Below are 112,951 nucleotides of genomic sequence, written 5' to 3' on the forward strand. Positions count from 1 at the left end.
GCCGCCGCCGCCGAAGTCGCGCCGCGGCGGGCGGTCGCCACCCCCTTCACGGAAGGGCCGTCGGGCCGCTCCTGCCGCTCCGGCGCCGCCTTCCCCGGGTTTGCGTTCGATGATGCGGGTGACCAGACGCCTGCCCATCCGGTCGGTGCCGATCTCGCAGACCAGCGTGTCGCCGCTTTCCGGGGGTTCGATGCCGGCCTGGGTCAGGGCCGAGGCATGGAAGAAGACGTCCTGGCCGTCGGGCCCCAGAACGAAGCCGAAGCCTTTGCGGGCGTTGTACCACTTCACCTGGGCCTCGATGGGCCCGTCGCCGCCCGGCGTTTCGTTGTCAGAAGGCACTTGATGTCGTATCCGTAAAGGGTGAGACGCGGCGCGCAGGTGCGCAAGGCCGCCGACCCGAAGCATGGCACCAGCCGCGCCGCAATGCACGCGCTATTTCGGCGGGTGTCGGGCGCATCCGCTTTCCTGGGCGACCGGCGGGGGTCAGGGGGACGCCCCACCGCGCCACCGGCGGAAGCGGCGCGGGTCATAGGGCGCCATGTCGAGTTCCGGCGCGCGGCCGCAGAGCATCTGCGCCACCAGCCGTGCGCTGCGCGGCGCGGCCACCAGCCCGACATGCCCGTGCCCGAAGGCCAGGGCGATGTCGGCGGAGGCGCGCGAAAGCCCGAGGCAGGGCAGGCCGTCCGGCATGCTCGGCCGGTGCCCCATCCAGAACCGCACGCGCTCCGCCGGCAGGTCCCGCGGCAGGTCGGGGAAGCTGCGCAGCAGATGATCGCGCAGGATCTCCGCCCGCCGCCAGTTCGGCGGCGCCCGGAGGCCGGCGATCTCCACCTGCCCCGAGCAGCGGAGCCCATGCGCGGTCATGGTAATGGACATCTTGCCGTCCGAAGGCATCAGCGGCGTGCGGGGGCCGACCTCCACCCCCTCGATGACGGCGTGGTAGCCGCGCTCCGTCTCCAGCGGCACGCGGTCTCCGGCGGCAAGGGCGAGCGGGCGCGAATGCGCGCCGGCCGCGATGACGGCCTTGTCCGCCGCGATCTCCTCCCCATCCGTCAGCACCGCCCGGAGCCGGCCGCCCTCGATGCGGAAGCCGGTGCCGCGCCGCGCCAGCAGCCGCGCCCCCTGCGCCCGCGCCAAGGCCACCAGCGCCGCGACGTAGCCGCCGGGATCAACGCAGTGCCCGCCCTCCTCGACCAGGATGCCGAAGCCGTAGCGGCGGTGCAGCGCCGGCTCGCGCTGGTACAGCTTCTCGGCCGAAAGCTCGATCCAGCGGATCCCGACCTGGTGGCGGATGCGCCAGGCCATCGCCTCGGCCTCGAAGGCGGCGCGGTCGGGATAGACGTAGATCAGGCCGCGGCGATGGATCAGCCCGCCCACCCCCGCCTCCTCGGCCAGCCGGGCATGCCATGCCGGCGCGTCCCGCAGCAGGGCGCGCAGCGCTACCGCGGTGCGCGCCACCCGCGCCTCGGTCCAGCCGGAGAGCAGGTAACGCAGCAGCCAGGGCGCCACCCGCGGCAGGTAGGACCAGCGTATCGCCAGCGGCCCCAGCGGATCGGCCAGGAAGCCCGGTACCTTCCGCCACAGGCCCGGCACGGCCGGGGGAATGACCGACATCGGGCTCAGCCAGCAGCCATTGCCGTAGCTGGCCGCCTGCGGCCCTCCCGGAGGGCCGGGGTCGAGCAGCACGACCTCGTGGCCCTCGCGCAGCAGCTCGAGCGCGCAGCAGGCGCCCACGATGCCGGCCCCGATGACCACGCTGCGCGTCATGCTGTGGCCATCCGTCTACGCTCCCTCTGCGGATGCGCTAGCTGTTCGGCCCGCGCCCCATGCCGATGGGCTGCCAGCGCCGCAGCGTGGTGTTCTGCAGCACCGCCGGATTGACGCAGGACATCGGCCACCTGCCGGAGAGCACGAGGGCGAGCTCGTGCCCGACCCGGCGCTTCCGCGCCTCGTCGAAGCGGGCGGAGGCGGAGGCCACATGCGCCGTCAGCGTCACGTTGTCCATCCGCAGCAGCGGGTTGTCGGGGGAGGGGGGCTCCACCTCCAGCACGTCGAGCGCCGCATGGGCGATCCAGCCCTCCTGCAGGGCCTTGATCAGCGCGCTCTCGTCCACCGTAGGACCGCGCCCGGTGTTGATGAAGATCGCACCCTTCTTCATGCGGCGGAAATGCTGCTCCCGCAGCATGTGGTGGCATTCGGGCCGCGCCGGCGCGTGCATCGAGACGAAGTCGGACTGCTCCAGAAGCTCGTTCAGCGTCGCCGGCATCACCCCGTATTCAGAGAGCAGCATCTCCTCCACGAAGGGATCATAGGCGAGCATGCGCAGGCCGAAGGGGGCGGCGCGGCGCGCCACGGCGCGGGCGACGCGGCCGAAGGAGATGAAGCCCAGGGTCTGACCCATCAGGCGGGGAATCTGCAGCAGCGCCGGCCGCCCCTCCTTCCAGCGACCCTCCCGCACCATGCGGTCCTGCTCGATCAGCCGTCGGAAGCCGGCGAGCAGCAGCATCATGGCGTGGTCCGCCACCTCCTCGATGAAGGTGTCGGGAACGTTGGTGACCGGGATGCCCCGCTCGGTCGCCGCCTTTACATCCACCGAATCGACGCCGACGCTGCCGAGGGCGATGATCCGGCACCGGGTCAGGCCCTCGATGATCCTGCGGGTGATGGGAATGCCCTTGGCGTAGATCGCGTCCGCCTCGCGCGCCGCCTCGAGGAAGCCGTCCTCGGTGGCCGGCCCCTCGACGATCTCGGCGTCGAGGCCCTGCAGCGCCTCCATCTCGTACTCGTAGCCGCCGCCGGCGACGGTGAAGCTCGCCCCGGCGGGGGTGAGGATCCTGAACCTGGCCATGGCATCTCCCTCTCAGTGCTTCGGCGGCCGCGCGCGGATGGCGGCCTCGTTGACCTCGACTCCCCAGCCCGGCCCCGTCGGCAGCACCAGCTCGCCGTTCTCGATCACCGGCGGGGGGGTGAATTCGTCCCGCCAGGAGACGCTGTCCATGTCGATCTCCATCACCCGGAAATTCGGGATGGCGGCGCAGAAATGCGCGCTGATCAGGCTGCACAGGTTGCCGTAGAAATTGTGCGGCGCGCAGTTCACCTCGTAGACATCGCACATCGCGGCGATCTTGAGGCTCTCCGCGAGGCCGTTCCAGATCACGTCCACGATGGCCACGTCCATCGCGTACTGCTCGAGGAAGGGGCGGAATTCGCGCCGCCCGTGCAGGGTCTCGCAGGAGGCGATGGGGCAGGGGGCGCGGCGCCGGATGCTCGCCAGCGCCGCCGGATCGTGGGTGTCGATCTCGAGCCAGGTCAGGTCGTAGGGCGCCACCGCCTCGGCGACCCTGAGGAAGCCCTCGGTCCTGAAGTGGAAGTTGACATCCAGATGCACGCCCATCTCCGGCCCCACCGCCTCCCGGATGGTGGCGAGATGCCGGCGCAGTCCGGCGAGGGTGCGGCTGTCCCAGTTCAGCTCCGGCCAGCCGGCGTGGCGGCCGAAGCCGGGCGCGTGCTGGTAGAGCCTGCCGTCGGGTCCGGACAGCAGGATGTTGGTCTTGAGTCCCCTGAAGCCGAGCGCCTTCACCTCCGCGGCATGGCGCGCCACCCCGTCGTGGTCGAGGAGCGGCGGCACGCCCATATGCGCGGCGTTGCGCACGCGGTAGGTGCCGAAATGCGACCAGTAGACCGGGATCCGCTCCCGGACCGGGCCGCCGAACAGCGCGCAGACGGGAATGCCGCGGGCCTTGGCGGCGATGTCGAGCAGCGCGTTCTCGATCGCGGCGATCGCCTGCTGGTTCAGCCCGCCGCGCGCCTGCCGCGTCATCACGTGCAGGAAGGCCGTCACCTCCTCGAAGCGTGTCGGGTCCCGCCCGATGACCAGCGGCGCGAGGCCCTCGATCACCGCGGAGAGGCCGGTGCTGCCGAAGCTCTCATTGTATTCCGACCAGCCGACCAGGCCGTCCTCGGTGGTGACCTTGAGGAAGGAGAACAGGCGCCATCCGGCATCCGCCCGCAGCGTCTCGATCCGCGCGATCCTCATCGTTCCCCCCTATTCCCGGGCGGCCAAGCCAAGCATGGCGGCCGCGGCTCCACAAGGCGCGGCGGCGGCGCTAGCCTCGGGCGGAGGAGAGGGAGGACGGCATGGGCAGGCTGCAAGGCAGGATTGCCTGGATAACCGGAGCGGGCAGCGGCATCGGCGAGGCGGCGGCCGAGCGCTTCGCCGCCGAGGGCGCCGCCGTGGTGATCACCGGGCGGCGGCGCGAGAGGCTGGAGCAGGTCGCCGCCCGCATCGGCGCCAGGGGCGGCACCGCCCATGTGCAGCCCGCGGACCTGATGCGGGCGGACCAGGTGCGGGCGGTGGCCGGGTGGATCGGCGAAACGCTCGGCCGGCTGGACATCCTGGTGAACAATGCCGGGCTGAACATCACCGAGCGGGACTGGAAGCGGCTGAGCCCGGCAGGCATCGACGAGCTGATCGGCGGCAACCTCACCTCGGCCTTCTACGTCGCGCAGGCGGTCCTGCCGATGATGCGGGCGCAGGGGGGCGGGGTGATGATCCACACCGCCTCCATGGCCGGGCGCAACGTGAGCCCGATGAGCGGGCCTGGCTACACGGCCGCCAAGCACGGCGTGGTGGCGATGAGCCACAGCATCAACATGGAGGAGTGCACCAACAACATCCGCAGCACCGCCTTCTGCCCCGGCGAGGTGAACACCGAGATCCTGAGGAAGCGCCCCAACCCTCTCGGCCAGGAGGATCTCGACCGGATGCTGCAGCCGGCCGATTGCGCCGACCTGCTGCTCTACATCGCCACCCTGCCGCCGCAGGTGACGATGAACGAGGTCTGGCTGACGCCGACCTGGAACCGCGGCTACGTCGCGGCGCAGGGGCGGAAGCTGTAGGCCGGGGCAGGGGGGCGCGGCCCCCTACTCCTTCACCGCGCCGGTCAGGGAGGAGACGTAGTAGTCCACGAAGAACGAGTAGAAGATCGCCACGGGCAGCGAGCCCAGCAGGGAGCCAGCCATCAGCGCACCCCACTGGTACACGTCGCCCGATACCAGCTCGGTGAGGATCGCCACCGGCACCGTCTTGTTCTCGCTGCTCTGGATGAAGGCGAGGGCGTAGATGAATTCGTTCCAGGACAGGGTGAAGCTGAAGATGCCCGCCGAGATCAGCCCCGGCACCGCCAGCGGCAGGGTGATCTGGGTCAGGATCTGCAGCCTGGTCGCGCCGTCGATCAGCGCGCACTCCTCCAGCTCATAGGGAATGGACTTGAAGTAGCCGATCAGCAGCCAGGTGCAGAAGGGGATCAGGAAGGTCGGGTAGGTCAGGATCAGCGCGAAGGGCGTGTCGAACAGCCCGAACTGGAACACCATGATCGCCAGCGGGATGAACAGGATCGAGGGCGGCACCAGATAGGCGAGGTAGATCGCCAGGCCGACGTACTGGCTGCCCCGGAAGCGCAGCCGCTGGATCGCGTAGGCGGCGAGCACGCTGCAGAACAGCGACAGGAAGGTGGAGGCGATCGCCACCAGCATCGTCGTCCAGAGCCAACGCGGATAGGAGGTGGCGAAGAGCAGGTGGTAGATGTGGTCGAGGGTCGGCGAGCTGATCCAGAACGGATTGTAGTTCTTGTAGTCGTACATCTCGGCGTTCGGCTTGAACGCCGTGATCGTCATCCAGTAGAAGGGGAACAGCAGGATGACGACGAAGCAGGCCAGCGGCAGGTAGAGCGTCACCACCCGCCGCGCCCGGCTGTCCCAGGACATCATCTCGGGCGCGAGGCTCGCCTTCGCCTGCGCTTCCGGCGTGACGGCGGCGACGGTGTCGGTCGTGCGCGCGACGGCGCCGGGGGCGTCAGTCATTGGCCTCTCCCTGCTGCCACTTGCGGCGCGCGAGCGCGAAGTAGCTGAACAGCGTGGCGAAGACGAGGAAGGGGATCATCGCCACCGCGATCGCCGCCCCTTCGGCGAGCTGGCCACCGGGGATGCCGCGCTGGAAGGCGAGGGTGGCCATGAGATGCGTCGAGTTCACCGGCCCGCCGCGCGTGATGGCGTAGACGAGCTGGAAATCGGTGAAGGTGAAGATGATCGAGAAGGTCATCACGATCGCCAGGATCGGCAGGAGCAGCGGGAAGGTGATGTAGCGGAAGCGCTGCCATGCCGTGCTGCCATCGAGCAGCGCCGCCTCGTAGAGCGAGGGCGAGATGGTCTGCAGCCCGGCGAGCAGCGTGATCGCCACGAAGGGGATGCCGCGCCAGATGTTGGCCGCGATCAGCGAGAACCGCGCCGACCAGGCGTCGCCCAGGAAGTTGAACGGCGTTTCCCGTATGCCGAGAACGTCCACGGCGAGATAGGAGATGATCGAGAACTGCGGATCGTAGATCCACCAGAAGGCAATGGCCGAGAGCACCGTCGGCACGATCCAGGGCAGCAGGATGATCGCGCGCAGCAGGCTCTTGAACGGGATGTGCTGGTTCAGGAGCAGCGCCAGCCACAGGCCGAGGGCGAATTTCCCCACCGTCGCGACCGCGGTGTAGAACACGCTGTAGAAGACGGCGCTCCAGAACAGCGGGTCTTCCATCAGGTATATGAAGTTCTCGAGCCCCACCCACTGCCCGCGCCGCCCGATCGTCGCGTCGGTGAAGGCCAGCCAGATGCCGAGGCCGAGCGGATAGGTGAGGAACACCGTCAGCAGGCCGACCGCCGGCAGCAGGCAGGCGAAGATGAGGAAGGGCTTCGAGTCGAACAGCCGGGTCAGCCAGCCGGGCTGGGCTCTCGCCCGTGTCCAGTCGGGCGCGGCGGTGACGGACATGGAACCCTCCCTCGGTGGCGCGGGGCGGCCATGCCGGCCGCCCCGCCGCGCTCAGCTGCGGTAGATGCGCCGCGCGCGGCGCTCCGCCTCGCGGATCGCCTGTTCCGGCGTCGCCTGCCCCGAGGCGACCGAGGCGTACATCTGCACCATGATGTATTCCGAGGCGACGGTGCCGGAGGCGGCGGTGATCGGTCCCTTGTAGCCGCTCCAGAACGGGTTGTTCATGCCGTCCCTGAACACCGTCAGCTTCGGATCGCTCTCCCAGACCGGGGCGGCGTCGTAGGCGGTGAGCGGATGCGACCAGTAGCCGAGGCAGTTGTTCAGCCAGGGGCTGTACTGCTCCTGCTCCAGCATGAACTGGATGAAGGCCTTACCCGCATTGGGGAAGCGGGTGTGGCGGAAGATCATGGCGTTGAGGATCGTCGCCGACTGCGGCGGCCGGTCCACACGGCCCTTCGGCAGCGGCGCGTGGTTGGTGTCCTCGGCGATGGCGCGCGTGGCAGGATCGTTCTTCAGCGCGAAGTAGAGCGACACGCCATTGGCGGTGAGGAAGCACTCCTGCGCGGCGTAAGCGCGGTTGTTGCTGGGATCGAGCCAGGACAGGGTGCCGGGCACGAAGGTCTGGTACAGCTCCCTGACGTAGTTGAGCGCCTCCAGCGTCTCGCGGCTGTTGATGGCGACCTTGCCTTCCTCGTCCACGAGGTAGGCGCCATGGGCCCAGGTCATCCAGTTGGCGAATCCGTTGCCATCCCCGACCGCGTTGCCCAGGGCGAAGCCGGGCGGCTTGTTGTTGCGCCGCATCGCCTGGCAGAGGCGCAGGAACTCGCCCAGATCGTCCGGGATCCTGTCGAAGCCCGCCTCGCGCACCGCCGAGATGCGATAGACGATGGGGCCGGTGGAGCCGCCGAAGGGGATGCCGATCCAGTTGTTGGTGCCGTGCCGCTTGCCGAACTTGTCGGCCAGGAATTTCCAGCCGCCGTATTTCCTGCCGAGGTATTCGGCGACGTCGGAAAGCTCGATCAGCTTGTCGGCGTAGATGTGCGGGTCGTCGGCCCAGCCGATCACCACGTCCGGCCCGGTGCCGGTGTTCGCCGTCACCGCCGTCTGCGGGCGGATGTCCTCCCAGCCCACGAAGTCCACGCGGACCGGAATGTTGAATTGCTGGCTGAAGCGCTGCGCATTCTCGCGAAAGATCACCTCGTCCGGCTCCACGAAGCGGGCGGGACGGATGATGCGGAGCTGCGCGCCCTGCTCAATCTGCAGGCGCGGCGGTTCGGCCTGCTGCGTGGGCACCGGCGGGAGCTGCGCCCAGGCCCGCTCGCGCAGGGCAAGCGCGGCGAACCCCGCGGCACCGAGGCCGATGGCGCCGCGTCTCGTGAAGTCCCTCATGCGTTTCCTCCCTCTTGCTGTCTAGATCCGCCGGCCGGTCTGCCGGTCGAACAGGTGTATCAATGACGGCTCGGGCATCACCGGCAGGATGTCGCCAGGCCTGGCCGAGACGCGCTCGCGGAAGGCGCCGATCAGGCTGGCGCCGCCGGCCCGCATCAGGACCTGCGTTTCCGACCCGGTCGGCTCCACCACCTGCACCGTCGCCGGCACGCCGGCGGGATCTATGCGCAGATGCTCCGGCCGGATGCCGTAGATGGCCGTGCCGTCCCGCGGGGCGTGGCCGTTCGGCGGCAGCGGCCAGCGCGTCCCGTCCTCGGCGAGGAAGCCCTCCGGCCCGCAGCGGCCCTCGATCATGTTCATGGCGGGGGAGCCGATGAAGCCGGCGACGAACAGGTTCGCCGGCCGGTCGTACAGCTCCAGCGGCGGCCCTGCCTGCTCGATGTTGCCGCTGTTCATGACCACGATCTTGTCGGCCATGGTCATGGCCTCGATCTGGTCGTGGGTAACATAGACGGTCGTCACCTTCAGCCGCTGGTGCAGCTCCTTGATCTCGGCGCGCATCTGCACGCGCAGCTTGGCGTCGAGGTTGGAGAGCGGCTCGTCGAACAGGAACACCTGCGGGTTGCGCACGATCGCCCGGCCCATCGCCACGCGCTGCCGCTGCCCGCCGGAGAGCTGGCGCGGATAGCGGTGCAGGAGCTGCTCGAGCCCCAGGATACGCGCCGCCCGCCCGACCTCCTGCTCCATTACCTCCTTCGGCGCCTTGGCGAGCTTCAGGCTGAAGGCCATGTTCTGGAACACGGTCATGTGCGGGTAGAGCGCGTAGTTCTGGAACACCATGGCGATGTCCCGGTCCTTCGGCGGCACGTTGTTCACCACGCGCCCGCCGATGGCGATCTCTCCCGAGGTGATGTTCTCGAGCCCCGCAATCATGCGCAGCAGCGTGGACTTGCCGCAGCCCGAGGGGCCGACAAGGACGACGAACTCGCCATCCTCGATGTCCACACTGACGCCGTGCAGCACCTCCACGGAGCCGAAGGATTTGCGGACGTTGCGGATCTCCACGGTCGCCATCGGTGCCTCCCTCCCCCGATCTGGCGCCGCGCCTACAGCCGCGAAACCGCCGTTTCCTTGCTGGTGATGAACTCCAGCAGCACCGGCACGCCCTCCTGCGTCTTCCGGATGCCGCGCCTGATGGCGGGGACGATCTCGGACGGGTCGGTCACCCGCTCGCCGTAGCCGCCGAAGGCGCGAGCCATCGCGGCGTAGTCGCCGGAGATGTCGGTGCTGCGGTACTTCTCGGTGCTGATCGGCATCACCTTCAGCTCGATCGCCATGGAGAAATTGTTGAGCAGCACAGACATGATGGGGATGCGCTCGCGCACCGCGGTCTCGAAGTCCATCCCGGTGAAGCCGATCGCCGCGTCGCCCCAGACGTTGATGCACAGCTTGTCCGGCGCGGCGAGCTTCGCGCCCATCGCAAGGCCGAGCCCGTAGCCGAGCTGCGTGGTCTTGCCCCAGCCGAGATAGGAAAGCGGCGTGGTCGCGCGCCAGAAGGGCGAGAGCTGATCGCGCGGGCTGCCCGCATCGTGCGTGATGATGGTGTTGTCCCGGTCCACCGTGTGCTGCAGGTCCCATAGCACGCGGTAGGGATTGAGTGGGGCGTCCTTCGAGGTGAGCTTCGGCATCCATTCCGCGAGCCACGGCTCGCGCACCGCCTGGATCTCGGCCGCCACCGGGGCCGGGTCGCGCGGGCCGTCCACCAGGCCCGAAAGCTCGGCGAGCAGCGCGTCCAGCGTCAGCCCGGCGTCGCCGATCAGCCCGATCTCCGCCCGCACGTCCTTGTTCAGGTGCATCGGGTCGAGGGTGGCGTGGATGTAGGCCGGACCCTTCGGCATCCGCACGCCGAAATTGGTCTCGGTGAAGGAGCAGCCGATACCGAGGATGACGTCGGCCTGGTCGAGGAAGTGCCGCACCGGCTTCGAGATGGCGAGGCCGCCCGAACCCAGGGAGAGCGGGTGCTCCTCGTTGAAACTCGACTTGCCGCCGAGGCTGGTGGTGACCGGCGCCGCCAGAAGCTCCGCGAGCCGCCGAAGCTGGTCCCAGGCCCGCGCCCAGTGCACGCCCTGACCGGCATAGATCACCGGGCGCTTGGCGTTCGCCAGCAGCCGCGCCGCGCGCCTCACATCGGCCGGGTCCGGGCCGTAGCGGGTGGCGCAGACCGGGGTGTAGTCCAGCGGCTCCGGCACCTCCTCGTTCCACATGTCCGAGGGCACCTCGACCAGCACCGGCCCGCCGCGCCCGTTGCGCAGCCGGGTGAAGGCGCGGCGCATGATGTGCGGCACCTCGGCGGCGAGATTCACCGGCTCCGCCGACTTCACCACGTGCCGCATGGCGACGGTGGAGTTGAAATTGGGGTCCACATGGGCGAGCCGCCGCGGGTAGCCCATCGGCACCACCAGCACCGGCACCGATTCGCCATAGGCCTGCGCCACGCCGCCATAGGCGTTCTCCGCCCCCGGCCCGTGCTGCATGCAGAAGGCGCCGATCTTGCGGCCGGCGGTGACGCGGGAGATCGCGTCCGCCATGTGCAGCCCGGTCCGCTCCTGGCGCACCATGATCGGGCGGATGTCCTTCGCGGCTGCGAATTCGATGAGGTGGTTCACCGGGTAGCCGGTGAGGATCTCGACGCCCTCGCGCTTCATGATCTCGGCGATGGCTTCCCCGACCTTCATGCCCGTCTCCTTCCCGCCGGGCGCGTTGCGCGCCCGGTTCCGCGGCGGCGCCGCCTCGTTCCGGCCGAAAGCCTAGCCTCCGCCTCGCGGCGCTGGCAACGGCATCCCGATGGTTCCCGCCGCGGAAGCCGCCATACTGCCGGGGAAGGGGAGGACAGGCATGGCCGAGCAGATCACTGATGCCGAGTTCGAGGTCCTGTTCCGGCGCGCCGGCCTGGCGCTGGCGCCGGCGCAGCGGGCCGAGGTGCGGGCCGCGTGGCGGGCGGTGCAGGACATGCTCGCGCGCAACCGCGCCCCCGCCCCCGATACCGACGAGGTTGCCGCCGCCTCCGCCGAGCCGGCTGTCACCTTCGCGGCGGAGTCCCGGCCGTGAGCGCGATCCCGACCATCGCCGAGGCCGCCCGGCGCATCGCCGCGCGCGACCTCTCGCCGCTGGAACTGACCCGAGCCTGTCTCGGGCGCATCCGCCGCCTCGACGGCAGGCTGCACGCCTTCCTCCGCGTGGAGGAGGGCGCCCTCGCCGCCGCGCGGGCGGTCGAGGCGCGGATCGCGAAGGAGGGGCCGCGCGGGCCGCTCGACGGCATCCCCATTGCCCACAAGGACATCTACGAAACCGCCGGCATCCCGACCACCGGCCACTCCCGCGTGCTGCGGCACCACGTGCCGCGGTGGGACGCCACCACCGTGCGCAGGCTGGCCGAGGCCGGGACGGTGATGCTGGGCAAGCTCGCCACCCATGAGTTCGCCTTCGGCGGCCCTTCCTTCGACCTGCCCTGGCCGCCGGCCCGCAACCCCTGGAACCCGGAGCACTTCACCGCCGGCTCCTCCTCCGGCACCGGGGCGGCGGTGGCGGCGGGGATGATCCTCGGCGGCACCGGCTCGGACACCGGCGGCTCGATCCGCGGGCCGGCGGCGCTCTGCGGCATCGCCGGCATCAAGCCGACCTACGGCCTGTGCTCGCGCGCCGGCGTGCTGCCGCTGGCCCAGACCCTCGACCATGCCGGCCCGCTCGCCTGGACGGTGGAGGACTGCGCCATCCTGCTCCAGGCCATGGCCGGCCACGACCCGGAAGACCCGGCCAGCGCCGACCGGCCGGTGCCGGATTTCCGCGCCGGCATCGGGCAGGGCGTGAAGGGGCTCAGGATCGGCGTGATCCGCCACTTCCACGAGACCGATCACCCGGCGAGCCCGGCGACGCTCAAGGGCATCGAGGACGCCGCCGCCTTCTTCCGCGCCGAGGGGGCGGCGCTGCGCGACGTCGCCCTACCGCCGCTCGCCGACTTCAACGCCTGCGGCTGGGTGATCCTGATGGCCGAGGCCTTCGCGGTGCACGAGACCTGGATGCGCCGCGATCCCGGCCTCTACGGCGAGTCCATGCGCGGTCGCATGGCCCTCGGGGCGCTGCTGACCGCCGCCGACTACATGCAGGCGCAGAAGAAACGGCGGGAGCTGATCGCGCGGACCGTGGCGGCGGCGCAAGACCTCGACCTGCTGCTCACCGCGGCGCAGCCGGGCGAGGCGCCGCGCCTCGACGCCGTGCCCAAATGGGGCTTCCTGGAGAAGCCCAATTTCACCATCCCCTTCAACGTCACCGGCTGGCCGGGCCTGACCCTCTGCACCGGCTTCGGCGAGGGTGGGCTGCCGGTGGCGATGCAGCTCGTCGCCAAGCCCTTCCGGGAGGATCTGCTGTTCCGCGCCGGCCACGCCTATGAGCGGGCGAGGCCCTGGCGGGACCGGCGGCCCATGCCGGCGGAGGGCTGAGGCGGGCGGGGCCCGCCCCCTACCGCGTCAGGGCCGCATCCCGTGCCGGCTCATGCCCGGCTCCAGCAGCCTTGCCGCGAGGTCGGCGAACTCGCAGAGCAGGCGGCGGGTGTGGCGGGGGTCGATGATCTCCTCCACCCAGAAGGCCTCCGCCGTGCGCAGCGGGCTGCGCAGCTTCTGCAGCCGGGTCTCGATCTCGGCCAGCTTCGCCTTCGGATCCTCCGCCGCGTCCAGCTCGGCCCGGTAGGCCGCCTCGATGCCGCCCTCGAGCGGCAGCGAGCCCCAGCGTGCCGAGGGCCAAGCGTAGCGGAGGGAGAAGCGGCTGGCCGGCTGGTGCACCACGCCCGCGACGCCGAAGGCGTTGCGCACGATCACCGTGCACCAGGGGATGGTGGTCTGGTTCACCGCCGCCATGGCCCGCACGCCCCAGCGTATGGTCGCGGCCTTCTCCGCCTCCGGCCCGATCATGAAGCCCGGGCAGTCCATCAGGTAGACCATGGGTAGGTGGAAGGTCTGCGCCAGGTCCACGAAGCGCACCACCTTGGCGCAGGCATCCGCGGTCCAGGACCCGGCGTAGTGGAAGGGATCGCCCGCCATCACCGCCACCGGCAGCCCGTGCAGCCGCGCCAGCGCCGTGATCACCGGGCGGCCGAACCAGCGGCCGAGCTCGAACACGCTGCCGCGATCCATCACGCTCTCGATGATCGGGCGCATGCGGTAGGGCTTGCGGATGTCGCGCGGCACCGCCGCGATCAGCGCCTCCTCGGCGCGTGTCGGGTCGTCCTCGCATGCCGTGCGCGGGGGCAGCTCGAACACCGAGGAGGGCAGGTAGGAGAGGAAGCGCCGCGCCGCCGCGAAGGCCTCCTCCTCGCTGTCCACCGCGTGGTCCACCGCGCCGCTCCGCGTCTGGATCTCCCACCCGCCGAGCTCCTGCTTGGTGAGGTTGTGGCCGAGCGCGTTCACCACCGGCGGCCCAGCGACGAACAGCGCCGAGGTCTCCTTGGTCATCACCGAATAATGGCTCGCCGCCAGCCGCGCCGCGCCGAGCCCCGCGACCGAGCCGAGGCCGAGCGCCACCACGGGAACGCGCGAGAGGTTGTCCCCCGTGTGGTGGTAGAGCCAGGTGCCGCCGATCCCGCCCGGCAGGTTGGCTCGCCCCGTGGTCTCGATGGTCTTGACCGAGCCGCCGCCGCCCGAGCCCTCGATGATGCGGATGATCGGCAGCCGCAGGTCGGCGGCCATGCGCTCGGCCATGATCGGCTTCTCGCGGATGGTGGCGTCGGCGCTGCCGCCGCGGACGGTGAAGTCGTCGCCCACCACCACGACGGGGCGGCCCTCGATCCGGCCCCGGCCCATGACGCAATTGGAAGGGGTGAAGCGCTTCAGCTCCCCGGTCGTGTCGTACTCGGCCCGCCCGGCGATGGCGCCCACCTCGTGGAAGCTGCCGGGGTCGAGCAGGGCGCCGATCCGCTCGCGCACGGTCAGCCGCCCGCCCTCGTGCTGCCGGCGCACCTTCTCCGCGCCGCCCATGGCATGGGCCAGCGCCTCCCGCCGGCGCAATTCCTCGAGTTCGGGCTCCCAGGTCATGCCGTCCGCTCCTCCATCGCCGAGGGGGCGGAGTTGAGCATGCGGGGCGGCGATGGGGTAGCCGCCCCGGGCGCCGTTGGCCGGCGCCCCGTCCCACCCTATCTTCGTCGGGCACGCCAGAGGAGGACGCCATGCGCGAGGTCACCCAGGGGGCGCCCGACGCCTGCATCGTCGGCTGGGCCCATTCCCCCTTCGGCAAGCTGGAGGAGCCGGACCTCGAGGCGCTGATGGCCCGCGTCGCCCGCGCCGCGATCGAGGATGCCGGGATCTCGCCCGACGAGGTGGATGCCGGCTTCGTCGGCGTCTTCGGCGAGGGCTTTACCGACCAGGGCTTCCCCGCCTCGCTGGTGCTGCAGTCGGTGCCGGAGCTGCGCTTCAAACCGGTCACCCGCTTCGAGAACGCCTGCGCCACCGGCAGCGCCGCCATCCACGGCGCGCTGGACTTCCTGGCCGCCGGGCGCGGCCGCTTCGCCCTGGTGGTGGGGGCGGAGAAGATGACCGCGACGCCGGGGCCGAAGATCGGCGACATCCTGCTCTCCGCCAGCTACCGCAAGGCGGAGAAGGACATCGAGGGCGGTTTCGCCGGCGTCTTCGCCCGCATCGCGGAGGCCTATTTCCAGCGCCATGGTGACCAGTCCGACGCGCTGGCGGCGATCGCGGCCAAGAACCACGCCAACGGGGTGGACAATCCCTGGGCGCAGATGCGCAAGGATCTCGGCTACGAATTCTGCCGCCGCGAGAGCGAGAAGAACCCCTACGTCGTCCGGCCGCTGAAGCGCACCGACTGCTCCCTGGTCTCGGACGGCGCGGCGGCGCTGGTGATCACCGATGCCGAGACGGCGAGGGCGATGGGCAAGGCGGTGCGCTTCCGCGCCGCCGTGCACGTCCAGGATTTCCTGCCGATCGCCAGCCGCGACATCGTCCGCTTCGAGGGGCCGCGCGAGGCCTGGCGGCGGGCCCTGGCGCAGGCCGGGCTTGGCGCGGTGACCGACCTCTCCTTCGTCGAGACGCATGACTGCTTCACCATCGCCGAACTCATCGAGTACGAGGCGATGGGCCTGACCCCGGAAGGGCAGGGCGCGCGCGCGGTGCTGGAGGGCTGGACGGCGAAGGACGGCAAGCTGCCCGTCAACCGTTCCGGCGGGCTGAAGGCGAAGGGCCACCCGATCGGCGCCACCGGCATCTCCATGCACGTGCTGACGGCGATGCAGCTCACCGGTACCGCCGGGGCCATGCAGCTTCCGAAGGCGGAACTCGGCGGCGTGTTCAACATGGGCGGCGCGGCGGTGGCCAATTACGTGTCCATCCTGGAGCGCACCGGGTGAGCGGGGACCAGGTCCTCTGGGTCTACGTCACCGCGGCCGACGCCGAAGAGGCGCGGCGGATCGGCCGCGCGCTGGTGGAGGAGGGGCTGGCCGCCTGCGTCAACCTCCTCCCCGGCCACACCGCGATCTACCGCTGGCAGGGACGGATCGAGGAGGGGCCGGAGGCCGCCTTCCTTGCGAAGACCACCGCCGCCCGGTTCGAGGCGCTGCGCGCCCGCATCCGCGCGCTGCACAGCTACAGCCTGCCCTGCATCCTCGCCCTTCCCGCGGCGGCGGGGGATGCGGAGTTCCTCGACTGGGTGCGCGCCAACGCCACCCCGGCCTGAGGGGGGGGGGGCGCCATGCCGGATGCCGCGAAGGCGGATCGCGCTGTGTAGGCGCGCCCCGGCACCCATGGGCGCATCGGCCGCGGTCCGCGGGACCCGGTGTCAGTCCGTCATGCGGTCGAGGGGGCGCACGCGGCGCAACACCCATCGCTTGAAGGCGATCGGCAGGGCCACGCCGGCAAGGGTCAGCAGGATGGCGTGGATCCAGAAATGTTCCGCCGTCCAGCCGATGCCGGCGGCGATCAGCAGCGCCTTGGTGCCGCCGATGGCCAGCGTGTTGAACAGGTAGATCGCCATCGCGTAGCGGCCGAAGAACAGCGGCCAGGACCAGGACGAGACCGGCGGCAGGCGCACCATCCCGTGCAGGGCGGGGATGGCGAGCAGCCCGCAGACCACCAGCGCCTGGCGCGCCTCCAGCACCCCGGCGAGGGCGAGGCCGAGCGCGGCGCCGAACAGCAGCCACCACAGCCACTGCCCGCGCTCGAAGGCAGGCAGCAGCGTCCCCTGGCGCTCGGCCACCCAGAGGCCGGCGGCGAAGAACAGGAAGTGGCTGGCGAAGCGGTCGAGATAGGCGACCGGCGGCACCTCGACGAGCTGCAGCAGCAGGCCGAGCGCCACCAGCCCCCCGGCGCCGATGCCGAGGCGCATCAGCGGCAGCGACACCACCGTGCAGAGGAACAGCACCGCCAGGTACCAGACGGTGACCGCGGGGCTGCGCTCGGTGGTCCAGAAAAGGTCGCGCAGCCCACCCCAGAACCCGTCCGGGACGTTGTCCACGTACACGACCTGCATGGCGGCGAGCTTGGCCAGCAGAATCATGAGGCCGAGCAGGAAGAAGGGGAGCAGCAGCCGCTCCGCCCGCGCGCGCACCACCCCCGGCCAGGCCGAGGGCGGCCGGGCCAGCAGGCCGCTCAGCACCACCACCGTGCCGCTGAGATAGAGGAAGAACGGCATGTGGAAGCGGTAGATGGCGTAGCGCACGGGCTCGTACCACTCGACGCCCGCGGGCGCCCGCTGGGCGACGATGTGGCCGAACACCACGAGCAGGATCGCGATCCCCTTCGCGCGCTCGATGTCGAGCCGGCGCGTCCGCGCCGGGGCCTGCGCGGCGCTCGACGGCGCCAGGGGGGCCTGCAGGGGCAGGGTCTGCGACATCTCAGCCGGTGGCGTACCCGCCGTGCGTGGCGGGGGGATATCGTCCGGCGCCTTGCCAGGCGGGGTGCTGGCGCTGCGCGAGGCGCGCCTCGATCCGGGCGCGGGCCATGGCGGCGGCGAAGAAGGTGAACTGCATCACCGCCGTGGTGGCGATCAGCGTGTTGTCGAACCCGCTGTGCACCAGGGCGGCCACCAGCGCGGCGCGCAGCACCAGCCGGTCGGACGGGGCGGCGCGGCGCGTGCCGCCCCAGATCCAGGCGATGATGCAGAGGAAGATCAGGGCGCAGCCGACGATGCCGGCATCCACCGCGAGGCGCAGATACTCGTTGTGGGCCGCGTTGCTGCCGAGCAGGCGGATCATCGGATCCTCGGGGTCCACGATCAGCTTGCCGGCGCCGAGCCCCCAGCCGAACAGCGGGCGGGCGGCGATCGCCTCGGTGAAGTAGGGCCAGATGATGTCGCGGCCCGAGTAGTTGAACTCTCCGTCGCGGCCGATGAAGCGCTCCAGCGCGTAGGCCACGAAGGGCCCGAGCAGCAGCGCCGCCGGCACCAGGCCGCCCATCACCAGGTCCACCTTGCGCTGCAGGGGAAAGATGCGGCGGTTGGAGAGCAGGAATACCGTGAGCAGGAACAGCGCCACGGTGAAGAGGGGGGCGCGCGCCTGGGTGGCGAGCAGGACCGCGAGGTTCATCCCGCCCGCCACCAGCCAGATGGGCCGGAAGCCCCGCAGGTATTCGAGCACGCAGGCGAAGATGGCGGTGACGCAGAACCCAGCCAGGAAGGGCGGCGAGTGCAGGCCCTGGAAGCGGCCGAACCGGTCGAAGGCCGGGTAGAGGCCGAGCAGGTCGGCGAATAGGCCGAGCAAGGCGCTCGTCACCGGAACCGCCGCCACACCGCGCACCAGCACCGTCCACACCTTGTGCGGCGCGAGCGCGAAGCCGAGGGCGAAGGGCGCGGTGGAGCCGAGGAAGCTGCGCACCATCTCCCCGGTGTCGATGACGTTGCTGATCGGCAGGATGGCGAGGCTGAGCCCGCCCACCACGGTGAAGGCGAGGAACGGCCAGTTGATCGCCCGCGACACGCCGTAGCGCAGGATCAGCGATGCGGCGAGTGCGAAGGGCGCTATCTTTACCACCGCCACGCCGAGCGCCGCCGCCGAGCCCCCCATGTCGCGGAGCTGCACGCCGAACTGGATGTCGAGGCCAAGCCCGTACATCAGCACCAGCAGGGCGGCGAAGGCGACGGGAATCTGGTAGAGGACGAGGGCGAGCAGCGCCAGGACGAGAAGCGGCAGCACCATCATGGTGCGCTCGGGCAGCAGAAGCGCCACCAGTAGCAGCGCCGAGGCGCCGAGGAAGGAGGCCAGGAGGCCGAAGGCCGGGGACGCAACGACTCGCATGCGGGCAGCGTTCTCCCATGCCGGGGCCGGCGCGGCCAATCAGCGATGTGTCAGGAGAGGCGGATGCTGGAGGGGGGTCGGGTCGCCGGCGGAACGGGAGAGGCGGGGGCGCCGCGCGAGGCGTCCCTGACCCGGCTGCGCTTCGTGCTGATCTCTTGGGTTGTTCTCTATCACCTCGATCTTGCCCTCAGGGTGAGTGCCGGCCTCCCCTGGCTCGCCCCGGTCCTGGGTGTGGGCTATCTCGGGGTGGACGGGTTCTTCCTGCTGTCCGGCTTTGCGCTCTGGGTCGGATACGCGGCGCGGCCGCCCTCCGGGTGGCAGGGGGTCGGCGCCTTCCTGCTGCGGCGCGTGGCGAAGATCTGGCCGCTGCATCTCGCGGCGCTGCTCGGCCTGCTGGCGGTGGTGCTAGCCGCGGTGCAGCTCGGCATCCCCATCCGCGAGCCGGAGCGGTTCTCGGCCGAGGACTTCCTGCTCCAGCTCCTCCTCGTCAACGCCTGGGAGACGACGGACCGGCTGGCCTGGAACTACCCCTCCTGGGCGCTCTCGGCGGAATGGGCAGGCTACCTAGCCTTTCCGCTGCTGCTGTGGGGGATGCTGCGCCTGCCCGCGCCGCTGGTGCCGGCGCTGGCGCTCGGCGCGCTCGGCGGCCTCGCCTGGCTCGGCAGCCTGAACCCGGGGGTGGGTTTGAACTACACGGTGCATCTCGGGCTGGTGCGGTTCGGCTGCGAATTCCTTCTCGGCATGGCCCTGGGCCGGCTGGCCACGTCGGGCCGGCTACCCGCCTGGACCCTCGCCGGGGCAGCGGCGGTGCCGGCGGGGCTCGCCCTCGGGCAGGATGCGCTGGTGGTGGCGGGGCTCGCCGCCGCCATCGCCGGCCTCTGGCTGCGCGGGCAGCGGCGGCGCGTCGCCGGCGCGCCGCGCCAGGACCTCGTGCTGCGGCTCGGCGAGGCCTCCTTCGGGGTCTATCTCTGCTGGGTTTTCGTCGAGGCGGCGCTGGTCGGGCTGCTCCGCGTCGCCGAGCCGGGCCTCGCGGCGCGGCTCGGGCTGATGGCCGGCGCCTTCGCGCTCAACCTGCTGCTCGGCTGGCTCGCCTGGCGGCTGGTCGAGGTGCCGGCGCATCGCTGGATCCTCGGCCGCAGGCGCCCGGCGCCGGTGCCGGCGGCGGCCGGCTGATTCAGCCGAGCGCGGCGCGGATCTCCGGGCGGGGGGCGGAGTCGTCCCCCCGCTGCAGCCGCCACCAGCCGCCATGGGTGTAGGCCCAGAGCGCGGCCGGCAGGCGCAGCTCCCGCAGCACCGGCAGCACCTGGCGCAGATCCTCGGCCAGCGCGGCCGGGTTCTGCTTGTTCGCCTCCGCCCCGCCGAGCTCGCTGACCAGCACGGGCAGGCCGTGCCGCTCCCGCCAGGCGGCGACGGGGGCGAAGCGGGCGCGCACCGCCTCGGGGCTGCCCGCCTGGTAGTCATGCGCCTCGGCGATGGTGCCTGGATCCGCCGGCGGCGTGGCCTCGAGCAGGGAGCGCGCGCTGCACCATTCCCGCCCGCCCCACATCAGCAGATGCGCCGGCGCGGCGCGGCGGACCTCCCCGAGCAGCCGGTCGCGCACGGGAAGCCAGGTGGCGGTGTCGGGGAAGGCGGGCTCGTTGATCGGGGCCAGCACCACGTGCTCGGGGTCGAGCCGCGGGCCGAAGAACGCCGCCCGGCTGCGCAGCGCCTGCCAGTAGCGCTCGGGCCAGGGGTGGCTGTGATAGAAGAAGTCGGCAAGGCCGAGCAGCACCGGCACCCCCATCGCCACCGCATCCTCCACCGCCTGCTGGAACAGGCGCAGCACCTCCTGGGAGTCGCCGGTCTGCGACACGTCGGGGATGAACAGCCGCGCATGGTCGAAGCCGGCGGCGCGGAAGCCGCGCCACCACTCCCGGCCGAGCCGGCGGGGCTGGTTGTCGCGCGCGATCGGGTACCAGCGCTCGAGATTGGCGCCGAGGCGGAGATCGGCGAGGCGCCGCCGCAGCCGCTCCCGCGCCGCGCCCTGCGCCGCGGCGGGGGCGGCGGCGAGGCCGGCGGCGGCGCCGAGAAGGACGCGGCGCCTCATGCCCCGGCCTCCTGCCCGAGCGGGGCAAGGCGCCCGCGGAGATAGCCGAGATTGTAGGCCGCGCCGCAGCGCGCCCGCAGCAGGGCGGGAGAGGCGGCGGGCCAGAGCAGCAGCGGCGCCTGCACCAGCAGCCGGGCGGCGGCGCCGAGGGCGCGGCCGGGCCCGCCCTGCCGGCGGTCGCGCATCGCGTCCGTCGCGCCCTGCCACAGCAGGCGGGAGAGCAGCCAGGACGGGCGCAGCCGCTCGCGCTGGATGCTGTGCCGCACCGCCGCCGCGCCGTCGTAGAAGGCGCGGAAGCCCCGGGCGCGCAGCCGCGCCACCACCTCCACCTCCTCGCCCGAGAGCAGGCGGTCGCCGATGCGCCCGAGCGCCTCGGGAAAGCCGCCGATCTCGAGCAGCGGCGCACGGGCGAAGGCCATGTTGGCGCCGTAGATCTCCACCCCCGCCGGCAGGTCGCGCCCGACCTCGCCGAAGCCCTCCCATTCGACGATGGTCAGCACCCCGCGCAGCGAGGGCGGCCACCAGGGCGGCAGCGGCGCCTCCCAGGCGGGGAGGATGCGCCCGCCGAGCGCCGCCGCCTTCGCCGGCAGGGCGGCGATGCGGCCGAGCAGGGCGGCGGCCCAGCCGGGCTCCGGCACCGCGTCGTCGTCGAGATAGGCGACCCAGCCCGGCGCCGCCGCCCGCAGCCCGAGGTTGCGGGCGTGGGACAGGCCGGGCGCCTCGGCGCGGAGCAGCCGGGCGCCCGCCTCCGCGGCCAGGGCGGCGATCGCGGCCGCCTCCGCGGCGGGGGAGGCGCTGTCCACCACCACCACGGCGAAGTCCCGCCGCGTCTGCGCGGCGAGCCCCGCGAGGCAGGCGCGCAGGTAGTGCGGCCGGCCGTGGGTGCACAGCACCACCGTCAGCGGCACGGCTCAGCTACCGAAGCGGAAGGCACCCGAGAGGTTGGGGGGCGAGCCCTCGCCCCCGCCATTGCCGGCCGGCGACTGTCCGCCGCCCCCCTGGGCCTCCTTCATCTTGCTCTCCACCTGGCGGAGCAGGTTGACGAGGCCGTTGGCGAAGGCCGGGAGCTGGGTCAGCGGCATGACGAGCTGGCCCGCCGGCAGCGGCTTCCCGTCCGCGCCCGCCTGGGCCAGCGTCAGGCGCACCACCCCGTGGGTGACGCTGGCCTCCAGGATGCCGTCGGCGAAGATGGTGCGGGCATCGGGCATGGTGGCTGACTCTCCTGTTGGCGCCGGGGCCGGTGCCGCTCGGCTGCGCACGCGGCACCGGTCCCGGCTCGTTGGTGGTGGGGCGGATCCGCGCTTCCGGCCCCCCGCGATCCGCTCCGGGGTGGGCCCGCGGCGGCGGCCCGCCTCGCCCGGCCGCTACTGCTCGCGGAAGGCGCGCTGGAAGCTGTCCCGGATCGGCTGGGTGATGTAGCGCAGGAAGCTGCGCTCGCCGATGCGGACATGCGCCTCCACCGGCATGCCGGGGGTGAGGAAGACGTTGGGCAGGCGCTCGAGCTGCTCGGGGTCTATCATGATGAAGGCGCGGTAGTATTGCTGGCGCGTCTGCTCGTTGGTGGTCACGTCCGCGGCGACCCAGGTCACATGCCCGTGCAGGTAGGGCACCAGCCGCTGCTTGAAGGCGGGCAGCCGCACCTCGGCCTGCAGGCCGGGATAGACCACGTCGATGTCGTTCGGCTGGATGTGCACCTCGGCGACCAGGCGGTCCTGATCCGGCACGATGTCGAGCACCGGCTCGCCGGCGCGCAGCACCGCGCCGAGGGTGAAGACGCGCAGGTTGACGACGGTGCCGGATTCGGGGGCGAGGATCTCGCGCCGCGTCAGCACGTCCTCGGCCGCGCGCAGCCGCTCCTCGGCGTCGGCGAGGCGGGCGCGCACCTCGCGCAGCTCGGCCGAGGCCTCCTGCATCCGCTGGTCCAGCACCTGCTGCATCTGCTGGCGCGCCTCGGCGATGGTGGCGTTGGCCCGGCTGATCTCGCCGCCATACTGCTGGATGGTGCCCTCCACCTGCGCGATGCCCCGCTGCAGGGCAAGCACCTGCGGCAGCCGGGCGAGGCCCTGGTTGAGCAGGCCGCGTGTCGTCGCCTCCTCCTGGCGGATCAGGTCGAGCATCCGCCGGGCGGCGGCGAGCTGGCCCTCGGCGCCGGCGATCACGCCCTGCTGCTGCTCGATGCGCGTCTGCAGCACCTGCACCTGGCTGTTCAGGCTGGCGCGGCGGGCCTCGAACAGGGTGCGCTGGCCGACCACGGCGTCGCGGGCGCGCGGGTGCGGGCTGTCGAGCAGCTCGGCGGGAAAGCTCACCTCCGCGGCCCGGACGAGTTCGGCGTTCAGCCGCGCATCCTGCGCGAGCAGGCTCCAGCGCTGCGCCCGCAGCGCCTCGAGCGCGCTGTCGGCCTGGATGTCGTCGAGGCGCAGCATCACCTCGCCCTGCCGCACCTTGCTGCCGTCGCGCACCAGGATCTCGCGCACGATGCCGCCCTCGAGGTGCTGCACGGTGCGCCGCTGGCCCTCCACCTTGATCACACCCGGGGCGAGCGCCGCCTCGGCCAGCGGGGCGAGGGCGGCCCAGGCGCCGAAGCCGACCACGAAGACGAGGAACACGATCAGCCCGAAGACGACGGGCAGCCGGGTGCGCGGCGCCGGGGCGTCGAGCACCGGGTCGGGGACCAGGCCGGGCAGCGGCACGACGAGGTCCCCCCGCCCGGCCGGCGCGAGGGCGCGCCCGCGCGGCAGGGCGAGCGCCCGCGGCCCCGGCGCGGCGGGCAGGGTGGTGGCGCCGCCGCTCATCGCGCGCCGCTCCCCTCGAGCCGGGCGGCGGGCGCCTCGGCCGGCCGCGGCGGCGCCATCAGCCGCTTCAGCACCTCGGCGCGCGGGCCGAACATCTCCATCGCCCCGTCCTTCAGCAGCAGCACCTTGTCCACCCCCTGCACCAGGGCCGGGCGGTGGGAGACCAGCACCAGCGTCGTCCCGCCGGCCTTGAGCCGTTCCAGCGCCCGGATCAGCGCCGCCTCGGAGTCGCCGTCGAGGTTGCTGTTGGGCTCGTCCAGCACCACGAGCTTGGGCCGGCCGAACATGGCGCGGGCGAGGCCGATGAGCTGGCGCTGTCCGCCCGAGAGGTACATGCCGCCCTCTCCGATCTCGGTGTCGTAGCCGTTGGGCAGGCGCAGGATCATCTCGTGGCAGCCGGCGAGCCGCGCCGCCTCGAACACCTCCTCGGGCTCCGCCTCGCCCATGCGGGCGATGTTCTGGAACACGGTGCCGTCGAACAGCTCCACGTCCTGGGGCAGGTAGCCGACATGGCGGCCGAAATCCTCCCGCATCCACTGGTAGACGTCGGCGCCGTCGAGCCGGACCGTGCCGGCCGAGGGGGGGAGGGTGCCGATCAGCAGGCGGATCAGCGTGGTCTTGCCGGCGGCTGAGGGGCCGATCACGGCCAGGCTCTCGCCGGGGGCCAGGCTGAAATGCACGCCCTTGATCATCGCCACCCCCTGACCGGGAAAGGCGTAGGAGACGCGCTCGACCGAGAGCTGCCCGGTCGGCTCCGGCAGCGGCAGGCCGGGGGGGCGCAGCCGCGGCAGGGAGAGGAAGCCCTCCAGCCGCCGGTAGGACTGGCGCGCCTGCACGAGCTGCTTCCAGCCGCCGATCATCTGCTCCACCGGCGCGAGCGCCCGTCCCATGATGATGGAGCCGGCGATGGAGGCGCCCGCGGTGATCTCCTGCAGCAGCACCAGGTAGGCGCCGGCGCCGAGGATGCCGATCTGCACCGCGAGGCGGAAGAACTTGGTCGCCGCCAGCAGTACCGCGGCGCGGTCGAGCGCGCGCTGCTGCGGCTCCGCCATGGCCGAGACCGACTGCCGCCAGTGGCCGACCACGGCGGGCAGCATGCCCATGCTGTCGATCACCTCGGCGTTGCGGGAGATCGAATCCGCCCGGCGCTGCGAGGCCATGGCGGCGGTATTGGCCTCCCTGAGCAGCCCGGAGGTGGCGAACTCGCTCGCCAGCGTCAGCCCGAACAGCACCAGCGCCCCGCCGAGCGCGATCCAGCCCATCACCGGGTGCAGCAGGAAGATGACGGCGATGTAGATCGGCACCCAGGGCACGTCGTAGAGCGCGAGCGCGCCCGGGGAGCTCAGGAAGCCGCGGCAGACCGCGAGGTCGCGCAGCGCCTCCATGCGGTAGGGGCGGCCGCGCAGCGTGCTCTCGATGGCGCGGACGAAGCCCTCCGGCGCCACCCGGTGCTCCACCCACATCGCCAGGCGCTGCATCACCTGGCTGCGCACCGCCTCGAGCATCGCCAGCACCAGCACGGCGGCGATGGCGATCACGGTCAGGTAGATGAGGGTGTCGAGCACGCGGGTGGCGAGCACCCGGTCGAACACCTGCATCATGTAGATGGAGGTGGTGAGCTGCAGCAGGTTGACCACGCCGCTGAACAGCCCGACCAGCAGCAGGTGCCGCCGGCACGCGGCCAGGGCCTGCCGGAGGATGGTCTTTCCGGAAGGGGAGGCGCCGTGCAGGCCGGCGCGGAGCTGGAGCATGGAACCGCCTGTCAGCGGCCGAGAAGGCCGGAAAGGGTTTCAGGGTACAGCGCGATCCAGCCGCCCGCCACGGCGGCGATCGCGAGGGCGGCCAGGTTGGCCAGCACCAGCCGCAGGAAGCCCGGCGGGCGGCCGATCCGGCCGAGCTGCGCCGCCACCGCCTCGCGCCTTATCTCCTCCACCCGGTTGTGCAGGTAGCGGAAGGCGAAGGCGCTGAGCGTGGCTGCCGCCTGGGTGCGCAGCGACTCGACCGTCTCGGGCGAGGCGGCCAGGCCGCGCTCAGCGGCCATGGCGAAGGCGAGCTGGGCGACCAGCCGGTCCTCCTCGGAGTCGCCCGCCCGGAAGGCGTCGGGGCCGGGCAGGAGCGGGGCGCCCGCCGCCGCGCCGGCCGTCTCCGTCCGGCTGGGTTCCGTCATCGCCATGCATCGGCTCCAGGTTCTGGCGGTGCCGCGGCCCGGCGGAGGCACCGGGGCCGGGGGAAGGTGGGGGGGAGCGGCATAGGGCATGGCGCCACGCCCGGCCGCCCCCGCGCCCACCATTCACGCCTTGCTCACGATTATTTGCAAGCGGCTTCTGCATCTTTCCGCTTGCCGATCCAAGCTGTGACGGCGGCGTGCCGAGGAGGCCACTCTGGAAGGGTATCGTGATCCTCGCGCATTGGCCGCGCCGGGCCGGCCGTGTTACCTGACCGGCGCGGATTCGAGGGACGGGGGAGCCATGGGGGGGCGGCAATCGCTGGCACGGATCGGGCTGGCGCTTCTGGTCGGCGGGGCCATCGCCACCGAGGCATCGGGGCAGGCCTTCGGCGGGCGCGATGTCGAGCGCGGGGTCACCGTTCCCACCCGGCCGCGGCCCGAATTCGACCCGCTCGGCGTGCGGCTCGGCGGCTTCCGCCTCGACGCCGCGCTGCAGGCGGGGGTGGGCTGGGACAGCAACGTCTTCGGGCGGCGTGGCAACCAGGTATCGGACGGCTACGCGACCCAGCGCCTCGACGCCTCGCTGAACAGCCTCTGGAGCACCCACGCGCTCGGCTTTTCCGCCGATCTCGAGGCGCGCCAGCAGTTCAGCCGCTCCGAGCTGGACTGGACCGACTGGAGCATCGGCGGCTTCGGTCGCTACGACTTCTCGGTGGACACCAGCGTGCGGGCGGAATACCGGCACTATCGCGCCCATCTAGACGTCTATGACTTCGATGTGCAGCGCGCCGGCGTCTTTCGCCCGGTGCCCTACGATTCGGACGAGATCTCGGTCAGCGGCACCACGCGCCTCAACCGCATCGGCTTGCTCGCCATCGGCACCTACCGGACCTTCCGCTTCGAGGATGTCGGGGGGCAGGGGCCGTTCTCCCGCGTCTCGACCAACGATTTCGACACCGTCATCGGCGCCCTCGGCACCAGCTACTTCTTCGCTCCCGGCCGGGCTGCCAACCTCGTGGTGCGGCTGCAGGACATCAGCTACCGCGACAGCATCGCCCGCGGCCGCGACAGCTTCACCTGGGAGGCGCTGGCCGGCCTGCAGTACGATTTCGACGGGGTGTGGCAGGCGCGCCTCTCCATCGGCTGGCGGGAGCGCGACTACCGCGCCCCGCAATTCCGCAATCTGAGCGGCCCGGCGGTGGAGGGCAGCCTGACCTGGGCGCCGACCCTGATCACCACCCTTCGCCTCGCCGTCGCCAGCACCATCGAGGAGTCGATCCGGCAGGATTCGGTGGGCTACCGCCGCTACAACGGCTCCCTCACCATCGACCACGAGCTGCTGCGCAACGTCATCCTGACCGGGCAGGCCCGGCTGGAGCGGCGGGAATACGAGCGCCCGACCCAGACGGTGACGGACGGCGTCCTCACCCTCGGCGCCAACTGGCTGATCAACCGCAACCTGGCCCTGATCGGCAGCTACAGCCACTACAACCGCCTGTCGGCCTCGGGCGGCATCTCGGAGTGGGACCGCAACCTGCTGCAGGTGCGGCTGCGCATTGCCCTTTGACGACCCCCTGGGGCGGGTGCCCGCCCGCCCGCTGCTCGGCCTCGACTTCGCCGGGCTCGGCATGGAGGAGGTGCTGCGGCGCCTGGCGGCGCGGCCGGCGGACGCGCCCTTCGCCTATGCCGTCACGCCGAACGCGGACCACCTGGTGCGCCTCTCGCGGCAGCCGGCGCTGCGGCCCCTCTACGAGGAGGCGGCGCTGCGGCTGCTGGACAGCCGCGTGGTGGCGCGCCTTGCCCGCGGCCTCGGCCTCTCCCCGCCGCCGGTGGTGCCGGGCAGCGACCTGACCGCGGCGCTGTTCCGGGAGGTGATCCGCCCCGGGGATCCGCTCGCCATCCTCGGCGCCCCGCCGGCGGCGGTGGCGCGGGTGGCCGACCGGTTCGGCCTGTCGCGCATCGCCCATCACGACCCGCCGATGGGCTTCGACGCCGATCCGGCGGCGCTGGAGGCGGCGCTCGCCTTCCTGGAGGCGCATCCGGCGCGCTTCGTGCTGCTCTGCGTCGGCTCCCCCCGCCAGGAGAGGGTGGCGGCGGCGCTCCGCCGGCGTGGACGCGCCAGCGGCTTCGGCCTCTGCGTCGGGGCGAGCCTGCTGTTCCTCGCTGGACTGGAACGGCGCGCCCCGGTTGTGCTGCAGCGGGCCGGGCTGGAATGGGCCTGGCGGCTGGCGCAGGACCCCGCCCGCCTGGCGCGGCGCTACCTGGTGGACAGCCCGGCCATCCTGCGCCTGCTGTGGCGGGAGGCACGCCGCGGCCGGGGGCCGCTCTCGCCTCAGATGTAGAAGGGGATCCGGTAGTAGCCGTAGACGGAGCGGCCATACTCCGGATCGCCCCAGGGCGCCTCGTCGCGGCCGTAGCTCGGCGCGCCCTCGAGCTGCTCGCGGGTGAGGTCCACCACATAGCCGCCCTGGCGCGGCTCGTAGCGCAGCATCTTCCAGGGCAGGGGGTGGTAGCGCTCGCCGATGCCGAGGAAGCCGCCGAAGCTCATCACGGCGTAGCAGACCTGGCCGGAGCGCTTGTCGATCATCAGGTTGTAGATGGACCCGATGCTCTCCCCCTGAAGATTGTAGACCGGCGTGCCCTCCACCTTGTCGGAAGCGATCAGCCGCTCCGTCTCGTCCACCGGGACGCCCTCGGCTCCCATGGGGATGTCGGCGGCGGGCGGGTTCGTCTTCTGCTGCATCGGGGCCTCGCTGGTGGCGTGCGCGTCGCGGCGGCAACGCGCCGGCTCGGCCCGGGGTTCGGTCCGCCTTGCCGGTGCGGGGGGAGCGTGCCATATGCCCGCCGGCCGGTGGCGGGCCCGCCCGCCGCCGGCAATCCGCACGCGGCGCACCCTTCCTGACCGGAACGGGTCCGGTCCCCTTCGGGGGAGAGCGCCGCGGAGGCCCCAACCGGACCACTGGAAGGAGACTCGCCGATGGCGATGCCCACCGTTTCGCTCCGCACGCTGCTCGAGGCCGGGGTGCATTTCGGCCACCACACGCGGCGCTGGAACCCGAAGATGGCACCCTACATCTTCGGCGTGCGCAACCAGGTCCACATCCTGGACCTGCAGCAGACCGTGCCGATGCTCGACCGCGCCCTGCGCGCGATCCGCGACACCGTCGCGGCGGGCGGGCGGGTGCTGTTCGTCGGCACCAAGAAGGCGGCGGCGGAGTACGTGGCCGAGGCGGCGACCCGCTGCGGCCAGTACTACGTCAACCACCGCTGGCTCGGCGGCATGCTGACCAACTGGAAGACCATCACGGGCAGCATCAAGCGCCTCAAGCAGATGGAGGAGCGGCTCTCCGGCGACACCAGGGGCCTCACCAAGAAGGAGGTCCTGATGCTGACCCGGGAGAAGGAGAAGCTCGACCGCGCGCTCGGCGGCATCAAGGAGATGGGCGGCTTGCCCAACATCCTGTTCGTCATCGACGTGGTGAAGGAGAAGCTGGCGATCGACGAGGCGAACAAGCTCGGCATCCCGGTCGTGGCGGTGGTCGATTCGAACGCCGACCCGACCGGCATCGCCTACCCGATCCCCGGCAACGACGACGCGATCCGCGCCATCAACCTCTACTGCGACCTGGTCGCCGCCGCCGTGTTCGACGGCATCTCGGCCGAGCTGCAGGCCTCGGGCGTGGACATCGGCGCCGCGGAGGAGTTGCCGCCCGAGGAGCCGGAACTGGCCGAGCCGGCCGCTGGCGAGCCGGTGCTCGAGGAGGCGCAGGCCAGCCCCACCATCGGCGTGGACCGCGAGGCGATGGAGGCGATGGTCCAGGCCAACCGCGACGACGGCAACCAGGCCGGCAAGGTCTGAGCGAGGAGAGGAACAACCCCATGGCCGAGATCACCGCGGCGATGGTCCGCGACCTGCGCGAGAAGACCGGCGCCGGCATGATGGACTGCAAGCGCGCCCTGGCCGAGACCGGCGGCGACATGGAGGCGGCGACCGACTGGCTGCGCAAGAAGGGCCTCGCCGCCGCCGCCAAGAAGTCCGGCCGTACCGCCGCCGAGGGGCTGATCGGCGTCGCCAGCGGCCCCAACGTCGCCGCCATGGTCGAGGTGAACGCCGAGACCGACTTCGTGGCGCGCAACGAGATGTTCCAGACCTTCGTCGCCGAGGTGGCGGGCCTTGCCCTCTCGGTCGGCGACGACCTGGAGACGCTGCGCCGCGCGCCCTATCCCGGCACCCGCCACAGCGTCGCCGAGGAGCTGACCCGGCTGATCGCCACCATCGGCGAGAACATGACCATCCGCCGCGCCAAGCGCCTCGCGGTGGAGCGGGGCGTGGTCGCCACCTACACCCACAGCGCCGTCCGCCCGGGGCTCGGCAAGATCGGCGTGCTGGTGGCACTCGAGGGTGGGTCCGAGATCGAGGTGATGGAGACGCTCGGGCGGCAGATCGGCATGCATGTCGCCGCCGCCCGGCCGGAGGCGCTCGACATCGCCGGGGTGGACCCCGCGGCGCTGGAGCGCGAGAAGGCGGTGCTGACGGAGCAGGCCCGCGCCTCCGGCAAGCCGGAGGCGATCATCGAGAAGATGGTCGAGGGGCGGATCCGCAAGTATTATGAAGAAGTGGTGCTGCTCGAGCAGGTCTGGGTGCATGACGGCGAGAGCCGGGTGAAGGCGGTGCTGCAGAAGGCCGGCCTCACCCTCCGGGGCTTCGCCCGTTTCCAGCTCGGCGAGGGCATCGAGCGGCAGTCCGGCGACTTCGCCGCCGAGGTCGCCGCCGCCGCCGGCATCGCCGTCAACCCCGGCGAGCCGGCGACCTGACGCCTTCCCCTGGCCGGGGAGGGGCTTACCCTCCCTGCCGGCGGCCCGCCCGCAACCCCACGGCTGATTGCGTGCCTGCCCGGGCGCCCGCGCTTGCCGGGCGGGTAGGCCGTGCCTATGGTTCGCAGCCCTCCTCGATGGTCCGATGATGACACGGAAGCCCGCCTACCAGCGTGTCCTGCTCAAGGTCAGCGGCGAGGCGCTGATGGGCGGGCGCGACTACGGCCTCGACACCTCGGTCTGCCGCCGCATCGCCGAGGATGTGCGGGGCGTGCTCGATCTCGGCGTCCAGGTGTGCATGGTGATCGGGGGCGGCAACATCTTCCGCGGCATCGCGGGGGCCGCGGCGGGCATGGATCGTGCCCAGGCCGATTACATGGGCATGCTGGCGACCGTGATGAACGCCCTCGCCATGCAGTCGGCCCTGGAGAAGATCGGCGTGCCGACCCGCGTGCAGAGCGCGATCGCCATGGAGGCGGTCTGCGAGCCCTACATCCGGCGCCGCGCCATCCGGCACATGGAGAAGGGCCGGGTGGTGATCTTCGCCGCCGGCACCGGCAACCCCTTCTTCACCACCGACACGGCGGCGGCGCTGCGGGCGGCCGAGATGGGCTGCCAGGCGCTGCTCAAGGGCACGCAGGTGGACGGGGTCTATTCCGCCGATCCGCGCAAGAACCCGAAGGCGGAACGCTACGAGACCCTGACCTATCTCGACATGCTGTCGCGTGACCTCGCGGTGATGGACGCGGCGGCGATCTCGCTCGCGCGGGAGAACGGCCTGCCGATCATCGTGTTCAACATCCACGAGGCGGGGGCCTTCACCGCGGTGATGCGCGGGGAGGGGCGGTTCACCACGGTGGTGGAACAATAGCGGCCGGGGGCCCGGCGCCCGCGCCGCGGCCGCCGCACCGACGGGAATGGGGAACAGGGCCATGGCGGCCGATCTCAAGACGCTCAGGCAGGACCTCCAGCGCCGCATGGACGGGGCGATGGAGACGCTCAGGAAGGAGTTCGCGGGGCTGCGCACCGGCCGCGCCTCGCCGGCGCTGCTTGAGCCGATCCGCGTCGAGGCCTATGGCGGCGTCTCGCCGCTCAACCAGGTGGCCAACATCTCGGTCGCCGGGCCCGGGCTCCTCTCGGTGCAGGTCTGGGACAAGGCGCTGGTCAAGGCGGTGGAGAGCGCGATCCGCGAGGCCAATCTCGGCCTCAACCCGCAGACCGAGGGGCAGGTGATCCGCGTGCCGCTGCCGCCCTTGACCCAGGAGCGCCGCAACGAGCTGGCCAAGGCGGCGGCGCGCTATGCGGAGCAGACGCGGGTGGCGATTCGCGGGGTGCGCCGCGACGGCATGGAGCAGATCAAGGCGCTCGTGCACGACAAGAAGGCCCCGATCAGCGAGGACGAGGCCAAGCGCGCCCAGGACGAGGTGCAGAAGCTGACAGATCAGTACATCAGGCAGGTGGACACGGCGCTGGCCGAGAAGGAAAAGGACATCCGCCAGGTTTGAGCGAGCGCCCGCGGATCCTTTGCCATGCCTAGCGCCCTGAAGCCGCGCCCCGCCGGCGGCCTGCCCGAAGCCGCGCGCGAGCCGACGCTGGCCGCCGCGCCGCCGCGCCCCTCCGGCCCCGGCCGCCCGCCCGCGCATGTCGCCATCATCATGGACGGCAACCGGCGCTGGGCCGAGGCGCGCGGCATGGCGGTCTCCCTCGGCCACAAGGCCGGCGCCGAGGCGGCGCGCCGGGCGATCGAGGCGGCGGGACGCAACGGCGTCTCCTGGCTGACCCTCTTTGCCTTCTCCTCGGAGAACTGGATGCGCCCGGCGGAGGAGGTGACGGCGCTGACCGGGCTGCTCCGCTACTACCTGCGCTCCGAGGTGGAGACCTTGGCGCGCGAGGGGGTGCGGCTGCGCGTGATCGGCGACCGGCTGCGCTTCGGTCCCGAGACGGCGCGCGAGATCGACCGCGCCGAGGCCGCGACCGCGGGCGGGACCCGGCTCAACCTGACGATCGCCCTCTCCTACGGGGCGCGGGCGGAGATCCTGGCCGCCGCGCGCGCCATCGCCGCCGCCGCCCGCGCCGGCACGCTCGACCCCGAAGCGCTGGACGAGGCGGGATTCGCCGCACATCTCTACACCGCCGGCATGCCCGACCCCGACCTCATCATCCGCACCTCGGGCGAGCAGCGCCTGTCCAATTTCCTGCTCTGGCAGGCCGCCTACGCGGAGTTCGTGTTCCTCGACGTGCTGTGGCCGGATTTCGAGGCCGCCCACCTGGAGGAGGCGCTGGCCGATTTCGCCCGCCGCGAGCGGCGTTACGGTGCCCGCAGCGGCTGAGGGCGCCGGCCCGCCGGCGGCCGGCCGCTGGCGCGACCTGCGCAAGCGCGTCGCCTCCGCCGCCCTGCTGCTGCCTGCCGCCCTGCTCTGCATCTGGCTCGGCGCCGAGGCCTGGACCGCCCTGGTGGCCGCGGCCGTCGCGGTGCTGGCCTGGGAGTGGGTGCGCCTCTGCGGCTTCTCCACCCGCCGCCTGCCGGGCATGGCGGTGCCGCTCGCCGTGCTCGGGGCAGGCACCCTCGCGGTGGCGGACGCCTACGCCGCGGCGCTGCTCGTGCTGCTGGCCGGCTTCGGCCTCGCCTGGATGCTGGCCGAGGCGCCGCGGGCACGCCGCGCCGCCCCCACCTTCTGGCTGGGCTTCGGCGTGCTCTACATCGGCCTGGCGGGCCTCGCCCTGATCCATCTGCGCGGCGATGCCGGGGCCGGGCGCGCCAACGTGCTGTTCCTGTTCGTGGTGGTCTGGGCCAGCGACATCGGGGCCTATCTCGCCGGCCGCGTCCTGGGTGGGCCGAAGCTCGCCCCCGCGATCTCGCCGAACAAGACCTGGGCAGGGGCGGGGGGCGGGCTGCTTTCGGCCGTGGCGGCCGGGGCCGCGGCGGCGTATGTCATGGCCCCTGGGCCGTCCGGCCGGGTGGTGCTGGTCGCGGCCTTCCTCGGCCTGCTCACCCAGGCGGGCGACCTGTTCGAAAGCTGGATCAAGCGACGCTTCCACGTGAAGGATTCCTCCTCCCTCATCCCCGGCCATGGCGGGCTGCTCGACCGCCTCGACGGCGTCCTCGCCGCCGCCCCCGCGGCCTCGCTGCTCTCGCTGCTGCTCGGCCCCGGGGTGCTGCTGTGGCGCTAGGGCCTGGCGCCGCGCCGCGGCGCGTCAGCGTGCTGGGCAGCACCGGCTCCATCGGCAGGAGCACGCTGGCGCTGCTCGAGGCGGCGCCGCCGGGGCGCTTCGCGGTGGAGGCGCTGGTCGCCGGCCGCGACGTCGCCGCCCTCGCCGCCCAGGCGCGGCGGCACGGGGCGCGCCTCGCCGTGGTGGCCGACCCCTCCTGCCACGCGGCGCTGAAGGAGGCGCTGGCCGGCAGCGGCATCGAGGCCGCCGCCGGCCCCGAGGCGGTGGTGGAGGCCGCCGCCCGGCCGGCGGAGTGGACCATGGCGGCGATCGTCGGCAGCGCCGGGCTGCGCGCCACTCTCGCGGCGCTGGCGCGCGGCGGGACGGTGGCGCTCGCCAACAAGGAGAGCCTGGTCTGCGCCGGGGAGATCGTGCTGGAGGCGGCGCGCCGCTCCGGCGCCGCCCTGCTGCCGGTGGATTCCGAGCACAACGCCATCTTCCAGGCGCTCGACGCGCGCGACCCGGCGATGGTCGAGAAGATCGTGCTCACCGCCTCCGGCGGGCCGTTCCGCACCGCCGACATCGCCACCATGCGCGCCGCGACGCCGGATGCGGCGCTGCGCCACCCGGTGTGGAAGATGGGGGCGAAGATCTCGATCGATTCCGCCACCATGATGAACAAGGGGCTGGAGCTGATCGAGGCGGCGCGCCTGTTCCCGGTGCCGGAGCCGCGGATCGAGGTGCTGGTGCATCCCCAATCCACCGTGCACGGCCTCGTCCAGTACGCCGACGGCTCGATCCTCGCCCAGCTCGGCACGCCGGACATGCGCACCCCGATCGCCCACACCCTGGCCTGGCCGCGGCGGATGGAGGTGGCGCTGCCGCGGCTCGACCTCGCCACGCTCGGGCGGCTGGAGTTCTTCCCCCCCGACCCGGTGCGCTTTCCCGCTCTCCGCCTCGCGCGGGAGGCGTTGCGGGCGGGGGGCGGCGCCCCCACAGTATTGAACGCCGCCAACGAGGCGGCGGTCGCCCTGTTCCTGGAGCGCCGGCTTGGCTTCCTCGACATCGCCGCGGTGGTGGAGGACGCGCTCGAGGCGCTCGGCGCGCCCGCGGTCGCCGGCCTCGAGGCGGTGCTCGAACTCGACGCTCTGGCGCGGCGGGAGGCGCTGCGGCTGGCGGCGCGCCGCGCCGCGGCCTGAGGGGGCGGCGCGGCGGCTCTCGCCTGAGGCCGGCTCGCCCCGGAAGGGGGCCGGCACGCATTGGAGGTTGGTGTGGATCTGCTGACGGGCCTCTGGGACGCGCTGCCGGCGCTGCCCCGCACGCTGATCGCCTTCGCGATCGTCCTCGGCGTGCTGGTCTTCGTGCACGAGATGGGGCACTACCTCGCCGCGCGCTGGCGCGGCGTGCATGTGGACGCCTTCTCGATCGGCTTCGGCCGGCCCCTGTTGCGCTGGGCCGACCGGCGCGGCACCGAGTGGCGGCTCGGCTGGATTCCCCTCGGCGGCTACGTGAAGCTGCATGGTCAGGAGGCGCCGGAGGACGCGCCGGAGGAGGTGCGCGCGCGCTGGCGCAGCGGCCAGACCTTCCACGAGAAGCCGGTGGGCAGCCGCGCCCTCATCGTCGCCGCCGGGCCGGCCGCCAACTTCCTGCTCGCAGCGCTGCTCTTCGCCGGCATCTTCGCGACCGTCGGCCAGCCGGTCGGCACCACCACGATCAGCGCGGTGGTGGAGGGCTCGGCGGCGGCGCAGGCGGGCCTCCGGCCGGGCGACGAGATCCTGGCCCTTGACGGCCAGCGCGTCAGCCGCTTCGACCAGGTGCAGCGCCATGTGCAGCCGCGCGCGGGGCAGGTGGTGGAGCTGCGCGTCCGGCGCGACGGGCAGGAACTCACCATCGCCGCCGTGCCGGCGGCGCGGGAGGCGCCGCAGGGCACGGTCGGGATGCTCGGCATCCAGGGCGGGGCGGCGCGGTTCGAGCGGCTCGATCCCTTCTCCGCCCTGGTGGCGGGCACGGTCCAGACCGCGGATTTCACCTGGCAGACCCTGGTCGCCGTGGGCGAGATGCTCACCGGCGCGCGCAGCACGGCGGATCTCGGCGGCCCGATTCGCATCGCCGAGGTGAGCGGGGAGGCGGCCTCGCTCGGCCTGCTGCCGCTCGTCAACCTGATGGCGCTGCTCTCGATCAGCCTCGGCCTGCTGAACCTGTTCCCGATCCCGCTGCTCGACGGAGGCCACCTGCTGTTCTACGCGGCGGAGGCGATCCGCGGCCGGCCGCTGCCGCCGCGGGCGCTGGAATACGGCTTCCGGGCCGGCTTCGCCCTCCTGGTGGCGCTGTTCATCTTCGTGTCCTGGAACGACATCATGCGCCTGTTCGGCTGAGGCGGGAGGCGCGCGGGGCCCGGGCCGCTCCTGCGGGGTGGCGGCGGCACCGGCCCGCAGCTATTGTGCCGCCCGCAACGCGACACCTCCTTTCGCCCCACGGAACGCCCTTGTCCCTGCTTCCCCGCGCCCTGCTGCTCGCCTCCGCATGCCTCGCGCCCGCGCTGCTGCCGCTGGCGGCGGAGGCGCAGACCAGGCCCCGCGCCCCCGCGCGCGCCGCCCCGGCCGCGCCCGAGGGCGTGGTCCAGGCGATCGAGGTGCGGGGGAACCAGCGCATCGAGGCCGACACCATCCGCTCCTACATGCTGCTCCAGCCGGGCGACGCCTTCGACGCGGAGCGCCTGGACCGCAGCCTGCGGACGCTGTTCGCCACCGGCCTGTTCCGCGACGTGCAGGTCCGGCGCGACGGCGGCCGCGTGATCGTGGAGGTGGTGGAGAACCCGATCGTCAACCGCGTCGCCTTCGAGGGCAACCGCAGGATCTCCGACGACGTGCTGCGCGGCGAGGTGCAGCTCCGCCCCCGCTCGGTGTTCACCACCCAGGCGGCGCAGGCGGACCGGCAGCGCATCCTCGAGCTCTACGCGCGGCGCGGCCGCTTCGCCGCGGTGGTGGAACCGAAGATCATCGAGCTCGACCAGAACCGGGTGGACGTCGTCTACGAGATCCGGGAGGGCGAGGCGGCGCTGGTCGCGCGCATCAACTTCGTCGGCAACCAGGCCTATTCCGACCGCCGGCTGCGCGAGGTGATCTCGACGCGGGAGCAGGCCTGGTACCGCCTGCTCTCGACCTCCGACCAGCTCGACCCGGAGCGGCTGGCCTTCGACCGCGAGCTGCTGCGCCGCTTCTACCTGCGCAACGGCTATGCCGACGTGCAGGTGACCGGCGCGACCGCGGAGCTCGCACCGGACCGCACCGGCTTCTTCGTCACCTTCACCCTGGAGGAGGGGCCGCGCTACCGGGTGGGCGAGGTGGAGCTGGTCTCCAACCTGCGCAACCTCGACCCCGCGCCCTTCCGCCGCTATCTCGAGCTGCGGCCGGGCGACTGGTACGACGGCGACCTGGTCGAGCGCACCGTGCAGCGCCTGCAGGACGAGGCGAACCTCAGGGGCTTCGCCTTCGTCGAGGTGCAGCCGCGCATCCAGCGCGACCGCGAGGCGCGCCGGGTCAACCTGACCTTCGAGATGAACGAGGCGCCGCGCGTCTTCGTCGAGCGCATCGACATCGTCGGCAACACCCGCACGCAGGACCGCGTGATCCGCCGCGAGTTCCGTGTGGCGGAGGGCGATGCCTTCAACGCCGCGCAGCTCCGCCGCTCGCGCGACCGCATCCGCGACCTCGGCTACTTCGCCGACGTGCAGATGACCACCTCCCCGGGCTCGGCCCCGGACCGGACGGTGGTGACCACCACCGTGACCGAGCGGGCCACCGGCGAGATCTCCCTCGGCGGCGGCTACTCCACCGACGCCGGCTTCCTCGCCGATGTCGGCCTGCGCGAGCGCAACCTGCTCGGCACCGGCATCGACGCGCGCATCAACGGCACGCTGGCGCAGCGCCGCAGCCAGCTCGACTTCTCCATCACCGACCCGTACTTCCTCGACCGCAACCTGGCGGCGGGGATCGACCTCTTCTACCTGCAGCGCAACCTGCTCACCATCGCCAGCTACCGCGAGCGCCGCGCCGGCTTCGCGGTACGCATCGGCTATGCCTTCAACGAGCGGCTCCGCCAGTCCTGGACCTACAGCCTGATCAACCGGCAGGTGTTCGACGTGCTGCCGGAAGCCTCGCGCTTCGTGCAGGAGCAGCGCGGCACCACGCTGCTCTCCCAGATCGGCCAGACGCTCAGCTACGACGTGCGCGACAGCTTCATCGATCCGCGCCGCGGCTACATCCTGCGGCTCGGCACCGATTTCGCCGGGCTCGGCGGCGACGTGGCCTATATCCGCGCCCGGGTGGACGGAAGCTATTTTGTCCCGCTGGAGTGGCTGATGGGCAGCTCCGAATGGGTGCTCTCCATCGGCGGCAGCGTGGGCTATTTGGAGCCGCTGTTCAACCGCCGCGACCGCATCGTGGACCGCTTCTTCCTCGGCGGCGAGAACCTGCGCGGCTTCCGCATCGGCGGGGCCGGGCCGCGCGACATCACGACCCGCGACAGCCTCGGCGGCCGCTTCCTCTGGACGCAGACGACGGAACTGCGCTACCCGCTGCCCCTGCCGGCGGAGCTCGGCCTGGTCGGCCGCGCCTTCGTGGATGTCGGCTCGCTCACCCAGTCGGTGAAGGGGCCGGAGGTGCGCGACGACGCCACGCCGCGCGTCGGCGCCGGCATCGGCGTCTCCTGGCGCAGCCCCTTCGGCCTCATCAACCTCGACATCGCCCAGGCCCTGGTGAAGAAGCCCTACGACGAGACGCAGGTCTTCCGCTTCGGCTTCGGAACCCGCTTCTGACCTTCCCCGGGATCCCATCGCCCATGGTCCTTTCCCCTCTCCTTGCCCGTGCCCTGCCTGCCGCGTCGGCACTGTTCCTGGCGGCAGGCCTGCTGATGGCCCCGTCCGCCTCCGCCCAGCAGCAGCAGCAGGAATGGTTCATTCCCGGCCAGGGCCAGCAGCGCCCGGCGCAGGCACAGCCGCAGCAGCGGCCGGCGCAGGCGCCGCAGCAGCGCCCGGCGCAGGCGCAGCGCCCGCCGGCCCTCCCGCCCGGCCAGCCGCCGCCGGCGGCGGTGATCGGTCTCGTCGACGTGCAGGAGATCCAGCGCCAGGCCGTGGCGTTCAACCAGGTGCGCGACGAGATCGGGCGCCGCCAGCAGAAGCTGCACGAGGACCTGCAGCGCGAGCAGACCTCCTGGCGCGAGGCGCAGCAGCAGCTCGCCAACGAGCGCGCTTCCCTGCCGGCCGACCAGCTCCGGCAGCGGGAGCGGGACCTGCAGGACCGCATCACCGAGAGCCAGCGCATCTTCCGGGAGCGCAACCGCGCCATCGAGCAGGCGGCGCAGCAGGCGCTGCTCGAGATCGAGCGCACCATGGGGCAGGTGATCCAGCAGGTGGCGGCGAGCCGCAACGTGAACCTGGTGCTGCGCCGGGAGCTGGTGATCTTCAACGACGCGCCCTTCGACCTGACGGACGAGGTGGTGCGCGTGTTCAACACCACGCTGCGCAGCGTCACCATTCCGCCCGAGCCTTCGGCCGAGGCAACGCCGCCCGCGGCGCAGCGCTCCGGCCAGAGCCAGCAGCCGCAGCAGCAGCGGCGCTAGGACCCCGCGGGCCGTGGCCGCCGATCCGCGCTTCTTCGCCTCCACCGGGCCGCACCGCCTCTCCGCCATCGCGGCGGCGGCGGGCGGGCGCGTCGAGGGCGACGAGAGCCGCCTGTTCAGCGGCGTCGCCCCGTTGCAGGAGGCGGGGCCGGAGCATGTCAGCTTCCTCGACAACCGCCGCTACGTCGAGGCGCTGCGCGCCACGCGCGCCGGGGCGGTCGTGCTCGCGCCCGCGATGCAGGGCGCGCTGCCCGCCGGCGCGGCCGCGATCCTGACCGAGACGCCCTATCTCGGCTTCGCGCGCGTGGCGCGGCTGTTCCACCCGCCGCCCGCCCCCGTTCCCGGCATCCATCCGACCGCCGTGATCGGCGAGGAGGCGGTGATCGGGGAGGGAGTGGAGATCGGTCCCTATGTGGTGGTCGGCGCGCGGGCGCGTATCGGGCGCGGCTGCGTGCTGCATGCGCATGTGGTGGTCGGCCCCGGGGTGGAGCTGGGCGAGGAATGCCGGCTGCATCCGCACAGCAGCATCACGCACGCCATCGCGGGAAGAGGGGTTGTGCTGCATCCGGGGGCGCGCGTCGGGCAGGAGGGATTCGGCTTTGCCCTCACGCCTGATGGGGGCTACGAGACCATGCCGCAACTTGGGCGGGTGATCCTTGAGGATTTCGTCGAGGTCGGCGCGAATGCCTGCGTGGATCGGGGCAGCCAGGGCGACACGGTGCTCGGCCGTTGCAGCCGCCTCGACAATCTGGTGCAGATCGGGCACAACGTGCGCACCGGCGCGGGCTGCGTCATGGTGGCGCAGTCCGGCATCTCCGGCTCCACCCTGCTTGGCAACCACGTGATGGTCGCGGCGCAGGCCGGCCTGGTCGGCCATCTGCGCATCGGCGACAAGGCGCGGATCGGCGCCCAGGCGGGCGTGATGGAGGACGTGCCCGCGGGCGCGGACGTGCTGGGCAGCCCCGCCTGGCCGGTGCGCGAGTTCTGGCGCGCCATCGTCAGGCTGCGGCAGCTTGGGCGTGCGGCGGCCCGCGCAGGGCACAAGGCGGGCTAGAGGCTCTGGCGAACGGATTATGGACACAACCGAGAGCGCGGCCGCGGAGGCCGATTCCGGTCCCTACGAGACCTTCGACATCGCGCGCATCATGCACGCGATCCCGCACCGCTACCCCTTCCTGCTGGTGGATCGGGTGGTGGACGTGGTGAAGGGCACCTCCGCGGTCGGCATCAAGAACGTCTCGATCAACGAGAACTTCTTCCAGGGGCACTTTCCGCAGCACCCGGTGATGCCTGGCGTGCTGATCATCGAAAGCATGGCGCAGACGGCGGCGGTGCTGGTGGTGGAATCGCTCGGACCCTCCGCGGCCGGCAAGCTGGTCTACTTCATGACCATCGAGAACGCGAAATTCCGCAAGCCCGTGGTGCCCGGCGACCAGCTCCGCATCCACATCCGCAAGGAGCGCCAGCGCGCCAACATCTGGAAATTCGCGGCGGAGGCGAAGGTGGACGGCAAGGTAGTGGCCGAGGCGACCTACTCCGCCATGATCCTGGACCGCTGACCGCCTTGGACCGCATCCACGCAAGCGCGACGGTGGCGCCGGGCGCGATCGTCGCCGAGGGCGCCCGCATCGGCCCGGGCTGCCGCATCGGTCCCTACTGCACCGTCGGTCCCGAGGTGGTGCTGGAGGAGGGGGTCGAACTCGTCTCCCACGTCGTGATCGAGGGGGCAACGCGCATCGGCGCCGGCGCGCGCGTGCTGCCCTTCGCCAGCATCGGCACCCCGCCGCAGGACGTGAAGTATCGCGGCGAGCCCACGGGCTGCGAGATCGGCGCGCGGACGCTGGTGCGCGAGGGCGCCACCATCCACCGCGCCAGCGTCGGCGGCAGCGGCGCCACCCGGGTCGGCGCCGGCTGCATGATCATGGCGATGGCCCATGTCGCGCACGACTGCCAGCTCGGCGACGGGGTGATCCTGGCGAACAACGTGATGCTCGGCGGCCACGTGCATGTCGGCGACCGGGCCTTCATCGGCGGCGGCGCGGCGGTGCACCAGACGGTGCGTATCGGGCGGCTGGCCATGGTCAGCGGCCTCGCCGGCGTCACCAACGACATCCCGCCCTTCGGCTACGTGTTCGGGCTGCCGGCGCGCCTGGTCGGCTTCAACCGCATCGGGCTGCTGCGCAGCGGCTGCGGCCGCGAGCAGCTTCGCACCGTGCGCGCCGCGCACGCGCTGCTGTTCAAGGAACCGGGGGAGTTTGCGGCGCGGCTCGAGGCGGCGGAGGCGCGCTTCGGGCAAGATCCGCTGGTGGCGGAGATCCTCGCCTTCATCCGCGATCCGGCGCGCCGGCGCCAGCTCGTCCGTCCGGGGCGGATGGCGGCGCCGGAGCTCGGCCCGGGCGACGACGAGAACGGCGAGGGAGGCTGAGCGGGTCGCGCCGCGCGGCGCCCTCATGCGCCGCGGATCACGGCGCGGATGGCGAAGCTCGACTGGATGCGCGCCACGCCCGGCATGCGCGAGAGCTGCTCCTTGTGGATGCGCTCGTAATCCGCGGCGTCGCGCGCCTCGACGCGCAGCAGGTAGTCGGCGAGGCCGGTCATCAGGTAGCACTCCCGCACCTCCGGGCAGCGCCGCACCGCCTCCTCGAAGCGGCGCAGATGCTCGTCGGTCTGCCGCTCCAGGGTGATCTGCACGATCACCACCACGCCCTCGCGGGGCGAGGGCTCGTCGAGCACCACGGTATAGCCGCGGATTACGCCGCGGCGCTCCAGCAGCCGCAGCCGCCGCAGGCAGGCCGAGGGCGAGAGGCCGATCGCCTGGGCCAGGGCGGCGTTGCTCATGCGCGCATCCTGGCGCAGCAGGCGGAGGATGGCGCGGTCGTGCTCGTCCAGGGCACCCATGTGGCGGATCCTGCGAAACTCGCGCAGAAAATGCCACAGACCGCGCCCCGGCCGCCAATCCTGCGCCACAAGGGCGGGAAATTCGCCATACCTGCCGACTAGGCTCGGTTCTGGAACACCCGGGAGGCGGCGATGCGGGTTCTGGTGCTCGGCAGCGGCGTGGTCGGCGTGACCAGCGCCTGGTACCTGGCCAGGGCGGGCCATGAGGTGACGGTCCTCGACCGCCAGCCCGGCCCCGGCATGGAGACCAGCTTCGCCAATGCCGGCCAGGTCTCGCCCGGCTACTCCGCGCCCTGGGCGGGCCCCGGCATCCCGGTCAAGGCGCTGCGCTGGCTGATGATGCGCCACCGGCCGCTGGTGCTCTGGCCGCTGCCCGATGGCGGCCTCTACCGCTGGCTGGCGCGGATGCTGGCCAATTGCACCGAGGCCGCCTACGTCCGGAACAAGACCCGCATGGTGCGCCTGGCGGAGTACAGCCGCGACTGCCTGCGCGACCTGCGGACCGAGACCGGCATCGCCTATGACGAGCGCAGCCGCGGCACGCTGCAGCTCTTCCGCACCCAGAAGCAGCTCGACGGTGTCGGTGCCGACACCAGGGTGCTCGACGCCTTCGGCGTTCCCTACGAGGTGCTGGACGCCGCCGGCTGCGTGGCGGCGGAGCCGGCGCTCGGCCGCGTGGCCGGCAAATTCGTCGGCGGGCTGCGCCTGCCGGGCGACGAGACGGGGGATGCGCACCTGTTCACGCAGCGCCTCGCCGGCCTCGCCGCGGCGGCGGGGGTGCGCTTCCGCTACGGCGTCACTGTGCGCGCCCTGCGCACCGAGGCAGGCCATGTCGCCGGCGTCGTCACCGACCAGGGCGAGTTCGCCGCCGACCGCTACGTGGTGGCGATGGGCAGCTACTCGCCGGCGCTGCTGCGGCCGATCGGCGTTCCGGTGCCGGTCTATCCGGTGAAGGGATACTCCCTTACCCTACCGATCGTGGAGGAGGCGGCCGCGCCCGTCTCCACCGTGATGGACGAGACCTACAAGGTGGCGATCACCCGCCTCGGCGACCGCATCCGGGTCGGCGGCACGGCGGAACTCGCCGGCTTCTCGCTGCGGCTGCGCCGGCCGCGGCGGGCGACGCTCGAGCACTCGGTCGCCGACCTGTTCCCGCGGGGCGGCGACCTGGGACGGGCCAGCTTCTGGACCGGGCTGCGGCCGATGACGCCGGACGGCACGCCGGTGGTGGGCGGCACCCGCTACGCGAACCTGTTCCTCAACACCGGCCATGGCACGCTGGGCTGGACCATGGCCTGCGGCTCCGGCCGGCTGCTGGCGGATCTCGTCACCGGCCGTCGGCCGGAGATCGAGCACGCCGACCTCGCCCTCGGCCGCTACGCCGCGGCGTAGCGAGGCGGCGCGGCGCCCCTTCCTCGCCGCAATGGCCGCGGAGGGAGCCGGCCGGGCCGCCCGATGGCGGCGGCGCTTCGCGCGATCCGGTATAGGCTGCGCCGGAGGAGGGAAGGGGCACCATGGAGTATCGCATCCTCGGCCGCAGCGGCATCACCGTCAGCCGGCTCTGCCTCGGCGCCATGATGTTCGGCGGCGTGACCAGCGCCGCCGACAGCCGGCGCATCATCGCCCGCGCGCGGGAGGCGGGGATCAACTTCCTCGACACGGCCGACGTCTACAACGCCGGCGCCTCGGAGGAGGTGGTGGGGGAGGCGATCGCCGGCGGGCGCAACGCCTGGGTGGTGGCGACCAAGATCGGCAATCCGACGGGCCCGGGCCCGAACGAGCGCGGCCTGTCGCGCCGCCGGATCCTGCAGGGCGCGGAGGCCAGCCTGCGCCGGCTGCGCACCGATTATCTGGACATCCTCTACCTGCACCGGGAGGATCCCGGCACGCCCCTGGACGTGACGGTGGGCGCCCTCGCCGACCTGGTGCGCGCGGGCAAGATCCGGCATTTCGGCCTGTCCAATTTCCGCTCCTGGCGCATCGCCGAGGCGTGCAGCCTCTGCGACCGGATGGGACTGGACCGGCCGGTGGTGTCGCAGCCCCTCTACAACATCATGAACCGGCAGGCGGAGGTGGAGCAGATCCCGGCCGCGGCGCATCACGGCCTCGGCGTCTTCCCCTACAGCCCGCTGGCGCGCGGCGTGCTGGCGGCGAAGTACCGTCCCGGCGCGCCGCCGCCCGAGGGGAGCCGCGCCGCACGCGCCGACCGGCGCATGATGGAGACCGAATGGCGCGAGGAATCGCTCGCCATCGCGCAGCGCGTCGCCGCCCATGCCGAGGCGCGCGGCACCACGCCGGTCGCCTTCGCCATCGCCTGGGTGTTGAACAACGCGCTGGTCACGGGCGCCATCCTGGGGCCGCGGACCGAGCGGCAGCTCGAGGAGTACCTGGCCGCGCTCGCCTTCCGCCTCACCGCGGAGGACGAGGCGCTGGTGGACAGTTTGGTGGCGCCCGGACACCCCTCGACGCCCGGCTACAACGATCCGCAATACCCGGTCGAGGGGCGGGTCGTCGCGGCGCGGGCGGAGGCTCAGTCCGGCCAGACCAGCCGGTAGCCACGCCCGCGCAGCGCCACGATCCGGATCCGGCCGGCCGAGGCCTCGTCCAGCTTGTGCCGGAGGGAGGAGGCGAGCTGGTCGATGCCGCGCTGCTGCGGCAGCAGCCGGTGGCCGAGAACGCGCTCGGCGATGACGGTGCGCTCCACGCCCTGATCCGCGGCCTCGAGCAGGAGGGAGAGCAGCCCGCCCTCGGCCCCGGTCAGCCGCTGCTCCCGCCCGTCCTGCCCGACCAGCCGCAGCCGCGCCGGATCGAGCAGGACGCCGGCGAGCCGCCATGTCCGCGGGGCGGGGGCGGGAGTGGCGGCCGCCGCCGCGCGGGCCTGGTCCTGCGCGTCCAGCCGCCGCTGCAGCGCCCGGACCCGGGCGATCAACTCGCGCATGGAGAAGGGCTTGGTCATGTAGTCGTCGGCGCCCACCTCGAGGCCGACCACCCGCTCCGTCTCCTCGCCCCGGCCGGTGACGATGATCACGCCGAGGCCGGGCCGGCTGGCCGCCTTGCGCACGAAATGCAGGCCACTCCCGTCCGGCAGGCCGAGATCGACGAGGGCGATCCGCCAGCTCTTCTGGGGCAGGCGCAGCAGGCCCTCCTCGAGGGAAGAGACGGCCTCGGCCTCGAACCCTTCCCGCTGCAGGGCCGCGCTCATCGTGGCGGCCACGCGCGCCTCGTCCTCCACGATCAGCACCGACCATTGGCGCGACATGCGGCCGCGGGACTCCCTTGCGATAGCAAAATATATTGTTCAGGGAGCTATAAACCGTAAAGAGAAAAAGTCCATAAGAATACAACCAAACTCCGGGCCCGTGCCCACTCCCCGGACCCGGCCCGACCCACGGCCGCCCCGCTCCCCCTGGCCAGGCGGCGCCCGACCTGCTTTCTCCCCCGGACCGAAGCGGCGGAGGTGTCGGGATGCGTCTGGTGACCTTCAGGCAGGATGGCGGGGCGGCAGCGAGGCTCGGCGCGCTGCGCGCCGATGGCGCGGTGCTCGACCTGGGGGCGGCCGACCCGGCCCTCGCCGGCACCAGCCTCGCCGCCCTGATCGCCGGTGGCGAGGCGGCGCTGCGCCAGGCCCGCGCGGCGGCCGACCGCGCCCCGGTGGCGCCGGGAGCCGTGCCCTGCGCGCCGATCCCCCGCCCGGCCAAGAACATCTTCTGCGTCGGCAAGAACTACCACGAGCACGCGAAGGAGTTCGCGGGCTCCGGCTTCGACGCCACGGCGAAGGAGGTGGTGCCGGAGGCGCCGGTGGTGTTCTCCAAGCCCCCCACGGCGGTGATCGGCCCGGGCGAGCCCATCCCCGCGCATCTCGATCCCACCGCCTCGGTGGATTACGAGGGGGAGGTCGCGGTGGTGATCGGCCGCGCCGGGCGCGGCATCCGCCGGGCGGAGGCACTGGCGCACGTCTTCGGCTACACCATCGTCAACGACGTCACCGCGCGCACCCTGCAGCACCGGCACCGGCAATGGATCCTCGGCAAGGGGATCGACGGCTTCTGCCCGATGGGCCCGGCCATCCTCACCGCCGACGAGGTGCCGGACCCGGCGCGGCTCAGGCTGCGCACCTGGGTGAACGGCGAGCTGCGCCAGGATGCGCCGCTTGCCGACCTGATCTTCGACATCCCGACCCTAATCGAGACCATCAGCGCCGGCATCACGCTGGAGCCCGGCGACATCATCGCCACCGGCACCCCGGCCGGTGTCGGCATCGGCTTCAGCCCGCCGCGCTTCCTGCGCGCCGGCGACGTGGTGCGGATCGAGGTGGAGGGCATCGGCGTGCTGGAGAACCCGGTCGCCTGAGGCCCCGGCGCCGCTGGACGGCGGGCGGCGGCTGCGGCACATGGCAGCGGAACGAGTGGGAGCGAATGCCATGAACCGACGCGGATTCCTCGGCGCCGCCGCCGCCCTGCCGCTGGCGGCGCGCCCCGCCGCGGCGCAGGACGTCGCCTGGCCGACCCGGCCGGTGCAGATGGTGGTCGCCTTCCCGCCGGGCGGGCAGGCGGATGTGGTGGCGCGCCCGGTGGCGGCGGGGCTGGAGCGGCTGTGGCGCCAGCCGGTGCCGGTGGTGAACCGCGCCGGCGCCGCGGGCGAGATCGGCAACGCCGCGGTCGCCCGCGCCGCGCCAGACGGGCACACGCTGCTGATGGCCCTGTCCTCCCTTGCCATGCTGCCCGAGGCGGCGCGGCTGTTCGGCCGTCAGCCCGCCTACGAGCTGGACCAGCTCACCCCCGTGGCGCTGTTCACCGCCGACCCGACGCTGCTGGTGGTGCCCGCCGGCGCGCCCTGGCGGACGCTGGAGGAGTTCATTGCCGACGCGAAGCGGCGGCCGGGGGCGATCAGCTACTCCTCCTCGGGCAACTACTCGGCGCTGCACGTGCCGATGGCGATGCTGACCACGGCGGCGGGAATCGACCTGCTGCACGTGCCCTTCCAGGGCGGCGCGCCGGCGCTGACGGCGCTGATCGGCGGCCAGGTGGAGGCCATGGCCTCCGGCCCGGGCCCGATCGCGCCCCATGTGCGCGAGGGGCGGCTGCGCGTGCTCGCCTCCTGGGGTGCGCGGCGGATCCCCGGCTACGAGGAGGTGCCGACGCTGATCGAGAAGGGCTTCCCGGAGGCCGAGTACTACATCTGGGCCGGCGTCTTCGCCCCCGCCGGCACCCCGGCGCCGGTGCTCGCCAGGCTGCGCGAGAGCCTCTCGGCGGTGGCGCGCGACCCGGAGGTGCAGCGGGCGCTCGCCGCCTCGGGCAACACCCTCGACTACCGCGACGGCGAGGAATTCGAGCGCTTCTTCCGCGCCGACGCCGAGCGGCTGCAGCGCGCGGTGCGGCGTATCGGGCGGATAGACTGACACGGCCGGCGGCCGCGCGGGTCGGCGGATGCGGCCGCCGGCATGAGGGCCCGGCCGGAGGGCTTGCCAGGACGGGGAGGGCGGCACAGGCTGGCCACCTTCCGCCGCGACGAGGGGCCGCATGACCGCCGACAGCACCGAGGCCAAGATCACCGCCTGGCTCGCCACCCAGCAGGAGGCGATGCTCTCCGAGCTGGAGCGCATGGTGAACACCGACGGCGGCAGCTACGACAAGGCCGGTGTGGACGCGGTGGGCGCGCAGATCCGCGACTTCTGCGACCGGCACGGCATCCCGGTGGAGGTGGTGCCGCGGGAGCGCCACGGGGACTGCCTGAAGGCGCGGGTCGAGGGCGGGGAGGCGCCGGGCGGCGGCAACATGCGCCGCAGCATCGTGCTGATGGGCCACCGCGACACGGTCTTCCCGAGGGGCGAGCCGCAGCGCCGCCCCTTCCGGATGGAGGGCGGCATCGCCTACGGTCCCGGCGTCGCCGACATGAAGGCGGGGCTGGTGATGAACATGTTCGTCCTCGCCGCCTTCCGCAAATTCGGCGGCGCGCCCGGGCCGCTGCTCGGCCTGTTCACCGGCGACGAGGAGATCGGCAGCCCCGAGGGGCGCGAGGTGATCGAGGCCACGGCGCGCGAGGCGCGCGTCGTGTTCAACAGCGAGCCGGGGCGGCCCTCCGGCGGCGTCGTCACCGGGCGCAAGGGCGGCGTGTTCTCGGTGTTCGACATCGAGGGCAAGGCGGCGCATTCGGGCGGCAATTTCGAGGCGGGGATCAGCGCCATCGAGGAGCTGGCACGCAAGATCCAGGCGATCCACGCGCTGACCGACCTCAGGCGCGGCATCACGCTCAACGTCGGCTTGGTCTCGGGTGGGCAGAGCGTGAACACCGTGGCGCCCTGGGCCCAGGGCCAGGTGGATCTGCGCTATGTCGAGCCCGCCGACCGCGATGAGATCATGGGGAAGATCCACGACATCGTGGCGAGATCCTTCGTTCCCGGCACCCGGGCGAGGCTGACCGTCCGCGGCGAGTTCCTGCCCCTGACCCAGAACGCGGCCAGCGCCCGCCTGTTCGAGGCCTACCGCGCCGCGGCGGCGGAGAGCGGCCTTGCCGTCAAGGGGGAGTTCAGCGGCGGCTGCGCCGATTCCGGCTTCACCGCCGCGGTCGGCGCGCCGACGCTCTGCGCCGTCGGGCCGGTGGGCGGCAAGGCGCACAGCCCGGAGGAGTATCTGGAGGTCGCCACCATGGTGCCGCGCGCCCAGGCGCTGGCGCGGGCGATCCTGCGGCTGGACCGGGCCGGGGTGTAGCGTCGCGCCCCCTCGCCCCGGAGGGGGCGCGTCCCTCCCTGCCAAGTGCCCGCTTCGCAGTCCTGACGCCTGCGCCATGGAGGATGCCGCTTCTGCGCGCCGTGATCACGGCAACGGCTCGGGCTCCCTGCTCGTGGGGCGGAGCCACGCTCCGGGCTGTTTCCAGCCCTCCGCAATCTGCTCTAGGAAGCCTGAAGGAAGTCCGATGCCCCTCGCCAGGGGCTGTTCCACGCGCGGGAGGACCGGCAGTGTCTGATACGGTGGAGGTCGCGGGCCTGAAGGTGGCCCGCCTGCTGCACGACTTCATGGAACGGGAGGCCCTGCCGGGCACCGGCGTCTCCCCCGACCGCTTCTGGTCCGCCTACGCCGCGATCCTGCGCGACCTCGCACCGCGCAACGCGGCGCTGCTGCGCAGGCGGGACGAGCTTCAGGCGCGCCTCGACGACTGGCACCGCCGCCACCCGGCGAGGCCCGTGGACCTCGCCGCCTACACCGCCTTCCTGCGGGAGATCGGCTACCTGCTGCCGGAGGGGCCGGACTTCCAGATCGGCACCACCAACGTGGATGCCGAGATCGCCGAGATCGCCGGGCCGCAGCTCGTCGTGCCCGTCTCCAACGCCCGCTACGCGCTGAACGCGGCGAATGCCCGCTGGGGCAGCCTGTACGACGCCCTCTACGGCACCGACGCGATCCCGGAGGCGGAGGGCGCGGCGCGCGGGCCGGGCTACAACCCGACGCGCGGGGAGAAGGTGATCGCCCGCGCGCGCCAGGTGCTCGACCAGGCGGCGCCGCTCGCCGGCGGGGCCAGCCACGCCGATGCCGCCGGCTATGCCCTCGTGCGCGGCGCGCTGGAGGTGACGCTGCGGGACGGGCGCAAGGTGGGCTTGGCGCGGCCCGGCCAGTGCGTCGGCTACCAGGGCGATGCCGCCGCGCCCTCGGCGGTGCTGCTGGTGAACCACGGCCTGCACGTCGAGATCCGCCTCGACCGCGACCACCCGATCGGCAAGGACGACCCGGCCGGCATCGCCGACGTGGTGCTGGAAAGCGCCGTCACCACCATCATGGACGCCGAGGATTCGGTCGCCGCGGTGGACGCCGAGGACAAGGTCCTCGTCTACCGCAACTGGCTCGGCCTGATGAACGGCACGCTGGAGGCGAGCTTCGAGAAGGGCGGCCGGACCATGACCCGCCGCCTGAACCCGGACCGCGTCTATGTGCGCCCGGGCGGCGGCGGCCTCACGCTGCACGGCCGCTCGCTGATGCTGGTGCGCAATGTCGGCCACCACATGATGACGGACGTGGTGACGCTGGACGGCGCCGAGACGCCGGAGACCATCCTCGACGCCATGTGCACCGTGGCGATCGCGCTGCACGACCTGCGCGGCCCGCGCAAGGGCCACAACAGCCGCGCCGGCAGCGTCTACATCGTGAAGCCCAAGATGCACGGGCCGGAGGAGGTCGCCTGGGCCGACGAGCTGTTCGCCCGCGTCGAGGACGCCTTCGGCCTGCCCCGCGCCACCCTCAAGATCGGCATCATGGACGAGGAGCGGCGCACCACCGTGAACCTGAAGGAGTGCATCCGCGCCGCGAAGGACCGGGTGGTGTTCATCAACACCGGCTTCCTCGACCGCACCGGCGACGAGATCCACACCTCCATGGAAGCTGGCGCCGTCATCCGCAAGAACGACATGAAGGGCGCGGCCTGGATCAGGGCCTACGAGGACAACAACGTGGATGTCGGCCTCGCCTGCGGGCTGCGCGGCCGGGCGCAGATCGGCAAGGGGATGTGGGCGGCGCCCGATGCCATGGCGGCGATGCTCGAGCAGAAGATCGCCCATCCGCAGGCCGGAGCCAACACCGCCTGGGTGCCTTCCCCCACTGCCGCCACGCTGCACGCGCTGCACTACCACCAGGTGGACGTGGCGGCGCGGCAGGAGGAGATCGCGCGGGGCGGGCGGCGCGCGCGGCTCGAGGACATCCTGACCATCCCGCTGGCGAGGGACACCAACTGGTCGCCGCAGGAGGTGCAGGCGGAGCTCGACAACAACGCGCAGGGCATCCTCGGCTACGTGGTGCGCTGGGTGGACCAGGGGGTCGGCTGCTCCAAGGTGCCGGACATCAACGACGTCGGCCTGATGGAGGACCGCGCGACGCTGCGCATCAGCAGCCAGCACATCGCCAACTGGCTGCGCCACGGCGTCGCCGGCGAGGCGCAGGTGCTGGAGACGCTGAAGCGCATGGCCGCGGTGGTGGACCGGCAGAACGCCGGCGATCCCGCCTATCGCCCGATGGCGCCCGGCTTCGACGGCCCGGCCTTCCGCGCCGCCTGCGACCTGGTGTTCAAGGGGCGCGAGCAGCCCAACGGCTACACCGAGTTCATCCTGCACGCCCGCCGGCGGGAGGCGAAGGCGGCGCGCGGCTGAGGGCGCCGGGGCCGGCGGCCGGTCAGATCCCGGCCGCCACCGGCCCCTCGACGATCTCGTCGCGCACCGCCTTCACCCCCGGCACGCGGGAGGCGATGGCGACCAGGCCCTTCCGCACCGCCGGGGAGTTGCAGTAGCCGTGCAGCGTCACCTCCCCGTCCTGCACGTCGAAGAACACGTAGGGCGCGTCGGCCCAGGGCAGGCGAGCCATCTCCGCCTGCACCGCGGCACGGATGGCGGCGTCCGAGGTGTCCTTCGCCGGGGCCAGCAGCGCCCGCAGCAGGTCGGCACGGGAGAGGATGCCCACCAGCACGCCGTCATGCACCACCGGCAGCCGGCGCACCTTGTGCTCGTCGAGCAGGCGCGCGGCGTGCTCCGCGGTCATGGATTCGGTCGCCGTGATCACCTCCGTGGTCATGATGTCGCGCGCCGTCGCGCCATGGGCGCGGGCGTAGCGCAGCGCCGCCCCCTCGCGGTCGTAGAACAGGGCGCTGAGCAGCCCGCGGCGCTCCGGCGGGTCCTCGGTGGCCAGCCGCCGGATCAGGTCGGCCTCGGAGACGACGCCGAGCAGCATTCCCCAGTTGTCCGTCACCGGCACCGCCGAGAAGCCGCGGTCCGCCAGCAGGCGTGCCACCGCCATCACCGGCGTGTCCGGCGGCACGGAGATGACCTTGCGGGTCATGATCTCACCGACCTTCATGCGCTCTGGCCTCCTTGCTGGCGGGCGTCAGCCTCCTGCCGGATCCGCGGGGCCGCCTTGATAGGGATCAACCGGGCGGAACGGTTCCGCAGGTCCCGCCGGGTATGTCGGCAGGCGCGCCGGCACGGGGAACCGGCGGCCGGGCCGCTCCCGGAATTGTGCGGGCGGGCCGGGCGCGCCCTCGCCGCCGCTGACAGGGGCGTGCCGCGCGCCTATCTTCGCGGCCTCGGGAAGGAGACACGCCATGCTGGACGTCCTCGGGAAGCTGCCGCTGAAGGATCCGGACCTGTTCCGGCAGGCCAATTGCATCGGCGGCCAGTGGGTGCAGGCCGACAGCGGCAAGACCATCGTGGTGAGGAACCCCGCCACGGGCGAGCCGGTGGGCGAGGTGCCGGCCATGGGCGCGGCCGAGACCCGCCGCGCCATCGAGGCGGCGCACAAGGCCTACCCCGCCTGGCGCGCCATGCTGGCCAAGGAGCGCTCCGCCATCCTGCGCCGGCTGTTCGAGCTGATGCTCGAGCACACGGACGACCTCGCCACCATCATGACCGCCGAGCAGGGCAAGCCGCTCGCCGAGAGCAAGGGCGAGATCGCCTATGCCGCGAGCTTCATCGAGTGGTTCGCCGAGGAGGGCAAGCGCGTCTACGGCGAGACCATCCCGCAGAACGCCAAGGGCCGGCGCATCCTGGTGCTGAAGGAGCCGATCGGCGTCTTCGCCGCCATCACGCCCTGGAACTTCCCCGCCGCCATGATCACCCGCAAGACCGGGCCGGGCTGGGCCGCGGGCTGCACGGGGGTGATCCGCCCCGCCTCGCAGACGCCCTTCTCGGCGCTCGCCATCGCCGTGCTGGCGGAGCGCGCCGGGATGCCGCCCGGCGTGTGCAACGTCATCACCGGCCCCTCGGGCGAGACGGGGAAGGAACTCACCTCCAACCCACTGGTGCGCAAGCTCACCTTCACCGGCTCGACCGAGGTCGGGCGGGTGCTGCTCGCGCAGTGCGCACCGACCATCAAGAAGACCTCGATGGAACTCGGCGGCAACGCGCCCTTCATCGTGTTCGACGACGCGGACCTGGACGCGGCGGTGCAGGGCGCGATGGCGTCGAAGTACCGCAACACCGGCCAGACCTGCGTCTGCGCCAACCGCATCCTGGTGCAGGACGGCGTCTACGATACCTTCGCGGAGAAGCTGAAGGCGGCGGTGGAGGCGCTGAAGGTCGGCCCGGGCATGGAGCCCGGCGTCACCCAGGGGCCGCTGATCAACGCCGACGCCGTGGCGAAGGTGGAGGAGCACATCGCGGACGCGGTGGAGAAGGGGGCGCGGATCGTCACCGGCGGCAAGCGCCATGCCCGCGGCGGCAACTTCTTCGAGCCGACCATCCTCGCCGAGGTGCCGCACCAGGCGAAGATCTTCACCGAGGAGACCTTCGGGCCGGTGGCGCCGCTGTTCCGATTCAGGACGGAGGAGGAGGCGGTCCGCCTCGCCAACGACACCCCCTTCGGCCTCGCCGCCTATTTCTACGCCCGCGACGTCGGCCGCATCTTCCGCGTCGCCGAGGCGCTGGAGACCGGCATGATCGGCATCAACGAGGGGATCATCTCGACCGAGGTCGCGCCCTTCGGCGGCGTGAAGGAGAGCGGCCTCGGCCGCGAGGGCAGCCACCACGGCATCGACGAGTACCTGGAGGTGAAGTACCTCGCCCTCGGCGGCATCGGCACCTGAGCGGGCGATGGCGCTGTATCTCGAGGACCTGTCGCCGGGGCAGCGCTTCACCGCGGGCCCGCTGACGGTCACGGCGGAGGAGATCGTCGCCTTCGCCCGGCAGTACGACCCGCAGCCCTTCCACCTCGACCCCGAGGCGGCGAAGGCGCACCTCTTCGGCGGCCTCGTCGCCAGCGGCTGGCACACCGCGGCGCTGACCATGCGCCTGGTGACGCAGGCGCTGGAGGGGCTCGCCTGGGGCGTGGTGGGCGGCGGCGGCGACCTGCAATGGCCCCGCCCGGTCCGCCCGGGCGAATCGCTGCATCTCGAGGTGGAGGTGCTGGAGGTGACGCCCTCCCGCTCGAGGCCCGACCGCGGCACGGTGCTGGTGCGCAACACCACCCGGGTCGGGTCCGGAGAGCCTGTCTTCGTCTTCACCCCGCGGCTCGTCGTGCCGCGACGGCCGCAGGAGTGACGGCACGCATGGCCCACGACTACGACCTCTTCGTCATCGGCGGCGGCTCGGGCGGCGTGCGCTGCGCCCGCATCGCCGCCTCGCACGGCGCCCGCGTGGCGGTGGCGGAGGAGCGCTTCTGGGGCGGCACCTGCGTCAATGTCGGCTGCGTGCCGAAGAAGATCATGGTCCAGGCCGCCGAGTACGGGCAGTGGGCCGAGGACGCCGCCGCCTTCGGCTGGGACATGACGGTGCGCGGCCATGACTGGGCGCGCCTCGCCGCCGCGCGGGATGCGGAGGTGGCGCGCCTCGCCGGCCTGTATCGCCGGATGCTGGAGGGCGCCGGCGTCACCTGCTTCGAAGCGCGCGCCACCCTCGCCGGGCCGCACGAGATCGAGGTGGGGGGCAGGCGCGTCAGCGCGGCGCGCATCGTCGTCGCCACCGGCGGCCGCCCGGTGCGGCCGGAGATCCCGGGGGCGGAGCTCGGCATGCTCTCGGACGACGTCTTCGCGCTGCGGAGCATGCCGAAGCGCCTCATCGTCGTCGGCAGCGGCTACATCGCGCTCGAATTCGCCTGCATCCTGCGCGGCCTCGGGGCGGAGGTGGACCTGGTCTACCGCGCCGAGCTGCCGCTGCGCGGCTTCGACCAGGACATCCGCGCCGCGATGAAGGAGGCGCTGGACGCGCAGGGCATCCGCCAGCACCAGAGCTGCCTGCTCGACCGCCTGGAGCGGAGCGGCGGGGGGCTCCGCCTGCACCTCAGGGGCGGGCGGGTGGTGGAGGGGGACGCGCTGCTCTTCGCCACCGGCCGCGCGCCGAACACCGAGGGGCTCGGCCTCGACCGCGCCGGGGTGTGCTGCACGGAGGGCGGCGCCATCGAGGTGGACGAGGAGCACGCCACCACGGTCCCGCACATCTTCGCCATCGGCGACGTGACCGACAGGCTGAACCTGACCCCGGTGGCGACCGCGGCCGGGCACGCGCTGGCCGACACGCTGTTCGGCGGCAGGCCGCGCCGCACCGACTACCGCAACGTGCCGACGGCGGTGTTCACCTCGCCGCCCATCGGCACGGTCGGGCTGACGGAGGCGGATGCGGCGGCGCTCGGCCCGGTCGACATCTACCTCGCGCGCTTCACCCCGCTGCGCCACACCATCACCAGGCGCGAGGGCCGCAGGACGCTGATGAAACTGGTGGTCTGCCAGACCACGCGGAAGGTGCTCGGCGCCCACATGCTGGGCGAGGACGCGCCGGAGATCCTGCAGGGCATCGGCATCGCCGTGGTCGCCGGGCTGAGCAAGGAGGATTTCGACCGCACCATCGGCATCCACCCGACGGCGGCGGAGGAGTTCGTCACCCTGCGCACCCGCACGCGGGAGGCGGGGGTGCGCGCGGCCGCCGAATAGGCCGCGCCCCGGTCAGCCGGCCTCCGCCACCGCCGGCGCGCGGACCGCCCGCGGCGCATCGGGGGCGACCGGGCCGTCCGCCAGCTCCGCCAGCACCTCCTCCTCGGCGGCGAGGTGCAGGGTCAGCAGCGCCTCCAGCGCGAACAGGCTGCGCCGCAGCTCCGGCGCCACCTCCGCCCAGGCGCCCTCGCGCCGGGCGACCTCCGCCAGGGCACCGATGCGCGCCGCGAGCGCCTCGATCTCGGTGTGCATGCGCACGAGCGGGCTCATCGGGTCGCGCCCGCCGAGGCGCCGCGCCGCTTCCGGGTAGAGGACGCGCTCCTCCTCCCGATGGTGCGGCAGCAGCTCGGCGCGCAGCTCCGCCTGCAGCGCCTCGATCAGCGGCAGGGCGGTGGGCGCCTCGGTGACCGCCTCGCCCGCCTCCCGCAGCCGCTCGGCCAGGCGGCGCAGCCCGGCATGTTCCGCCGTACGCTCGGCGAGGCCGGCCTCGGGCGGCACCGCCGGGGCGGCAGCGTCCTCGCGGCCCGGCCGCAGCACGGTGAGGGCGAACAGGATGGCGGCGACGTCGATGCCCTCCTGCAGCAGCGCCCCGGCCAGCGGCGAGAGCAGCCCGGCGGCGGCGGCGACCATCGCCGCGCCCGATAGGCCCATGCCGAGGGCGATCGCCTGCAGCGCGATGCGGCGGGCGCGGCGGGCGATGGCGATCGCCTCCGCGGCGCGGTCCAGCCGGTCCACCAGCAGCACCACGTCCCCCGCCTCGGCCGCCGCCGCGGTGCCGTGCGCGCCCATGGCGATGCCGACATCGGCGGCGGCGAGCGCCGGGGCGTCGTTCACCCCGTCGCCGATCATCGCGGTGGGGGCGCGCGCCGCCTCCTCCCGCACCGCCGCGATCTTCTCCGCCGGCGCGCGGTCCGCCAGCACCCCGTCGAGGCGCAGCGCCGCCCCGACCGGCGCGGCGGCGGCGGCGCGGTCACCGGTGACCATCAGCAGCCGCCGCACGCCGAGGGCGCGCAGCCGCCGCACCGCCCGCGGCGCCTCCGGCCGCAGCCCGTCGGCCATGACGAAGGCGGCGGCGGCGCGGCCCTCCACCGCCAGCCAAGCGACCGAGCCGGCGGCGCCGGCCACGGTCGCCACCGCGCCGAGCCGCTCGGGCCGCGCGATGCCCTGCCCGCGCAGGAAGCCCTCGCTGCCGAGGGCGAGGCGCCTGCCCCCCACCCGGCCGGCGAGGCCGCCGCCGGCCGTTTCCTCCACCCCCTCCGGCGCCAAGAGGGCCAGCCCGCGCGCCTGCGCCGCCGCGACCAGCGCCGCCGCGACGGGATGCGTCGAGCCCTGGGCCAGCGAGGCGGCGAGGGCGAGCGCCGCGTCGCGCCCGAGCCCCTGGTCGGCCTCCACCGCGGCGAGGCGTGGGCGCCCCGGGGTCAGCGTGCCCGTCTTGTCGAACAGCACGGTGTGGATGCGCGCCAGGCGCTCCAGCGCGCCGCCGCCCTTGACCACGATGCCGCGCCGCGCCGCACGGCCGATGCCGGCGACGAGGGCAATCGGCGCGGCCAGGATCAGCGGGCAGGGGGTGGCCACCACCAGCACCGCCAGCGCCCGCACCGGGTCGCCCGACAACGCCCAGGCGCCGCCGGCCATGGCGGCGGTGAGGGCGAGGAAGCCGAGCGCCCAGCGATCGGCGAGGCGGGCCAGCGGCGGGCGCGCCTCCGCCGCCGCGCGCGTCAGGCGCAGGATGGCGGCGTAGGTGCTGGCCTCGGCGTCCGAGGTGGCGCGCATGCGGAAGGCGGGGCCGGCGTTCACCGCGCCGCTGCGCAGCGCCGCGCCACGGGCGAGGCTCGCCGGCAGCGGCTCGCCGGTGAGCGCGCTCTCGTCGAGCGTCGCCGCCTCGTCCTCCAGCACGCCATCGGCGGCGACGGTCTCGCCGGGGCGGACCAGCAGGCGGTCGCCGGGGCGGATGGCCCCGACGCCGATCTCCTCGATGCCGGTGGCGGTGACCCTGGCGGCATGGCGCGGGGCGCGGGCGATCAGCTCGGAAAGGGAGCGGGTGGCGCGGCCCTCGGCCCAGGCCTCCAGCGCCTCGCCGCCGGCCACCATCAGGGCGATCACCGCCGCCGCCGCCGCCTCGCCGAGCAGCACGGCGACCAGGATCGCCGCCAGCGCGATGACATCCACGCCGATGCGCCCGCCGGCCAGGGCGCGCACCACCCCGAGGCCGACATGCGCGGCCACGGGCAGCGCGGCGGCGGACCAGACCCAGGCGGCCTCCCGCGTCTGGCCGAGGAGGTGCAGCGCGCCCCCCGCCGCCAGACCGGCCAGGACCCACAGGAGGAGGAAGGGCAGGCGGGGCATCTCGTCGGGCTTCCCGGCGGGTGGCGACCGAGGTTGACGCCCCCGCCCATCCCCGCAGGATAGGCCGGGCCGGGACATGAGGGAAACGTCCATGACCACCGAACTCATCGCCGCCGATGGCCACGGCCTCGCCGCCTACACGGCCGGTCCCCGGGACGCGCGCCGCGGCCTGGTCGTGGCGCAGGAGATCTTCGGCGTGAACCGCCACATGCGCCGGGTCTGCGACGCCTTCGCGCAGCAGGGCTACGCGGTGGTCTGCCCCGCCCTGTTCGACCGGGTGGAGCGCGGGGTAGAGCTCGGCTACGGCCCCGAGGACATCGCCCGCGGGCGGGAGCTGCGCGGCCGCATAGATCCGGGCAAGACGGTGCTGGACATCCTGGCGGCCGCCGCGGCCCTGCCGAGGGGAGCGAGGCGGGGGATCGTCGGCTACTGCTGGGGCGGCACCGTCGCCTGGCACGGCGCGACCCGCAGCTCCGCCTTCGATGCCGCGGTGGGCTGGTATGGCGGCGGCATCGCCGCGGCCAAGAACGAGGTGCCGCGCTGCCCGGTGCAGCTCCATTTCGGGGAGCTCGACGGCTCCATCCCGCTCTCCGACGTCGCCGCGCTGCGGACCGCCCGGCCGGAGGTGGAGATCCACGTCTACCAGGGCGCCGGCCACGGCTTTGGCTGCGAGGAGCGGGCGGATTACCGCCCGGACTGCGCCGCCCTGGCGCAGGAGCGGACGCTCGCCTTCCTGGCGGCGCATCTCGGCTGAAGGGGGACCGCTCCCGCGCCGCAACCATCCCGCTGCGGGGACGTTCCATTCCACGCTTCGTCCATCCGCATGGGAGCGCCGGCATGTCGTCCACCTTGCTGATCGTCGTCCTGATCGTCGTGCTGCTGGCCGTGCTTCCCGCCTGGCCCTACAGCGCGGGCTGGGGGTACTACCCTTCGGGCATCCTCGGGCTGATCCTCCTGATCGTGATCATCCTTGCCCTGCTGGGCAGGCTGTAGCCTTCTCCGGCGCGGCCGCGTCCCTTCCCCTTGCGCAGGCGCCAGCAAGGCCCGAAACGATGCGCCATGTGCGAGAGGCGGTGAGGATGAAGCCGAGGGATATGCGCCGGGTCACCCTGGCAGGCAGGTCCTGGCGCGTGGCGGGCGACCCGGCGGACAGCTACTTCCAGGCCGCCTCCGCCCATGCCCGCGGAATGGCGGAGATCCACGCTGTCGCCGCCGCCATTCTCCCTCCCGACGGCGTGGCCATGGATGTCGGCGCGAATATCGGCCTCTCCGTCCTCGCCTTTGCGGACCTGCTGCCGCGCGGCAGGGTGATCGCCGTCGAGCCCGCGCCGCGCACCGCCGAGGCGCTGCGCCGCACCATCGCCCTGAACGGCCTCGAGGAACGGGTGGCGGTGGAGGCGGTGGCGGTCTCCGCCGCGCCGGGAGAGGCGGCGTTCAACGCCGATGCCGGCCATTCGGCCGGCAGCAAGCTCGTGACCGCCGGCACCATGGACCGCGCCGCGCTGCGGCCCATCACCGTGCCCGTCACCACGCTGGACGCGCTGGCCGCGGCGCACGGCCTGGAGCGGCTCGACCTCGTGAAGGTGGATGTCGAGGGCTTCGAGGGGGATGTCCTGGACGGCGCGCGAGAGACGATCGCCCGCTTCCGCCCCGCCTTCCTGCTGGAGTTCAACGCCTGGACGCTGCTGTGCAACCGCAACGCCAATCCGCGCGCGGTGCTGGAGGACTGGCTCGGCCGCTTTCCCTGCGTGCATGCCTTCCGCGGCGCGGCGCGGCCGGAGCGGGTGCGGCGCGAGGATGCCCTGGCCTTCCTGCACGACCATCTGGTGAAGCGCCGCTGCGCCGACGATCTGGTGCTCGGCTTCGACGACGCCTGGGTGGAGCGGTGGCGGCCGCCCGGCGGGGGCTGAGCGCCCCGCGCCGCTGCCCTTGCGCCGCGCCCATCCTATAGGGGGATGAGGGCTCGGCCAGGGAGGGGCATGATCCGGCGATGGGCGAGATCAGGCTGCTGCTCGAGCTGGCGGGAGAGGCGGCGCTGCTGCTGTGGGGCCTGCACATGGTCCAGAGCGGCGTCCAGCGGGCCTTCGGCAGCCGGCTGCGCCAGGCGCTCGGCATCGCCCTGCAGAGCCGCCCGCGCGCGCTGCTGGTCGGGCTTGGCGTGACCGCGGCGCTGCAGAGCAGCACGGCGACGGCGCTCATGGTCACCTCCTTCGCCGCCGCCGGCGCGGTGGCGCTGGTGCCGGCGCTCGCCGCCATGCTCGGCGCCAATCTGGGCACGGCGCTGATCGTGCAGCTCCTCTCCTTCGAGCCGCACGCGCTGGCGCCGGCGCTGGTGCTGGCCGGCGTCGTCGCCTTCCATCGCGGCAGCCGCAGCCGCACGCGGGATCTCGGGCGCGTCGCCATCGGCCTCGGCCTGATGCTGATCGCGCTCCGCCTCCTCTCCGTCACCATGGCGCCGGTCGAGACCTCCCCGACGTTGCGGGCGGTGCTCGCCGCCCTGGCCGACCATCCGCTGCCCAACCTGCTGCTGGCGGCGGGCATCGCCTGGGCCGCGCATTCCAGCATCGCCGGCGTGCTGTTCGTCGCCTCGCTCGCCGGGGCGGGGGCGGTCGGGCCGCAGGCGGCGCTCGCCATGGTGCTCGGCGCCAATCTGGGCAGCGCGATCAACCCGCTGCTCGCGGCGGGCGGCGATGCGCGCGACCGGGCGCGGCTGCGCCTGCCGGTCGGCAACCTGCTGAACCGCCTCCTCGGCGCGCTGCTGGCCCTCGCCCTGCTGCCGCAGGCGGCGGCGCTGCTGCACGCCCTCGACCCCGTGCCGGCGCGGCTGGTGGCGAACGCGCACCTCGCCTTCAACCTGGCGACCGGCCTGCTGGCCCTGCCGCTGCTGCCCGCCCTGGCCCGCCTGCTGCAGCGCGCCCTGCCCGAGCGCCCGCCGGACGAGGAGGAGGGACGGCCGCGCTACCTCGACGAGGCGGCGCTGCGCACCCCCGCGGTGGCGCTGGCCAACGCGGCGCGCGAGACGCTGCGCATCGCCGACGCGGTGGAGGCGATGCTCAAGGGATCCGCCGCGGCCTTCCGCGGCGAGGACCGGGAGGTGGCCAAGGAGGTCTCGCGCACCGACGACGTGGTGGACCGGCTGCATCGCGCCGTGCACGCCTACCTCGCGCGCATCCCGCGCGAGAGCCTGGGCGACGAGGACGGGCGGCGGCTGCAGGAGATCCAGACCTTTGCGATCGCCATGGAGCACGCCGCCGACGTGGTGGAGCGCGACCTGGTGCGCCACGCCGCGAAGCGGCTGCGGCGCGGCCTGGCCCTCGGAGCCGGGGAGATGCGGGAGATCGAGGCGCTGCACGCCGCGCTGCGGGAGCAGCTCCGCCTCGCCGTGGCCGTGTTCATGCTGGAGGACGCCGAGGCGGCGCGGCGCCTGGTGCGCGGCAAGGAGGCGCTGCGCGCCGCCGAGCGGGAGGCGGCGCGGCGCCTCGGCGGGTCGGGCGGCGCCACCGCCTCGCTGATGCTCGACACGGTGCGCGACCTCCGCCGGGTCGGCGCGCACTTCGCCTCCGCCGCGCATCCGCTGCTCGAGCGCCGGGGCGAGCTGCTGCCGAGCCGGCTGGCGGCGGAGGCGGAGCTGATGGAGGCGGAGCGCGCCCCGGACGGCGAGGAGGCGGCGCGGCCGGCGGTATCGCCAGGCCCACGCGCCCCATAGGCGGGGCGGTCCCGGCCTCCGCGCTCCGCTCTACCCGCCCTCCGAGAGCGGCGGCACCTCGCCAATCCGCTGGCGCAGCGCCTCCACGTCGCTGCGGCGCGGATGCGCGGTGCCGGCGCTCATCACCGCCGCCGCGCCCGCCGCCATGCCCCAGGCGAAGGCCTCGTGCGGCGGCTCGCCGCGCGACAGCGCCAGCACCATCGCGGCGAGGAAGCTGTCGCCGGCGCCCACCGCGCCCTGCACCGGCACGTCCAGCGCCGGCAGGCGGAGCGTGCCCTCCCGCCCCGCCAGCAGCGCGCCCTCATGGCCGAGCGTCACCGCCACCAGCTCCGCCGCGCCCTCGCGCGCCAGGGCGAGCGCGGCCTGCCGCTGCTCCTCGGGCGAGGGCAGGGGGCGGCCGATCAGCGCCTCGAACTCGCCCCGGCTCGGCTTGATGAGGGCGAGGCCGTGGCCGAGCGCCGCCTTCAGCGCCGCGCCCGAGGTGTCGAGCACGAAGCGCCGGCCGCGCTGCGCCGCCGCCCGCGCGGCGCGGGCGTAGAAGTCGCTCGCCACCCCGCGCGGCAGGCTGCCGCTGGCCACCAGCCAGCCGCCCGCCTCCTCCTCCATCGCGGCGAAGGCGGCGGCGCACTCGCTCTCCCGGATCTCCGGACCTTCCGGGACGAAGCGGTATTCCTGCCCCGCCGAAAGGTCGTGCACGGTGTGGCTGATGCGGGTGCGGCCGGCGATGGGGACGGAGCGGCGCGGCACGCCGCCCTCGTCCAGCAGTTCCTCGAGGAACCGCCCGCTCACGCCCCCGGCCAGGATGATCGCCAGCGTCTCGCCGCCGAGCTCCCGCAGCACCCGCGAGACGTTCACCCCGCCCCCGCCCGGATCGAAGGTCTCGTCCCGGGTGCGGATCTTGCGCACCGGCCGCACCGCCTCGGCATAGGCGGCGATGTCCACGGTGGGGTTCAGCGTCAGGGTGAGGATCCGATCGGCCATCGGCAGGTCCCGGCTGGGGGCATCCCACGCCGGAGCCGGCGCGGAGGATGCGCGAGGGGGGTCAGAGGGCCGGAACGGCCGGAGGATGCGCAGCGCCTCCGCGCGCCGTTCCGCTCGGCGCGATGCTACAGCGCGATCCGTCCGCGCGGACCACGCTTCCGCCTTTGTTGAGCGGCCGCCTCGCCGCTCCGGCCCGGCGCCGCCTCACTCCGCCGCCAGCGCCCGCCTGGCGACGGCGGCGAGATAGCGGCTTGCGACCGGCAGGATCGCGTCGTTGAAATCGTAGCAGGGGTTGTGCAGCTCGCGCCCGTCCTCGGCCGGGCCGTTGCCGATCCAGACGAAGCAGCCGGGTACCTCCCGCAGGAACCAGGCGAAATCCTCCCCCGTCATGGCGGGAGCGAGGTCCCGACGCACTTCCGTCACCTCCGCCGCCGCCGCCGCCGCGAGGTCGCGCTCGGCCGGGTGGTTGGCGGTGACCGGCACGCCGGGGCGGATCTCCACCGCCGCCTCGAGACCGAAGGCGGCGGCGATGCCCGCGGCGACGCGGCGCATGCCCGCCTCCAGCGTGGCGCCCGCCGCGTCGCGCAGGAAGCGCATGGTGCCCTTCAGCACCGCCCGCCGCGGCACCTGGTTCTGCGCCTCCCCCGCCTCGGCGATGGTCACGCTGATCACGCCGGCATCTAGGGGGTCGAGGTTGCGCGCCACGATGCTCTGCAGGGCGACGATGCAGTGCCCGGCGCCGAGCATCGGGTCGCGCGTCAGGTGCGGCAGGGCGGCATGGCCGGCATGGCCTTCGAAGGCGATCTCGAAGCGCGCCCCGGCGGCCATCACCGGCCCCTCATGCACCGCCACCGTGCCGGCGGCGAGGCCGGGCCAGTTGTGCCAGCCGAAGATGCGCTCCATCGGGAAGCGCCGGAACAGCCCGTCCTCGATCATGGAGCGGGCACCGCCGCCGCCCTCCTCCGCCGGCTGGAACACCAGCCGGACGGTGCCGGACCACCCCTCGTCGGCGAGCAGCAGCGCCGCGGCGCCGAGCAGGGCGGCGGTGTGCCCGTCATGGCCGCAGGCATGCATCACGCCGGGCACCGTGGAGCGGTGCGGCAGGCCGGGATTGGCCTCCTCGATCGGCAGCGCGTCCATGTCGGCGCGCAGCCCGACCGAGCGGTTGGAGGCGCCACCGCGGCGGATGGTGCCGACCACGCCGTGCCCGCCCACGCCCTCCGTCACCTCCACCCCCATCTCCCGCAGCCGCGCGGCGACGAAGGCGGCGGTGGGCGCCTCCTGCAGGGTGAGGGCGGGGTTGGCGTGCAGGTGGCGCCGCCAGCGGGTGAGGGATTCGACAAGGGCGGGATCCATGTCCAAGGTGTAAGGTGGCGGCCGCGGCGTCGCCAGCCCCGCGCGCGGAACCGTTGCCCCCGCCCTGCTTTTCAGGTCCGTGACATTGCCTCTCGGTCGCCTCCGCCTGATCCGCCCCGGCGCGGCCGTGGCGCTCCTCCTGGTCCTGCTGTTCGCGGCCCCGGGCCCGGCGCAGGAGCCGCAGGAGATCCCCTACGTCGTGGAGATCGCGCCGACCGGGAACGGCACCCTCGACGAGGCGCTGGCCGAGGTCTCGCGGCTGGTCCAGCTTCGGGAGGAGGCGCCGACCACCGCCTTCGGCATCGTCAGCCGCGCCGCCGAGGATCTCGACCGCCTCGCCCGCGCGCTGCATTCCGAGGGCTACTGGGGCGGCACGCTGCGCATCCTGATCGGCGGCATGCCGCTCGGCACGCCCGACCTCGCCGACCGGCTGGAGGCGGTGGCGGCGCGCCCGGTGCCGGTGCGCATCATCGCCGAGCCCGGCCCGCGCTACACCATCGCCAGCATCACCCTCCGCGCCGACAGCGCGGAGGGCGCCACGGCGGTCGCGGCCATCGCCGAGGAGCCCTTCGGCCTCGCCCCCGGCGACCCGGCGCGCGCCGAGCCGATCCTGGCCGCGGAGCGGCGGCTGCTCGACCGCCTGCTCGCCGCCGGCCACCCCCTCGCCACCGTGGCGCGGCGGGAGACGGTGGTGGATTTCGACCGGCGCAGCATGGAGGTGACCTGGATCCTCTCCCCCGGCCCGGCCGCGGTCTTCGCCGCGCCGGCGGTGGAAGGGGCGGAGCGGGTGGACCGCGCCTTCCTCACGCGCTTCGCCGCCCGCCTGGCGGGGGAGCCCTACAGCCCGCGGCGGCTGGAGCGGGCGCGGCGGGAGATGATGGGGCTCGGCGCCTTCGCCTCGGTCAGCGCCCGGACCGCGGAGCGGCTGGACGAGGCGGGCCGCCTGCCCGTCACCTTCGTGGTGTCGGAGCGGCCGCGGCGGGCCATCGGCGTCTCCGCCGCCTACGAGACCAATTTCGGCCCCACCTTCCGCCTCTACTGGGAGCACCGCAACCTGTTCGGCCGCGCCGAGAACCTCAGGCTGGAGGGGGAGGTGGCCCGCCTCGGCACCGCCGGGCGGCTGGTGGAGGACACCACCTACCGCGCCTTCGCCACGCTGCGCGCACCCGGCCTGTTCGGCCGCGACCTGGCGCTGATCGGCACGCTCGGCGCGCTGCGCGAACGGCTGGACGCCTATGACCGCGATGCGGTCCTGGCCTCGGTCCTGGTCGAGCGCCGGCTGACCGAACAGCTCACCCTGCGTGCCGGCCCGACCGCCGAGTTCGGCTCGGTCGGACCGCCCGGCGGATCGCTGCGCCCCTACCAGACGGTCGGCCTGCTGTTCGGCGGCCGCTGGGACAGCACCGACAGCCTGCTCGATCCGGCGCGCGGCTGGCGGCTGGACGGCACCGTGACGCCGAGCTGGAGCATCCGCGAGGCCGTTCCCTTTGCGCCACTCCGCCTGACCGCCACCACCTATCGCGACCTGTTCGGCGACCGGCGCAGCATCCTGGCGCTGCGCGGCACGGTCGGCTCGCTGCTCAATGCCGGGCGGCTGGAGGTGCCGCAGCACCAGCGCTTCTTCGCCGGCGGCGGTGGCTCGGTGCGCGGCTACGACTTCCAGTCCATCGGCCCGCGCGACGCCGCCGGGCGGCCGCTTGGCGGTGCGAGCCTGCTCGAGCTCAGCGCCGAGTGGCGCCAGCGCATCACCGAGAGCTGGGGCGCGGCGGCCTTCGTGGATGCGGGCACGGTCGGCAGCGGCCTGCTGCCGGACACCTCCGAGCTGCGCGTCGGCGTCGGCCTCGGGGCGCGCTACTACACGGTGATCGGCCCGATCCGCGCCGATGTGGCGCTGCCGCTGGTGCGCCAGCCCGGCTCCTCGGGCTGGGGGTTCTACATCGGCATCGGGCAGGCCTTCTGATGCGCCGGCGCCTCGCCCTCCTGCTGGTCCTGCTGCTGCCGCTGACGGCGCTCGGCGTCGCGGCGCAGGACCGCCAGGACCGCCCGGGCTTCCTGGAGCGCCGACTGGAGGCGCTGGTGCCCGGCCTGCGGGTGGAGGGGCTGAGCGGCGTCTGGCGCGCCACACCGACCGCGCGGCGCATCACCCTGTCCGACCACGAGGGCGTGTGGCTGAGCCTGGAGGCGGTGCGGCTGAGCATCGCGCCGACCGCGCTGCTGCGCGGCGTGCTCCGCTTCGAGCTGCTGGAGGCGGAGCGGGTGCGGGTGGCGCGGCTGCCGCGGGCGGACCCGGCGGCGCCCGCCCCCGCACCGGCGCCCGCCGATCCGCAGGCCGGGGTGCTGCCGGCCCTGCCGCGCCTGCCCGTGGACCTTGCCCTGGAGCGGCTGGCGGTGGAGCGGCTGGAGCTGGAGGAGGCGGTGCTCGGCCAAGCCGCCGCCTTCGCCGCCACCGGCGCGGCGGCACTGGAATCCGACCGCTTCGCCGCGGATCTGGCGCTGCGCCGGCTGGACGCGGAGGGCAGCGCCACCGTGGACATTGCCCTTGTCCCGGCCGAGGACCGGCTGCGCGCCGAGGTGGTGCTGCGGGAGCCGCCGGGCGGGCTGGCGCCGACTCTGCTCGGCCTGGCCGAGCATCCGCTCACGCTGGATCTCCGCCTCGCCGGGCCTGCGGCCGGCGCCGACCTCTCGCTGCAGGCGGCGCTCGGGCCGGAGATCGCCGTCGAGGCGCAGGGCGTGGTGCGCGCGCTCGCCGACGGCAGCTACGGCGCCCAACTCGCCGGCGAGGCGCGGGCCGCGCCGCTGCTGCCGGCGGAGTATGCCGGCCTCGCCTCGCCGGCCCGCTTCGCCCTGGACGCCGAGCGCCCGGCCGCGGGGCCGCTGGCCCTGCGCCGGCTCGACCTGGAGGTCCCCGCCGGCAGCGCCGCGGTCACCGGCACGCTCGACATCGCGCGCGAGGTGCCGGATCTGACCATCCGCCTGGCGCTGGCCGAGGCCGCGCGCTTCGCCGGGCTGCTGCCCACCGGCCTGGGCTGGGAGGCGGTGCGGGCCGAGGCGCGGGTCACCGGCACCCTGGCCGCGCCGCGGATCCGGCTGGAAGCGGCGCCGCAGGGGCTGGCGACCGGCGTGGCGCAGGCCGATGCCGTGCTCGGCCCCGCCCCCCTCCTGGCCGGGGAGGTCGTCCTGCCCGGGCCGCGCCTCGACCTCGCCGTGCAGGGGGCGGAGGGGCGGCTGGCGCTGGCCGGCACCCTCGCCGAGCCGGTGGACCTCGCCGCCCGCCTCAGCCTGCCGCGGCTCGAGGTGCTGGGCGCCGGCTCCGAGGGCGCGCTGGAGGCGGAGGCGCGGGCGCAGGGCGCGCTGGCCGATCCGGGCGTCACGATCGCCGCCCGCTCGGCGCGGATCGCGGCCGCCGGACGGGTGCTGGAGGGCCTGGTCCTGAACGCCCGCATCGAATCCCCGGCCAGCGCGCCACGCGCCGAGGCGGATCTCGCCGCCACGCTGGACGGCCAGCCCCTGGGCCTGGTGCTGCGCGGCCTGCCGGAGGGCACCCTGCTGCGCCTCGAGCAGGCGGAGGCGCGCTTCGGTCCCGCCCGGCTCGCCGCCGCCGGGCTGCTCGACCCGCAGGCGCTGCTGTTCGACGGCACGGCGCGCCTCGACATCCCCGCGCTGGCGCCGCTCGCCCCCCTGGCCGGGCTGGAGGGGCTGCAGGGGCGCCTCGCCGCCGAGGCGCGCCTTGCCCCGCGCGACGGCGCGCAGGGCTTCGACGTCACGCTCGAGGCGCCGAGCCTCGCCTACGGCGGGGTTTCCGGCCGGCTGCGGGCCGCCGCTCAAGGCACGCCGCAGGCCCTGGGCTGGAGCCTGCAGGCCAATGCCGAACAGGGCGCGCTCTCCGGCCGCGGGCGGCTGGAGGCGGCCAATGGCGGCTGGCGGGCGGACCTCGCGGCGTTGCAGGCCGAGGCGATGGGCGAGACGCTGCGCCTCGCCGCGCCGGCGCGGGTGACTCTGGAGCCGGGCGGGGGCATCGCGCTCGGCCAGACCACCCTGGCCCTGGCGCGCGGCGGCCGGGCGCAGGCGGCAGGGCGCTGGGGGCCGGAGCGGGCGGACCTGACCGTCACCCTCTCCGCCATCCCGGCGGCGCTGGCCGGGCGGTTCCTGCCGGGCATGGAGCCGCGCGGCAGCCTGAACGGCACGGTGCGGGTCACCGGCCCGGTGGCGCAGCCGGAGGTGCGGGCGACGCTCGCCGGCACCGGCCTGCAGCCCGGCGCGCCCTGGGCGGCCGGCCTGCCGGCGATCGGCCTGCGCGCCGAGGCGTCGCTGACCGGCGGCGCCGCGGAGGCGCAGGCGGTGGTGGAACTCGGCGCCGCCGGGCGGGTGACCGCGACGGCCCGGCTGCCCCAGGGCTTCGGCGCGGAGGCGCCGCTCGCCGCGACGCTGGATGGCGCCCTGACCCTGGCGCCGCTCGCCGGCCCCTTCCTGGCGGCGGGCGCGGACCGGGTCACGGGGCGCCTCGCCCTGGCGCTGCGGGCGGGGGGAACGCTCGGCGATCCGCAGCTCGGCGGCACCGCCAGCCTGTCCGGGGTGGAGTACCGCAACCCGGTCCATGGCGTGCGGATCAGCGACATCAACGGCACCCTGGCGGCGGAGGGCACCAGGCTGGTGATCCAGCGCCTGCAGGGGCGCACGCCGGGCAACGGCACCATCGCGCTCCAGGGCGGGGTGGATCTCGGCGCCGAGGGGCTGCCGGCCGACCTGACGCTGACCGCGCGCAACGCCCGGCCGGTGGTCTCGGACCTCCTCACCGCTACGCTGGACGCCGATCTCCGCCTCGACGGACCGGTGACGGGCGGCGGCCTGCTCGCCGGCCAGGTGCGGGTGCAGCGGGCGGAGATCCGGGTGCCGGACCGCATCCCGGCCAGCGTGCCGGTGCTCGAGGGGGTGCGGGTACGCGGCACGCCGCCGCCCGGCGCCATCCTGCCGCCCGAGGCGCGGCCGCGCGAGCGCCCGCCCCCGGCTGCTGCTGCGCCGCGGCCGCCGATCCGGCTCGACCTCACCCTCTCGGCGCCGCGCGCCATCTTCGTGCGCGGCCGCGGGGTGGATGCCGAGCTCGGCGGCGAGGTGCGGATCGCCGGCACCGCCGACGCGCCGGTGCCGCAGGGCGCCTTCACCCTGCGCCACGGCACGCTGGACGTGCTGGCCCGCCGCCTCACCTTCAACCGCGGCACCATCGGCTTCACCAGCGGCACGCTGACGCCGCAGCTCGACCTTGCGGCGCAGTCCCGGGTGCGCGCCACCACCATCACCATAGCCGTGCAGGGCACGCCCGCGGAGCCGCGCATCACCCTTTCTTCCTCGCCGGAACTGCCGCAGGACGAGATCCTGGCGCGGCTGCTGTTCGACCGCCCGACCGCCAACCTCTCGCCCTTCGAGATCGCGCAGCTTGCCCAGGCGCTCGGCCAGCTCGCGGGCATTGGCACCGGGCCCGGGGTGATGGACCAGCTCCGCGGGGCCCTCGGCCTCGACCGGCTCGGCCTCGCCGCCGGGGAGAACGGCCGCGGCCCGGCGGTGGAGGCCGGCCGCTACGTGGCGCCCGGCGTCTTCGTTGGCGTCCGCCAGGGCACCCAGGGGGGACGGACCGGCGTCGGGGTCGAGGTGGAGCTGACGCCGCGGCTGAAGCTCGAGGGCCAGACGGCGACAGGCCCGGCCGGCGAGCGGCTGGGCCTGTCCTACGAGTTCGAGTGGTGAGGGCGCGCCCTACTCCGCCGCCGCGTCCAGCACCCGCTCCCAGGCCGGGTTGAGCAGCGCGCAGCCGGCGCCGAGGCGCGCCCGCGCGGCGTGGTACTCGCGGCGGTAGCGTGCGACCAGCTCCGCCGCCGGCGGGATGTCCGTCACCGCGCCGATGCCGTGGCCGGCGCCCCAGATGTCCTTCCAGCGCCGCCTGCTGCGGTCCTCGCCGAAGCTCATCGCCGAGGGGTCGGAGCTGGGCAGGTTGTCCGGGTCGAGCCCGGCGCGGCGCAGCGAGGGCTTCAGATAGTTGCCGTGCACGCCGGAGATGAGGTTGGTGTAGACGATGTCCTCGGCGCCGCACTCCAGGATCATCTGCTGCTGTTCGGGCTGCGCGCGCGCCTCCCGCGTGGCGATGAAGGCGCTGCCGATGTAGGCGAAGTCGGCGCCCAGCGCCTCGGCGGCGAGGATGCTGCGGCCGTTGGCGATGGCGCCCGACAGCGCGATCGGGCCGTCGAACCAGGCGCGCGTCTCCTGCACCAGCGCGAAGGGGGAGAGCGTGCCGGCGTGCCCGCCCGCGCCGGCGGCGACCAGCACCAGCCCGTCCGCGCCCTTCTCGATCGCCTTGCGGGCGAAGCGCTGGTTGATCACGTCGTGCAGCACGTGGCCGCCGTAGGAGTGCACCGCCTCGTTCACCTCCGGCCGCGCGCCGAGGCTGGAGATGACGATCGGCACCCGGTGCCTGACGCAGACCGCGAGGTCGTGGTCCAGCCGGTCGTTCGACTTGTGCACGATCAGGTTGATGGCGAAGGGCGCGGCCGGGCGGTCCGGATGCCGCGCGTCGTGCCGGGCGAGCCGCTCCTTGATCTCGGCGACCCATTCCTCGAACTGCTCGGCCGGGCGGGCATTGAGCGAGGGCATGGCGCCGATGATGCCGCTGGCGCACTGCGCCACCACCAGGTCGGGCACCGAGACGATGAACATGGGTGCGCCGATGGCGGGCAGCGAGAGCCGCCCCTTCAGCGTGTCGAGCAGGGACATCCGGGACTCCTCGGGGGTGTTCGTCAGGCCTTGGGCTTCAGCACGCCGGCGAGGATCGCCTGCGTCTCCGGCGAGAGCAGGCGCTGCGCGAACAGCGCGCCCTCCTCCTCGATGCGGGCCAGGATCTCCTCCTGGTCGCGGCACAGCAGGGACTTGGTCAGGCGCAGCGCGGCGGGGGGCTTGTCGGCGAGGCGGCGCGCCACCTCCATCGCCGTCGCCTCCAGCTCGGCGCGCGGCACGACGCGGTTGACGAGGCCGATCTCCGCCGCCCTGCGGGCATCGAAGAAGTCGCCGAGCAGCAGCAGCTCCGCCGCCCGGTGCCGTCCGCACAGGCGCGGCAGCAGCAGCGAGGAGCCGAGCTCCGGCACCACGCCGAGATCCACGAAGGGGGTGCGGAAGCGCGCCTCCTCCGCCGCGATCACGATGTCGCAATGCAGCAGCATGGTGGTGCCGATGCCGATGGCGAGGCCGCCGACCGCGGCCACCACCGGCTTCTCGTAGCGCACCAGCGCGCTGTAGACGCGGCTCGCCGGCTTCACCCCGCCATCCTGCGGGCGGTTGCGGAAGTCGTTGATGTCGTTGCCGGCGGTGAAGGCGTCGCCGGCGCCGGCGAACAGCACGCAGCGCACGGCCTCGTCCCGCGCCGCGCCCTCCAGCGCGTCGGCCATGGCGTCGTACATGGCGCGGGTGAGCGCGTTCTTCTTCTCCGGCCGGTGCATCTCGATGCGGCAGACCCCGTCCGCCGTCGAGACGCGGATGTGTTCGGACATCATTCCCTCCTGCCCGCCCCGGCCCGCGAGGGGTCGCGGGAGCCGGCCCCATAGCAGGGCGGCGGCGGGCCGCCGTCAAGGCGCCGGGGTCAGGCGGCCGGCGGGGCCGCGCCCTTCACCTGCGTGCGGTGCATGATGCGCCGCGCCGCGGGATCGAAGGGGTCGCGCCGGTGCATGGTGCAGCGGTTGTCCCACAGCACCAGGTCGCCGACGCGCCAGCGGTTGGTCCAGCAGATCTCCGGCCGCGTCGCGCAGGACCACAGCGCGTCGAGCAGCGCCTCGCTTTCCTCGAGCGGCAGGCCGGCGATGTAGGCGAGCCTGCGGCGGCCGAGATAGAGCATGCGCCGCCCCGTCTCCGGATGGCGGCAGACCAGCGGGTGCAGGTGGCCCGGGGCGTCGCGGGGGTCGTCGGTCGGCGTCACGCCGGCGCGCAGGAAGCCGCCGCTGTTGTAGGTGCCGTCGTGCTTCACCATCAGCCCGGCGCAGCGCGCCTTCAGCGCCTCCGGCAGCAGGTCGTAGGCGGCGTACATGCTGGCGAAATGCGTGTCGCCGCCCTGCGGCGGGATCTCCCTGGCGTAGAGCAGGGAGGCCTTGGGCGGCATCGGCAGGTAGGACATGTCGGTGTGCCACACCGCCTCGCCGGCGCCGAGGCTGCCGATCGGCTGGCCGTCGGGGCCGAGCACGTTGGAGACGATGTAGATCTCGGGCTTGCCCTCGACGAAGCGCCGCCCGTTCTCCTGCACCGGCGCCCAGTCCAGCTCGCCGAAGCGGCGGGAGAAGGCGATGAGGTCGTCGTCGGAGAGCGCCTGGCCGCGGAACAGCAGCACGGCATGGTCGAGCCAGGCGCGGTGGATGGCCTCGAAGGCGGCCTCGTCCAGAAGGCGCAGGTCGACGCCGCGCACCTCCGCGCCCAGCGCGGCCCCGGTCGGGACCACCTCGATGGCCTGGCTCATGGCGTCGTTCCCTCCGCAGCGTTGCGCGGGGGAGGGTAGCACGGCGCGGAGCTGTGGAGGCGAGCGGCCCTGCGTCGCCCCCGGCCGGTTCCGGCGCCCCGCGATCCGTCCTATCCCGCATCTGCGCAGAAGGAGGGTCTGGCATGCGCTGGCGGCCGATGCGGGCGGCGGATCTCGCCGCGGTCGGGGCGATCGCGGCGCGGCTGCACGCCGGGCACCCGGAATCCCCCGCCGTCTTCGCCGAGCGGCTGGCCCTGGCGCCCGAAGGCTGCCGCGTGCTCGCCGGCCCCGAGGAGACGGTGCGCGGCTACGCCCTGACGCATCCCTGGCGCGCCGCGGCGCCGCCGCCGCTCGATGCCCTGCTCGGCGCCCTGCCGGCGGCGCCGGATGCCTGGCACATCCACGACGTCGCGCTCCTGCCGGAGGCGCGCGGCGCCGGCCATGTGGCGGCGCTGCTCCGCGCGCTCGACGCCGCCGCCGCCGCGCGCGGCCTCGGCTGGGCGACGCTGGTCGCCCTCGCCGGCGCCGCGCCCTACTGGCGGCGGCACGGCTTCCGCGAGGCGGCGGCCTCCGGCGCCGGCGCGGCGGCGCTCGCCAGCTACGGCGCCGGCGCCCGCCTCATGCGCCGGCCGCTGCGCTGAGGCTCAGGCGAAGCGGGCGGCGAGCCAGCGCCCTGCCGCCGCCACCGCCTCCTCGGCCGCGCGGACATGGCCGAGCGCGCGCAGGAAGCCGTGCACCGTGCCCTGGGCGAGCCGCGCCTCCACCGTCACCCCCGCCGCGCGCAGGCGCTCGGCCATCGCATGGTTCTCGCTCGCCAGCACGTCGAGCTCGGCGATCTGCAGCAGCGTCGGCGGCAGGCCGCCGAGTTCGGCGCGCAGCGGCGCCGCGTAGGGGTGGACACGGTCGGTCTCGCGCGGCGCGTAGCACCGCCAGTAGAACGCCATCCGCTCGCGCGTCAGCCCGTAGCCGGTGGCGAATTCCCCGTAGCTCGGCGTATCGAGGCGCGAATCGAACACGCCGTAATTCAGCAGCAGGCCGCGCAGCGGCGGCAGCGCGCCGGCGTCGCGCAGCAGCAGCGCCGCGCCGAGCGCCAGGTTGGCGCCGGCCGAATCCCCGCCGAGCACGAGGCGCGTCGGATCGAGCCCCCATTCGCCGCCCCGCGCCGCCACCCAGCGCAGCACCTGGGCGCATTCCTCGAGCGCCTGAGGGAAGGCGGCCTCCGGGCTCAGCGCATAGTCCGGGCCGAGCACGGTGCAGCCCGCGGCGGCGGCGTACTCGCGCATCAGCCGGTCGTGCGTGTCCACGCTGTTCCACACCCAGCCGCCGCCGTGGATGTAGAGCAGCACCGGCAGCGGGCCCGGCCCGGCGGCGGGCCGGTGGAAGCGGCAGAGGAGGCGCCGCCCGCGCACCGGCAGCCAGCGGTCGCCGCTCTCGGCCATGCGTGGGCCGCCCTCGGCGAGCGGCAGGTTCAGCGCCTCGGTCAGGGCGCGCGGCTCGTCGAAGGGCAGGGCGAGGCGGATCGGAGGCAGGCGGGCGGCGCGCTCCTCCATCATGGCGTTGAACGCCCGCATCTCGGGGTCGAGCCTCGGATCCGACATGCCTTCCTCCCACCGGCGCGAAGGCCGCAGTGGACGCGGGCGGCGCGGTCCCGGCAAGAGAGGGCACCCGCGCGCCCATTGCGGAGAGGGGAGGGCATCCCCATGCTGCACCGCACCATGCCGAGTCTGCTCCCCGTCGCCCCCACGGGGGCCTATCGCGACCACCGCCTGTTCCGCCCGCGCAGCGTCGTGCTCGCGGGCGATCCGGCCCTGCCGGAGACGGCGCTGCTGGCCCGCAACCTCGCCGGCGGCGGCTTCCGCGGGCGGCTGTTCGCCGCCGGCTTCCCGGCGGAGGGGCTGGAGCCCGTCGCCTCCCTCGCGGACCTGCCGGTGGCGCCGGACCTCGCCGTGCTCAGCCTGCCGCCGGAGCGGCTCGAGGCCGCCATGGCGGCGCTGGCGGAGCGCGGCTGCCTCGCCGCCATCGTCCCCGGCGCCGCGCCGGACCTCGCGGCGATGTCGGCGCGCACCGGGGTGCGGGCGCTGGGGCAGGGAAGCTTCGGCCTCTGCGTGCCGGGGATCGGCCTCAACGCCTCCCTCGCCCATATCAGGCCGCAGCCGGGGCGGCTCGCGCTGGTGACGCAGTCGGCGGCGCTGGCGCGGGCGGTGCTGGACTGGGCGGCGGCGGAGGCGGTGGGGTTCAGCCACGTCATCGGCATCGGCGGCAACGCCTCGCTCGGCTTCGCCGCGGCGCTGGACTGGCTGGCGCGCGACCCCGGCACCGGGGCGGTGCTGCTCGACCTGCGGCGCGTGCGCAACCGCCGCGCCTTCCTCTCCGCCGCCCGCGCGGTGGCGCGCACCCGCCCCGTGGTGGCGATCCGCGCCGGCAGCCGCAGCGCGCTGCCGGGCGATTCCGGAAGGCTCGGCGATGCGGTGATGGAGGCGGCGCTGCGCCGCGCCGGCGTGCTGCACGTCGCCGGCTTCGAGGACCTGCTCGCCGCCGCCGAGACCCTGGCGCGGGCGCGGCTGCGGCCGGGCACGCGGGGGCGGGGGGACCGCGTCGCCATCGTCACCAACGGCATCGGTCTCGGCCAGCTTGCCGCCGACGCGGTGCTGCGCGGCGGCGCCTGCCTCGCCGAGCCCGGCGCCGAGGCGCGGGCCGCCCTCGGTCTGCTGCTGCCGCCGGGCCAGGTGGTGGCCAACCCGCTTTCCCTCGGCCCTGAGGCGGGGCCGCGCCTGGCCGAGGCGGCGGCGATGCTGGCCGCGCTGCCGGAGGTGGATGCGGTGGTCGCCCTGCACGCCCCAGCGCCGGAAGGGGCGGGGGATGTCGCCGCCGAGGCCCTGGCCGCCGCCGCCCGCGCCAGCGCCGGGCGGCAGGGCGCGCCGATCCTGGTCGGATGGGCCGGGCAGGCCACCGCCGGGGCGCAGCGCCGGCGCCTGGGGGAGGCAGGGCTCGCCGCCTTCGCCTCGCCCGAAGCGGCGGTGCGCGGCGCGCTGCACCTGGCGCGCGACCGGCAGAACCGCATGGCCGCGGCGGAGCTGCCGCCGCGCGACGTGCTCGACCTCGCCCCCGACCGGGGCGCGGTGCGGCGCATCCTCGCCGCGGCGCGCGCCGCCGGGCGGCTGCGGCTGACGGAGGAGGAGGCGCTCGGCGTCCTTGCCGCCTACAGCCTGCCGACCGTGCCCCACCGCCGCGCCGCCACCCCGGAGGACGCCGCGGACGCGGCCGCGCTGCTCGGCTTCCCCGCGGTGCTGAAGATCCTGAGCCCGGAGCTGCGGCACAAGACCGAGGTCGGCGGCGTGCAGCTCAACCTCCACGCCCCTGCTGCGGTGCAGGAGGCGGCGGCGGCGATGCTGGGCCGGGTGCGGGCGGCGCTGCCCGAGGCGCGCATCGAGGGCTTCCTCGTGCAGCGCCAGGCGGCGCGGGCGCTGGAGCTGCGCCTGCGCCTCGGCGAGGACCCGATGTTCGGGCCCTGGATCGGCTTCGGCCAGGGCGGCACGGCGGCGGACCTCGCGGAGGACGAGGCGTTCGACCTGCCGCCGCTGAACCTCGCGCTCGCACACCAGCTCATCGGCCGCTCCCGCACCGCGGCGCTGCTCTCGGGCTACCGGGACTGGCCGCCGGCGAACCGCGCCGCCGTGGCCGAGGCGCTGGTGCGGCTTTCCCAGATCGCGGTGGACTTCCCCGAGATCGCGGAGCTGACCATCAACCCCCTGTTCGCCGACGCGCAGGGGGTGCTGGCGGTGGACGCCTCGCTCACGCTGCGCCCGGCGGGGGAGGCGGCGATGCTTGCCCTTCCGCCCTATCCGCAGCACCTCGCCCGCCCCTTCCGGCTGCCGGACGGGGAGGAGCTGCTGGTCCGCCCGATCCGCCCGGAGGATGCGGCGGCCCATGCCGAGGCCTTCCGACAGCTCTCCGCCCAGGATGTGCGCTGGCGCTTCTTCTCCCCGCTGAAGGAGCTGTCGCCGGAAATGGTCGCGCGCCTCACCCAGATAGATTACGACCGCGAGATGGCCTTCGTCGCGATGCGTCGGGTCCCGGGGCAGCCGGAGCAGATGCTCGGCGTCGCGCGCCTCACCCGCTCGCCCGGGCAGCCGGAGGAGGCGGAGTTCGCCATCGTCGTCGGGGAGCCGGTGAAGGGGCGGGGGCTTGGCCGCCACCTGATGGAGCGGCTGTTCGAATGGGCGCGCAGCGAGGGGATCCGCACCATCACCGGCCTGGTGCTCGCCGACAACGCGCCGATGCTCGCCTTCGTGCGGGCGCTCGGCTTCGAGGTGCGGCGCTCGGCCGCGGAGGAGGAGGTGATGGAGGCGCGGCTGGTCCTCGGCTGAGGGTGCCACCCGCGCCGGGCGGAGGGGCGGCGGGCGTCAGGCCCCGGCGTCCAGCGCGTCGCCGGCGCGCACCAGCAGGCAGGCCGAGATGCGCAGGCCGCCGCCCCCAGCGAGGCTGCGCCGGCCGGTGACGGCGAAGCGGGCACCGAAGCGCGCCTTCAGCTCGGCCGCGGCGGCCTCCACCGCGGCGAGGTCGGTGCCCTCCAGCACGAGCTGCACGCCGCCACCGCCCCCCAGCGGCAGGCGCGGCGCGGCCTCGGGCGGCTTCGGCCGCGGCGGGGACAGTTCGAGCGGCGGAGGGGGCTTGCGCCTGCGGGGCATGTGATCCGGTTCGGCTCCAGGGCAGATCGCAGACGGCCGGAAACGTGAAGCGGCCCTGCGAACAAGGAGGCCGGAGCCGCTGCCGCCGCATGGCCGGGCGGCAAGGGCTCTGGTCGTGGAGGGTCCGCCCGGGGCGCCGGCGCTCCCCGGCGCGCCGCCGGGGCTTCAGGCGGCCTCGGCCTCGCGGATCAGCGCGCGCAGGCGGGAGGCGGCCTCGGTGCCCTTCAGGGCGTCGCGCCAGGCGGCCTCGGCGACGCGTTGATGCACGCCGACCGCCTCGTCGGCGGCGGTGATGGTGGCGACGCCAAGGGTTCCAAAGGGCGGGGCATCCGGGGCGAAGGGGCTGCCGACGGCATGGGCCCGCTCCCGGCCGCGCAGCACCATGAAGGGGCTGCCGGGCTCGGTGCCGCTGGCGAGGCCAAGCTGGATGCCGATCGGCACCGATTCCATCAGGGTGGCGATGCTCTCCGCCTCGGCCAGCGCGGCGGCGCGGCAGCGGCTCCGCGTCCGTTCCGTGACGGCGAGGCCGGCCGCCACGCCCTCCTTGACGAAGCGGCGCAGTGCGCTTTCGGAGAGGATGCCGATGATGGTCGGCTTGCGGAGCTGGTAGAGCTTGCGCCGGGAGGCCAGCAGGCCGAGCGCCTGGTCGACCGCGGCGCGGGCCTGCAGCCGGTCGGGCGCGGCATCGGCGGCTTCCGTCCAGGCCTCGGCGAGGGCGCCGTCGAAGGCATCGGTCAGGGTCTGGAAGCAGACGGCGCCGCCCACCAGCAGGATCTGGTCGGCCTCCTCCTCCACCTGGCGCAGGCGTTCGAGGAAGGCGGCCGGGCGGGCGAAGTAGTCTACGCCGATCCCGAGCAGGGAAAGGGGCGAGATCTTGAGCAGCTCGGCGAGGCGCCGGATGGTATCCAGCTTGATGACCTCGCCCTTCTCGTAGCGGTAGAGGGCGGCGCGCGAGACACCCAGGCGCGCGGCGATCTCCTCGGCACGCAGCCCGGATTCCAGCCGGTACGCCCGCAACTGCTGGCCTATGTCCGCGAAGCGCATAACCCCTCCGTCGCGACCTGACGACTAGACACCATTTTAGCTTTTGAGACAATACCCGCGTCGTGGCGCTGCGCCCAAAAGCATGGTCCGGGCTATTTTGCGACGCAAGGGCCCAAGGCTCCTGGCGCGAGCCTTGGCAGGCAATTACAGCTTCAGGGGTGCGTCCCTGGGCGGAACGACACGCGTCAGCCCCCAGGTTCGGGCGCCACCTTCCGCGCCGCCATCGCCTCCAGCGCCCGCACCATCCCGGAATGGTCCCAATCCGCCCCCCCCGGCCGCGACGCAGGCGGAGAAGAGCTGCTGCGCGAGGGCGGTGCTGGGCAGCGCCACACCCAGCTCCCGCGCCGCCTGCAGCGCCAGGTTCAGGTCCTTCTGGTGCAGGGCGATGCGGAAGCCGGGGGCGAAGCCGCGGGTGATCATGCGCTCCCCGTGCACCTCCAGGATGCGCGAGGAGGCGAATCCCCCCATCAGCGCCTGGCGCACCTTGGCCGGGTCGGCGCCGGCCTTGGCGGCGAAGACCAGGGCCTCGGCCACTGCCTCGATGGTCAGGGCGACGATGATCTGGTTGGCGACCTTGCAGGTCTGGCCGGCGCCGTTCTGCTCGCCCACCAGGGTGATGTTCCTGCCCATCGCCTCGAACAGGGGCCGGGCGCGGTCGAAGGCCTTCTGCGGCCCGCCGACCATGATCGTCAGCGCCGCGTTCTTCGCCCCCACCTCCCCGCCGGAGACCGGCGCGTCGAGATAGTCGCAGCCGAGCGCGTTCACCTTCGCCGCGAATTCCTTGGTGGCGGTCGGGCTGATCGAGGACATGTCGATCACCAGCTTGCCCGGCGAGAGCCCCTCCGCCACGCCGGACGGGCCGAACAGCACCGCCTCCACGTCCGGCGTGTCCGGCACCATGAGGATGATCACCTCGCCCGAGCGCGCCACCGCCCGCGCATCCGGCACCACGGTGAAGGCGGCGCGGCACTCCGCGTCGAGGCTCGCGCGCTCCGGCACGAACAGGCTGTGCCCGGCCTTCCTGAGGTTCAGCGCCATGGGCCTGCCCATGATGCCGAGGCCGATGAAGCCGATCTCCATGTCTCTCTCCCGCTGATGCGTCGTGGTCAGGCGCGGTAGGGGGCGAACCAGCCGAGCCCGTCCTCGGTGAGGCCCGAGGGGCGGTACTCGCAGCCGATCCAGCCCTGGTAGCCGAGGGAATCGATGGCCTGGAAGACGTGCGGCCAGTTCACCTCGCCGGTGCCGGGCTCGTGCCGGCCCGGCACATCGGCGACCTGCATGTGCGCGACGAGCGGCATGTGGCGTTCCAGACGCTTCACCAGGTCGCCCTCCGTCACCTGGCAGTGGTAGAGGTCGAACTGCATGCCGAGCCGGTCGCGCCCGACCGCCTCGATGATCGCCGCCGCCTCCTCGGTCGTGTTCAGGACGTAGCCGGGGATGTCGCGGTGGTTGATCGGCTCGATCACCGGCCGCACCCCTGCCCTGGCGCATTCCTCCGCCGCCCAGGCGAGGTTGATGGCGTAGGTGGCGAGCAGCGTGTCGCGCCGCACGCCCGGGGGGGCGAGCCCCGCCATCACGTGCAGCGAGGGGCAGGCGAGGGCGGCGGCGTAGTCGAGCGCGCGGCGGATGCCCTCGCGGAACTCGGCGGTGCGGCCGGGCAGGGCGGCGCAGCCCCGCTCCCCCGCCGCCCAGTCGCCGGGGGGCGCGTTGAACAGCACCTGGCGCAGCCCGTTGTCCTGCAGCCGGCGGGCGATCTCGGCTGGCGGATGCTCGTAGGGGAAAAGGAACTCCACCGCCTCGAACCCGGCCGCCCGGGCGCGGGCGAAGCGGTCGAGGAAGGGCACCTCGGCGAACATCATGGACAGGTTGGCGGCGAAGCGCGGCATCGTCGGCGGTCTCCCCCTGGGCGGCGGGGAGGCTACCGGCAGGCGCGGCCGCTGCCTACCGGCGTGCCCCGTTTCCGCCGCCCCGGCTTCTCGGGTACTGAAGCGGCATGTCGCGCGAGATCCTGCCGCCCCAGGCCCTGACGGCACCCCAGCTCGTCGGCCTCGCCGCGGCGGTCGCGCTCGGCATCGGCTGCTTCCTGGTGCTGCGGCCCTTCCTCTCCGCCCTGCTCTGGGCGACGATCCTGGTCTATTCCACCTGGCCCGCCTTCCGCGCGCTGCGCGAGCGGGCGGGGCTGCCGGCCGGGGCGGCGGCGCTGGTGATGGTGCTCGCGGCCTTCCTGCTGCTCGGCCTGCCGCTGGTCTTCGCCGCGCCGACCCGGCGGGAGGACATCGAGGGGCTGCAGGCGGCGGTGGAGACGCTGCTGACCCAGGGCCTGCCCGGCCTCGGCGCCTGGCTGCGCCAGCTGCCCCTGCTCGGCCCCTGGCTCGCCCCGTGGCTGGAGGGGCTCGATGCGGGGCTGCCCAGCCTGTTCGGCCTGCTCGGCCCGCATGCCGGCACCATCGCCCAGGCGGTGCTCGCGGTGCTCCTCGCCGTGCTCTCCGGCGTGGCGGAGATGCTGCTCGCCATCTTCCTCGCCTTCTTTCTCTACCGCGACGGGCCGGCGATCGCGGCGCGGGCGGAGGCGGCGCTGCAGCGCCTGGCCGGGGCGCGCGCGCGGCACCTCGTGGAGATGACCGGCAACGTCACCCGCGGCGTGATCTTCGGCCTGCTCGGCACCGCCGTGGTGCAGGGCCTCATGACCGCCTTCGGCCTCTGGATCGCCGGCGTGCCGCGGCCGGTCCTGCTCGGGGTGGTGGCGGGGGTGATCTCCATCTTCCCGGTGGGCGCGCCCCTGGTCTGGATCCCGGCGACCCTCTGGCTGTTCACCGAGGGGCGGACCGGCTGGGCGATCTTTCTCGGCCTCTACGGCGCCTTCGGCATCTCCTCGGTGGACAACGTGATCCGCCCCTGGCTGATCGCGCGCGGGGCCGACCTGCCGCTGCTGCTGACCCTGCTCGGCGCGCTGGGCGGCGTCTTCGCCTTCGGCTTCCTCGGGCTGTTCCTCGGCCCGGTGCTGCTCGCGGTCGGCTTCACCCTGCTCAAGGACTGGGCCGGCGAGGGAGCGGAGGGCGCGGGAACCCTTCCGCCGCCGCGGCCCGACGCCTAATAGGGGCCGGATAGGGGCCGGCGGGCTCCGGGGCGGGGCAGGGCAGGACGGGAGACGGGCGATGCGGAGCTGGATGCGGGCGGCCACCCTGGCGGCGCTGCTCGGGGCGATGGCGGCGGCGGCGGAGGCGCGGACGGTGCGCTGGGCCGCGAGCGGCGATCCCAACACCATGGATCCGCACAGCCAGAACGTCGGCACCGTCACCATGGTGCTGCAGCAGGTCTACGACGCGCTGGTGGCGCGCAACCCCGACCTCTCCCCCGCGCCGGGCCTCGCCACCGCCTGGGAGCAGCACGAGCCGACGCGCTGGCGCTTCACGCTGCGCCCCGGCGTGCGCTTCCACGAGGGCGAGGCGTTCACGGCGGAGGACGTGGTCTTCTCCATCGAACGCGCCCTGCAGCCGACCAGCAATTTCGGCATCTTCGTGGACACGATCGAGCGGGCGGAGAAGGTGGACGACCTCACGGTGGACATCGTCACCAAGGTGCCGGACCCGATCCTGCCCAACAAGCTCGCCAGCGTCTTCATGATGTCGAGATCCTGGGCGGAGCGGCACAACGCCACCCGGCCGCAGAACACGCGGCAGCGGGAGGAGATGCACACCGTCCGCAGCGCCAACGGCACCGGCGCCTACCGCCTGGCGCTGCGCGAGCCGGACGTGCGCACCGTGCTCGCCCGCAACCCCGACTGGTGGGGCTGGCGGGAGGAGGGGAACCGCGGCAACGTCACCGAGATCGTGTTCCGCCCCATCGCCTCGGACGCCACCCGCATCGCCGCGCTGCTCTCGGGCGAGGTGGACTTCGTGCTCGACCCGCCGCTGCAGGACCTCGCCCGGCTGCGCAACGCGCCGAACGTGAAGGTGCTGGAGGGGCCGGAGATCCGCACCCTCTACATCGTCTTCGACGTCGGCCGCGACGAGCTGCTCTACTCCGACGTCAAGGGCCGGAACCCGTTCCGGGACCTGCGGGTGCGCCAGGCGCTCTACCACGCCATCGACATCCAGGCGATCCACCGCGCCACCATGCGCGGCCAGTCGGTGCCGACCGGCACGCTGTTCCCGGAGCAGGTGAACGGCTACGTGAAGGAGGAGGATGTCCGCCTGCCCTTCGACGCCGCCCGCGCCCGCGCCCTGCTCGCCGAGGCCGGCTACCCCAACGGCTTCTCCGTCACGCTGGACTGCCCGAACAACCGCTACATCAACGACGAGCAGATCTGCCAGAACATCGCCGCCATGTGGTCGCGCGTCGGCGTGCGCACGGCGCTGAAGGCGCAGCCCCTCGGCCCCTTCTTCGCGCAGATCCAGCGCGCCGACACCAGCGTCTACCTGCTGGGCTGGGGGGTGCCGACGCTCGATGCGCTCTACTCCTTCCAGTCGCTGCTGGCCACGCGGGGCGGGCAGCCGGGCGACGGCATCTGGAATTTCGGCGGCTACTCCAACCCGCGGATGGACGCGCTGATCGGCCGCATGAAGACCGAGTCCGGAGAGGCGCGGCAGGCGGCGATCCGCGAGGCGCTGCGCCTGTACCGGGAGGACGTGCCGCACATCCCGCTGCACCACCAGATGATCCCCTGGGCGATGCGGGCCAACATCTCGATGCCGCACATGGCCAACAACCAGCCCTTCTTCCGCTGGGCGGTGGTGGAATAGGAAGGGCGGCGCCGGAGCCTGAGCGGCATGTTCGCCTTCATCCTCTCCCGCATCCTGCAGGCGCTGCCCGTGATGCTGACGGTGGCGCTGATCAGCTTCGCCATGTTCGCCTATGTCGGCGACCCGGTGGCGATCATGCTCGGCCAGGACTTCACCGAGGCGCAGCGCGACGCGCTGGTGCGCGAGCTCGGCCTCGACCAGCCCTTCTTCGTGCAGTTCGCCAAATTCGTCGTCAATGCCGCGCAGGGAGAGTTCGGCCTGTCCTACCGCCTCTCCCGCCCGGTGGCCGAGCTGATCGCGGAACGCGCGCCGGCGACGCTCGAGCTCGCCTTCTGCGCCGCCGCCCTGGCCCTGCTGGTGGGCGTGCCGATGGGGGTGTACACGGGCCTCTACCGGAACTCCTGGCTGTCGCGCTTCTTCCTCACCTTCAGCCTGATCGGCGTGTCGCTGCCCACCTTCCTGATCGGCATCCTGCTGATCCTGATCTTCTCGGTCTGGCTCGGCTGGCTGCCCTCCTTCGGCCGCGGCGATGTGGTGCAGCTCGGCTGGTGGAGCACGGGCTTCCTCACCTGGTCGGGGATCCGGGCGCTGATCCTGCCCTCCATCACGCTCGGCCTGTTCCAGCTCACGCTCATCATGCGGCTGGTGCGGGCGGAGATGCTGGAGGTGCTGCGCACCGACTACATCAAATTCGCCCGCGCCCGCGGCCTGCCGAACCGGGCGGTGCATTTCGGGCACGCGCTGAAGAACACGCTGGTGCCGGTGATCACCATCGCCGGGCTGCAGCTCGGCGCCATCATCGCCTTCGCCATCGTGACCGAGACCGTGTTCCAGTGGCCGGGCATGGGCCTGCTGTTCATCCAGAGCGTCAACGCCGCCGACATCCCGGTTATGGCGGCCTACCTGCTGCTGATCGCGCTGGTCTTCGTGGTGATCAATCTGGTGGTGGACCTGCTCTACTACGCCGTTGACCCGCGGCTGCGCGTGGAGCGCGGCGCGGTGCGGGGTGCCTGAGCCATGGCCGCGCCCGCCTTCGTCCGCGCCTTCGATAGCGACCTCTGGTGGTCCTTCCGGCGCTCGCCCGTCACGGTCCTCTCGGCGGTGGTGGCGCTGGTCTGCGTCGGCGGCGCGCTGCTCGCGCCGCTGCTCGCGCCGCACAACCCCTTCGACCTCGCCAGCCTGAATCTACTGGATGCCTTCAAGCCGCCGGCCTGGGCGGCGGAGGGCGACCTCGCCTACCCGCTCGGCACCGACGACCAGGGGCGGGACATGCTCTCCGCCATCATGTACGGCGCGCGGGTCAGCCTGCTGGTCGGCGTCTCGGCGGTGCTGTTCTCCACCCTGCTCGGCGTCGCGCTGGGGCTGCTCGCGGGCTATCTCGGCGGCGCGGTGGACGCGGTGCTGATGCGTATCGCCGACATCCAGCTCACCTTCCCCTCCATCCTGGTGGCGCTGCTGGTGGATGGCGTGGTGCGCGCCGCCCTGCCGCGGGAGGTGCACGACCAGGTCGCGCTGTTCGTGGTGATCTTCGCCATCGGCATCAGCAACTGGCCGCAATTCGCCCGCACCGTGCGCGGCTCGACACTGGTCGAGCGCAACAAGGAATACGTGCTGGCGGCGCGCGTCATCGGCCTCTCCCGGCTGCGCATCATGCTGACGCACGTGCTGCCCAACGTGCTCGGGCCGGTGCTGGTGATCGCCACCCTCAGCCTCGGCTTCGCCATCCTGGCGGAGGCGACGCTCTCCTTTCTCGGCGTCGGCGTGCCGCCGACCCAGCCCTCTCTCGGCACCCTCATCCGCATCGGCAACGACTTCCTGTTCTCCGGCGAGTGGTGGATCACCATCTTCCCGGGGGCGGCGCTGGTCGCCATGGTGCTCTCCGTCAACCTGCTGGGCGACTGGCTGCGCGACGCCCTGAACCCGAAGCTCCGCTGATGGCCGCGCTGCTGGAAGTCCGGAACCTGCGGGTGGAATTCCCGACCCGCCGCGGCGTGCTCACCGCCCTCGACGGCGTCTCCTTCGACATCGCCGCCGGTGAGGTGCTCGGCGTGGTCGGCGAATCCGGCGCAGGCAAGTCCATGACCGGGGCCGCCATCATCGGCCTGCTGGAGCCGCCGGGCCGCATCGCCGGGGGCGAGATCCGCCTCGATGGGCAGCGCATCGACAACCTACCCTACGAGCGGATGCGGCGCATCCGCGGCAAGGAGATCGGCGCGATCTTCCAGGACCCGCTGACCACGCTGAACCCGCTCTACACGGTCGGACGCCAGCTCGTCGAGACGATGCAGGTCCATCTCGGCATCGGCGCCGCCGAGGCGCGGCGGCGCGCGATCGGCTGGCTGGAGCATGTCGGCATCCCGGCGGCGGCGCAGCGGGTGGACAGCTACCCGCACGAATTCTCGGGCGGCATGCGCCAGCGCGTGGTGATCGCGCTCGCCCTCTGCGCCGAGCCGCGGCTGGTGGTGGCGGACGAGCCCACCACCGCGCTCGACGTCTCCATCCAGGCGCAGATCATCGCCCTGCTGAAGCGCCTGACGCGGGAGAAGGGCACGGCGGTGATGCTCATCACCCACGACATGGGGGTGATCGCCGAGACCGCGGACCGCGTCGCCGTCATGTATGCCGGCCGCATCGCCGAGATCGGGCCGGTGCGGGAGGTGGTGAAGCACCCGAGGCACCCCTACTCGGTCGGGCTGATGGCCTCCATCCCGCCGCTCGACCGCCGGGTGGAAAGGCTGGCGCAGATCGAGGGGGCGATGCCGCGCCTTTCCGCCATCCCGCCGGGCTGCGCCTTCAACCCGCGCTGCCCGCACGCCTTCGACCGCTGCCGCGCCGAGCGGCCGGAGCTGCTGGAGGCCGGCGCCACCCGTGCGGCGTGCTGGCTCTACGATCCGGCCTCGGAGAAGCACGTGCCGGAGAGCGCGATCCATGGCTGAGCGGATCGTCCACGAGCCGACCGGCGAGGATTTCGCCGCCCTGCCCGTGGCGGAGCGCCTCCCGGCCGCGCGCGGCGCCGTGCCGGACGCCGCGCCGATGGTCGAGGCCGAGGATCTCGCGCGCCACTTCGACGTCTCCCGCCCCTGGCTGCAGCGGGTGCTGGCGCGCGAGCCGAGGCGCATCCTGCGCGCGGTGGACGGTGTCTCCTTCGCCATCCCGAAGGGCACCACCCTCTCCCTGGTGGGGGAGAGCGGCTGCGGCAAGTCCACCGTGGCGCGGCTGGTGGTCGGGCTCTACGCGCCAACGCGCGGGCGCGTGCTGTTCGACGGGCAGGATCTGGCGCGGGCGCGCGCCAGCGCCGCGCAGCGCCGACGCATGCAGATGATCTTCCAGGACCCATACGCCTCGCTCAACCCGCGCTGGCGCGTGCGCGACATCATCGCCGAGCCGATCCGCGCCTTCGGCCTGGTGCGGGACCGCGCGGCGCAGCGCGACAGGGTGGCGGAGCTGCTGACCCATGTCGGCCTCTCGCCGCTCGACGGGGAGAAGTATCCGCACGAATTCTCCGGCGGCCAGCGCCAGCGCATCTCCATCGCCCGCGCGCTGTCCTCCAACCCGGAATTCCTGGTCTGCGACGAGCCGACCAGCGCCCTCGACGTCTCGGTGCAGGCGCAGATCCTGAACCTGATGAAGGCGCTGCAGCGCGAACTCGGCCTGACCTATCTGTTCATCAGCCACAACCTCTCCGTGGTGCGGCAGGTGAGCGACCGCATCGGGGTGATGTATCTCGGCCGCATCGCCGAGCTGGCGCCGGCCGAGACGCTGTTCACCGCGCCGCGCCACCCCTACACGCGCGCCCTGATGGAGGCGATCCCGGACCTCGAGATGACCGGGCGCCAGCGGGTGCCGGTGGGCGGCGAGGTGCCGAGCCCGATCAGCCCGCCGCCCGGCTGCCCCTTCCACCCGCGCTGCCCGCTGGCGGACGCGCGCTGCCGGGCCGAACGTCCGGCGCTGATCCCCGCGCGCGGCACCGAGGAGACGCTGGTCGCCTGTCACGCCGTGGAGGAGGGCAGGGATGGCGACCCGGCCACGGCGGCCTCGGCCCGGGCGCTGGCCTGAAGGCCGGGCTCGCTACGCCCGCACCCGCGCGCCCGTCGGATCGTGGAAGGGGCGGAGCGAGGCGCGCGCCGGCACGCGTTCCCGCGCCACCTCGATCTCGAACCGCCCGGCGGCCAGCCACTCCGGCGTGACCCCCTCCTCGCAGGCGACCATGCCGAGGGCGACGCTGCGGCCCACCGTGTGCCCGAACATCGCCGAGGTGGTGCGGCCCACCAGCACGCCGTCGCGCCAGATCGGCTCGTCGTGGTAGAGCATGCGCGACGGATCCTGCAGCGCGAAGCCGACCAGCCGGCGCCGCGGGGCACGGCCGCGCAGCGGCAGCAGCGCCTCCCGCCCGAGGAAGCCGCCCGGCTTGTCCCAGGCCAGGGTGAAGCCGAGCCCGGCCTCGATCGGCGTGTCCTCCTCGCCGATGTCGTGGCCCCAGTGGCGGTAGAGCTTCTCCATGCGCAGCGAGTTCAGCGCGTGGTAGCCGGCATGGCGCAGCCCGCAGGCGCCGCCCGCGGCGAGGATGGCGTCGTAGACATGCGCCGCGCACTCCGCCGGCACGTAGAGCTCCCATCCCAGCTCGCCCACATAGGTGATGCGCGAGGCCCGCACCCGCGCCAGGCCGAGATCCACCTCCTGCGAGGTGCCGAAGGGGAAGGCCTCGTTCGACAGGTCGGCATCGGTCAGCCGCGCCAGCAGCGCGCGCGCGCGCGGCCCCATCACCGCGATCGTGGCGAGGCCGGAGGTGACGTCCACCGCCTGCGTCCGCGCCTCCTCCGGGATGTGGCGGCGCAGCCAGGCGAGGTCGCGGGTCTGGCTCGCCGCGGCGGTGACGACGAGGTAGCGGTCCTCCGCCTCGCGCGTCACCGTCAGGTCGGCCTCGATCCCGCCGCGCTCGTTGAGCCATTGCGTGTAGATCACGCGGCCGGGCGGCACGTCCACATCGGCGGTGCAGATCCGGTTCAGCACCGCCGCCGCGTCCCGCCCCACCACCGCGAATTTGGCGAAGGAGGAGAGGTCGAACAGCCCCACCGCCTCGCGCACCGCGCGGTGCTCCGCGGCCGAGGCGTCGAACCAGTTCTGCCGGCCATAGGCGTATTCGTAGCGCGGTGCCATGCCGGGCGGCGCGAACCAGTTGGCGCGCTCCCACCCCGCCGTCTCGCCGAAGCAGGCGCCGGCCGCCGCCAGCCGGTCATGCAGCGCCGAGCGCCTGACGCCGCGCGCCGTCTCCGGCTGGCGGAAGGGCCAGTGCATGGCGTAGAGCAGGCCGAGCGATTCCGCCGTGCGCTCGCGCAGGTAGCGGGCGTTGCGCTGGAAGGGCATGGCGCGGCGGACGTCCACGTCCCAGAGGTCCATCGGCGGATGGCCGTCCAGGATCCAGTCCGCCAGCACGCGCCCCGCCCCGCCCGCCGACTGGATGCCGATGGAGTTGAAGCCGGCGGCGACGAAGCAGCGGCGCAGCTCCGGCGTCTCGCCGAGCAGGTAGCGCACATCCGGCGTGAAGCTCTCCGGCCCGTTGAACCACAGCCTGATGCCGGCGCTCGCCAGCGGCGGGATGCGCCGCGCCGCGCCCTCCAGCAGCGGCGCCACGTGGTCGAGGTCGTCGGGCAGGGTGCCGTAGGCGAAGTCGCGCGGCACCCCGCCCATGCCCCAGGGCTTGGCCACCGGCTCGAACCAGCCGACGAGCAGCTTGCCGGCCTCGGGCTTCACATAGGTGCAGGCATCCGGGTCGCGCAGCACCGGCAGGTCGGGCGGCAGGCCGGGGATCGGCTCGGTGACGACGTAGAAGTGCTCGGCGGCGTGCAGCGGCAGGGTCACGCCGCAGGTGGCGGCGAGCTCGCGCGACCACATGCCGGCGCAGATCACCACGATCTCCGCTTCCACCGGGCCCTGCTCGGTCATCACCCCCGTCGCGGCGCCGTTCGCGTGCAGGATGCGGGTGACCGCCACGCCCTCCAGGATGCGCGCGCCGCGCTGCCGGGCGCCGGCGGCGAGCGCGCGGCAGGTGTCGGCCGGGCTGGTGTAGCCGTCCTTCGGCAGGAAGATGCCGCCCACCAGGTCGCGCGCCTCCATCGCCGGCCACAGCCGCGCGCACTCCGCCGGCGTCAGCACCTCCACCTCCAGCCCGAAGCAGGAGGCCATGGAGGCGCCGCGCTTCAGCTCCTCCATCCGCGCCTCGGTGGCGGCGACGGCGAGGGAGCCGCACTGGCGGAAGCCGGTGGGCTGGCCCGTCTCCGCCTCCAGCCCCTGGTAGAGGCCGGTGGTGTACTGGGCGAGGCGCGTCAGGTTCTGGGTGGCGCGGAGCTGGCCGACCAGCCCGGCCGCGTGCCAGGTGGTGCCGCTGGTGAGCTGGTGCCGCTCCAGCAGCAGCACCTCCGTGCAGCCGCGGCGGGTGAGATGGTAGGCGAGGCTGCAGCCGATGACGCCGCCGCCGACGATCACCACCCGGGCACGGTCGGGCAGGGCGTTCTTCGGGGCGGCGCCCGGCGGCGATGCGGCGTCCATGCGGCGTCTCCTCCCTGGCTGGCCGGGCAAGGCTAGCGCCTGATCCGCGGCGGCGGAATCGCCGGGGCGGCAGATCGGCCGCTCGGCAGGGCAGCGGAAGCGTGGTCCCCAAGGCGGATCCTGCTGTAGCCTGCGGAGAGGGTGCGGGCGGGGAGGTGCGCGCTGCGGAAGGAAGCTCTGCCGGGAGAGAGCGGCTGCCGCGCGGCGGCGGGCGGGCCGCCGGTGCTGATCCGCACCCTGCCGCTGCGCGGCCTTGGCGAGGCCGAGATCGCGCCGCTGCTCGCCGTGCTGGACGGGACGGAACGCGCGCGCGCGGAGCGCTTCGCCTTCGCGCGGAACCGCATCCAGTTCGTCGCCGCCCATGCCCTGACGCGCGCGACGCTCGCCGCGATCGGCGGCGCCCCGCCCGCGGCGTGGCGCTTCGTCCCGGGGCCGCACGGCAAGCCCGCGGCGCTGCTCGGCGACCGGCCGTCGGCGCTCTCCTTCAACCTCTCGCACACGGAGGGGATGGTCGGCGTCGCGGCCATCGCCGTGCCGGAGGCGATGCTCGGCTTCGACCTGGAGCCGGCGCGACGCGGCGTGTCGGAGAGGCTGGCGCGCAGCGTCTTCCGCCCCGAGGAGCTGGCCTGGCTCGCCGCGCTGCCGCCCGCGGAGCGCGGCTTCGGGGCCATGCGGCTATGGACGCTGAAGGAGGCCTTCATCAAGGCCACCGGCCGGGGGGTGGGCCAGGGCCTCTCCACCTTCTGGTTCGAACTGCCGCCGCCGCGCCTGCGCCTCGCGCCGGGCGTGCCCGGGCGGCCGGAGGAATGGCTGTTCGACCAGCGGCTTCTGGGGGGCGATGTCCTCGGCGCCGTCGGGCTGCGCTGCGGCGATGGCGCGCCGCCGCGCCTCGACTGGCAGGGCTGCGACCTGCCGGCGCTGCGGCGCGAACTCGGCGGGGAGCGCGCGTCCGGCGCGCGGCGCGGGCCGGGGGCCGATTGACCCCCGGCCGGGGATGTGCCGCACTGCGCGCGGCACCCCGAGGGAGGAGCGCATGTACGTCGAGCAGCGCCAGTACACCATGCATCCCGGCAAGCTGCCGGCCTGGCTCAAGCTCTACGAGGAGATCGGCGGGCCGTGCTCGGCGCGGCATGTGGGCCCGCTGATCGGCATGTTCACGGTGGAGGTCGGGCCCCTCAACCGCGTGGTCTTCCTGCGCGGCTTCGACGACATAGACGACCGTGCGCGCGGCCTCGCCGCCCGCGAGGCGGACCCGGAATGGACCCGCTTCCGCGCCGAGAGCGCCAAGACGGGCGCGCTGGCGGCGCAGGAGAACGTGCTGCTCAAGACCACCGCCTTCTCGCCCATCCGGAAGGCCGGCCAGCCCTTCGAGCGGAAGCTCGGCGGCACCGGCATGGTGGTGGACCACCGCACCTACGACTTCCATCCGGGCCAGGCGAATGCCTGGATCAACGCCTATGAGAAGCTCGGCCTGCCGGTGCAGCAGCGCCTGCTCGGCCAGCTCCTGCTCTTCGGGGTGACGGAGTGCGGCGGCCCGATCAACCAGGTCGTGTTCATGTGGGCCTACGAATCTCTCGGCGACCGCGACCGCCGCCGCGCCGCCATGGCCGCCGACCCGGCCTGGGGCGAGTTCATGCAGACCGTGGGCAGGCTCGGCGCGCTGAAGCGGCAGACGGTGATGGTGCTGCAGCCCGTCGCCTTCTCGCCGATCCGCTGATCAGCGCCGTCCGGGCGGGGAGAGGCTCGCCAGCGGCCGCCCCGTCAGGGGGATCGGCATGGCGCGGTAGGCGTCGAGGCCGCGCCCGCCGCCGGCGGCGGGCGCCGGCAGCACCGCCACCCGCTCCGCCCCGTTCGAGAGCATGGGCGCGCCCGCCGCCACCGCCACCGCCACCGGCGCCGGGACGGGCGGGCGCAGGCTGGCGAGGGCTGGCGGCTCGGGCGCTCCCCGCTCCTCCGCCCAGGCCGCGGCGACGCGGGCGCGGTAGGCGGCCGCCAGCTCCGGCGTCTGGCTGTGGTAATGCGCCGCGGCGAGCATCCAGTCGCCGCGCGTCGCCTGCAGCTCGCGCAGGAAGCGCGCGGCGTAGCGGGCATTGGCCAGGGGATCGAAGGCCTCCTCGAGCGAGGCGAAGGCGTTCGGGTGGTGGCGCAGGTTGATCTGCAGGCAGCCCACGTCGATCGAGCGCACCCCCTGCGCCTGCAGCGCTCGCACCGCGGCAATCGCTGCCGCCTTGTCCGGGAAGAAGCTGCCGCGCCCCTCGGCATTGATGGTCCAGGGCCAGGGGCCGAAGCTGCCGGTCTCCGGATCCCGCCGGCCGGATTCCACCCGCGCCATGGCGGCGAGCAGCCGCGGCGGCAGCCCCGCCTCGCGCTCCACCTGCGCCACGGCGGCACGGCACAGCCGCTCCGCCCCCGGCCCCGCCGGCAGGGCGTGGGCGCCGGCGGCCCAGGCGAGGGCGAGCAGGGCGGTCAGCAGGGCGAGAGGCATGGGCAGGGTCTCCGGCACCCGTGGCAGTGCCGGAAGGGCTGCAATCGCCATGCCAGGGCACGGTCCCGCGCGGGCCCTGGATCGGCGGCCAATCCGCCCCATGTGCCGGGCAGCGCCCGCCCGATGGAGGCCCGCCATGCTGATCCGCATCACGCGCGGCTGGGAGATCCCCGACCGCCTGGCCACGCCCGAGGCGCTGGTGTTCGGGCGCCGCGCCGTGCTCGGCGGCACGGCCCTCGGCCTCGCGACCGGCATCGCCGGGCCGGCCCGGGCGGCCGAGCCCCTCTCCCTGCCGCCCGCCATGCGCAACACGCGCTACGCGCCCGGCCGCGCCGTCACGCCGGAGCGGGAGGTGACGAGCTACAACAACTTCTACGAATTCGGCAGCCACAAGGGCATCGCCCGCGCCGCACAGCGCCTGCCGCAGCGCCCCTGGACGGTGAAGGTGGACGGGCTGGTGGACCACCCGCGCGAGTTCGGCATCGAGGACCTGCTGCGCGAGATGCCGCTGGAGGAGCGGGTCTATCGCCTGCGCTGCGTCGAGGCCTGGTCCATGGTGGTGCCCTGGACCGGCTTCCCGCTCTCGGCGCTGCTCGACCGGGTGGCCCCGCAATCCGGGGCGAAGTACGTCCGCTTCGAGACGGCGGCGATCCCCGGCGTGATGCCGGGCCTGCGGCAGAGCTGGTATCCCTGGCCCTACATCGAGGGCTGCACCATCGAGGAGGCGGCGCACGAACTCTCCTTCCTGGTGGTCGGCGCCTACGGCAAGCCGCTGCCGCCGCAGAATGGCGGCCCGATCCGGATCCACCAGCCCTGGAAGTACGGCTTCAAGGCCGGCAAGTCGCTGGTGCGCGTCAGCCTCGTCGCCGAGCGGCCGAAGAGCTTCTGGGAGACGGTGCAGCCCTCCGAATACGGCTTCTGGGCCAATGTGAACCCCGCCGTGCCGCATCCGCGCTGGAGCCAGGCGACGGAACGGGTGCTCGGCACCGGCGAGCTGGTGCCGACCCAGCTCTTCAACGGCTATGGGGAGTTCGTCGCCGGGCTCTATGCTGGGCTCGAGAACGAGCGGCTCTGGGCCTGAGCGGGGAGGAATGCGGCTGGCCGGCCTCCTGCTCCTGGCGCTGGCGGCGGGGCTCGGCCTCCGGCTCGGCTGGGGCGAGCCGCTCGGCGCGGCGCTGTTCCGCCTCGATCCCGGGCTGCTGAACATGGCGCAGGCGGGCATCCAGCGCCGCCTCGCGCCCTGGCTGTGGGACGACGTGCTGCTGCCGGTGCTGGAGCAGCCGTCCTGGCTGGTGCCGGCGGTGCTCGGGGCGCTGCTCCTGCTGGCCGCGGCGCTGCGCCGCCGGCGGGCCTGACGCTACCGCGCCGCCGCGAGCGCCGCCGCCGCCTCGGCGAAGCGCGCGGGATCGGCGAGGACGCGCGGCACCTTGTGCTGGCCGCCGAGCTTCCCCTCGGCCCGCATCCAGGCGGCGAAGGCTCCGGGCGGCAGCAGCACGACCTCGGGCGGGCCGAGCTGGCCGCCGCGGCGGTGCACCTCGTAATCCTCGTTCGTTTCCGACAGCGCCGCGTCCAGCCGCGCCGCCAGGCGCTCCGCCAGGGCGGGCGAGGGGGCGGGGGAGGCCAGCTCGACCAGCCAGCGGTGGCGTCCCCGCACGCCCTCCAGCACCGGGCCGACCGTGTACTCGGCCACCATGCTCCCCTCCGCCACCACTGCGGCGAGCAGCGCCGTCTCGATCTCCTCTCCCGACAGGTGCTCGCCGAAGGTCGAGAGGGTGTAGGAGGTGCGGCCGGTCACCAGCAGCCGCGGCGGCGCGCGCCCCACGAAGCGCACCGTGTCGCCCAGAACATAGGCCCAGAGCCCGGCGCAGGAGGTGGCGACCACGGCGTACTCCACCCCGGTCTCGATGGTCGCCGCCCAGTGGCGCACCGCGCGCGCCGCGCCGAGCGTCTCCACCGGCACGAATTCCCAGAACACGCCGCGGTCAAGGGTGAGCCGCATCCCCTCGCCCTCGTCCGCATCGGCGATGGCGCAGAAGCCCTCGCTCGCGGGATAGACCTCGCGCGTCGCGCAGCCCGGGGGGAGGTAGGGGCGGATGCGGTCGCGGTAGGGCGCCCAGGCGACGCCGCCATGCACCAGCAGTTCCAGCGCCGGGAGCGGCGGGCGGCCGTGCCGCGCCGCGAGGCGCTCCAGCAGCATCAGCAGCCAGGAGGGCGTGCCGGAAAGGACGCGGATGCGCGCCGCCGGCGCCGCCTCGGCCAGCGCGGCAAGCTTGCGCTCCCAGTCGGCGATCAGCGCCAGGTCGCGCGGCGGGAAGCTCCAGGGGCGGAGCAGGCGCGGCACCTCGGCGGCGGCGATGCCGGACAGGTCGCCCTGCCGCACCCCCGGCGCCACCCGCTCCAGCGCCGTCGAGCCGCCGAGCATGAAGGAGAGGCCGCCGAACACCCGGCTGCGCGGGTGCCGCGCGAGGTGCCAGGCCAGCACGTCGAAGGCGGCGCCCCGATTGGCCCGCACCATCGCCCGCGTCACCGGGATGTGCTTGTTGCGCCCGGAGGTGGTGCCGGAGGAGAGGGCGAAATAGGGCACCAGCCCCGGCCAGGTGACGTCGCGCAGCGTCGGATAGGCGGGGCGCCACCATTCCTCCCAGAACGCCTCGTAGCGCCGCAGCGGCACCGCCGCCTGGAACTCCCCGACGCTGCGCAGCCGCTCGAAGCCGTGGGCGCGGCCGAAGCGCGTGCGTGCGGCGCGGCGCAGCAGAGAGAGCAGCAGCCGGCGCTGCGCCTCCGCCGGGTCGAGCCGACGGAGCCGGGCGAGGCGCCGCACGGCGAAGACGCGCAGCAGCGGCGTGGCGTCGAAGGGCGGGGGGCGCATCAGCGGGGGCGCAGCACCGTCACACGGGGGAACTCGGCCGCCACCGTCTCCGGCCGGAGCGGCATGCGGATGGCCCGCCGCTCCCGCCACAGCGCCACCTGGTCGGCGAAGGCGGCGCTGCCGAGCCAGCCGTCCTGGCCGCCGAACAGCACGAACCAGTTGGCGTCGGGGTCGGCGAGGTCGGAGACGTGGCGGGCCATGGAGCCGAAGGTGACCTCGTGCCGGCCGCCGACCAGCCCGTGCCCGGTCTTCATCGGTGTCTCGCGGGAGCCGCCGACCGGCCAGTCGCCGAAGACGAAGCGGCGGCCGAGCAGGGGCAGGTTCACCAGCCAGTGCGCGGCGCGCAGCCGGTGCACCTCGCCCCAGTCGCGGTGGCGCGCGGCGAGCGGCGCCGCCTCCGCCACCGCCTGGCGCAGCACCGCCTCCCGCCGCGCGGGCGGCAGGGCGTCGAGGTCGCGCAGCAGGAAGGTGGTGATGAAGTTCCAGCCCGTCTCCGGTCCGCGCCCGCCGCGCCCCTCCGGCAGCAGCAGCGGCACGAGGTGGCCGAGGAGCAGCTCGAACACCAGCGCCGCCTCGCTTTCCGCCGCGTAGTCGCCGTCCCAGCCGCGCAGCCGCGCCAGCATCGCCGGCTCGGGCGGGCCGCCCGGCAGGGCGTCGAGCCGGGCGAGCAGCCCCTCCGCCAGCGCCGCCGCCTTGGGCGCGCGCGTGTCGGCCTGCAGCGCCGTAAGGTCGGCGGCGGAGAGGCGGGGCCTGGCGAGCAGCAGGGCGCGCAGCCGTTCCAGCCGGTCGCCGTCGGAGAAGAACCAGCCGATCGGCGGCGGCGCCTCCGTCCAGGTGGCAGGGTTCTCGTTGGCCGAGGCGAGCACGCCCTCGGGCGGATCCTCGAGCCATGGCAGGTCGCGCGAATCCCACAGGCGCCGCCAGGGGGCCGCGGCGGCGGGATCGGCCGCGTCCAGCACCGGATCCTCCGCCGGGAAGCCGGTGCGGGCAGGCAGGGTCGCCGCGACCAGCCGGCCGATCCGCCCCGCGCGGTCGGCGTAGAGCATGTTCTGGGGCGAGACGCCGAAGCCGGCGAAGCTCTTGCGGAACTCGGCGGCGCTGCGGGCGCGCGCGGCGCGCAGCAGGGCGGTGACCTCGTCGGTCGGCTCGTGGCCGATCCAGCGCAGCGCGATCGCCTCTCCGGGCCGGGAGGGGACGAGGGCGGCGTCGGTCACCACCGGGCCGAACGGCGTCACCCGCACGCGGCGCCGGGCGCCGAACCACAGGCGCTGGCGGATCACCTCCTCCCGCTCCTCCACCTGTTCGGGCGGCAGGCGGGAGACGTCGAACAGGTCGGAGGAGGCGGCGCGCAGGTTGGTCCCGCCCCAGGCGAGGTCCGGGTTGCGCCCGATCCCGATGATCGGCAGCCCGGGCACCATCAGCCCGACCAGGTGCCAGGAGGGGCTGCGCATGCCGGCGATCAGCCAGAGATTGGGCAGGGAGAGACCGAGATGCGGGTCCGAGGCGAAGAGCGCCGCCCCGCTCTCGCTGCGCCAGGGGGCGACCGCCACCGTGTTGCTGCCGCCGCGCGCGCTGCCGGAGAGGATGGCGCCGAGCGGGGTCGCCTCGGGCTCGGCCAGGCCGGCGCCGGCCTCCAGCACCCGCTGCCAGAGGGTGGCGAAGCCGGGATCGCCGCGGTCGCGCAGCAGCGAGAACAGCGCCAGCCAGTTGATGTCGAGCCCGGCCAGCCGGCCGATCGCCAGCATGTCCGCCGCCGTGTAGGGCTCGGGGGAAAGGCCGAGCAGGGCGAATTCGGGCGGCGGCCGGCCGCTCCGGAGCGTCGCGTGGTTCAGCCCGGCGAGGAAGGCGGCGACGAATTCCCGCGTCTCCGGCGGCCAGGCCGCTTCCACCGCGGGCGCGGCGCGGCCGAAATCGAGGATGCGGAGGGCATGGTCTATGTCCCGCGCCAGGGGGCCCGCGATCTCCGAAAGGCGCCCGCGCGCCACCATGCGCAGGAGGGCGATCTGCGCCCCGCGCAGATGCCCGTGCACGAGGCCGAGGGCGAAGGCGAGATCGGCGTCGGTCTCGGCCTCGATCCAGGGGACGAGATGGTCGTTCCAGCGGATGGTGACGGGCCGCTGCAGCGCCAGCCCCTCCCGCGGCAGGGCGGCGAGGCGCTGCTCGATGCCGACCGGGCGGGGGCTGAGTGCGGCGCAGCCCGGCAGCAGCGCGGCCAGCGCCAGCAGCAGCGCCGCCCCGCCCGCGATTCCGACACCCTGCCTCCTGCCCCTGCTCCGCGCCCGCACGCTCCCGCTTCCCGCTCCGTCGCGCCGCCCCGGCCGTGCCGGCGGCGATGCCCCGCGCGCAACGCCCGTCCCCGCCGCAGGTGCCGCTGGGCGGAGCCGGAGCGCCTCACGGCTGCGTCAGTCCCGGCGCATCGCCCGGGTCAGGGCCAGCACCGGCAGCAGCCCCACCAGCACGATGAGCAGCGCCGCCGTGCTGGCCTCGGCCAGGCGCTCGTCGGCGGCGAGGTTGTAGACCCGGACGGCGAGCGTATCGAAATCGAAGGGGCGGACGATCAGGGTCGCCGGCAGCTCCTTCATCGTGTCCACGAAGACCAGGATGAAGGCGGTGAGCAGGCTGGGCCGCGCCAGGGGGAGTTCCACCCGCAGCACCGCGCCGCCGGGCCGCTGGCCGAGCACGCGCGCCGCGTCCCGGAGGCTCGGCCGCAGCCGCGCCAGGCCCGATTCCACCGAGGAGAGCGCGACGGCGAGGAAGCGCACCAGGTAGGCGAAGACCAGGGCCGCGATGCCGCCCGAGAGCAGCAGCCCCGTGGAGACGCCGAAGCGCGCGCGCATCCAGGCGTCGAGCGCGTTGTCGAACAGGGCGAGCGGCACCAGCGTGCCGACGGCGATGACGGAGCCCGGAATGGCGTAGCCGAGCCCGGCGACCCGCACGGCGAGACGCTGCGGCGCCGAGGGGTGGAGCCGCGCCGCCCAGGCGATCAGCGCCGCGATCAGCACGGCGGCGGCGGCGGTGATGCCGGACAGCACCAGGCTGTTGCGGGCGAAGGGCAGGAAGCGGCCGGGTGCCAGCGGGTCGCCCACCTGCAGCATCAGCACGAGCAGCGTGCCGGCCGGTACGAGGAAGCCGAGCACGACCGGCATGGCACAGGCGAGCAGCGCGAGCCAGGCCCGCCAGCCTGTGAGCGGCACCGGGCGCAGCGGCGGGGTGCGCATGGTGGTGGGATGGAAGCGCCGCCCGCCGCGCGAGGCGTGTTCCAGGGCCAGCAGCACCGCGACCAGCCCCATCAGGCAGGCGGCGAGCTGGCTGGCCGCGCCGCGGTCGCCGAGGCCGAACCAGGCCTCGTAGATGCCGGTGGTGAAGGTGGGGACCGCGAAATGCTGGACGGTGCCGAAATCGGCCAGCGTCTCCATCAGCGCCAGCGCGACCCCGCCGGCGATGGCCGGACGCGCCATCGGCAGGGCGAGGCGGAGGAAGCAGCGCGAGAGCGAATGGCCGAGGGTGCGGGAGGCCTCGAGCAGGCAGACGCTCTGCTGCAGGAAGGCGGCGCGGCAGAGCAGGTACACATAGGGATAGAGCACCATCCCGAGCACCAGCGCCGCGCCGGGCAGGCTGCGGATCTCGGGGAACCAGTACTGCCCCCAACGCAGGCCGGTGAGGTCGCGGAGCAGCGTCTGCACCGGCCCCGCGACATCGAGCAGCCAGGTGTAGGCGTAGCCGCAGACATAGGCCGGCATGGCCAGCGGCAGCAGCAGCGCGACCTCGAGCACCGGGCGGAACGGGAAGCGGAAGGCGGTGACGAGCCAGGCGGCGAGGGCACCGGCCGAGGCGGTGATCGCCCCGACCATGGCCGCGAGCAGCACGGAGTTGCGCAGCATCTCCGGCAGGGTGGTGGCGAGGATGTGGCGCCAGGCGTCGCCGACCGGAACCAGGGCCGTGACCAGCACCGCCAGCAGGGGCGAGGCGATCAGCAGCGCCACCACCAGGGAGAGCAGCGGCCAGAGGGAGGGGCGCCGGCGCCGGGCGGCCTGGGCGGCCCGGACCGGCAGGAAGGTGGTGGCGCCGGACATCTTGCGAATGCTTCTCAATAGCCCGTTTACACGGGTGGAGCCGGCGCGGGAAGGGGCCGCCCCTTCCCTGGCGGTCCTATTCCGCCGCCCTGTCCGCGACCTTGCGCGCTTCCCACTCCGCCGGGCTCATGCGCGGCACCTCGAAGCGGTCGGTGGTGCGGACGTACCAGCCGCGCCCGTGCATCCGCCCGACCAGGCCGAGCCGCGGCGTGTCCACGTAGCATTTCCCGGCGTCGAGCACGCAATCGTCGCGGACATGCGCCGCCAGCACCCGGCCGAGGACGATGGTGTGCCGCCCGGCGGGGACGAGCTGGAAGGTCTCGCACTCCAGCGCCACCGGGCTTTCCGCGATGCGCGGTGGCGTCACCCGGGCGGAGGGGAGGGGGGTGAGGCCGGCCTCCGCCATCTCGTCCACCTCGGGCGTGAACTCGACGGCGGTGACGTTCATCCGCTGCACATGCTCGAAGGGCACCAGGTTGACCACGAACTGGCCGGTGGCGCGGATATTCGCCAGCGTGTCCTTGGCCGCGCCCTCGGGCCGCGGGCCGCAGCCGATGCCGATCACCACCGGGTCGTCGGAGAAGGCGTTGAAGAAGGAATAGGGCGCCACGTTCACCAGCCCGGCCGCGTCCTGGGTCACCACCCAGGCGATGGGGCGCGGCACCACGGTGGACACCACGAGCTTGTAGGCGTTCTGCGGGCCGATCTTCTCGAAGTCGAACAGCATGGGGCGCTCCTGTCGCGGGCCGGCCGGCGGGCGCGGCGTGGGCGGGGACCCTGGCGCGGACGGCAGGCGCTGTCGAGGGGGCGTTGGCTGGGCGTTAACCCCCTCCGGCTATGGCTCGCGACAGGAGGATTGCCGGATGACCCTGCTGCGTAACCTGTCCGTCGGATGGAAGCTGGCGCTGAGCGCCGCCGCCGCCGTGCTGATGCTCTGCGTCCTCGTGGCCCTGGTGCGCTGGAACATGGACCAGGCGCAAGAGGCCCGGAACGAGGAGGTGCGCGCGCTCGCCATGCGCCGCATCTCGATCGAGGTCGCGCGCCACATGGCCGAGGCGCAGAGCCTGCTGCGCGACGTGCTGCTGGCCCAGACGGCGGAGGAGGCGGACCGGCCGCTGCAGGCGATGCAGGGGGCGGTGGCCGAGGCGCGGCGCGGCCTCGACGCCCTCCTGGAGAAGGCGCCGGAGGCGATGCGTGCCGATCTCGGCCGCGCCGTGGAGGCGCAGCAGGCCTGGCTCGCCGCCGCCGGGCAGCTCGCCGAGGCCCGGCGCAGCCTCATCACGCTGCGGGACGGCCGCCTCTTCCCGCTGATGGCGCAGTACGACCAGGCCTTCGAGGCGGTCAGCGCCAACATCGAATTCGACCTGCCCGAGCACATGCGCGAGGATGCGCGCCACCGCATGATGGCCTTCCACGCCGCGGTCAATGACGGGCGCACCGCCATCCAGCGCTTCCTCGCCACTGCCGAGGAGGCGCAGGCCCGCCGCCTGCGCCAGGCGGCGGCACAACAGAACGTGCATTTCCGGGCCCTGCTGACCCAGGTGGGCGACCGCATGGCCGGAGAGTTCAACCGGCTGCGCGGCGCTGCCGAGGAGCTGGCCACGGTCTCCGCCGAGCTCGCCGACCTCCAGGCGAGGACGGTGCAGATCCGCATCGAGGCGATCGAGCCGCAGTGGCAGCACCTGACCGAGGCGCTGTCCATCATCCAGCGGGAGGCCGCCATCGCCGTGCAGCGCGAGAGCGCCCGGGCCGGCGCGCTGCAGGCGGCTTCGGTGGACGCCGTGATGTGGACCGGCGGGGCGGTGGCGCTGCTCCTCCTCCTCTCCGGCTGGGCGACGTCGCGCGCCATTACCCGGCCGCTGAACCGACTGCAGACCGCCATCGCGCAGATCGCCTCCGGCGACGCGGGGATGGCGGTTCCGGACCAGGCGCGCGGCGACGAGATCGGCCGGATTGCCAGGGCGCTGGAGACGCTGCGCGGCACGGTGCAGCGGGCCTTCGCCCAGCAGCAGATGATCGAGCAGCTCCCCGCCGGGGTGATGACCGCCGATCCGAACCGCGACTTCACCATCACCTACCTCAACCCGGCGATGCGGGCGATCCTCTCCCGCGTCGAATCCGTGCTGCCTTGCCGGGCGGAGGAGGTGGAGGGCCGTTCCATGGACATCTTCCACCGCGACCCGGCGGAGCAGCGGGCGATCCTCGCCGACCCCGACCGCCTGCCCTTCAAGACGCGCTTCCGGCTGGGCGAGGAGGTGGTGGAGCTCTCCGTCTCCGCCATCCGCGACGCGGCCGGAGGCTATGTCGGGCCGATGGCGGTCTGGACGCTGGCCACCGCCCAGGCGCGCCTCGCCGACAGCTTCGAGGCGGATGTCGGCGGGGTGGTGGAGGCGGTCGCCGCCGCGGCCGGGCAGATGCAGTCCGTTGCCCAGGCCGTGGCGGGCGCCGCCGAGACCTCCGGCCGCGAGGCCGATGCGGTGGCGGAGGTGAGCCAGCGGGCCGGCGCCGAGGTGCAGGCCGTGGCCGCGAGCGCCGAGGAGCTGGCGGCGAGCGTCTCGGAGATCACCCGCCAGGTGGCGGAGGGGGCCTCCGTGGCGCGCGCCGCCGCCGAGGAGGCGCGGGCGACCGACGCCACCGTGCAGGGCCTCGCCCAGGCGGCGCAGCGGATCGGCGACGTGGTGCGGCTGATCGGCGACATCGCCGGGCAGACGAACCTGCTCGCCCTCAACGCCACCATCGAGGCGGCACGCGCCGGGGAGGCGGGCAAGGGCTTCGCCGTGGTGGCGGGGGAGGTGAAGACCCTGGCCGGCCAGACGGCGAAGGCCACCGAGGAGATCAGCGCCCAGATCGGCGCGATCCAGGCAACGACCGAGCAGGCGGTGACCGCGCTCCGCTCCATCGGCGCCACCATCGAGCGGCTGAACGAGGTGACCACCGCCATCGCCGCCGCGGTGGAGGAGCAGGGCTCGGCCACCCAGGAGATCGCGCGCAGTGCCGCCCAGGTCGCGGCCGGCACCACGGCGGCGGCACAGCGGATCGAGGATGTCCGCCGCGCCGCGCGCGACACCGGCGAGGCCTCCGCCTCCATGCTCGGCGCCGCCAACGACCTCACGACACGGGCGGGGATGCTGCGCGAGCGCACCGGGGAGTTCCTGGCCGGCATCCGCCGGGCCTGACCGCCGGGCCGGGCGGGCTACACAGGCTCCCGCCCGGCCTCTACCCTGCCGGCGGCCCGGCAAGGGGAGGAAAGGATGGCGGTGCCGACACGGCAAGTGCCCGGCGTGTACCACCGGCGGGTGGGGGAGATCGTCGTTACGGCGATCTCCGACGGCTATCTGGACGGGTCCATGGCGGTGATCCAGAACATCGCCCAGGAGGAGGCCGAGCGGCTGCTGCGCGAGGCCTTCCGCCCCGTGCCGCGGCGCACCGCGGTCAACACCTTCCTGATCCACAGCGCGGGGCGCCTCGCCCTGGTGGATACCGGCAGCGGCACCGCCATGGGACCGACCGTCGGTCGCATGCCGGAGAATCTGGCGGCGGCGGGCGTGCGCCCGGAGGAGGTGGACACGGTGCTGCAGACGCACCTGCACCCCGACCACTCCAACGGCCTGTCGGACGATGCTGGCAACCGCCTCTTCCCGAGGGCAGAGCTGGCGATGCACGCGCGCGAATGGGCGCACTGGCACGACGACGCGGCGATGGCGAGGGCGGACGCGACCTCGCGCGAGCGCAATTTCCAGGCGGCGCGCAGCCAGGTCGCGCCCTACCGCGACCGGCTGCGCCTGTTCGAGGGCGGCGAGGTGTTCCCGGGCGTGACCGCCATGCCGCTTCCCGGCCACACGCCGGGCCATACCGGCTATCTCATCGCCTCCGGCGGGGAGAGCCTGCTGATCTGGGGCGACATCATACATGTCCCCGAGATCCAGGTACCGCGGCCGGAGGTGACCATGGCCTTCGACGTGGACCCGGCGCAGGCCGAGGCGACAAGGCGCCGCACCTTCGACATGGTGGCGGCGGAACGGCTCGCGGTCGCCGGGATGCACATGCATTTCCCCGGCTTCCTGCGCCTCCTGCGGCGCGGAGAGGGCTACGCGCTTCTGCCGGAGGCATGGTCGCCCACCATGTAGGCGCCCCGCCCCTCTCGCCGGCCGGGCCGATGCGTGGCAGGCTGCGCGCGCACCAGCCACAGCGAGGAGGACGCGCGCATGCTCGAACCCGGCCGGGCCAAGCCCAAGCCGACCCCGGAGACGAAGCATTTCTGGGACGGCTGCAGGCAGGGCAAGCTGCTGCTGCAGCGCTGCAACGACACCGGCAGGGCGTATTTCCCGCCCCGTCCCTTCAGCCCCTACACCGGCTCGCGCAACGTCAGCGTGTTCGAGGCGAGCGGGCGCGCCACCCTCTACAGCTACGTCATCCACCATCGCCCGGTGCCGGGTTTCACGCCGCCCTACGCGATCGCCGTGGTGCAGCTCGAGGAAGGCCCGCGGATGATGACCAACATCATCGACTGTGAGCAGACGCCGGAGGCGCTGCAGCTCGACATGAAGCTCGAGGTGGCCTTCGTCCCGATGGACGAGGAGATCACCCTGCCCCTGTTCCGCCCGGCCAAGGAGGGCGCGTGATGCTGAAGCCCGGTGAGATCGCGGTCGTCGGCGCCGCCGAATCGACCAAGATCGGCGTCGTGCCCGAGATGTCGCAGATCATGCTGCATGCGGACGCGGCGCTGAACGCCATGCAGGATGCCGGGCTCAAGCCCGGTGACATCGACGGCGTGGCCTGCGTCGGCCCGATGATGCCGCAGCAGATCGCGCACTATCTCGGCATCACCCCGAAATGGGTGGACGGCACCGGGGTGGGCGGCTGCTCCTTCATGCTGCATGTCCGGCACGCCGCCGCCGCCATCCACGCCGGCTACTGCAGCACCGTCCTCATCACCCATGGCGAGAGCGGCCGCTCGCGCATCAACGCCACGCCGCGCCCGCCGGAGCCGGAGAGCCTGAACGGCCAGTTCGAGGCGCCCTTCGGCCCCATGGGCCCGCCCACGCTCTTCCCCATCCCCGTGCTGCGCTACATGAAGACCTACGGCGTGACGCACGAGGACCTGGCGATGGTCTCGGTGGTGCAGCGCGAATGGGCGGCGAAGAACCCGCGCGCCATGTACCGCGACCCGATCACGGTCGAGGACGTGCTAAACAGCCGGATGATCGCCTACCCGTTCCGCATCCTGCAGTGCTGCCTGGTGACCGACGGCGGCGGCGCGCTGATCCTGACCAGCGCCGACCGGGCCAAGGACTTCCCGACCAGGCCGGTCTACATCCTCGGCACCGGCGAGAGCGTGGAGACCACCATGGTCTCGCAGATGCAGGACTTCACCTCCTCCCGCGCCTTCCGCGTCGCCGGGCCGACCGCCATCCAGGCGGCCGGGATCAGGCACTCGGACGTGGATCACCTGATGATCTACGACGCCTTCGCCCACCTGCCGCTCTACGGCCTGGAGGATCTCGGCTTCTGCAGGCCGGGCGAGGCGGCGGCCTTCATCCGGGAAGGCAATACGCGCCCGGGCGGCAAGCTGCCGCTGAACACCAATGGCGGCGGCCTGTCCTACACCCACACCGGCATGTACGGCATGTTCGCCCTGCAGGAGAGCGTGCGGCAGATGCGCGGCACGGCGCCGGCGCAGGTGCCGGGGGCGAAGATCAGCGTCTGCCACGGCGTGGGCGGCATGTTCTCCGCCTCGGGCACCATCGTCTTCGGCAACGAGCGGCCGTGACGGAACCGCCCCGCCCGCGCCGCGGCGGGCGGGGCGCCTTGTCCTAAAGCCCGTACCCCGCCTGGCGCGGCAGCCAGAGCGCGATGCCGGGGAAGGCGATCAGCAGCGCGGTGCCGAGGGCGAGCATCAGCATGTAGGGCAGGACGCTGCGGCTCACCTCCATCAGCGGGGCGCCGGTGATGGCCTTGATCACCACGAGGTTCAGCGCCACGGGCGGGGTGATCAGCGCCATCTCCAGCGCCAGCGTCAGCAGCACCCCGTACCACACCTTGTCGATGTCGAGCGCCGCCAGCACCGGCAGGATGGCCGGCATGGTGAGCAGGATGATGGAGAAGCTCTCCAGCACCAGACCGAGCAGGAACAGCAGCAGCATCATGCAGATCAGGAATTCGGTCTGGGAGAGGCCCCAATCGGCGACCAGGCCCACCAGCTCCTGCGGCACGCGCAGCTTGGTGATCATGTAGCCGTAGACCGCGGCGCCGGCGATGATCATCAGCAGCATCGCCGCGGTGCGCGCCGCCTCGCTCACCCCCTCCAGGAAGTCCTTCAGCGTCAGGGCGCGGTAGACCAGCGCTGCGATGACGATGGCGTAGAGCGTGCCGGTGCCCGCCGCCTCGGTGGCGGTGAAGACGCCGAAATAGATGCCCCCGAGCACGAAGACCGGCAGCGAGAGCGACCACAGGGAGCGGCGCAGCGCGGTGCCGATGCGCGCCGGCGGCGGATCGTCCGGCGGGGCCTTGGCGCGCCCCTCGGTGAGGAAGCACCAGGCGGCGAACATCGCCGCCATCATCAGCCCCGGCACCACCCCGGCGAGGAACAGCGCCGCCACCGAGGTCTCGGTGACATAGGCGTAGAGCACCATCGGCGCCGAGGGCGGGATCAGGATGCCGAGCGTGCCGCCCGCCGCCACCACCCCGAAGGCGCCGCGGCGCGACATGCCGTAGCGGAGCATCTGCGGGATCGCGATCTTGCCCACCGTCAGCGCCGTGGCGACGGAGGAGCCGCTGATCGCGGCGAAGATGGTGGAGGCGGCGACGGTGGCGATGCCGACCCCGCCCCGCACCCGGCGCAGCAGCGCGAAGGCGGCGCCGTAGAGGTCGTCCACCACCCGTCCGCGCACCATGACATGCGCCATCAGCAGGAACAGCGGAATCGCCACCAGCAGGTAGCCGTTCAGCTTGCCGATGACGATCTCGCCGAGCGCCGGCACACCACCCTCGACCACGTACAGCACGGCGAGCGGCAGCAGGAACAGCGCCGCGAACATCGGCACGCCCAGGTAGAGCAGGGCGATCAGGGCGAGGAGGAGGAGAAGGAAGGTCATCGGCGACTATTCGCGGGCCAGCGGGTCATGCGGCGTGCCGGCGCCGGGCCGCGGCAGGTGCGGCGGGTCGCGCCCGAGGGCCAGGGAGGCCACCTGCGCCAGCGCCACCACCAGCAGCAGGGCGCCGCCGATCGGCAGCAGAGACTGGATCCACCATTCCGGCACGCCCTCGACGTCGGTCATCAGCCCGACCATGCGGCTGAACTGCACCGTCTCGATTCCGGCGGCGAGCAGGATGGCGGCCACCGCCGCCACCGCCAGCGCGCCGACCAGACGGATCAGGCGCGCGAGGCGGGGGCCGGCGCGCGCCACCGCCACGTCCACCCCGATATGCTCGAAGCGGCGCTGCGCCTCCGGCGCGCCGAGCAGCACCAGCGCCACCACAAGCCAGCTCGCCACCTTGTCGGCCCAACCGATCGGCATGCCGAGCAGGTAGCGCGCCGCGACGGTGACGCAGATCAGCACCAGGCAGAGCAGCGTCGCCGCCGAGGAGAGCAGGGCACCGGCGCGCGAGACTGCCCAGGCCAGGCGGTCGAGGAGCGTCACAGCGCCTGCAGCAGGTCGAGCACCCGCCGCCCGCCTTCCGGCGCTTGGCGCAGGAAGGCCTCGACCACCGGCGGCTGCATGGCGGCGCGCCACGCCTCGGTCTCCTCCGGCGTCTGCAGGTGCAGCGTCATGCCGCGGGCGCGCAGCTCCTCCAGCGCGGCGGCCGCGGTCTCCTCGGTGAGCGGGATCTGGTCCTGCTCCGCCTTGCGCGCTGCGGCCTCGATCGCCTCGCGCTGCTCCGGCCGCAGCCCGTTCCACCAGCGCGGGTTCACATAGACATGGCTGATGACGGAGAAGTAGGGGGCCACCGTGCCGAAACGCTGGAACTCGTAGAAGCGGCGGGAGACGGCGGCGGAGAGATCGGTCAGCCCGGCGTCCAGCACGCCCGACTGCAGCGCCTGCGGCACCTCCGGCCCCGGCATCGCCACCGCCGCGGCGCCGACCGCGGTCAGCGCGTGGTCGGTGAGCGGGTTGAGGCCGCGCACCTTCAGCCCGCGGAAATCGGCGGTCGAGACGATGGGCCGGCGGTTCGAGGTGAAGATCGCCTGGCGCGAGGTGTAGAGCCACATCAGGTTGCGCACAGCGCGCCGCTCCAGCAGCCCCTCCAGGAAGCGGGCCGCCTCGCTGCCGGGGAATTTGCGGATCTTCTCAAGCTCGGTGAACTGATAGGGGATAGTGACGGCGTTCATCTCGGGCAGGGTGGTGCCCCACTGGAAGTTCACCGCCGCCGCCGCCTCGAAGGCGCCGCGGGCGACGCCGGGGAAATTCTCGCCGGCGCGGGCAAGCTGCTCGGCCGGGAAGACCTGCACCTCGACGCCGCCGCCGGAGCGCTGCCTCACCTCCTCGGCGAAGGCGGCGATGATGCGGGCGTTGTGGTGGCTCGGCGGAAATTGGTGGGAGAGGCGCATCACCACGGCCTGCTGGGCGCGAGCGAGGGCGGGGGCAGCGAGCGGGCTGGCAAGGGCGGCGGCAAGCAGCGCGCGGCGATGCATGGCGGTTCCTCCGGCGGAATTGTCGTTGGGCTGATGCCGCTTCAGCGGTCCCAGGTCAACGCCCGGAGGTGCGTCGGCCCGAGGCGCGGCGGATGGCGGACCTGATGCGCGCCGGGCGGGCTGGGGACCGCACGGGCCGGGGCCGATCGTTGCGGCTTCGCGCGGCCCCTTGGCGAACCGCGACGCCCCGCCTAAGTCGTTGATTTGTGAGATGAATGGTGGTGGGCGATAGTGGGATTGAACCACTGACCTTCCCCGTGTCAGGGGGACGCTCTCCCGCTGAGCTAATCGCCCGCCGGCGGCAGCGGTTACTACCCGTCGCCGCGGCCCGAGGCAAGCTCCGACTCCGCCCTTATGGAGCGACCGATCCATCGCCCCCGCGCCACAGGCGGATGACAGCGGCGGCCGGCTGTGGCCTTATGCACCCTCCGATGGACATGCCTCTCGACATCGCCGGAACGCCGGCCGGATCGGGTTCGGGCGCGGCCGAGGCGCCCTACCTGCTGAGCCGGCCCGAGCGGCAGACGGTGCCGCTGGTCTTCGCCTCGCCCCATTCGGGTCGCGTCTACCCCCCCTCCTTCGTGGCCGCGGCACGGCTCGACCCTCTGGCGCTGCGGCGCAGCGAGGACAGTTTCGTGGAGGAACTGTTCGCCGCCGCCCCGGCGCATGGCGCGCCGCTGCTGGCCGCCACCTTCCCGCGCGTCTTCTGCGACGTGAACCGCGAGCCCTGGGAGCTCGACCCGGGCATGTTCGACGGGCCGTTGCCCTCCTTCGTGAACACCGCAAGCCCGCGTGTCTGCGCCGGCCTCGGCACCATCGCTCGAGTGGTGGCGACGGGAGAGGCGGTCTATCGCCGCAAGCTCAGCTTCGCCGAGGCCGAGGAGCGGATCCGCCGCTACTGGCAGCCCTACCATGCCGCCCTGGCGGCACTGATCGCCGAAACCAGGTCCCGCTTCGGCTGCTGCCTGCTGGTGGACTGCCACTCCATGCCCACCCACCCCGTCCAGGCAGCCAGCCCGCCCGATGTCGTGCTGGGCGACGCGCATGGCACCGCCTGTGCGCCGCGCGCGACCCGGCTGATGGAGGAGGCGCTGCAGGATCTCGGCTACCGCGTGCGGCGCAACGATCCCTATGCGGGCGGCTACGTCACCCGCCATTACGGCCGTCCGCGAGAAGGGGTGCACGCGCTGCAGATCGAGATCGCCAGGACCCTCTACATGGACGAGGCCCGGATCGAGCGGCTGCCGCGCATGGCGGCGCTGCGGCGGGACCTGACCCGGCTGGTGGAGATCCTGGCCGGGACCGACTGGTCCTTCCTGCGCTGACGAAAAAAGCGGCGGTGCCTTGCGGCACCGCCGAGTTTAGGGAGGAAACGTCCAAGAAAGGCAGGCAGCCCGGGATCGCCGTGCTGCTGCGGTGCACAATCTAGGAGGGTGGAGCCTGCCTTGCAAGAGGAATTTTCGCGGCGCAGCATTTTGCCGCGGTTCACATGCGCCTGAGCTGAACGGGAAAGAGCTTCGTCGTCCCAAAGGCTTGAGGGGCGCCGATACCAAACAGGGCGAAGCGGCCGCCCGACCGCTTCCCTTGCCCAAGGGCGCAGATCGTCTCCCTGGCCCGAGCGGGCTCCTGCACGCCAGCCGGCCGCAAGCGGCTCCGCGCCGCATTCAGGCCGCGAATTCGGCCCGCACCTTCTCCGTATGCGCGCCGAGCGCGGGCACCGGGCCGAGCATCCGCGCCCCGTCCGAGAGCCGCGCCGGGGGCGCGCCGATCGCCACCGGACCTTCCGGCGTCTCCACCGTGACGCGCCGCAGCGCGGGGTGGGTGCGCAGCCCCTCGCAATCGTTGACGAAGCCGTAGGCGGTGTTGGCGCGGCGCAGCTTGGCGGCGCATTCCTCGCGCGTCAGGCTGGCGAACATGCGCGCGATGTGCGCGTCCACCATCGGCCGGTTCGCCACGCGCTCGTTGTTGACGCGGAACCCCTCCCTCTGCGGCAGGTCGGGCTCGTCGAGAAAGTGGGCGCAGAAGGTGGCCCATTCCCGCTCGTTCTGGATGGCGATGAGCACGAGCTGCCCGTCCCTGGTCTCGAAGGCGCCGTAGGGGCAGATGGAGGGGTGGGCAAGGCCGATGCGCGGCGGGTTCCTGCCCGTGCCCTCGTATTGCAGCAGCGGCACCGTCATCCAGTCCGCCATGCCGTCGAACAGCGAGACGGCGATGCCCTTGCCGCGCCCGGTGAGACCGCGCTCGATCAGCGCCTCCAGCACCGCGGCATGGGCGTGCATGCCGCAGGCGATGTCGCAGGCGGAAACGCCGACGCGCCCCGGCCCCTCCGGCCGCCCGGTGATGAAGGCGAGGCCGCTCTCCGCCTGCACCAGCAGGTCATAGGCCTTCATCCCGGCATACTCCCCCTCCTCGCCGTAGCCGGAGATGTCCACGGTGATGAGGCGGGGATGCCTCGCGCGCAGCTCGGCCGAGCCGAAGCCGGCGCGCGCCATGGCGCCCGGGGCGAGGTTCTGGATGAAGACGTCGGCCTTCGCGATCAGGCGTGCGAGCAGCGCCTTGTCCTCCTCCTTCTTGATGTCGAGGACGACGCTCTCCTTGCCGCGGTTCAGCCAGACGAAGTAGCTGGACTGGCCGCGCGCCACCGCATCGTAGGCGCGGGCGAAATCCCCTTCCGGCCGCTCGATCTTGATGACGCGCGCGCCGGCATCGGCGAGGCGCGAGGCGCAGTAGGGAGCGGCCACCGCCTGCTCCATCGAGACGACGAGCAGGCCCTCCAGCGGACGCGACGCCATGTCAGCTCCTCCTCCCCGCTTCACCCTGCGCAAGGCCGCGCTGCGCTCGCATGGCTCAGTAGCTCCGCGGCATGCCGAGCACGTGCTCCCCGATGTAGCTCAGCACCAGATTGGTGCTGATCGGCGCCACCTGGTAGAGCCGTGCCTCGCGGTATTTGCGCTCCACATCGTACTCCTCGGCGAAGCCGAAGCCGCCGAAGGTCTGGATGCAGGCCTCGGCCGCCGCCCAGGCGGCGTCGGCGGCGAGCATCTTGCCCATGTTCGCCTCCTCGCCGCAGGGCTGGCCGGCCTCGAATTTCCGCAGCCCCTTCTGCACCAGCGCCTCGGCGGCACGCATCTGGGCATAGGCGCGGGCGATCGGGAACTGCACGCCCTGGTTCTGGCCGATCGGACGGCCGAACAGCACGCGCTCCTTCGAGTAGGCTACCGCCTTCTCGATGAACCACTTGGCGTCGCCGAGGGATTCGCTGGCGATCAGCAGCCGCTCCGCGTTCATGCCGTCGAGGATGTAGCGGAAGCCCTTGCCCTCCTCGCCCACCAGGTTCTCGGCCGGCACCTCGACATTGTCGAAGAAGACCTCGGTGGTGTTGTGGTTCATCATGGTGCGGATCGGGCGGATGGTGAGGCCGCGCCCCTTCGCCTGCCGCATGTCCAGGATGAAGGTGGAGAGCCCCTCGGTGCGCTTCTTCACCTGGTCGCGCGGCGTGGTACGCGCGAGCAGCAGCATCAGGTCGGAATGTTCGGCGCGGCTGGTCCAGATCTTCTGGCCGTTGACGACATAGCGGTCGCCCTCGCGCCGGGCGAAGGTGCGGAGCGCGGTGGTGTCGGTGCCGCTGGTCGGCTCGGTCACGCCGAAGGCCTGCAGGCGCAGCTCGCCAGTGGCGATCTTCGGCAGGTAGCGCCGCTTCTGCTCCTCGTTGCCGTGGCGCAGGATGGTGCCCATGATGTACATCTGGGCGTGGCAGGCGGCGGCGTTGCAGCCGCTGTGGTGGATCTCCTCGAGGATCGCCGCGGCGGCGGAGAGCGGCAGGCCGGCGCCGCCGTATTCCTCAGGGATCAGCGCGCCGAGATAGCCGGCCTCGGTCAGCGCCTGCACGAACTCGGTCGGGTAGCCGCGCTCGCGGTCGAGCTGGCGCCAGTACTCGCCGGGAAAGCGGGCGCAGAGCTTGCGCACCTCCTCGCGGATCTCCTTGTGGCGAGCATCGGCGGCGGTGAGCGGCTGGTCCATGGCGCGTTCCTCTCGGCTCCCCGGGATAGGATGCGGGGCACCGGCTGGCAAGGCGCCTCAGCCCGCGCCGCTCCGGGGCAGGACCGCCCGCAGCGAGGTGCGGATCACGGCCGCCAGCGGGCCCGGGGCACGCAGCGCCGCCTCCAGCGCCGGGAGGTCGGCGCGGCTCTCCACCGCCAGCACCGGAACGCGGAAGGCGGCGCACCATTGCGCGAAATCCGGGTTTTCCAGGCTGGTGCCGGAGACGCGGCCGGGATGCGCCCGCTCCTGGTGGATGCGGATGCTGGCGTAGCTGCCATTGTCGGAAAGCAGCAGCTTCACCGGCGCGCCGCGCGCCACGGCGACGGCGAGCTCGCCCCCCGTCATCAGCGCCCCGCCATCCCCCACGGCGCAGATCACCTGTCGCCCCGGGCAGCGCAGCGCGGCGGCGACCGCGGCCGGCACGCCGAAGCCCATGGCGCCGGAGATCGGGGCGAGCAGGCGCTGCCCGGCGCGCCAGGCCACCTTGCGGTAGAAGGGGGCGCCGAAGGTGCCGGCGTCCAGCGTGACGATCGCGTCCGCCGCCGCGGCGCGCTCGACGAGCTTCGCCACCTCGGCGAAGGCGACGCCGTCCGGGTGGTCGGCCGGCGCCACCTCGCAATCGGCGAGGTGCAGCGCCCGCAGCTCGCGGATCCAGCCCTGCCGCCCGGCCGGGCAGCCCGGCGCCTCGGCGGCGAGGGCGGCGATGATGGCCCCGGCATCCGCGGGGAGGGCGAGCTCGGCCGGGAAGTGCCAGCCGAGGAAGCGCGGATCGGCGCAGACATGCACGAGGCGCTGCCCGGGTGCGGGCCAGGTCCAGCCCTGCGTGGTGATGTCGGTCAGCCGGGTGCCGAGGGCGAGGACGAGGTCGGCCCGTGCGAAGGCCGTACGCTGCGCGTCCGGGTTGCGCAGACCGAGATCGCCTGCGTAGAGCGGATGGTCGTTGGGGAACAGATCCTGCCGGCGGAAGGAGACGGCGACCGGCAGCGACCAGGCCTCGGCGAAGCGGCGCAGCGCCGCGCGGCCCTCCGCCCCGGGGTGGCCGGGCGTGTCGAGGCCGTGGCCGGCGAGCAGGATCGGCCGCTCCGCCTGCCGCAGCAGGGCGGCGAGGCGCGCCGCCTCGGCCGGGGCGGGGGCGGCGGGGCAGGGCAGGGTCGCCGGCGGCGGCGCGGCCTGGCAGGGCATCGCCAGCACGTCCTCCGGCAGGGAGAGCACGACCGGGCCGGGCACCCCGCCCATCGCCATCGCCCAGGCGCGGGCGATGAGTTCCGGCACCTGGTCGGGCTCCGTCGCCTCGCCGATCCACTTGGCGATGCCGCGGAACATGGACTGGTAGTCGATCTCCTGGAAGGCGTTGCGGCGCAGGTCGCGCCGCTCCACCTGGCCGACCAGCAGGATCAGCGGCACCGCATCCTGCTCGGCGGTGTGCACGGCGATCGCGGCGTTGCAGGCGCCGGGGCCACGGGAGACCAGGACCACGCCGGGCCGCCCGGTCAGCTTGGCGTCCGCTACCGCCATGAAGCCGGCCCCGCCCTCGGCGCGGCAGGTGACGAGGTCGA

97 protein-coding genes, 1 tRNA gene and 1 pseudogene (1 of these 99 cut by a window edge) are annotated in these 112,951 nt (G+C 73.6%); 53 read left to right on the plus strand and 46 right to left on the minus strand.

Annotated features, from left to right (window positions below; genetic code table 11):
* The 4 genes from ET526_RS06200 to ET526_RS06215 form a co-directional block, all read right to left on the minus strand.
* A partial coding sequence (locus ET526_RS06200; RefSeq protein ID WP_240048282.1) for a cold-shock protein occupies positions 1-339 on the minus strand: 339 nt, incomplete at its 3' end.
* A gap of 144 nt (positions 340-483) precedes the next feature.
* Complete coding sequence (locus tag ET526_RS06205; protein WP_135466823.1) at positions 484-1,767, minus strand: NAD(P)/FAD-dependent oxidoreductase; 1,284 nt, start codon at positions 1,765-1,767, stop codon at positions 484-486.
* Between the two features lie 37 nt (positions 1,768-1,804).
* Positions 1,805-2,848 carry a C-terminal binding protein gene (locus ET526_RS06210; RefSeq protein ID WP_135466824.1) on the minus strand — a complete coding sequence of 348 codons (1,044 nt, stop codon included), beginning with the start codon at positions 2,846-2,848 and terminating at the stop codon, positions 1,805-1,807.
* A 12-nt stretch (positions 2,849-2,860) separates the two neighbouring features.
* Positions 2,861-4,036, minus strand: coding sequence for a mandelate racemase/muconate lactonizing enzyme family protein (locus ET526_RS06215; protein WP_135466825.1), 1,176 nt, complete (start codon positions 4,034-4,036; stop codon positions 2,861-2,863).
* Between the two features lie 101 nt (positions 4,037-4,137).
* Here ET526_RS06215 and ET526_RS06220 point away from each other — a divergent pair, with 101 nt between their 5' ends.
* Entirely contained in the window at positions 4,138-4,899 is a 762-nt protein-coding gene (locus ET526_RS06220) for an SDR family oxidoreductase (RefSeq protein WP_135466826.1), read from the plus strand.
* Between the two features lie 24 nt (positions 4,900-4,923).
* Here the strand turns inward: ET526_RS06220 and ET526_RS06225 are convergent, their stop codons facing one another.
* The 5 genes and pseudogenes from ET526_RS06225 to ET526_RS06245 all read right to left on the minus strand — a co-directional run.
* Positions 4,924-5,862: a carbohydrate ABC transporter permease gene (locus tag ET526_RS06225; protein WP_192898663.1), complete on the minus strand. Its 939-nt coding sequence runs from the start codon at positions 5,860-5,862 to the stop codon at positions 4,924-4,926.
* Positions 5,855-6,811 (minus strand): carbohydrate ABC transporter permease, encoded by a 957-nt coding sequence (locus ET526_RS06230; RefSeq protein ID WP_135466827.1) that lies wholly within the window; start codon positions 6,809-6,811, stop codon positions 5,855-5,857. The genes ET526_RS06225 and ET526_RS06230 overlap by 8 nt, the downstream gene beginning before the upstream one ends.
* Before the next feature lie 51 nt (positions 6,812-6,862).
* Positions 6,863-8,200 (minus strand): ABC transporter substrate-binding protein, encoded by a 1,338-nt coding sequence (locus tag ET526_RS06235; protein ID WP_135466828.1) that lies wholly within the window; start codon positions 8,198-8,200, stop codon positions 6,863-6,865.
* A gap of 21 nt (positions 8,201-8,221) precedes the next feature.
* Positions 8,222-9,274, minus strand: coding sequence for an ABC transporter ATP-binding protein (locus tag ET526_RS06240; protein ID WP_135466829.1), 1,053 nt, complete (start codon positions 9,272-9,274; stop codon positions 8,222-8,224).
* A gap of 32 nt (positions 9,275-9,306) precedes the next feature.
* Positions 9,307-10,953: pseudogene (locus ET526_RS06245) on the minus strand (thiamine pyrophosphate-requiring protein); the annotation flags it as partial.
* A 142-nt stretch (positions 10,954-11,095) separates the two neighbouring features.
* Between ET526_RS06245 and ET526_RS06250 the strand changes: the two are divergent.
* Positions 11,096-11,308, plus strand: a complete 213-nt coding sequence (locus ET526_RS06250) for a hypothetical protein (RefSeq protein WP_135466831.1) — start codon at positions 11,096-11,098, stop codon at positions 11,306-11,308.
* Positions 11,305-12,696, plus strand: coding sequence for an amidase (locus ET526_RS06255; RefSeq protein WP_135466832.1), 1,392 nt, complete (start codon positions 11,305-11,307; stop codon positions 12,694-12,696). Before ET526_RS06250 ends, ET526_RS06255 begins: the two co-directional genes overlap by 4 nt.
* A gap of 27 nt (positions 12,697-12,723) precedes the next feature.
* Here ET526_RS06255 and ET526_RS06260 read toward each other — a convergent pair whose 3' ends face one another.
* Positions 12,724-14,283, minus strand: a complete 1,560-nt coding sequence (locus ET526_RS06260; RefSeq protein ID WP_135466833.1) for an acyl-CoA carboxylase subunit beta — start codon at positions 14,281-14,283, stop codon at positions 12,724-12,726.
* Positions 14,284-14,414: 131 nt separating this feature from the next.
* Between ET526_RS06260 and ET526_RS06265 the strand changes: the two genes are divergently transcribed.
* Together ET526_RS06265 and cutA are read left to right on the plus strand one after the other, a co-directional pair.
* Complete coding sequence (locus ET526_RS06265; RefSeq protein WP_135466834.1) at positions 14,415-15,608, plus strand: acetyl-CoA acetyltransferase; 1,194 nt, start codon at positions 14,415-14,417, stop codon at positions 15,606-15,608.
* Positions 15,605-15,934 carry a divalent-cation tolerance protein CutA gene (gene cutA, locus ET526_RS06270; protein WP_135466835.1) on the plus strand — a complete coding sequence of 110 codons (330 nt, stop codon included), beginning with the start codon at positions 15,605-15,607 and terminating at the stop codon, positions 15,932-15,934. Before ET526_RS06265 ends, cutA begins: the two co-directional genes overlap by 4 nt.
* A gap of 102 nt (positions 15,935-16,036) precedes the next feature.
* Here cutA and ET526_RS06275 read toward each other — a convergent pair whose 3' ends face one another.
* Together ET526_RS06275 and ET526_RS06280 are read right to left on the minus strand one after the other, a co-directional pair.
* On the minus strand, positions 16,037-17,089 hold the full coding sequence (locus ET526_RS06275; protein WP_135466836.1) for an acyltransferase family protein: 1,053 nt from the start codon (positions 17,087-17,089) through the stop codon (positions 16,037-16,039).
* Position 17,090: 1 nt separating this feature from the next.
* Entirely contained in the window at positions 17,091-18,488 is a 1,398-nt protein-coding gene (locus ET526_RS06280) for an O-antigen ligase family protein (protein WP_135466837.1), read from the minus strand.
* Positions 18,489-18,551: 63 nt separating this feature from the next.
* On the opposite strand from ET526_RS06280, the gene ET526_RS06285 reads away from it, so the two are divergent.
* A complete protein-coding gene (locus ET526_RS06285) occupies positions 18,552-19,661 on the plus strand; it encodes an acyltransferase family protein (RefSeq protein WP_158295511.1) in 1,110 nt (369 codons plus the stop codon).
* Position 19,662: 1 nt separating this feature from the next.
* Here the strand turns inward: ET526_RS06285 and ET526_RS06290 are convergent, their stop codons facing one another.
* From ET526_RS06290 to ET526_RS06315, 6 genes are all read right to left on the minus strand, one after another.
* Positions 19,663-20,574: a cellulase family glycosylhydrolase gene (locus ET526_RS06290; RefSeq protein ID WP_135466839.1), complete on the minus strand. Its 912-nt coding sequence runs from the start codon at positions 20,572-20,574 to the stop codon at positions 19,663-19,665.
* The gene (locus tag ET526_RS06295; protein WP_135466840.1) at positions 20,571-21,482 is read right to left on the minus strand and encodes a glycosyltransferase family 2 protein; all 912 of its coding nucleotides are present in this window, start codon (positions 21,480-21,482) and stop codon (positions 20,571-20,573) included. Before ET526_RS06295 ends, ET526_RS06290 begins: the two co-directional genes overlap by 4 nt.
* 3 nt (positions 21,483-21,485) lie before the next feature.
* Entirely contained in the window at positions 21,486-21,782 is a 297-nt protein-coding gene (locus ET526_RS06300; RefSeq protein WP_135466841.1) for a hypothetical protein, read from the minus strand.
* 156 nt (positions 21,783-21,938) lie between these two features.
* A complete protein-coding gene (locus tag ET526_RS06305; RefSeq protein ID WP_135466842.1) occupies positions 21,939-23,366 on the minus strand; it encodes an HlyD family type I secretion periplasmic adaptor subunit in 1,428 nt (475 codons plus the stop codon).
* Positions 23,363-25,117 (minus strand): type I secretion system permease/ATPase, encoded by a 1,755-nt coding sequence (locus tag ET526_RS06310; protein WP_135466843.1) that lies wholly within the window; start codon positions 25,115-25,117, stop codon positions 23,363-23,365. Before ET526_RS06310 ends, ET526_RS06305 begins: the two co-directional genes overlap by 4 nt.
* Positions 25,118-25,128: 11 nt before the next feature.
* On the minus strand, positions 25,129-25,533 hold the full coding sequence (locus ET526_RS06315; RefSeq protein WP_135466844.1) for a hypothetical protein: 405 nt from the start codon (positions 25,531-25,533) through the stop codon (positions 25,129-25,131).
* A gap of 301 nt (positions 25,534-25,834) precedes the next feature.
* Here ET526_RS06315 and ET526_RS06320 point away from each other — a divergent pair, with 301 nt between their 5' ends.
* Positions 25,835-27,100 (plus strand): outer membrane beta-barrel protein, encoded by a 1,266-nt coding sequence (locus ET526_RS06320; RefSeq protein ID WP_135466845.1) that lies wholly within the window; start codon positions 25,835-25,837, stop codon positions 27,098-27,100.
* The gene (locus ET526_RS06325) at positions 27,090-27,875 is read left to right on the plus strand and encodes a WecB/TagA/CpsF family glycosyltransferase (protein ID WP_240048283.1); all 786 of its coding nucleotides are present in this window, start codon (positions 27,090-27,092) and stop codon (positions 27,873-27,875) included. The genes ET526_RS06320 and ET526_RS06325 overlap by 11 nt, the downstream gene beginning before the upstream one ends.
* Here ET526_RS06325 and ET526_RS06330 read toward each other — a convergent pair.
* Positions 27,866-28,276, minus strand: a complete 411-nt coding sequence (locus ET526_RS06330; RefSeq protein ID WP_135466846.1) for a PRC-barrel domain-containing protein — start codon at positions 28,274-28,276, stop codon at positions 27,866-27,868. The genes ET526_RS06325 and ET526_RS06330 overlap by 10 nt on opposite strands.
* Before the next feature lie 234 nt (positions 28,277-28,510).
* On the opposite strand from ET526_RS06330, the gene rpsB reads away from it, so the two are divergent.
* The 13 genes from rpsB to lpxA all read left to right on the plus strand — a co-directional run bounded on the left by rpsB (position 28,511) and on the right by lpxA (position 41,542).
* Positions 28,511-29,392 carry a 30S ribosomal protein S2 gene (rpsB, locus tag ET526_RS06335; protein WP_135466847.1) on the plus strand — a complete coding sequence of 294 codons (882 nt, stop codon included), beginning with the start codon at positions 28,511-28,513 and terminating at the stop codon, positions 29,390-29,392.
* Between the two features lie 20 nt (positions 29,393-29,412).
* Positions 29,413-30,348: a translation elongation factor Ts gene (gene tsf / locus ET526_RS06340; RefSeq protein ID WP_135466848.1), complete on the plus strand. Its 936-nt coding sequence runs from the start codon at positions 29,413-29,415 to the stop codon at positions 30,346-30,348.
* A 145-nt stretch (positions 30,349-30,493) separates the two neighbouring features.
* A complete protein-coding gene (pyrH, locus tag ET526_RS06345; protein ID WP_408869754.1) occupies positions 30,494-31,219 on the plus strand; it encodes a UMP kinase in 726 nt (241 codons plus the stop codon).
* A 61-nt stretch (positions 31,220-31,280) separates the two neighbouring features.
* Positions 31,281-31,853, plus strand: coding sequence for a ribosome recycling factor (frr, locus tag ET526_RS06350; RefSeq protein WP_135466849.1), 573 nt, complete (start codon positions 31,281-31,283; stop codon positions 31,851-31,853).
* A gap of 24 nt (positions 31,854-31,877) precedes the next feature.
* On the plus strand, positions 31,878-32,678 hold the full coding sequence (gene uppS, locus ET526_RS06355) for a polyprenyl diphosphate synthase (RefSeq protein ID WP_192898664.1): 801 nt from the start codon (positions 31,878-31,880) through the stop codon (positions 32,676-32,678).
* Entirely contained in the window at positions 32,662-33,519 is an 858-nt protein-coding gene (locus ET526_RS06360; protein WP_135466850.1) for a phosphatidate cytidylyltransferase, read from the plus strand. Before uppS ends, ET526_RS06360 begins: the two co-directional genes overlap by 17 nt.
* Before the next feature lie 29 nt (positions 33,520-33,548).
* The gene (dxr, locus tag ET526_RS06365; protein ID WP_408869755.1) at positions 33,549-34,697 is read left to right on the plus strand and encodes a 1-deoxy-D-xylulose-5-phosphate reductoisomerase; all 1,149 of its coding nucleotides are present in this window, start codon (positions 33,549-33,551) and stop codon (positions 34,695-34,697) included.
* 102 nt (positions 34,698-34,799) lie between these two features.
* Complete coding sequence (rseP, locus tag ET526_RS06370; protein WP_135466997.1) at positions 34,800-35,873, plus strand: RIP metalloprotease RseP; 1,074 nt, start codon at positions 34,800-34,802, stop codon at positions 35,871-35,873.
* Positions 35,874-35,983: 110 nt separating this feature from the next.
* Positions 35,984-38,314 carry an outer membrane protein assembly factor BamA gene (bamA, locus tag ET526_RS06375; RefSeq protein WP_240048285.1) on the plus strand — a complete coding sequence of 777 codons (2,331 nt, stop codon included), beginning with the start codon at positions 35,984-35,986 and terminating at the stop codon, positions 38,312-38,314.
* A 23-nt stretch (positions 38,315-38,337) separates the two neighbouring features.
* The gene (locus ET526_RS06380; protein WP_135466852.1) at positions 38,338-39,117 is read left to right on the plus strand and encodes an OmpH family outer membrane protein; all 780 of its coding nucleotides are present in this window, start codon (positions 38,338-38,340) and stop codon (positions 39,115-39,117) included.
* Positions 39,118-39,130: 13 nt separating this feature from the next.
* Positions 39,131-40,171 (plus strand): UDP-3-O-(3-hydroxymyristoyl)glucosamine N-acyltransferase, encoded by a 1,041-nt coding sequence (lpxD, locus tag ET526_RS06385; RefSeq protein ID WP_135466853.1) that lies wholly within the window; start codon positions 39,131-39,133, stop codon positions 40,169-40,171.
* 19 nt (positions 40,172-40,190) lie between these two features.
* Positions 40,191-40,676, plus strand: coding sequence for a 3-hydroxyacyl-ACP dehydratase FabZ (gene fabZ / locus ET526_RS06390; RefSeq protein WP_135466854.1), 486 nt, complete (start codon positions 40,191-40,193; stop codon positions 40,674-40,676).
* Positions 40,677-40,690: 14 nt separating this feature from the next.
* Positions 40,691-41,542 carry an acyl-ACP--UDP-N-acetylglucosamine O-acyltransferase gene (lpxA, locus tag ET526_RS06395; protein WP_408869757.1) on the plus strand — a complete coding sequence of 284 codons (852 nt, stop codon included), beginning with the start codon at positions 40,691-40,693 and terminating at the stop codon, positions 41,540-41,542.
* A gap of 23 nt (positions 41,543-41,565) precedes the next feature.
* Here the strand turns inward: lpxA and ET526_RS06400 are convergent, their stop codons facing one another.
* Positions 41,566-42,015, minus strand: a complete 450-nt coding sequence (locus ET526_RS06400; RefSeq protein ID WP_135466856.1) for an Lrp/AsnC family transcriptional regulator — start codon at positions 42,013-42,015, stop codon at positions 41,566-41,568.
* Positions 42,016-42,147: 132 nt separating this feature from the next.
* Here ET526_RS06400 and ET526_RS06405 point away from each other — a divergent pair, with 132 nt between their 5' ends.
* Both ET526_RS06405 and ET526_RS06410 read left to right on the plus strand, forming a co-directional pair.
* A complete protein-coding gene (locus ET526_RS06405; RefSeq protein WP_135466857.1) occupies positions 42,148-43,407 on the plus strand; it encodes a D-amino acid dehydrogenase in 1,260 nt (419 codons plus the stop codon).
* A 122-nt stretch (positions 43,408-43,529) separates the two neighbouring features.
* Positions 43,530-44,570, plus strand: coding sequence for an aldo/keto reductase (locus tag ET526_RS06410; RefSeq protein WP_135466858.1), 1,041 nt, complete (start codon positions 43,530-43,532; stop codon positions 44,568-44,570).
* Here the strand turns inward: ET526_RS06410 and ET526_RS06415 are convergent.
* On the minus strand, positions 44,546-45,274 hold the full coding sequence (locus ET526_RS06415) for a response regulator transcription factor (protein ID WP_135466859.1): 729 nt from the start codon (positions 45,272-45,274) through the stop codon (positions 44,546-44,548). The genes ET526_RS06410 and ET526_RS06415 overlap by 25 nt on opposite strands.
* Positions 45,275-45,480: 206 nt before the next feature.
* Between ET526_RS06415 and ET526_RS06420 the strand changes: the two genes are divergently transcribed.
* From ET526_RS06420 to ET526_RS06435, 4 genes are all read left to right on the plus strand, one after another.
* On the plus strand, positions 45,481-46,365 hold the full coding sequence (locus ET526_RS06420) for a fumarylacetoacetate hydrolase family protein (RefSeq protein ID WP_135466860.1): 885 nt from the start codon (positions 45,481-45,483) through the stop codon (positions 46,363-46,365).
* A 70-nt stretch (positions 46,366-46,435) separates the two neighbouring features.
* On the plus strand, positions 46,436-47,413 hold the full coding sequence (locus ET526_RS06425) for a tripartite tricarboxylate transporter substrate binding protein (protein ID WP_135466861.1): 978 nt from the start codon (positions 46,436-46,438) through the stop codon (positions 47,411-47,413).
* A gap of 121 nt (positions 47,414-47,534) precedes the next feature.
* The gene (locus ET526_RS06430) at positions 47,535-48,722 is read left to right on the plus strand and encodes a M20 family metallopeptidase (protein WP_135466862.1); all 1,188 of its coding nucleotides are present in this window, start codon (positions 47,535-47,537) and stop codon (positions 48,720-48,722) included.
* A 248-nt stretch (positions 48,723-48,970) separates the two neighbouring features.
* Positions 48,971-51,145 carry a malate synthase G gene (locus ET526_RS06435; RefSeq protein ID WP_204623520.1) on the plus strand — a complete coding sequence of 725 codons (2,175 nt, stop codon included), beginning with the start codon at positions 48,971-48,973 and terminating at the stop codon, positions 51,143-51,145.
* A 22-nt stretch (positions 51,146-51,167) separates the two neighbouring features.
* Here the strand turns inward: ET526_RS06435 and ET526_RS06440 are convergent, their stop codons facing one another.
* A complete protein-coding gene (locus ET526_RS06440) occupies positions 51,168-51,845 on the minus strand; it encodes a CBS domain-containing protein (RefSeq protein WP_135466864.1) in 678 nt (225 codons plus the stop codon).
* Between the two features lie 244 nt (positions 51,846-52,089).
* Between ET526_RS06440 and gabD the strand changes: the two genes are divergently transcribed.
* The 3 genes from gabD to gorA are packed head-to-tail and all read left to right on the plus strand — an operon-like array spanning position 52,090 to position 55,407.
* A complete protein-coding gene (gene gabD, locus ET526_RS06445; RefSeq protein WP_135466865.1) occupies positions 52,090-53,568 on the plus strand; it encodes an NADP-dependent succinate-semialdehyde dehydrogenase in 1,479 nt (492 codons plus the stop codon).
* Between the two features lie 7 nt (positions 53,569-53,575).
* The gene (locus ET526_RS06450) at positions 53,576-54,022 is read left to right on the plus strand and encodes a MaoC family dehydratase (protein ID WP_135466866.1); all 447 of its coding nucleotides are present in this window, start codon (positions 53,576-53,578) and stop codon (positions 54,020-54,022) included.
* An 8-nt stretch (positions 54,023-54,030) separates the two neighbouring features.
* Positions 54,031-55,407: a glutathione-disulfide reductase gene (gene gorA / locus ET526_RS06455; RefSeq protein ID WP_135466867.1), complete on the plus strand. Its 1,377-nt coding sequence runs from the start codon at positions 54,031-54,033 to the stop codon at positions 55,405-55,407.
* 12 nt (positions 55,408-55,419) lie between these two features.
* Here gorA and ET526_RS06460 read toward each other — a convergent pair whose 3' ends face one another.
* Positions 55,420-57,753, minus strand: coding sequence for a heavy metal translocating P-type ATPase (locus ET526_RS06460; RefSeq protein ID WP_135466868.1), 2,334 nt, complete (start codon positions 57,751-57,753; stop codon positions 55,420-55,422).
* A gap of 91 nt (positions 57,754-57,844) precedes the next feature.
* Here ET526_RS06460 and ET526_RS06465 point away from each other — a divergent pair, with 91 nt between their 5' ends.
* The 4 genes from ET526_RS06465 (at position 57,845) to ET526_RS06480 (ending at position 61,459) form a co-directional block, all read left to right on the plus strand.
* Entirely contained in the window at positions 57,845-58,507 is a 663-nt protein-coding gene (locus ET526_RS06465; RefSeq protein WP_135466869.1) for a dienelactone hydrolase family protein, read from the plus strand.
* An 83-nt stretch (positions 58,508-58,590) separates the two neighbouring features.
* Positions 58,591-58,746: a DUF3309 family protein gene (locus tag ET526_RS06470; protein WP_135466870.1), complete on the plus strand. Its 156-nt coding sequence runs from the start codon at positions 58,591-58,593 to the stop codon at positions 58,744-58,746.
* 86 nt (positions 58,747-58,832) lie between these two features.
* On the plus strand, positions 58,833-59,663 hold the full coding sequence (locus ET526_RS06475; RefSeq protein ID WP_158295512.1) for an FkbM family methyltransferase: 831 nt from the start codon (positions 58,833-58,835) through the stop codon (positions 59,661-59,663).
* A gap of 80 nt (positions 59,664-59,743) precedes the next feature.
* Positions 59,744-61,459: a Na/Pi cotransporter family protein gene (locus ET526_RS06480; RefSeq protein WP_135466872.1), complete on the plus strand. Its 1,716-nt coding sequence runs from the start codon at positions 59,744-59,746 to the stop codon at positions 61,457-61,459.
* A 30-nt stretch (positions 61,460-61,489) separates the two neighbouring features.
* On the opposite strand, the gene ET526_RS06485 is transcribed toward ET526_RS06480, so the two are convergent.
* Both ET526_RS06485 and ET526_RS06490 read right to left on the minus strand, forming a co-directional pair.
* Complete coding sequence (locus tag ET526_RS06485) at positions 61,490-62,440, minus strand: 1-phosphofructokinase family hexose kinase (RefSeq protein WP_135466873.1); 951 nt, start codon at positions 62,438-62,440, stop codon at positions 61,490-61,492.
* Positions 62,441-62,644: 204 nt separating this feature from the next.
* Positions 62,645-63,796 (minus strand): amidohydrolase, encoded by a 1,152-nt coding sequence (locus ET526_RS06490; RefSeq protein WP_135466874.1) that lies wholly within the window; start codon positions 63,794-63,796, stop codon positions 62,645-62,647.
* A gap of 127 nt (positions 63,797-63,923) precedes the next feature.
* Between ET526_RS06490 and ET526_RS06495 the strand changes: the two genes are divergently transcribed.
* Positions 63,924-65,756: an autotransporter assembly complex protein TamA gene (locus ET526_RS06495; protein WP_240048286.1), complete on the plus strand. Its 1,833-nt coding sequence runs from the start codon at positions 63,924-63,926 to the stop codon at positions 65,754-65,756.
* On the plus strand, positions 65,756-69,532 hold the full coding sequence (locus ET526_RS06500) for a translocation/assembly module TamB domain-containing protein (protein ID WP_135466875.1): 3,777 nt from the start codon (positions 65,756-65,758) through the stop codon (positions 69,530-69,532). The genes ET526_RS06495 and ET526_RS06500 overlap by 1 nt, the downstream gene beginning before the upstream one ends.
* A 9-nt stretch (positions 69,533-69,541) precedes the next feature.
* Here ET526_RS06500 and ET526_RS06505 read toward each other — a convergent pair whose 3' ends face one another.
* From ET526_RS06505 to ET526_RS06515, 3 genes are all read right to left on the minus strand, one after another.
* Positions 69,542-70,552, minus strand: a complete 1,011-nt coding sequence (locus ET526_RS06505; protein ID WP_135466876.1) for an NAD(P)H-dependent flavin oxidoreductase — start codon at positions 70,550-70,552, stop codon at positions 69,542-69,544.
* A gap of 23 nt (positions 70,553-70,575) precedes the next feature.
* The gene (locus tag ET526_RS06510) at positions 70,576-71,322 is read right to left on the minus strand and encodes an enoyl-CoA hydratase (RefSeq protein ID WP_135466877.1); all 747 of its coding nucleotides are present in this window, start codon (positions 71,320-71,322) and stop codon (positions 70,576-70,578) included.
* An 89-nt stretch (positions 71,323-71,411) separates the two neighbouring features.
* Positions 71,412-72,275: a TauD/TfdA dioxygenase family protein gene (locus ET526_RS06515; RefSeq protein WP_135466878.1), complete on the minus strand. Its 864-nt coding sequence runs from the start codon at positions 72,273-72,275 to the stop codon at positions 71,412-71,414.
* A gap of 143 nt (positions 72,276-72,418) precedes the next feature.
* Between ET526_RS06515 and ET526_RS06520 the strand changes: the two genes are divergently transcribed.
* Positions 72,419-72,916: a GNAT family N-acetyltransferase gene (locus ET526_RS06520; RefSeq protein WP_135466879.1), complete on the plus strand. Its 498-nt coding sequence runs from the start codon at positions 72,419-72,421 to the stop codon at positions 72,914-72,916.
* A 3-nt stretch (positions 72,917-72,919) separates the two neighbouring features.
* On the opposite strand, the gene ET526_RS06525 is transcribed toward ET526_RS06520, so the two are convergent.
* On the minus strand, positions 72,920-73,873 hold the full coding sequence (locus tag ET526_RS06525; RefSeq protein ID WP_135466880.1) for an alpha/beta hydrolase: 954 nt from the start codon (positions 73,871-73,873) through the stop codon (positions 72,920-72,922).
* 102 nt (positions 73,874-73,975) lie between these two features.
* Between ET526_RS06525 and ET526_RS06530 the strand changes: the two genes are divergently transcribed.
* A complete protein-coding gene (locus tag ET526_RS06530) occupies positions 73,976-76,642 on the plus strand; it encodes a bifunctional acetate--CoA ligase family protein/GNAT family N-acetyltransferase (protein ID WP_240048287.1) in 2,667 nt (888 codons plus the stop codon).
* A gap of 36 nt (positions 76,643-76,678) precedes the next feature.
* Here ET526_RS06530 and ET526_RS06535 read toward each other — a convergent pair whose 3' ends face one another.
* The 4 genes from ET526_RS06535 to otnI all read right to left on the minus strand — a co-directional run bounded on the left by ET526_RS06535 (position 76,679) and on the right by otnI (position 79,893).
* Positions 76,679-76,963: a hypothetical protein gene (locus ET526_RS06535; RefSeq protein ID WP_135466881.1), complete on the minus strand. Its 285-nt coding sequence runs from the start codon at positions 76,961-76,963 to the stop codon at positions 76,679-76,681.
* A gap of 165 nt (positions 76,964-77,128) precedes the next feature.
* Positions 77,129-78,007, minus strand: coding sequence for a helix-turn-helix domain-containing protein (locus ET526_RS06540; protein ID WP_135466882.1), 879 nt, complete (start codon positions 78,005-78,007; stop codon positions 77,129-77,131).
* A 144-nt stretch (positions 78,008-78,151) separates the two neighbouring features.
* Positions 78,152-79,087 carry a 2-hydroxy-3-oxopropionate reductase gene (locus ET526_RS06545; RefSeq protein ID WP_456305109.1) on the minus strand — a complete coding sequence of 312 codons (936 nt, stop codon included), beginning with the start codon at positions 79,085-79,087 and terminating at the stop codon, positions 78,152-78,154.
* Between the two features lie 26 nt (positions 79,088-79,113).
* A complete protein-coding gene (otnI, locus tag ET526_RS06550; RefSeq protein WP_135466883.1) occupies positions 79,114-79,893 on the minus strand; it encodes a 2-oxo-tetronate isomerase in 780 nt (259 codons plus the stop codon).
* Between the two features lie 107 nt (positions 79,894-80,000).
* On the opposite strand from otnI, the gene ET526_RS06555 reads away from it, so the two are divergent.
* The 6 genes from ET526_RS06555 to ET526_RS06580 all read left to right on the plus strand — a co-directional run bounded on the left by ET526_RS06555 (position 80,001) and on the right by ET526_RS06580 (position 86,805).
* The gene (locus ET526_RS06555; RefSeq protein ID WP_135466884.1) at positions 80,001-81,101 is read left to right on the plus strand and encodes an AI-2E family transporter; all 1,101 of its coding nucleotides are present in this window, start codon (positions 80,001-80,003) and stop codon (positions 81,099-81,101) included.
* A 61-nt stretch (positions 81,102-81,162) separates the two neighbouring features.
* Positions 81,163-82,749: an ABC transporter substrate-binding protein gene (locus tag ET526_RS06560; RefSeq protein WP_135466885.1), complete on the plus strand. Its 1,587-nt coding sequence runs from the start codon at positions 81,163-81,165 to the stop codon at positions 82,747-82,749.
* Positions 82,750-82,776: 27 nt separating this feature from the next.
* Positions 82,777-83,763, plus strand: a complete 987-nt coding sequence (locus tag ET526_RS06565; RefSeq protein WP_135466886.1) for an ABC transporter permease — start codon at positions 82,777-82,779, stop codon at positions 83,761-83,763.
* 3 nt (positions 83,764-83,766) lie between these two features.
* Complete coding sequence (locus ET526_RS06570) at positions 83,767-84,684, plus strand: ABC transporter permease (RefSeq protein WP_135466887.1); 918 nt, start codon at positions 83,767-83,769, stop codon at positions 84,682-84,684.
* Positions 84,684-85,685, plus strand: coding sequence for an ABC transporter ATP-binding protein (locus ET526_RS06575; protein ID WP_135466888.1), 1,002 nt, complete (start codon positions 84,684-84,686; stop codon positions 85,683-85,685). Before ET526_RS06570 ends, ET526_RS06575 begins: the two co-directional genes overlap by 1 nt.
* A complete protein-coding gene (locus tag ET526_RS06580; RefSeq protein WP_240048288.1) occupies positions 85,678-86,805 on the plus strand; it encodes an ABC transporter ATP-binding protein in 1,128 nt (375 codons plus the stop codon). Before ET526_RS06575 ends, ET526_RS06580 begins: the two co-directional genes overlap by 8 nt.
* 12 nt (positions 86,806-86,817) lie before the next feature.
* On the opposite strand, the gene ET526_RS06585 is transcribed toward ET526_RS06580, so the two are convergent.
* Positions 86,818-89,295, minus strand: coding sequence for a GcvT family protein (locus ET526_RS06585; RefSeq protein ID WP_135466889.1), 2,478 nt, complete (start codon positions 89,293-89,295; stop codon positions 86,818-86,820).
* Between the two features lie 222 nt (positions 89,296-89,517).
* On the opposite strand from ET526_RS06585, the gene ET526_RS06590 reads away from it, so the two are divergent.
* Complete coding sequence (locus tag ET526_RS06590) at positions 89,518-90,276, plus strand: 4'-phosphopantetheinyl transferase family protein (RefSeq protein ID WP_135466890.1); 759 nt, start codon at positions 89,518-89,520, stop codon at positions 90,274-90,276.
* A 52-nt stretch (positions 90,277-90,328) separates the two neighbouring features.
* On the plus strand, positions 90,329-91,012 hold the full coding sequence (locus ET526_RS06595; RefSeq protein ID WP_158295513.1) for an NIPSNAP family protein: 684 nt from the start codon (positions 90,329-90,331) through the stop codon (positions 91,010-91,012).
* On the opposite strand, the gene ET526_RS06600 is transcribed toward ET526_RS06595, so the two are convergent.
* Entirely contained in the window at positions 91,013-91,780 is a 768-nt protein-coding gene (locus tag ET526_RS06600) for a transglycosylase SLT domain-containing protein (RefSeq protein ID WP_158295514.1), read from the minus strand.
* Positions 91,781-91,916: 136 nt separating this feature from the next.
* On the opposite strand from ET526_RS06600, the gene msrP reads away from it, so the two are divergent.
* A complete protein-coding gene (gene msrP, locus ET526_RS06605) occupies positions 91,917-92,861 on the plus strand; it encodes a protein-methionine-sulfoxide reductase catalytic subunit MsrP (RefSeq protein WP_135466893.1) in 945 nt (314 codons plus the stop codon).
* Positions 92,862-92,871: 10 nt separating this feature from the next.
* Positions 92,872-93,135: a hypothetical protein gene (locus ET526_RS06610; protein WP_135466894.1), complete on the plus strand. Its 264-nt coding sequence runs from the start codon at positions 92,872-92,874 to the stop codon at positions 93,133-93,135.
* Positions 93,136-93,137: 2 nt separating this feature from the next.
* On the opposite strand, the gene ET526_RS06615 is transcribed toward ET526_RS06610, so the two are convergent.
* From ET526_RS06615 to ET526_RS06630, 4 genes are all read right to left on the minus strand, one after another.
* Positions 93,138-94,649, minus strand: coding sequence for a GH3 family domain-containing protein (locus tag ET526_RS06615; protein ID WP_135466895.1), 1,512 nt, complete (start codon positions 94,647-94,649; stop codon positions 93,138-93,140).
* The gene (locus ET526_RS06620) at positions 94,649-96,934 is read right to left on the minus strand and encodes a penicillin acylase family protein (RefSeq protein WP_204623521.1); all 2,286 of its coding nucleotides are present in this window, start codon (positions 96,932-96,934) and stop codon (positions 94,649-94,651) included. Before ET526_RS06620 ends, ET526_RS06615 begins: the two co-directional genes overlap by 1 nt.
* Positions 96,935-97,051: 117 nt before the next feature.
* Complete coding sequence (locus tag ET526_RS06625) at positions 97,052-98,722, minus strand: ABC transporter permease (RefSeq protein WP_135466896.1); 1,671 nt, start codon at positions 98,720-98,722, stop codon at positions 97,052-97,054.
* 76 nt (positions 98,723-98,798) lie between these two features.
* Entirely contained in the window at positions 98,799-99,449 is a 651-nt protein-coding gene (locus ET526_RS06630; protein ID WP_135466897.1) for a flavin reductase family protein, read from the minus strand.
* Positions 99,450-99,585: 136 nt separating this feature from the next.
* On the opposite strand from ET526_RS06630, the gene ET526_RS21670 reads away from it, so the two are divergent.
* The 4 genes from ET526_RS21670 to ET526_RS06650 all read left to right on the plus strand — a co-directional run bounded on the left by ET526_RS21670 (position 99,586) and on the right by ET526_RS06650 (position 104,492).
* Positions 99,586-101,898, plus strand: a complete 2,313-nt coding sequence (locus tag ET526_RS21670) for a methyl-accepting chemotaxis protein (protein WP_135466898.1) — start codon at positions 99,586-99,588, stop codon at positions 101,896-101,898.
* A 75-nt stretch (positions 101,899-101,973) separates the two neighbouring features.
* Positions 101,974-102,849, plus strand: a complete 876-nt coding sequence (locus ET526_RS06640) for an MBL fold metallo-hydrolase (RefSeq protein WP_135466899.1) — start codon at positions 101,974-101,976, stop codon at positions 102,847-102,849.
* A 78-nt stretch (positions 102,850-102,927) separates the two neighbouring features.
* Positions 102,928-103,344, plus strand: a complete 417-nt coding sequence (locus tag ET526_RS06645) for a Zn-ribbon domain-containing OB-fold protein (RefSeq protein WP_135466900.1) — start codon at positions 102,928-102,930, stop codon at positions 103,342-103,344.
* The gene (locus ET526_RS06650) at positions 103,344-104,492 is read left to right on the plus strand and encodes a thiolase C-terminal domain-containing protein (RefSeq protein WP_204623522.1); all 1,149 of its coding nucleotides are present in this window, start codon (positions 103,344-103,346) and stop codon (positions 104,490-104,492) included. The genes ET526_RS06645 and ET526_RS06650 overlap by 1 nt, the downstream gene beginning before the upstream one ends.
* Positions 104,493-104,535: 43 nt before the next feature.
* Here the strand turns inward: ET526_RS06650 and ET526_RS06655 are convergent, their stop codons facing one another.
* The 4 genes from ET526_RS06655 to ET526_RS06670 form a co-directional block, all read right to left on the minus strand.
* Positions 104,536-105,816 (minus strand): TRAP transporter large permease, encoded by a 1,281-nt coding sequence (locus ET526_RS06655; RefSeq protein WP_135466901.1) that lies wholly within the window; start codon positions 105,814-105,816, stop codon positions 104,536-104,538.
* A 6-nt stretch (positions 105,817-105,822) separates the two neighbouring features.
* Positions 105,823-106,362: a TRAP transporter small permease gene (locus ET526_RS06660; protein WP_135466902.1), complete on the minus strand. Its 540-nt coding sequence runs from the start codon at positions 106,360-106,362 to the stop codon at positions 105,823-105,825.
* Positions 106,359-107,354 carry a TRAP transporter substrate-binding protein DctP gene (gene dctP, locus ET526_RS06665; protein WP_135466903.1) on the minus strand — a complete coding sequence of 332 codons (996 nt, stop codon included), beginning with the start codon at positions 107,352-107,354 and terminating at the stop codon, positions 106,359-106,361. The genes ET526_RS06660 and dctP overlap by 4 nt, the downstream gene beginning before the upstream one ends.
* 219 nt (positions 107,355-107,573) lie before the next feature.
* Positions 107,574-107,648 (minus strand) — tRNA-Val (locus tag ET526_RS06670).
* 143 nt (positions 107,649-107,791) lie between these two features.
* Here ET526_RS06670 and ET526_RS06675 point away from each other — a divergent pair.
* A complete protein-coding gene (locus tag ET526_RS06675; protein ID WP_240048294.1) occupies positions 107,792-108,679 on the plus strand; it encodes an N-formylglutamate amidohydrolase in 888 nt (295 codons plus the stop codon).
* 339 nt (positions 108,680-109,018) lie between these two features.
* Here the strand turns inward: ET526_RS06675 and ET526_RS06680 are convergent, their stop codons facing one another.
* The 3 genes in view from ET526_RS06680 to ET526_RS06690 are tightly spaced (at most 57 nt apart) and all read right to left on the minus strand, a layout consistent with a single transcriptional unit that may run on beyond the window.
* The gene (locus ET526_RS06680) at positions 109,019-110,146 is read right to left on the minus strand and encodes a CaiB/BaiF CoA transferase family protein (RefSeq protein ID WP_135466905.1); all 1,128 of its coding nucleotides are present in this window, start codon (positions 110,144-110,146) and stop codon (positions 109,019-109,021) included.
* A 55-nt stretch (positions 110,147-110,201) separates the two neighbouring features.
* The gene (locus ET526_RS06685) at positions 110,202-111,374 is read right to left on the minus strand and encodes an acyl-CoA dehydrogenase family protein (protein ID WP_135466906.1); all 1,173 of its coding nucleotides are present in this window, start codon (positions 111,372-111,374) and stop codon (positions 110,202-110,204) included.
* A gap of 57 nt (positions 111,375-111,431) precedes the next feature.
* A protein-coding gene (locus ET526_RS06690; protein ID WP_135466907.1) for a thiamine pyrophosphate-binding protein crosses the window boundary here: on the minus strand, positions 111,432-112,951 show its 3' portion. 121 nt of this gene lie beyond the right edge of the window; the window shows 1,520 of its 1,641 coding nt (coding positions 122-1,641); its start codon lies off the right edge, out of view — the gene reads right to left on this strand; its stop codon occupies positions 111,432-111,434.

The sequence above is a fragment of the Crenalkalicoccus roseus genome, assembly GCF_004761865.1.
In the GTDB taxonomy this organism is placed as follows: Bacteria; Pseudomonadota; Alphaproteobacteria; order Acetobacterales; family Acetobacteraceae; genus Crenalkalicoccus; species Crenalkalicoccus roseus.

Excerpts from the sequence above, each read along its gene's own strand:
- ET526_RS06205 (WP_135466823.1), bottom strand. The coding sequence starts at position 1,767 with ATGACGCGCAGCGTGGTCATCGGGGCCGGCATCGTGGGCGCCTGCTGC.
- ET526_RS06210 (WP_135466824.1), bottom strand. The coding sequence starts at position 2,848 with ATGGCCAGGTTCAGGATCCTCACCCCCGCCGGGGCGAGCTTCACCGTC.
- ET526_RS06215 (WP_135466825.1), bottom strand. The coding sequence starts at position 4,036 with ATGAGGATCGCGCGGATCGAGACGCTGCGGGCGGATGCCGGATGGCGC.
- ET526_RS06220 (WP_135466826.1), top strand. The coding sequence starts at position 4,138 with ATGGGCAGGCTGCAAGGCAGGATTGCCTGGATAACCGGAGCGGGCAGC.
- ET526_RS06225 (WP_192898663.1), bottom strand. The coding sequence starts at position 5,862 with ATGACTGACGCCCCCGGCGCCGTCGCGCGCACGACCGACACCGTCGCC.
- ET526_RS06230 (WP_135466827.1), bottom strand. The coding sequence starts at position 6,811 with ATGTCCGTCACCGCCGCGCCCGACTGGACACGGGCGAGAGCCCAGCCC.
- ET526_RS06235 (WP_135466828.1), bottom strand. The coding sequence starts at position 8,200 with ATGAGGGACTTCACGAGACGCGGCGCCATCGGCCTCGGTGCCGCGGGG.
- ET526_RS06240 (WP_135466829.1), bottom strand. The coding sequence starts at position 9,274 with ATGGCGACCGTGGAGATCCGCAACGTCCGCAAATCCTTCGGCTCCGTG.
- ET526_RS06250 (WP_135466831.1), top strand. The coding sequence starts at position 11,096 with ATGGCCGAGCAGATCACTGATGCCGAGTTCGAGGTCCTGTTCCGGCGC.
- ET526_RS06260 (WP_135466833.1), bottom strand. The coding sequence starts at position 14,283 with ATGACCTGGGAGCCCGAACTCGAGGAATTGCGCCGGCGGGAGGCGCTG.
- ET526_RS06265 (WP_135466834.1), top strand. The coding sequence starts at position 14,415 with ATGCGCGAGGTCACCCAGGGGGCGCCCGACGCCTGCATCGTCGGCTGG.
- ET526_RS06275 (WP_135466836.1), bottom strand. The coding sequence starts at position 17,089 with ATGTCGCAGACCCTGCCCCTGCAGGCCCCCCTGGCGCCGTCGAGCGCC.
- ET526_RS06280 (WP_135466837.1), bottom strand. The coding sequence starts at position 18,488 with ATGCGAGTCGTTGCGTCCCCGGCCTTCGGCCTCCTGGCCTCCTTCCTC.
- ET526_RS06285 (WP_158295511.1), top strand. The coding sequence starts at position 18,552 with ATGCTGGAGGGGGGTCGGGTCGCCGGCGGAACGGGAGAGGCGGGGGCG.
- ET526_RS06290 (WP_135466839.1), bottom strand. The coding sequence starts at position 20,574 with ATGAGGCGCCGCGTCCTTCTCGGCGCCGCCGCCGGCCTCGCCGCCGCC.
- ET526_RS06300 (WP_135466841.1), bottom strand. The coding sequence starts at position 21,782 with ATGCCCGATGCCCGCACCATCTTCGCCGACGGCATCCTGGAGGCCAGC.
- ET526_RS06305 (WP_135466842.1), bottom strand. The coding sequence starts at position 23,366 with ATGAGCGGCGGCGCCACCACCCTGCCCGCCGCGCCGGGGCCGCGGGCG.
- ET526_RS06310 (WP_135466843.1), bottom strand. The coding sequence starts at position 25,117 with ATGCTCCAGCTCCGCGCCGGCCTGCACGGCGCCTCCCCTTCCGGAAAG.
- ET526_RS06315 (WP_135466844.1), bottom strand. The coding sequence starts at position 25,533 with ATGACGGAACCCAGCCGGACGGAGACGGCCGGCGCGGCGGCGGGCGCC.
- ET526_RS06320 (WP_135466845.1), top strand. The coding sequence starts at position 25,835 with ATGGGGGGGCGGCAATCGCTGGCACGGATCGGGCTGGCGCTTCTGGTC.
- ET526_RS06330 (WP_135466846.1), bottom strand. The coding sequence starts at position 28,276 with ATGCAGCAGAAGACGAACCCGCCCGCCGCCGACATCCCCATGGGAGCC.
- rpsB (WP_135466847.1), top strand. The coding sequence starts at position 28,511 with ATGGCGATGCCCACCGTTTCGCTCCGCACGCTGCTCGAGGCCGGGGTG.
- tsf (WP_135466848.1), top strand. The coding sequence starts at position 29,413 with ATGGCCGAGATCACCGCGGCGATGGTCCGCGACCTGCGCGAGAAGACC.
- pyrH (WP_408869754.1), top strand. The coding sequence starts at position 30,494 with ATGATGACACGGAAGCCCGCCTACCAGCGTGTCCTGCTCAAGGTCAGC.
- frr (WP_135466849.1), top strand. The coding sequence starts at position 31,281 with ATGGCGGCCGATCTCAAGACGCTCAGGCAGGACCTCCAGCGCCGCATG.
- uppS (WP_192898664.1), top strand. The coding sequence starts at position 31,878 with ATGCCTAGCGCCCTGAAGCCGCGCCCCGCCGGCGGCCTGCCCGAAGCC.
- ET526_RS06380 (WP_135466852.1), top strand. The coding sequence starts at position 38,338 with ATGGTCCTTTCCCCTCTCCTTGCCCGTGCCCTGCCTGCCGCGTCGGCA.
- fabZ (WP_135466854.1), top strand. The coding sequence starts at position 40,191 with ATGGACACAACCGAGAGCGCGGCCGCGGAGGCCGATTCCGGTCCCTAC.
- ET526_RS06400 (WP_135466856.1), bottom strand. The coding sequence starts at position 42,015 with ATGGGTGCCCTGGACGAGCACGACCGCGCCATCCTCCGCCTGCTGCGC.
- ET526_RS06405 (WP_135466857.1), top strand. The coding sequence starts at position 42,148 with ATGCGGGTTCTGGTGCTCGGCAGCGGCGTGGTCGGCGTGACCAGCGCC.
- ET526_RS06410 (WP_135466858.1), top strand. The coding sequence starts at position 43,530 with ATGGAGTATCGCATCCTCGGCCGCAGCGGCATCACCGTCAGCCGGCTC.
- ET526_RS06415 (WP_135466859.1), bottom strand. The coding sequence starts at position 45,274 with ATGTCGCGCCAATGGTCGGTGCTGATCGTGGAGGACGAGGCGCGCGTG.
- ET526_RS06420 (WP_135466860.1), top strand. The coding sequence starts at position 45,481 with ATGCGTCTGGTGACCTTCAGGCAGGATGGCGGGGCGGCAGCGAGGCTC.
- ET526_RS06425 (WP_135466861.1), top strand. The coding sequence starts at position 46,436 with ATGAACCGACGCGGATTCCTCGGCGCCGCCGCCGCCCTGCCGCTGGCG.
- ET526_RS06430 (WP_135466862.1), top strand. The coding sequence starts at position 47,535 with ATGACCGCCGACAGCACCGAGGCCAAGATCACCGCCTGGCTCGCCACC.
- ET526_RS06440 (WP_135466864.1), bottom strand. The coding sequence starts at position 51,845 with ATGAAGGTCGGTGAGATCATGACCCGCAAGGTCATCTCCGTGCCGCCG.
- gabD (WP_135466865.1), top strand. The coding sequence starts at position 52,090 with ATGCTGGACGTCCTCGGGAAGCTGCCGCTGAAGGATCCGGACCTGTTC.
- ET526_RS06450 (WP_135466866.1), top strand. The coding sequence starts at position 53,576 with ATGGCGCTGTATCTCGAGGACCTGTCGCCGGGGCAGCGCTTCACCGCG.
- gorA (WP_135466867.1), top strand. The coding sequence starts at position 54,031 with ATGGCCCACGACTACGACCTCTTCGTCATCGGCGGCGGCTCGGGCGGC.
- ET526_RS06460 (WP_135466868.1), bottom strand. The coding sequence starts at position 57,753 with ATGCCCCGCCTGCCCTTCCTCCTCCTGTGGGTCCTGGCCGGTCTGGCG.
- ET526_RS06465 (WP_135466869.1), top strand. The coding sequence starts at position 57,845 with ATGACCACCGAACTCATCGCCGCCGATGGCCACGGCCTCGCCGCCTAC.
- ET526_RS06470 (WP_135466870.1), top strand. The coding sequence starts at position 58,591 with ATGTCGTCCACCTTGCTGATCGTCGTCCTGATCGTCGTGCTGCTGGCC.
- ET526_RS06475 (WP_158295512.1), top strand. The coding sequence starts at position 58,833 with ATGAAGCCGAGGGATATGCGCCGGGTCACCCTGGCAGGCAGGTCCTGG.
- ET526_RS06480 (WP_135466872.1), top strand. The coding sequence starts at position 59,744 with ATGGGCGAGATCAGGCTGCTGCTCGAGCTGGCGGGAGAGGCGGCGCTG.
- ET526_RS06485 (WP_135466873.1), bottom strand. The coding sequence starts at position 62,440 with ATGGCCGATCGGATCCTCACCCTGACGCTGAACCCCACCGTGGACATC.
- ET526_RS06490 (WP_135466874.1), bottom strand. The coding sequence starts at position 63,796 with ATGGATCCCGCCCTTGTCGAATCCCTCACCCGCTGGCGGCGCCACCTG.
- ET526_RS06500 (WP_135466875.1), top strand. The coding sequence starts at position 65,756 with ATGCGCCGGCGCCTCGCCCTCCTGCTGGTCCTGCTGCTGCCGCTGACG.
- ET526_RS06505 (WP_135466876.1), bottom strand. The coding sequence starts at position 70,552 with ATGTCCCTGCTCGACACGCTGAAGGGGCGGCTCTCGCTGCCCGCCATC.
- ET526_RS06510 (WP_135466877.1), bottom strand. The coding sequence starts at position 71,322 with ATGTCCGAACACATCCGCGTCTCGACGGCGGACGGGGTCTGCCGCATC.
- ET526_RS06515 (WP_135466878.1), bottom strand. The coding sequence starts at position 72,275 with ATGAGCCAGGCCATCGAGGTGGTCCCGACCGGGGCCGCGCTGGGCGCG.
- ET526_RS06520 (WP_135466879.1), top strand. The coding sequence starts at position 72,419 with ATGCGCTGGCGGCCGATGCGGGCGGCGGATCTCGCCGCGGTCGGGGCG.
- ET526_RS06525 (WP_135466880.1), bottom strand. The coding sequence starts at position 73,873 with ATGTCGGATCCGAGGCTCGACCCCGAGATGCGGGCGTTCAACGCCATG.
- ET526_RS06530 (WP_240048287.1), top strand. The coding sequence starts at position 73,976 with ATGCTGCACCGCACCATGCCGAGTCTGCTCCCCGTCGCCCCCACGGGG.
- ET526_RS06535 (WP_135466881.1), bottom strand. The coding sequence starts at position 76,963 with ATGCCCCGCAGGCGCAAGCCCCCTCCGCCGCTCGAACTGTCCCCGCCG.
- ET526_RS06540 (WP_135466882.1), bottom strand. The coding sequence starts at position 78,007 with ATGCGCTTCGCGGACATAGGCCAGCAGTTGCGGGCGTACCGGCTGGAA.
- ET526_RS06545 (WP_456305109.1), bottom strand. The coding sequence starts at position 79,087 with ATGGAGATCGGCTTCATCGGCCTCGGCATCATGGGCAGGCCCATGGCG.
- otnI (WP_135466883.1), bottom strand. The coding sequence starts at position 79,893 with ATGCCGCGCTTCGCCGCCAACCTGTCCATGATGTTCGCCGAGGTGCCC.
- ET526_RS06555 (WP_135466884.1), top strand. The coding sequence starts at position 80,001 with ATGTCGCGCGAGATCCTGCCGCCCCAGGCCCTGACGGCACCCCAGCTC.
- ET526_RS06560 (WP_135466885.1), top strand. The coding sequence starts at position 81,163 with ATGCGGAGCTGGATGCGGGCGGCCACCCTGGCGGCGCTGCTCGGGGCG.
- ET526_RS06565 (WP_135466886.1), top strand. The coding sequence starts at position 82,777 with ATGTTCGCCTTCATCCTCTCCCGCATCCTGCAGGCGCTGCCCGTGATG.
- ET526_RS06570 (WP_135466887.1), top strand. The coding sequence starts at position 83,767 with ATGGCCGCGCCCGCCTTCGTCCGCGCCTTCGATAGCGACCTCTGGTGG.
- ET526_RS06575 (WP_135466888.1), top strand. The coding sequence starts at position 84,684 with ATGGCCGCGCTGCTGGAAGTCCGGAACCTGCGGGTGGAATTCCCGACC.
- ET526_RS06580 (WP_240048288.1), top strand. The coding sequence starts at position 85,678 with ATGGCTGAGCGGATCGTCCACGAGCCGACCGGCGAGGATTTCGCCGCC.
- ET526_RS06585 (WP_135466889.1), bottom strand. The coding sequence starts at position 89,295 with ATGGACGCCGCATCGCCGCCGGGCGCCGCCCCGAAGAACGCCCTGCCC.
- ET526_RS06595 (WP_158295513.1), top strand. The coding sequence starts at position 90,329 with ATGTACGTCGAGCAGCGCCAGTACACCATGCATCCCGGCAAGCTGCCG.
- ET526_RS06600 (WP_158295514.1), bottom strand. The coding sequence starts at position 91,780 with ATGCCTCTCGCCCTGCTGACCGCCCTGCTCGCCCTCGCCTGGGCCGCC.
- msrP (WP_135466893.1), top strand. The coding sequence starts at position 91,917 with ATGCTGATCCGCATCACGCGCGGCTGGGAGATCCCCGACCGCCTGGCC.
- ET526_RS06610 (WP_135466894.1), top strand. The coding sequence starts at position 92,872 with ATGCGGCTGGCCGGCCTCCTGCTCCTGGCGCTGGCGGCGGGGCTCGGC.
- ET526_RS06615 (WP_135466895.1), bottom strand. The coding sequence starts at position 94,649 with ATGCGCCCCCCGCCCTTCGACGCCACGCCGCTGCTGCGCGTCTTCGCC.
- ET526_RS06625 (WP_135466896.1), bottom strand. The coding sequence starts at position 98,722 with ATGTCCGGCGCCACCACCTTCCTGCCGGTCCGGGCCGCCCAGGCCGCC.
- ET526_RS06630 (WP_135466897.1), bottom strand. The coding sequence starts at position 99,449 with ATGCTGTTCGACTTCGAGAAGATCGGCCCGCAGAACGCCTACAAGCTC.
- ET526_RS21670 (WP_135466898.1), top strand. The coding sequence starts at position 99,586 with ATGACCCTGCTGCGTAACCTGTCCGTCGGATGGAAGCTGGCGCTGAGC.
- ET526_RS06640 (WP_135466899.1), top strand. The coding sequence starts at position 101,974 with ATGGCGGTGCCGACACGGCAAGTGCCCGGCGTGTACCACCGGCGGGTG.
- ET526_RS06645 (WP_135466900.1), top strand. The coding sequence starts at position 102,928 with ATGCTCGAACCCGGCCGGGCCAAGCCCAAGCCGACCCCGGAGACGAAG.
- ET526_RS06650 (WP_204623522.1), top strand. The coding sequence starts at position 103,344 with ATGCTGAAGCCCGGTGAGATCGCGGTCGTCGGCGCCGCCGAATCGACC.
- ET526_RS06655 (WP_135466901.1), bottom strand. The coding sequence starts at position 105,816 with ATGACCTTCCTTCTCCTCCTCCTCGCCCTGATCGCCCTGCTCTACCTG.
- dctP (WP_135466903.1), bottom strand. The coding sequence starts at position 107,354 with ATGCATCGCCGCGCGCTGCTTGCCGCCGCCCTTGCCAGCCCGCTCGCT.
- ET526_RS06675 (WP_240048294.1), top strand. The coding sequence starts at position 107,792 with ATGCCTCTCGACATCGCCGGAACGCCGGCCGGATCGGGTTCGGGCGCG.
- ET526_RS06680 (WP_135466905.1), bottom strand. The coding sequence starts at position 110,146 with ATGGCGTCGCGTCCGCTGGAGGGCCTGCTCGTCGTCTCGATGGAGCAG.
- ET526_RS06685 (WP_135466906.1), bottom strand. The coding sequence starts at position 111,374 with ATGGACCAGCCGCTCACCGCCGCCGATGCTCGCCACAAGGAGATCCGC.